Genomic DNA, 112,503 nt, shown 5'->3' on the forward strand with positions numbered 1-112,503 from the left:
AGATCAAACGCTGCCTCAAGCGCTACATCGCCCGAGATCTCTACCGGCTACTCGAACACCGACCGATCATGGCTTGACGATCCATAGGAGCGTCGTCCGCACCACCCGCCGTACCGTCTCCGACCCGTCCGCCTCCCGCGGGCGGGTCGGGGTCGTCCCACCCATCCACCCCCACCCGCCGCTCCGAAGGAGCACCGTGACCGAGCCGCTGCTGACGAGGTACGACGCCCCCGGGCGCCCCGACGCGCTGATCCTGATGCTGCACGGCGGCACGCCACGCTCCACCCTGCCGGTCGACGGCCGCAGTGCCTCCTGGCAGCGGGCCGCCTGGATGCAGCGCTCCATCGCCGCCCGGGCCCACGACGCCGGCGCGGGTGTGTGGCTGGTGCGCTACCGCGAGCGCGGCTGGAACGGTGCCGCCGACCGGCCCGCCGACGCGCGCTGGGCGCTGGACCGCGTGCGCGCCGAGCACGGGGACGTGCCGGTGGTGCTGCTCGGCCACTCCATGGGGGCCCGGGTGGCCGTCCACGTCGCCGACGACCCGTCGGTGGTGGGCGTCGTCGGGCTCGCTCCCTGGTGGTCGGCGCAGGATCCCGTGCGCACCCTCGCCGGCCGGTCCCTGGTCGCCGCCCACGGCCGCCGGGACCGGATCACGTCGTACGCCGAGACCACGAGGTACGTCGCCCGTGCGCGCGAGGTCGCCGCCGACGCCTCGCTGCACGACATGGGAGCGCTGGGCCACTACATGCTCACCGGCGTGGCCCGCTGGAACGACGTGGCCATCGACTCCGCCCTGCGGCTTCTCGACCCCGCCTAGGACCCCCGCCCCGGCTGGGAAGTTGGGGACGATCTCGTCGGTCGAACCACACGTCCACCTACCAGTTCGTCCCCGACTACGGCGCGGCCTGGTGACGGGTCAGAGGTGGCCGGCGACGACGCCGGCGAGGTGCAGCGCCTGCCGCGACCAGTCGTACGACGCACCGGCGAGGCCGCAGGACGGCGTCACGACCAGACGGGGCAGGGCCTCCTCGTGGTCGAGACCCAACATGTCGAGCCAGCGCAGCACCCGCTCGGTGAGGGCCGTGTCGGTGGGGACGCTCGCCGGCTCGGTCGACGGCACGATGCCGATCGCGACGGTCCGGCCGGCCTCGATGGCCTCGGCGAAGTGGTCGAGGTCCTCGGGGCGCAGCACGTCGAGGTCGGCGGACAGCCCGAGCGCCCCGGCGCCGTGCACGAGCGACCAGGGCACCCCGGGCGCGCACGAGTGCACCCACGGCTCGGCCCCGGCCTCGGTGATCGCGGTCAGGACCCACTCGAGGGCGGCGGAGGCCTCGGGCAGGTCGACGCGACGGAGCCGGCCGAAGCCGGAGACCGTGGGCACCTGCCCCCCGAGGACCGCGGGCAGGGCGGGCTCGTCCACCTGCACCACCAGCCGCTCGTTCCCGGGCAGCCGCCGGCGCAGGTCGGCGACGTGGTCGCGGACGCCCTCGGCCAGCGCCTGGGCGAGGTCGCGACGGGCGCCGTGGTCGGACAGGACCTTGTCGCCCCGCGGCTTCTCCACGGTCGCGGCCAGTGTCCACGGACCGCAGACCTGGGCCTTGAACGGACCGGCGTGCCCCTGGGCCTGCTCCTCGACCTGGTCGAGGTCCTGGGCGAGCAGCGACCGCGCCCGGCGGTGGTCGACGCCCGGGGCGTCGGTGAGCCGCCAACCGGCGGGCTGGAGGTCGGCGCCGAGACCGGCGACCACGGCGAGCCCGCGGCCGGTCATCGACGCCCCTGCGCCACGTCCGGGCAGCTCCGGGACGTGCGGGAGGGAGAGCTCGCCGAGCACGACGCGCACCGCCTCGGCGTACTCCCGGTCGTCGGTGCCGGGCATCGACCCCACACCGCTGGCGAGGGCGCTCACCCGAGCGCCTCCGAGCGGGCGGTGGCGCTGATGGTCGCCGACCCGACGACCCGGCTGCCGTCGTAGACCACGGCGGCCTGGCCGGGGGCGATGCCCTCGGCGGGGTCGAGGAGCTCGATGGCGACGCGGTCGCCACCGTCCTCGACGGTCACGACGGCGCGGTGCTCGGCGCCGTGGGCCCGCAGCTGGACGGTCACGCCGGGTCCCGCGAGCAGGGAGGGGACGGTGCCGCACCAGCGCGGCCGGATGCCGGTGATCCGGTCGATCCGCAGGCCCTCGCGGGGACCGACGGTGACCGTGCCGGAGACCGGCTCGATGTCCAGCACGAAGCGCGGCTTGCCGTCGGGTGCCGGGCGGCCGAGTCGCAGCCCGCGCCGCTGGCCGATCGTGTAGGCGACGGTGCCCTCGTGCTGCCCGAGCACCTCCCCCGAGGCGGCGTCGACGATGTCGCCGCCGGTGTTGGGGTTGCGCTCGCCGAGCTTGTCCCGCAGCCAGCCGGCGTTGTCGCCGTCGGCCACGAAGCAGATGTCGTGCGAGTCCGGCTTGTCGGCCACGAGCAGCCCGCGCCGGGCGGCCTCCTCGCGCACCAGCGGCTTGCTGGTGTCGCCGAGCGGGAAGAGCGAGTGCGCCAGCTGCTGCTGGTCGAGGACGCCGAGGACGTAGGACTGGTCCTTGCCGTGGTCCACCGCCCGGTGCAGCTCGATCAGGCCGTCGTCGCCGGTGCGCAGCTGGGCGTAGTGGCCCGTCGCGACGGCGTCGAAGCCGAGGGCCAGCGCCCGGTCGAGCACGGCGGCGAACTTGATCTTCTCGTTGCAGCGCAGGCACGGGTTGGGCGTGCGGCCGGCGGCGTACTCGTCCATGAAGTCCTCGACCACGTCCTCGTGGAAGCGGTCGGACAGGTCCCAGACGTAGAACGGGATGCCGATGACGTCCGCCGCACGGCGGGCGTCGTTGCTGTCCTCGATCGTGCAGCAGCCACGGGCGCCGGTGCGGTACGACGCGGGGTTGCGCGAGAGCGCGAGGTGGATGCCGGTCACGTCGTGGCCGGCCTCGACGGCGCGGGCAGCGGCGACGGCCGAGTCGACCCCGCCGGACATGGCGGCGATGATCCTCATCGCAGCCTCACCGGGGCCGGGCCGCGCGGGCGCGCTCCACGACCGGACCGATCGCCTCGACGAGGGCGTCGACGTCGGCGGCGGTGGAGGTGTGGCCGAGCGAGAAGCGCAGCGAGTGACGGGCCTGGTCGGCGTCGCAGCCCATGGCCAGCAGGACGTGGGACGGCTGCGGGACGCCGGCGCTGCACGCCGAGCCGGTGGAGCACTCGATGCCGCGGGCGTCGAGCAGCATGAGCAGCGAGTCGCCCTCGCAGCCCGGGAAGCCGATGTGCGCGTTGCCCGGCAGCCGGCCACCGGCCTCGCCGTCGAGGGCTGCGTCGAGCACGGCCCCGTGCAGGTGGGCGTCGGGCACCACCTCGACCACCCGGCGGACCAGGTCGTCGCGCAGCGCGGCCACGTGCTCGGCGTGCTCGGGCTGGGCCTTGACCGACGCCTCGATGGCCGCGGCGAGCCCGGCGATGGCCGGCGGGTCGAGGGTGCCGCTGCGGATGTCGCGCTCCTGCCCGCCGCCGTGGACCAGCGCGGAGACGGTGAGGTCGCGGCGTACGACGAGGGCGCCGACACCGTACGGGCCGCCCACCTTGTGGCCGGTGAAGCTGAGGGCGTCCACGCCGGACGCCTCGAAGTCGACCGGGACCTGTCCGACGGCCTGGACCGCGTCGGTGTGGACCGGGATGCCGTGCTCGGCGGCCAGCGCGACCACCTCGTCGAGGGGCTGCAGCGTGCCGACCTCATTGTTGGCCCACATCACCGAGACGAGGGCGACGGAGGCGGGGTCGCGCTCGATGCTGGCGCGCAGCGCACCGACGTCGAGCCGGCCGCGCTCGTCCACCGGCAGCAGCTCGACCTCGGCGCCGTCGTCGGAGGCCAGCCAGTCCAGCGGGTCGAGGACGGCGTGGTGCTCGACGGCGGTGGACAGGATCCGGACGCGGCGTGCATCCTCGCCGCGGCGGGCCCAGAAGATGCCCTTGAGGGCCAGGTTGTCGGCCTCGGTGCCACCGGAGGTGAAGACCACGTCGCCGGGACGGCAGCCGAGCGAGCGGGCGATCGTCTCCCGCGCCTCCTCCACGACCCGTCGCGCCGAGCGACCGGAGGCGTGCAGCGAGTTGGCGTTGCCGACCGCGGCCAGCTGGGCGGTCATCGCGTCCAGCGCGACGGGCAGGATCGGCGTCGTCGCGGCGTGGTCGAGGTAGACGGTGGGCCCTGGCGTGGTCATGACCTGCCAAGCCTACGCGCGGGGTGCCTGAGGTCCATCTCGGCGTTCACGCCCGGGCCGTCCGGGGGCCACCTAGGCTCCCGCCCATGTGGCTGATGTCCCGGGTCATCGTCGTGTGCCTGCTCCTCCTCGGCACCGGAGCCTGCTCGGCGGGCGCCCGTCCCGGCGGCCCGGCACCCGCCGAGCCGCTCGGCGCGGGCGAGCTGCGGCTGGCGGCCGCGGCCCTCGTCGAGCGACGCGAGGACGCCCTGCGCGAGGGGGACCGGGAAGCGTTCCTGTCCACCGTGGACGACGACGAGCTCCAGTTCACGGCCACGCAGTCCCGGCTGTTCGACAACCTCGCCGCCATGCCGATCGGCGGCCTGCGCCTCGACCTCGTCGAGGACGGTGCCACCCACGACGACGGCGAGGACGGCGTGGACGGTGAGCTCCACCTGCCGGTCGACTTCACCATCCGGCTCGAGGGCTTCGAGTCGCGCAGCGTGACGCGGAGACTGCTCTACACGGTCCGGCAGGACGACGGCGAGGTCGTGCTCGTCGACGACCGCGACGGTGCGCGCGATCGGCGGACGGGCTGGCTCCCGGACCCGTGGGACGTCGCCCACCTCGTGGTCCGCGAGAGCGGGCCGATCCTCGGCTTCTTCGACGAGGAGACCGAGCCCTACGCCACCGCCGTGATGAGCGACCTCAGGGCGTCCCAGAAGACCGTCCTCGCGGCCGTCCCCGGCTGGTCCGGGCGCGTGGTGGCCTACGACATCTCCGACCTCACCGCCCTGGAGGGGCGGACCCCGATGGACCTCCAGGAGACGGGTGGGGTCGCGTACGCCGTCCCGGTCCGCCCGGGCTCGAGCCGGATCGCGGCCCATCGGTTCGTCGTCAATCCCGCCGTGGCCCACAACGGCCTGCAGCGGGAGTTCCTGCTGCGTCACGAGCTCGCCCACGTGGCACTGGCGAGCAGGGACGACCAGAGCCCCCGTTGGCTGACGGAGGGCGCGGCCGAGTACGTGTCGCGCAGCCACTACTCCGCCGCGCAGCAACGGCGCATGGCGGCGTACGTCCTGTCCTTCCTCGACACCTCCGCACCCGTCCTGGCCGACGGCGCGGAGTTCTACGTCGACGCCGAGGCGAACTACGCGCTGGCCGCCGCCGCCTGTACCTACCTCGTGGCGACTCGCGGGCCGCAGGTGCTGTGGAGGCTGATGGACGCCTTCACCGCGGAGCGGTCCAGCCGCCCCCGGCGGGCCGGGACCCTGTCGGCGGCGCAGATCGATGCCGTTCTCGTCCGAGAGGTCGGCCTGGACGAGCGGGAGCTGGTCGGGGCCGCACTGACGTGGGCGATCACGGGCGGCTGAGCAGGACTCACTCCGCCATCGGGCCGGCGAGCCACGGGTGGTCGGCGCGCTCGCGGCGTACGGCGTCGCGCAGCCAGGCCTGCGCAGCGGTGTCGAGCAGCGGCCACGCGACCTCCAGGTCGACGGTGTCCTTCGGCCGGTCCAGCCGCGCCTTGTGGTGCAGCACGACCTCGGGCCGCATGTAGCGGATGCCGTCGTCGGCCACCCAGGTGACGTCCGCGAGCGGTACGACGTGCGCCTCGTCGCGCCGGCTCATCCAGAGGCCGTCGCGATCCTCCGACAGGATGCAGTCGAGGAACCACGGCGCGCTCGCGTGGTCGCGCAGCCACACCTGGCCCGCCTGGTCGTGCGGCTCGGGGAAGTCGTCGTCGACCGGGCGGATGGCCCCGCCGCCGGCGCTCCAGATGTGGTGCCGGTCACCGACGTGGGCGCGCAGCAGCGGCAGGTCGCGGGCCCAGATCACGAGGTCGATGTCCTCGTGACGGCGGGTGACTCCGGTGAACGCCTCGATCGCCCAGCCGCCGACGACCCACCACTCCCCCGGGTAGCCGGCCATGAAGGCCGCCGTGCCGGCCGGGTCGAGGGCGTCCCACTCGCCGTACAGGCGGCGGAATGCCTCTTCCTCGGCGACCTCCGCAGGGGTCGGCTGCCACGTCATGGGTGCTCCTCAGAGCAGCACGAGGTCGTCGCGGTGCACGACCTCGCGCTCGTACGCCGCGCCCAGCGCGTCCTTGAGCTCCCGGCTGGAGCGGCCGAGCAGCTCGGGGAGCTCGTCGGCGTCGAAGTTGACCAGTCCCCGGGCGACCGCGACACCGGTCGGGCCGAGCAGGTCCACCGGGTCGCCGGCGACGAACGACCCGTCCACCGCGACGACCCCGGCGGCCAGCAGGGAGGCACCTCGCTCGGTCACCGCACGGACCGCGCCGGCGTCCAGGGTGACCGTGCCCTTGGCGTCGGTGGCGTGGGCGAGCCAGAGCATCCGGGTGGGCCGTCGGCCGCCGGTGGCGTGGAACAGGGTGCCCACGTCGGCGCCGCCCAGAGCGGCCGACGCCTGGTCGGCGGCGGTCAGCACGACCGGGATGCCGGCCCCGGTGGCGATCCTTGCGGCCTCCACCTTGGTGACCATGCCGCCGGTGCCGACACCGGCCGCACCCGGCGACCCGATGGTGACGGCGTCGAGGTCGGCGGCGGAGCGTACGTCGGGCAGCAACCGCGCCCCCGGACGGCTCGGCGGGCCGTCGTACAGGCCGTCGACGTCGGAGAGCAGCACCAGGAGGTCGGCGTGCACGAGGTGCGCGACCAGGGCGGCGAGGCGGTCGTTGTCACCGAAGCGGATCTCCGAGGTGGCGACGGTGTCGTTCTCGTTGACGATCGGCAGGACGCCGAGCTCGAGGAGCTTGGCGAAGGTCTGGTAGGCGTTGCGGTAGTGCGCGCGCCGGGTGACGTCCTCGGCGGTCAGGAGCACCTGGCCGGTGACCAGCCCGTGCCGGGCGAACTCCTCCTGGTAGCGGTGGGCCAGCAGCCCCTGGCCCACGCTGGCGGCCGCCTGCTGGGCCGCGAGCGACCGGGGGCGGCGGGTGAGGCCGAGCGGTGCCAGGCCGGCCGCGATGGCGCCGGAGGAGACCAGCACCACCTCAGCACCGCGACCGCGGGCGGCGGCGAGCACCTCGACGAGCTGGCGGACCCGGGCCGGGTCGATGCCACCGGCCGCGGTCGTCAGCGACGACGAGCCGACCTTGACCACGACCCGGCGCGCCCCGGCGACCAGGGTCGCCCGGTCGACGGTCGGGTCAGTCCTCGTCACTGCCGTCCCAGTCGGGGTCGTCCGCCGAGCCGATCTCGTAGGACATCGGGCCGATGCCCGAGCTGGTGACCGTCTGCGGGGCGGTCTTGGTGCGGTCGATGCGCCGGGCCACGTCGGCGCGGGTCTCGGTCTCGGAGCGCTCGGGCATCTGCTCCTGGATGTCGCGGCGACGGGTGGCGGAGGGGCGCTCCTCGCGAAGGCGCTCGTCCTCACCACGGCGACCCAGCATCTCCGCACCGGCCTCGACGCTGGGCTTGAAGTCGAAGACGACGGCGTTGTCCTCGTGGCCGATGATGACCGCGTCGCCCTCCTGGGCACCGAGCTTGACGAGCTTGTCCTCGATGCCGAGGCGGTTGAGGCGGTCGGCCAGGAAGCCGACGGCCTCCTCGTTGCTGAAGTCGGTCTGGCGCACCCAGCGCTCCGGCTTGACACCGCGCACGCGCCACCCCTCGGGCGACTCGGCGATGGAGAAGTCCCCGCCGCCGTCGACCGACGGAGGGCGGATGACGATGCGGGTCGCCTCGACCACGGGGAGCTCGGCGCGCGAGCGGGCGACGATCTCGGCCATCGCGAAGGTGAGGGCCTGCATGCCCGCGCCGGAGGCGGCACTGACCGGGAAGACGCGCAACCCACGCTCGGCGAGGTCGTCCCGGACCATCTCGGCGATCTCGTGGCCGTCGGGGACGTCGACCTTGTTGAGGGCCACGAGCCGCGGACGGTCCTCGAGGCCGCCGTAGCGGGACAGCTCGTTCTCGATGACGTCGAGGTCGTCGAGCGGGTTGCGGCCCGGCTCGATGGTCGCGGTGTCGATCACGTGCACCAGGGCCGCGCAGCGCTCGATGTGGCGCAGGAAGTCGTGGCCGAGGCCGCGACCGTCGGCGGCACCCTCGATGAGGCCCGGCACGTCGGCGACGGTGAACGTCGTGTCGCCGGCGCGGACGACCCCGAGGTTGGGCACCAGGGTGGTGAACGGGTAGTCGGCGATCTTGGGCCGGGCCCGCGACATCGCGGCGATCAGGCTGGACTTGCCCGCGCTGGGGAAGCCGACCAGCCCGACGTCTGCGACGACCTTGAGCTCGAGGCGTACGTCGATCTCGTCGCCGGGCTCGCCGAGGAGCGCGAAACCGGGCGCCTTGCGCTTACTGCTCGCGAGCGCGGCGTTGCCGAGACCGCCGCGGCCGCCGGCCGCGATGACCATCTCGGTGCCCGCACCGACCATGTCGCCGAGGACCGTGCCGTCGAGGGTCTTGACCAGGGTCCCGTCGGGGACGGGCAGCACCATGTCGGAGCCGTGGGCGCCGTTGCGGTGGGCACCGGCACCGTGGCCGCCGTGCTCGGCCTGGCGCTTGTTGCCGTGGTGGTAGTCGATCAGCGTCGTGACGTCGGGGTCGACGCGGAGGATCACCGAGCCGCCGGGGCCGCCGTTGCCGCCGTCGGGGCCACCGAGCGGCTTGAACTTCTCACGGTGGACCGATGCGACGCCGTTGCCGCCCCGACCCGCACTGATGTGCAACGTGACCTGGTCGATGAAGGTCGGGACAGCCATGGTTTCGCTTCCGGTAGTGGAGAAATGCGTGAAGGGCGTCCCCGGTCCAGGAACGCCCTCCGCGGTGGAGTCAGTGTCGCTGCAGCGTCACTCGCCGGGGACGATGTTGACGACCTTGCGGCCACGCTTGGTGCCGAACTCGACGGCACCCGCCTGCAGCGCGAAGAGGGTGTCGTCGCCGCCACGGCCCACACCCGAACCCGGGTGGAAGTGCGTGCCCCGCTGGCGGACGATGATCTCGCCGGCGTTGACGGTCTGGCCGCCGAAGCGCTTCACACCGAGGCGCTGGCTGTTGGAGTCGCGACCGTTCTTGGTGGACGCGGCGCCCTTCTTGTGAGCCATGAGTTCAGTCCTTCTACGTGGGTGTCGTGCGTGATCGTGGGCGTCGGGCCCCAGGGCGGCAGCCCTGAACCAGGGCGGCAGCGTGGCGGCGAAGCCGACGCGGTCGCCCCATCCAACTACAGGGAGATGTCGGTGACCTTGACCTGGGTGTACTTCTGGCGGTGACCCTGGCGCTTCTTGTAGCCGGTCTTGTTCTTGTACTTCTGGATGACGATCTTCGGACCCTTGGTGGCGCCGAGGATCTCGACGGTCACGGCAGCCTTGTCCAGGCCGGTCGCGGTCACGGTCTCACCGTCGACCACCATCACGACGGGGAGAGTCAGGGTGCTGCCGACCGTGTTGGCCTTCAGGTCCATCTTGTCGATCTCGATGACGTCGCCAACAGCAACCTTCTGCTGCTTGCTGCCACTGCGCACAACTGCGTACACGGCGGACTCACTCTCCTCGGGTCTTCATGGATGCCGGGCGGAATCGCCGCGGGCAAAAGTCAGGTGGCACGCCGAAGCGCACAAGGGGCAACTTTACGGGCCGGACGGTGGCAGGGTCAAAACGAGGCCCTGACACCGCCCGTCCCGGGTGGATCAGCGCTTGCGAGCGCCCTTCTTCTTGATCGGGACGTGCTCGACGTGCGGCTCGGAGCCCGCGTCGGTCGCCGACGGGTCCGGTACGACGCCCGGCTCACCGCCCAGCTCCACGCCGGAGGTGCCCGGCTCGACCCGGCCCGACTCGGGCAGGGTGCCGGCGACGCCGGACGGCGGACCGGCCGGACGGCTCGCCGAGCGGCGACGCGTGCGCGTCACGACCCGGGGGCGCTCCGGCTCGGCAGCGGGCTCGACCTCCGTCGGCGACTCGTCGGACGACGGGCCGTCGACCACGGCCGTGCCGGGCTCGACGGACGCGCGGGCGGGCGCATCCTCGACCGCAGCGGCCGCGACCGGGGAAGCCCCGGAGGTGTCGGCAGCCTCGGCGCCGTCGGCGATGTCCGAGGCGTCGGTGTCGTTCGAGGGCTCGGCGGTCGCCCGGGAGTCCGTGCCCTCGGGGGCGTCGGGAGCCGCGGGGGCCTCGGCGTCCTCGCTGGCCTCGCTGGCCTCGGGAGCCGCCGACCCGGCGCCACCGCGGGACCGACCGCCGGACCGGCCGCCGCGACGGGAGCCGCGTCGGCCGCCGCCCTCGGTGGTCGAGGCGGTGTCGTCGGTGCTGTCGGGGGTGCTGCTGGGAGTCGTCTCGGTGTCGGTGGGGACACCACCGGTGGGCGACGAGGTGTCCGCCGAGCCGTCGGAGTCCGCATCGGACTCGGCGACCCGGGCGGCCTCGTCGGCCTTCTCGGCACGTGCCATCGCGGCGACGTCCTTGGGGGACGGGGCCGACGACTGCGGTGCGCCGCCGCCGTTGCCCGAGGCGCCACCGTTGCCGGAAGCGCCGTCACGTCCCCGGCCGCGGCCACGGCGCCCGGAGCGCTGGGGCTCGTCGTCCCCACCGCCGCCGGACTCGACCGGCTCGTTCTGGACGACGACCCCGCGGCCGTGGCACGCCTCGCAGTCGTGGCTGAAGGACTCGAGCAGGCCGGTGCCGATGCGCTTGCGCGTCATCTGCACCAGACCGAGCGAGGTGACCTCGGCGACCTGGTGACGGGTGCGGTCGCGGCCCAGGCACTCGACGAGGCGGCGTACGACCAGGTCGCGGTTGGACTCCAGGACCATGTCGATGAAGTCGACCACGATGATGCCGCCGATGTCGCGCAGCCGGAGCTGGCGGACGATCTCCTCGGCGGCCTCGAGGTTGTTCTTGGTGACCGTCTCCTCCAGGTTGCCCCCGGACCCGGTGAACTTGCCGGTGTTGACGTCGACGACGGTCATCGCCTCGGTGCGGTCGATGACCAGCGAGCCGCCGGAGGGCAGCCAGACCTTGCGGTCGAGGCCCTTCGCGATCTGCTCGTCGATGCGGTGCACCGCGAAGATGTCCGCCTTCTTGGCCGAGGCGCCCTCGGGGGCCTCGAACTTCTCGACGCGGTCGACGAGGTCGGGGGCGACGTGCTCGACGTAGCCCTGGACCGTCTCCCAGGCGTCGTCGCCCTGGATGACCAGCTTGTTGAAGTCCTCGGTGAAGAGGTCCCGGACGACCTTGAGGGTCAGGTCCGGCTCGCCGTAGAGCAGGGCCGGGGCCTGGCCGCGGGCCTTGCCCTCGATGTCCTCCCAGCGGGCCTTGAGGCGCTCGACGTCGCGGGTGAGCTCGTCCTCGCTCGCCCCCTCGGCCGCGGTGCGCACGATGACGCCGGCGGAGTCCGGGACGATCTCCTTGAGGAGGGTCTTGAGGCGGTTGCGCTCGGTGTCGGGGAGCTTGCGCGAGATGCCGCTGGTCGTGCCGTCCGGCACGTAGACCAGGAACCGGCCGGCCAGGCTGACCTGGCTGGTGAGGCGGGCGCCCTTGTGGCCGATCGGGTCCTTGGTGACCTGCACCAGGATCGACTGGCCGCTGGAGAGCACCGACTCGATCTTGCGGGGCTGGCCCTCCTTGTGGCCGAGCGCGGCCCAGTTGACCTCACCGGCGTACAGGACGGCGTTGCGGCCCTTGCCGATGTCGATGAAGGCGGCCTCCATGGACGGCAGGACGTTCTGCACGCGGCCGAGGTAGACGTTGCCGATGAGCGAGGTCTGCGACTCGCGGGCGACGTAGTGCTCGACGAGCACCTTGTCCTCGAGGACCGCGATCTGGGTGAGCTCCTTGCGCTGGCGGATCACCATCACCCGGTCGACCGCCTCGCGACGGGCGAGGAACTCGGCCTCGCTGACGATGGGAGCGCGGCGGCGACCGGCCTCGCGGCCCTCGCGACGCCGCTGCTTCTTGGCCTCGAGGCGGGTCGAGCCGGCCAGCGAGGTGATCTGGTCCTCGGCCGCACGGCGGCTGCGGACCTTGGTGACGGTGTTGGGCTCGTCGTCGTCCGACGGGCCCTCCTCGCCGGCACGACGGCGACGGCGACGGCGACGCGAGGTGCCCTCGCCCTGCTCGCCCGAGTCGTCCGAGGTGTCGTCGGAGGACCCCGTGGAGTCGTCCTGGGACTCGTCGTCGTCCCCACCGTCGGCGTCGCTGTCCGAGCCGGTGCCGTCGCTGCTCTTGCGGCGGCGGCGACCACCACGGCGACGACGACGGCGGGCCGGGCCGTTGCCACCCTCGCCGGACTCGTCGGACTGCTCGTCGTCGGACTGCTCGTCGGACTGCTCGTCGTCGCCCTGGGCGTCGGCGGTGGTCTCGGCCGCGGCCTCCGCGGTGGCCTCGTCCTCGTCCTCGTCGACCTCGGCGTCCGGGTCCACGATCTCGGGCTCGGGCGCGGCGACCTTGCGGGCGGGGGACTTGCGGGTACGTCGGGTGACCGTCGGCGTGGCCTCGGGGGCCTGGAACAGCGGAACCACTCCCCCGGCGCTGCCTGCGGCATCGGCAGCCGCATCGGCCTCGGCAGGGGTGCCGTCAGCGGGCGCGTCGACCGTGTCGGTCGAGGCGGCGGCCTTCTTGGAGCCGGAGCGGGACCCGGACTTCTTGGCCGTCTTGCGGGGGGGCCGGTCGGCCGCCGCGTCGCCGGTGGACTCGTCGGCGCTGGCGTCGGCGTCAGCCGGGGCTGCGGTGCCGGCGTCGCCCTGGGCCGGGGCGGACTTCTTGGCCGCGGCCTTGCGCGTCGTGGACTTGCGGGCGGCGGCCTTCTTGGCCGGGGCGGGCTCGTCCGTCGTGGCGGGCGCGTCCGCGCCGGCGTCCGTCGAGGCGTCGGCGCTGTCTGCGGCGGCCACCGCCGGGGCGGCCGTCTTCCGGGTGCGGGTGGTCTTGCGGACCGTGGCCTTCTTCGCCGGCGCCGGCTCGTCCGACGAGGACGCCGGAGCAGCCGGGGCGTCGGACGCGGTCTCGGTCGACGACTCCGCCGGGGTCTCGGCGGCGGCCGGGGCCGTCTTGCGCGGGGCCCGGGTGCGGGTGGTCTTCTTGACCACCGGCGCGGCCGGCGCCTCGGGCGTGTCGCCGGTCGGGGCCTCGGTGGCAGCGGCGCTGTCCGCGGCGGGCGCGGCCGCCTTGCGGGTGCGCGGCGTCGTGGTCTTGCGCGCCGCGGTCTTGCGCGTGGTCCGGGTGACCGTGGGCGGTGCGGGGGTGTCGCCGGAGTCGGCGGGTCCCTCGCTGCTGGTGTCGTTCGTGTCGTTCGGGTTGTCGTCGAGCATGTCGCTCTCCTCGCCGGCACCCGGACTCGAGGTCCGGAGCCGTGTCGGCGCCGCGAGGCCACAGGGGACGTCGGGGCGCAAAGCCTTCGTGTGGCGGCGACACCCTCCGCGTGTGCGTCACCGGGTGCGCGCCGTCCCCTGCCGCGGTCGCCGGGCCCAGGACGGGGACTGGTGGTCCCACCCTGTGTGGATCGCTGTCACCGACCCACAAGCCGCGTCGCGGTCTGGAGACGACTCCCATCCGATGTGCCGACCTTGATCGGTACGGCGAGAACGTCGTCGGTCCGGCATCGTGGTGGCGGACCACCTCGAGTCGAACGTGGCGAGTATCGCACACCACCACCCGATCGCGGTCACCACGAGCGGCCCGCGCCGTGGCGTGGCTCAGGCCTCGAAGGGGTCGCCGACCGTGCCGTCGCCCGTCAGCGGGCCCTGGGCCAGGCGGGTCATCAGGGGCGCCGGGCCCGGCTCGACGTCGGAGACGGACACCAGCGCGGTGAGCACGTCGTCCGGCCGCACCGACGGGACACCGTGGCGCAGCACGAGGTCGAGGGCCGACCGGTCGTCGTACCCGGACGTCGTCACCGAGAGGGCGACCACCGCGCCGCGTGCGTCGAACTCGCGCAGGCCCTTCTTGGTCATCCGCTCGACCAGGATCTCGTCGGCGGCCAGGAAGGCGGCGGCCGCGGCCTCGACGACCTCGGGCGCACCGTCGAGGTCGATGCGCCACCGGCTGGCCTCGAGCCGGTCCGCGAGCGAGCCGCCCGGCGACTCCACCACCGCGATCACGTCCAGCCCCTCGGGGAGGGCCTCGTCGAGCAGCGCGTGCACCTCGGCGGGCACGAGGACGTCGGCCAGCGCGATCTCGAGGTACTCGGCCTCGCTCGCCGACCCGGTCGGGGCGGCGCCGGCGTACGAGATCCGGGGGTGCGGGTTGAAGCCCGAGGAGTAGGCCATCGGGATGCGGGCGCGGAAGACGGCCCGCTCGAAGGCACGGCTGAAGTCGCGGTGGCTGGTGAAGCGCAGGCGGCCCCGTTTGGCGTAGCGCACCCGGAGGCGCTGGACGGGGGGCGGCTGCTGCGGGGGGTCCTGGCGTGGCATGGCGGGCACAGGCTATCCGCGGGCGGCCCCGCCGCGGCAAACGCGGTCGAGCGCCCGTCAGGGCAGGAGGGCCTCGCGCATCTGGCGGGAGGCGTAGACGCTGTTGACCGACTCCCCCGCCAGCCACCCGGTGAGCCGCTCGGCCTCCGTGTCGAGCGCGGCCCGTGCCTCCGCACCCGGGTCCTCGCGCAGCACCACGCGCACCACTCCCCCGGCGTCCTGGACGTAGCAGCCCACCACCCGGCCGTCGACCCACGCGGTGGTGCCGCCGTTGCCGTTGGTGTCGAAGAGGTAGGGGACGTGGGCCGCGTCGAGGTACCAGTCCCGCTGCTTCCAGCCCATCAGCGTGGGGTCGAGCACCGGGAGCAGTGCCGCCCACGGCTCCACGGCCGGCTCGGGCTCGAGGTCGTCGGGCAGCAGCCAGCCGGTGTCGCCGGACTCCAGCGAGACGCTGACCGCACCGAGGTCCGCGAACGCGCGGCGTACGGCGCCCTTGGTCGCCCCGAGCCACCAGACGACGTCGGTCTCGGTCCCGGGCCCGAAGGTCCGCAACCAGCGACGGACCAGCTCGGCGTACCCCTCGTCGTGGGACGCGGGGACCGGTCGCTCGCCCAGCCACTGCTCCATCGGGACCCACACCGGACGCGAGATGCGCCAGTGGCCGCCGTTGCGCCCCCGCACCAGGTCGGCGGTGAGGCCGAGGTGGGTGAGCAGCCGCGTGTGGTTCCACGTCGAGCCGGCCGAGACGGCGACCGGCGTGGACAGCTCGGGGAAGAGCACCCTGAGGTCACCGGCCGCGATCCCGTCGGGGTGGTCGTCGAGGTGGGCGAGCACGCGAGCCCGGGCCGTGACCAGCCAGGCCTCCCCGTCGGGGGCGATGCCCGCCTTCTCCACGTCCTTGGCGATCCGGCGGCCCTCGGCGCCGGCCACCCGCTCCGACGCGCTCCCCCAGGCGGCGGGCAGCAGGTCGCGGGGGAAGACGAACAGGGTGCGCCGCATGGCCAGCTGCTTGACCAGGGTGCGGTCGTCGTACAGCGCCCGGTCGACGTCGGCCCGGGTGACGCCGTCGACCCGGGCATGGACGGAGAGGTAGGGCGTCGGCGGCTCCGTGGAGTGCAGGACCGTCATCGCGCGGGTGGCCGCCAAAGGGTCTGCCACCCGGTGCTGCGGGGCGATCCCGTGCCGGCGGGCCATCCGGGCGCGTCGCTCCGCGTCGGTGACGAGACGGGCCGCGGCATTCATGTGGTGCCTGCTCAAGGACGGACGGTGTACGTCCACCGAGGTTGGCCGCCCCACGTGAAGGTGTCGACCTCAGTCAGGCAGTCGAGGTCCAGCTCGCGCGTCGCGACGATCGTCGTCAGCTCGGTCAACCGCTCGGCAACGACGCACGGAGAGCCGGTGATCCGGATGGCGTCAGGACTCGGGTTGTCGAAGACCAGCCGGTCGTCCTCGTTCCAGGTGAACCAGATGAACGATCCTCCCCTGTTCCACACGTCCTCATGAGCGCGACCCGGGTCCAGCTTCTCCCACTCCTCGACGTCCGGCCCAGCCATCTGCCGACCCGTCAGCGCAGGAACCCCGGTCGCAATCATCAGTGTGTCCACGGAGTACGCGTCCGAGGCCCAGACCACGCCATCTGCTCGCGCCCTGCGCCCGGACTCGAGCATGTCCTTCGCAACGCTGCTCTCACGGAGGTCAGCCAGGCCGAAGAGGAGTGGGTTCACGTTCCAGACGAGGGAGAAGGCGAGCACTCCCCCCAGCACGTAGCCCCATGGTGCCCGCGGCCGATACGTGAGGAGGAAGACGACGACTGCCACGGCGAGAGCGGCGATCCATATCGTCCGCACGGACAGCTCCGGAACGTTCTGGACCCTCAGGAGCGACCCTGCGTAGCCCGTCACGATCGCTGTCACACCGGCCGCGAGCACGGAGAAGGCCACACTTCCCCGTTTGGCCGTTCCTGGGAGGACCAGGCAGAGCAGTATGACGGCGAGGTGGCCCACCACCTGGGCTGCGCGCCCCGCGGGGACCATGTTGACCAGTGGTATCCGGTAACCGAGGGCACCGAAGTCGACCGTGGACCAGATCATCCAGAAACCGGTGATCGACAGCACAGTGACAACTGCCCAACGGTGCCCCACCACTCGCGCGAGGAAGCCTCGTGCGAGAAGAAGCACCGCCAGCACGAGACCGATAGTGAATCCCGACGAGATCTCGCTCTGGTTTCCGCCAACAACAGCGTCGACCTCGGTGAGGATGTCGAGGTTGGTGGCTCCGAACAACGTCTGCATCGAGTGGGCTGCGCCGGTGGCCAGGCGGGCACCGGGATACACGGTGCCCCGCGCCGCCTCGAGCGCTTCCCAGTTCTCCCACAGGACGGCTCCCAGCAGCAGGACGGTCAGGACTCCGACGGAGCCGATGGTGACGAGCGCGGACCGCCGCGCGCCGGCCCGTGCCAGCAGGCCTGCCGCCATCCCCAGCACGACTGCGGGGACCAGGACCAGAGCCCACGGGGGGTACAGCAACGGGGTGCGCACGAGCAGCACCGCGCTGGCCATGCCCCAGATCACCGCACGCAGGTAGCGGCCCTCATGCGCCGCGAGAGCGGCTCGTTGGAGCGAGACAGCGCCTGCGAAGGCGAACCCGAGGATGCCCACGGAGGTGTTGGACCACCACGCGTTGTGGGGCGAGAACGCGATCAGCGCGACGGCGAAGTAGCCGATCCACCGACTTCCGGTGAGCACACGGAACCAGGCGGGTGCTGCCAGGACGAGGAGGAGCGTGCCCAACCACCCTCGTGCTGACATCAGCACCTGGTCGGGGAGCAGGGGACCCAGCTTGAGCGCCGTACCGTCCAGGAAGAGAACGGTCGTGATGGGGCCCGAGGGAAGCACCGACAGCATCTCTTGGGGTGCCGTGAGCGGGTTGACGTCCTCCGCGCTGCCGGTCGCCGTCACACCGATCCCGAGCGGTGTCGAAGTGAGGTACTCGTCGGACCTGATTGCCCGTGCCTCACCCAGCATCACCCCGACGGGATTGGCGGCGTCCTCCCGCAGCTCGGGTGTGCCTATGGAGGACTGCGACATCCCTGACAGGGAGACAAGGACGAACGCGACGACGGGAACGATCACGTGCCACGGCAGGGAAGCGAGCTGGGCTCTCCGATCGGGAGACACGGCACGTCGACCGGATGACACCATGGAGCTCCTCAGCAGGCAGGTTGAGCGAGGATCAGCGTATACGTGTTGGTTTCCCTCCCAGGACCGCAGCCCCGCCCCCCGGAGCCGGGCGCGTTGGGGTTCGCCCTCCAGGCGGCGTGCCCGGGTGACCAGCCCGACCTCCAGCGCGGGGGCGACTGCTGCGCCCCATCGGCGCTGTTAGCATTCCCGTCATGCGTGGGGACGGATCAGATCTGCGCGTGCTGATCATCGTGCCCGCATGGAACGAACAGGACTCCATCGCGGCCACCGTCACCGAGATTCGCACGTGTCTGACGACGGCGGACCTCCTGGTCGTCGACGATGGCTCGACTGACAGGACCTTCGAGAGAGCCACCGAGGCCGGGGCGACGGTGTGCTCGCTGCCCTACAACCTCGGTGTGGGCGGGGCAATGCGGACGGGTTACCGCCACGCCCTGCGCGAGGGTTACGACGTCGCGGTGCAGATCGACGCCGACGGCCAGCACGATCCGCGGTTCCTCCCGCTGCTGCTCGAGCAGCTCGGCCACGCGGACGTGGTGATCGGGGCTCGCTTCGCCGACAGGGACGATCCCTACAAGGTGCGCGGCCCGCGCCGCTGGGCGATGATCCTTCTCGCTGCGGTGCTTTCCCGCGTCGCCAAGGCGCGGCTCACCGATGTGACCTCGGGATTCAGGGTGTCCAACCGCCGCGCGATCTCCGTCTTTGCCGCGCACTATCCTGCGGAGTACCTCGGCGACACGGTCGAGTCCCTCGTCATCGCCTGTCGCGCCGGTTGCACCGTCACGCAGGTGCCAGTGACGATGCGCCCCCGGGCCGCCGGCACGGCCTCCCAGTCACCCTGGCGCGCGACCCTCTACCTCTTCCGGGCGGTGGTCGCCCTACTCCTGGCCCTGGTGCGTGACTGGCCGGCCCAGTTCGACGACGGTGTCACGAAGGCGGACGCACACGGTCGCGCCTCCCTGCCGGTGGATCCGGAGACACCCACCGACGCCCCCTCGAAAGAGGTCCGCCGATGAGCGCGAGCGCCGTCCTGGGCATCGTGGGCTCCGCGATCATCCTCCTGTCGTTGTTCGAGATGATGCGCCGCCACCGACTGAGGGAGAAGTACGCGCTGATCTGGGCTGTGGTGGCCATCTTCGTGATGTTCGTGGCGGCTTTCCCACTGGTGCTGCAGGCGGTCGCGCAAGCGCTCGGGATCCAGGTACCGGCGAATCTCCTGTTCTTCGGCGCCTCCATCCTGATCATGGTGCTCACCCTCCAGCACAGCTCCGAGCTGGGCAGGCTCGAGGAGCGCACCCGCACGCTGGCGGAGGAGATCGCACTCCTCCGGCTCGCTATCGAACGTCCCGGAGGCCTGGCCCGCTCCTCCAGCACCACGCAGAAGCCCGAGGAAACACCACCCGGTGAGGACGAATGACCGGCGAGCCGACACTCGAGATCTTTGTCCCCTTCTGGGGAGATCCGGTCCTGTTGTACGCCTGCATCGAGAGCGTCAAGGCCCAGAGCGACCCTGCGTGGGTGCTCACAGTGGTCGACGACTGCTACCCCGATGAGTCCGTCGCCGCGCACTTTGCCGCGGAATCCGATCCGCGGATCACCTATCTGCGCAACGAGCAGAACCTCGGCATCACGGCCAACTACGATAGGTGCCGCGAGCTCGCCTCGGCGGACCTGATGATGTTCCTGGGGTGCGACGACCTGCTGCTGCCGGACTTCGTGTCGCGCGTCAAGGACCTGCACCGGGAGTTCCCCGCTGCAGCGACGCTCCAGCTGGGCGTCGGGGTGATCGACGAGCACGGGTCCTCCATCGACCCGCTCACCGACAAGGTGAAGCGCGCGATCAGGCCCCGGGTGCAGCACCGTGCCGAGCTGGGCGGCGAACAGCTGGCCGGCAGCCTCCTGCGGGGTGACTGGCTCTACTGGCCGTCGCTCGTCTTCCGCACCGAGGCGATCCAGCGCTACCGCTTCCGGGAGGGGCTCCCGATCATCCAGGACCTGGCGCTCGTCATCGACATGACGGCCGCCGGCGAGACCCTGGCGGTCGACCGGGAGGTCTGCTTCGCCTACCGCCGGCACGGTGCCAGTGCATCGTCCTCCAGCCTCCTCCACGGCTCCCGCTTCGCGGACGAGCGGCGCTACTACCGCGATGCCGCCGAGCAGATGTCCTCGCTCGGCTGGCGCCGGGCCGCCCGCACGGCGCGACTGCGCTGGACGTCGCGCCTGCACGCGGTCACCCTCGTCCCGTCCGCGCTGAGGGCGCGGGACGGTGCCGGCCTTCGCACCCTGTGGGCGCACACCGCCGAGCGCTGAGCGCGCCTTCAGCGCCCGGCGAGGGTGAGCTCGAAGATCGCCAACGTTTCCTCGGCGACCCGCTCCCACGAGAACTGCGCCGCCTGCTCCAATCCGGCGGCCGCCATGGCCGGCAGCACGTCAGGACGGGTGGAGACCGTACGGATCGCGCCCGCGATGGATTCCAGGTCGAGCGGATCGAACCAGAGCGCCGCGTCCCCGCCCACCTCACGCAGCACGGGGAGGTCCGAGGCCAGCACGGGTAGTCCCTCGACCATGGCCTCCAGCACCGGCAGGCCGAAACCCTCGGCCAGGGTCGGGAAGACCATCGCGCGCGCACGGCTACGTAATCCTCGCAGCTCGTCGTCCTCCACCCAGCCCCGCAGCTCGACCCACTCACCCATCCCGGTCTCGGTGACCACCGCGGCGAGGGGGTCCTCACCGCGACCGCCCGTGATCACCAAGCGGGGCCGGTCCTCCTCGTCGACCAGGGCCATGGCGCGGATCAGCCGGTCCCAGTTCTTGTGCGGGCGACGCTGTCCGCTGGCCAGGAGCAGGTTCTCGGCCGCCCGGTCCACGAACGGGACCTCCTCGGGACGGTCGGCCGCGAGCAGCACCACGTGCAGGCGCTCGCGGGGGAAGCCGAGGTACTTGACGATCTCGTCCGCGGAGACCTGGCTGTCGGTGATCAGGCGCCTCGCATTGGCCGCGGCTCGTCGCTCCATCCACATCACCGGACGCGTGTAGAGAGGCGTCGTCATCAGGTCGGGATGGCTCCAGTAGAGCATGTCGTGCAGGGTGATGACCGTGGGCATCGAGGTGCGGATCGGCCCGAGTGTCGCCGGGCAGTGCACCAGGTCGGCCTGTCGTCGCCGGGCATGCCAACCGGAGCCGACCAGCTCGCCGAAGGCCCAGACGAACCGGTTCTCACCGCTCATCCGGGACCGGATCACATCGCCGGGAAACCAGGACAGGTCCAACCGAGCGCCCTCCTTGCTGGCGAGCGCGACGAAGTCGAGGCCCGTGTCCATCCGGCCCAGCTGGCGGTAGAGCTCTCGGGTGTACGTCTCCATCCCACCCTTGGTGCCTGTGTACGACAACAGGTCCACCAGCACAAGCGGACGATCCCCCACGTCAGTTCCCCTCATCTCTCACCGTGCCGGACTCCTGCAGGCTGGGACGGGCAAACCTAACCGATCTGCCGTGCAGCGCCGTCAGATGCACCAGGGTCCCGGCGACGGGGCCGAGAAGGAGTGACCCGATGACCCTGGCCTCGAGCGAGCCCGGTATGAGCAGAACGCCGAACGCCACCACTGTCGCGACGATCCAACCGGCGAGGAAGATCACATGACGGTTGAGCCCGATGGCCACCGCGCCCGACACCGTGAGCAGGGCGAGCAAACCGCTGGCGACAAGGAGGGTCGCAAAGATTGCACCGGAGACGAGATAGTCCGGATTGACGATCCGCAGCGTCCAGGGACCGATCAGCCAGGCGAGCACTGTCCCCAGGCACGTCAGCCCCGCCAGGACGAGCAGAGCCGGGAGCACCGCGCGGGGCCCCCGCAGCACGACCCTTGTCACCAGCACGTTCTGGTAGGCGCCGAGGGGCACGAGCAGGGGCGCCCGCGACAGGGAGACGGCCAGCATGAGCGGTGCAGCGGTCTCGAACACCACCTGGTCGGTGGTCAGGCCGAGGAGGACCGGGTAACCCACGAGGAGCAGCGATGACGCCGCCGCAGCAGCGCAGGCCGCCAGCAACCGGCCGTAGAGTCCACGCGGGTCGACGTCGGACCGGACCGCCCACAATGCGCGGTAACGCCGGGAGACGACGCTGAGCACCAGCCACGCGCCGGACGCGGCTGCCGTGGCCCAGGCAAATCCGAGAAGCGGGGCGGACAGCGCCGCGGCCAGGGCGGTGAGCACGAGCCGGAGGCTCGGTTCGACCGCGACCAGCAGGCTGTAGGCCCGCCACTCGCCCGTGCCGGACGCAGCACCGGCCAGGCTCGAGTGGACCGCAAACAGGAGCACACCCGTGGTGGTCACCACCAGCAGGGACACCCAGTCGGATCCGAACAGCCTGGGCGCCCACATCGCCCCACTGGCAGCCAGGCCAGCGGTCATTGCGACGCCGACCGACAGCACGACAGGCACGACACGGGTTCGGCCCGAGCGGCCCCTGCTGGCGACCACGGCACGGGTCGTCTCGGTGGTCAGACCCGTGAGCACGCCGTAGACGGAGAACAGAGCACCCCAGAACACCAGGAAGTATGCGTTCGTCGCCGGTGACAACGTGCGCGCCGCCAGGATCAGCACGAGGTATCCGGTCACCCCACTGACGAGGGCGGCCATGAGGACGAGTCCACCCGGGTTGCGCAGGTCGAACATCCTGGACGGCACGAGCGCCAAGGGTAGTCGAGCGGTCCCGGCCCGATGTCGACTCCAGCGCGGCGGCGGCGTGTGTAGGGTCACGCCTGTCCTCGACGGGTGACGACAGGAGGGTCCCGAGATGTTGCGAGAGCAGTTGGTGGTGCGTGCCCCGCGGCTCGCGCATGCGTTGCAGCAGCTACGGCGGCACACTCCCGGTGCGGTCGTTGCGGAGGTAGAGCACAACCGGGCCCTGATGGGCCGAATGCTGGCCACCCAGCTTCCGCGCGAGGTGACGTCGTTGGCGGAGGCCGAGTTCAAGGTCTTCTCGCAGTTCGGCGAGGACGGCATCATCCAGTTTCTCCTCCGGCACCTCGACGGCGTTCCTGAGTCCTTCGTCGAGTTCGGGGTGGAGACCTACCGCGAGTCGAACACCCGTTTCCTGCTCCGCAAGGACAACTGGCGAGGACTGGTCATCGACGGCAGCGAGACCAACGTCTCCACCATCAAGCGCCTTCCGGAGTACTGGATGCACGACCTCACCGCCGTTGCCAGCTTCATCACCCGGGACAACATCAACGACATCTTCCGCGAGGCGGGCTTCACCGACGAGATCGGGCTGCTGAGCATCGACATCGACGGCAACGACTACTGGATCTGGAAGGCCATCGACGTCATCTCGCCGGTCATCGTCGTGGCGGAGTACAACAGCGTGTTCGGCCGTGACGCAGCGGTGACGGTGCCGTACGACCCCGCCTTCACCCGGCGAGCCGCCCACCACTCCAATCTCTACTTCGGGGCATCGCTGCGAGCGCTGTGCCTGCTCGGCGAGGAGAACGGGTACTCGCTGGTGGGGTGCAACTCCAGCGGCAACAATGCCTTCTTCGTACGCCGGGACCGTCTCGGTGACCTGCCGACCCCGGACGTCGCCAGCGGCTACGTCGAATCAAGGATCCGGGAGTCTCGGGATCCCCACGGCAACCTGACGTACCTCGCCGGCCAGGACCGCCTCGAGGAGATCTGGCACCTGCCCGTGCACGACGTCATCACTGGAGAGCTGCGGGCCCTGCGCGACGTGGTGGGCTGATTCGGCGCGCACTCGTCTGCATTGCTAGCCTCGCGGACCATGGGGGTTGAAGTCATGACCGGCGACACAGCGGCCGCCCCTCGCACCTGGGGGCCCGTGCGACTGGCCGATCGCCTCGGCACCCGCGACAACAACTTCGACGTACTCCGACTGGTCGCGGCCTGGTCCGTGCTGGTATCCCATTCCTTCGCCCTGCTGGGTCTCGCCGAGCCGTTGGCAGTCTTCGGCACGACGCTGGGCAACGTCGCAGTCCTTGTCTTCTTCGCCGTCAGCGGACTGCTGATCCGTCGCAGCTGGGAGCACGACCCCAGATCCCGGGACTTCTGGACCAAGCGGGCCCTGCGACTGCTGCCGGCGCTCTTCACCGTCGCCGTCGTCACCGCATTCGTGCTCGGCCCAGCGGTGACGAAGCTGTCGGGAGCGGACTACTTCTCGTCGTGGGAGACGTGGATCTATCCCGTGCGGGTCACCGCTCTCTACACGTTCGGCGCGCCCCTCCCGGGAGTCTTCGAGGACAACCTCTACCCCGGGGTGAACGGACCACTCTGGAGCCTTCCGGTCGAGGTCTTCGCCTACTTCTGCTTGTTCGTGCTCGGTATCAGCGGCCTCCTCGCTCGCCGGCTCGTGGTCACCATCGTGGCGGGCGCCAGCCTCGTCTGGGCGGGCTGGTGGGTGACCGTGACCTCCGAGGCTGTCGGAGCCACCTACGTCATCGCAGCCTTCGCCGTCGGTGCCGCTGCCTACTCCTGGCGAGAGCAGATCGTGCTGTGGTGGCCAGCCGCAGTCGCCCTGGTCCCGATCTGCGTGCTCGCCGGACTTGGCCCGGACCCACTGCGCGTCGTCATCTGGACCGTTGCTGCGGTCTACCTCTCGTACTGGTTCGCGTACGCCGTACCGGTGATCGGTCGACCGCTCGTGCGCTACGGAGACGCGTCCTACGGCGTCTACATATGGGCCTTCCCCATCCAGCAGACCTTGGTCCAGGCGGGAGTCGACAACCCGTGGGTCGTGATGGCCGTCAGCACGCCGATCGTGTGGGTGCTGGCCATCGCCTCCTGGCGCCTCATCGAACGTCCGGCCCTCCGCCGCAAGCCACGGCCCACCCGTCGCACGGTCTGACGCATTCAGGCTCGTCACCAACCCTTACCGACCGACGCACGTCCTCCTCCCGAAAGGCACAGCCCCGCATGACCTCCGACCCCACCCTCCGTGCGTCACCCCGTCCCGGTTCGGTCCTCGTCACCGGCGGCGCCGGATTCATCGGGTGCGCCCTGGCCGAACGCCTGGCTCCTCTCGCCGACCGCTGGGTCGTGCTGGACAACCTCCACCCCCAGGTGCACGCCGTGAGCGAGCGTCCCGCCGCCTTGCACGACGCGGCGCAACTGGTCGTGGGGGACGTCACCGACCCGGCCGCCTGGGACTCGTTGCTCACCGGGTTCCGTCCCGACGTGGTCGTGCACCTCGCGGCGGAGACGGGCACGGCCCAGTCGCTGAGCGAGAGCTCGCGTCACGGCAGGGTGAACGTCGTGGGCACGACCGAGCTCCTCGACGGCTTGACCCGAGCAGGTGTCGTTCCAGCGCAGCTCGTGCTGACGAGCAGCCGCGCCGTCTACGGCGAGGGCACGTGGCGCCGAGCCGACGGCTCGAGGTTCCAGCCGGGCGCCCGGACGCACGCGCAGCTCGCCGCGGGGCTGTGGGACTTCCCTGACGCTGAGCACCTCCCCAACTCGGCTGCAGAGACGGTTCCTGCGCCGTCGAGCGTCTACGGCAGCACCAAGCTTGCGCAGGAGCACATCCTGTCGTCGTGGGCCGGGTCGCACGACACGTCCTTGTCGGTGCTGCGCCTGCAGAACGTCTACGGCGTCGGCCAATCACTCACCAACCCCTACACCGGCATCGTGTCGCTGTTCTCCCAGATGGCCCGCGGGGGAAGGTCGATCCCGCTCTACGAGGACGGCGAGATCACCCGGGACTTCGTCTTCATCGACGACGTGGCAGACGCCCTGGTCGCAGCAATTGCCAGTCCACCCGAGCGATTCCGCCTCGTCGATGTCGGTACGGGCACGCGAACCACCATTCGCGACCTCGCGCGGACCGTGGCCGACTTCCATGGCGCTCCCGCCCCACACGTCACAGGTCAGTTCCGCGACGGCGATGTGCGTCACGCGGCCTGCGACATCACCGAGACCTTGGGGGCCCTCGATTGGTCGCCGCGCTGGGGTCTCGCGGATGGCATCGCGGCCCTGCAGGGGTGGATCGCCCAGCAGGCGGCCGCCGAAGCTCCGACTAGCGGTTGAGGATCTCGAGGTCGAACACCGCGGGGTGGCGGAGCATGGGCCACGCCGATGGCGCGGGCGTGAAGGAGTCGCGGCCGGGGATGCCCCATCTCTCCACGACCCGCTGACGCTCCCACACGTGTGCCGATCGCTCGCGGGTCTGGGACTCGAAGTGGAAGAGCTCGCAGTTGGCCACCCACACGATGCGGAGACCGGCGGAGGTGACCTTGTAGCTCAGGTCGACGTCGTTGAAGTTGACCGGGAGCGACTCTGCGAACCCGCCGATCTGGTCGAAGGTGTCGCGTCGCATGGCAGCGCAGGCGGCGGTGACACCGGAGACCTCCCGGTTGACGACCAGCTCGCCGAACGGACCGGACTCACTCCCGGGCCGGAAGCAGAAGGGGTGGTGGTAGTGCCCACCCCAGTAACCGTGCCCGGCGTGCTGAATGGTGCTGTCGGCGAAGTAGAGCTTGGCGCCGGTCATCCCGACGTCGGTCTCGTCGAGGGGCGCGACCAGCTGCTCGAGCCACCCGTGGCTGATGACCTCGACGTCGTCGTTGAGGAAGACCACCCGGTCCCCCGTGGAGTGCAGCACCCCCACGTTCATCTTGCGGCTGTAGTTGAACGGCTCATCGAACTCGACCAACCTCAATGAGTCCCCGGCCACGTCTCGCAGGTGGTCGAGCACCCCGTCGGGCGTGGGTGAGTCGTAGACGACCACCACCTCGACGTCGCCGTGGCTGGTCTTCTGCAGCGCGGTGCGCACGGCCTCGACGATGAGTTCGCGGCGCGTGCCGAAGACCGACGAGCTCTGCCCGATCGTGGGGATGACCAGCGAGACGCGGTGCTCGGCCGCCAGGTCCCGGACGATGCGGTAACGGCCGGCCTCGACGCCGTCCTGGACCGAGGCCCGGATGCCAACCCGGTCCAGGTGCTCCTGCACCGCCCTCTTCCCCGCCTCGTGCGCGTAGGGCTTGGCATCGATGTCGGCCGCAGCGGAGCCTACGATCACCCGCCAGTGGTAGAGGACCTCCGGGATGTGGACGACCTCGCGGGCCACCTCACCGACCCTCAGCGCCAGGTCGTGGTCCTGGGAGCCGTCGAAGCCCGTCCGGAACCCGCCGACCCGCTCGAGCACCTCACGACGGATCACGGACAGGTGCGAGGTGTACATCTGACCCCGCAGACGCTCCGGCGACCAGTCGGGCTTGTGGAAGCGACCCCAGAACGTGCCGTCCTCGTCGACCTTGTCCTCGTCGGAGTAGAGGTAGTCCACCTCCGCACGATCGGCGATCTCCTCGGCGTTGCGTCGCAGCGCCTGGGGTGCCAGCAGGTCATCGTGGTCGAGGAGCACGACGAAGGTCCCCCGCGCGAGCGCGATGCCGTCGTTGCTCGCAGCGACGATGTGGCCGTTGTCGGCGCGCTCCACGAGCGTGATGCGCGGGTCGCGCTCGGCGTGGCCGCGTAGCAGCTCCCGGACCGCCTCGGACGGTGAGCGGTCGTCGACCAGGATGAGCTCCCAGTCGTCGAAGTCCTGGGCGAGCACCGACTCGATGGCCGCGTCCAGGACGTCCAGCGGAGGCTCGTAGACGGGCGTGACGATGGAGAAGAGCGGACCCGGCGAGCTCACCGGGCCATCCTCTTCACGCGGCTGGCCACCCGACGCGCCAAGGAGCGGTGCGAGGCGAGCTCCCCCTCGAGCTCCTCGACGCGGCGTCGAGCGGCCTCGAGCTCCTTGGTCAGCACGCCTTGGCGGCGGTTGAGGCGCCGTGCCCTCGTCCGTACCTCCTCGCGCCGCGCCTTGACGATCTTGACGCGGTTCTCGAATTTCTTCGCCCGGTAGAGGGCCAGGGCCAGGTCGCGGTTGAGCCGACCCACCTGCGCCTCGGTGCCGACCACGTGGTCGCGCATCGTGAGCAGGTGGTGGTTGGCCTCGGACAGTTGCTCCTGCGTCTCGGACAGCTCCTGACGCAGCTGCGGGTCAGGTGAACCGGCGCGCACGCGCTCGGTGAGGTCGCTGATCTCGCGGTGTGCCTCCAGCAGGGCGGTGCGGATCTCGACGGAGGCCCCGATGAGCGGCGCGATGTGCGCCTCGTAGCGGTGCACCAGGTCGCGCGTGGTGACCGACGCGCGCTCGAAGAGCACGGCCCAGGGAGTGAGGAAGGACAGGTCGGCATCCGTGCGGCGGTAGAAGCCCCGCTCCGCCATCCACGCCGCCCAGGTGGCGGGTTGTTGGACGTTGACGTGGGTCGGCTCGCCGAAGTCGCTCGGGCTGGACGACAGGAGGATCGCGTCGGTGACGCTGCACATGTGGTCGATCGCCCGCTGCGCCTCGTCCGAGGACATGTGCTCCAGCACCTCGATGCACGTCACGAGGTCGAAACGTCCCGCGATCGGGTCCGTCGCCGTCCCCACGAAGACCCGGTCGCGCACGTCCGGGTGCGCCCCGGCGATGGCGAACTCCGAGATGTCGAAGCCACGGGCATCGACACCACGCTCGACCAGTGCCTGCACGAGCAGCCCCTTGGCGCATCCGACGTCCAGCACCGTGCTCGGTGCCCGGAGGGCAACGATCCTCGTGGCCGCGCGCAGGAAGAACTCACGCCATGAAGCGGTGTCCCAGGAGTAGTCCTCCTCGCTGCCGAGGTGCGCGGCGTAGTAGTGGGCGGAGTAGTCGTCCGAGGACGTCGAGGTAGGGCTGGCGTGACTCGGTGAGTCCGGCACAGGAGTCGCTCCTGGTGGTTGGCGGCTTGCGTCGCGGAAGTCTAACGCGGCAACCGGATCGGCAAGACGGGTGCCGACGAGCCTCGAATGTGGACCGAGCGACCCACAGGGGACCACCTGCCCGACGACTCCTGCCGCCCTTCCAGCCGCTGCGACCTCGCGCTGAGCGGCCGCCATGACCTTCTCCCCCCAGACCCTCTTGTCCCGACCCTGCGCTCCGCCTCCCCCGTACTGTGGAGGTCCCGACCCGAGGAGCCCTCGCCGTGACCAAGGTCGTACGCCGCCCCGCCGCCGGGGCCACCGGCGCGCTCGCCGTCGCCCTCTGCGCGGTGCTCGTGCTGGCCGGGTGCTCGGGCGACCCGGACTCCGCCGGGTCGCCGCCGGAGTCGCCCGCCGCCACCTCCGCCGCCTCCCCCGAGGCGTCGGACACCACGTCCCCGTCCGCGTCGCCCTCCGCCTCCTCGTCCTCACCCACCGAGGAGCCCACGGAGCAGCCCACCCGGCCCCCGCACCCGGTGTCGATGGCCGCCCTGTCCGCCGGCGAGCACCGCGGGGACCGGCTCCGGCTGGGGGCCGTGCGGGAGCGGACGGCCGCCTACACGTCGTACGACGTCACCTATCGCACCACGACCACCGACGACCGCGGGACGCGGCGATTCACGATCAGCGGGGTCCTCAACGTGCCGACGGGGCGCGGCCCGTTCCCCGCCGTCGTCCTGGCCCACGGCTACATCGACCCCGCCTACTACGTCCGCGGCCAGGGGATGACCCGCGAGCGGGGGGTCCTCGCGAGTCGCGGGTACGTCGCGCTGCACGTCGACTACCGCGGGCACGCCGAGTCGACGGACGACCCGCGCTCGGACCGGGACCTGCGCTTGGGCTACTCCGCCGACGTGATCGCGGCCGTCAAGGCCCTGCGCGCCGCCCGCGACGTGCCCGTCGACGACGACCGGGTAGCACTGATGGGCCGCTCGATGGGCGGCGGCGTGGTGATGAAGGCCCTCATCGCGGAGCCCGGGCTGGTGCAGGCGGGGTCGCTGTGGGCCTCGGTCTCCTCCCTGGAGGGTGAGAACTTCAACCAGTTCATCCGGCCCGACGGCGACGCGCGCGAGGAGGCCATCGTGCAGGCCCACGGGCTGCCCGAGCAGCGACCGGACTTCTGGCGGGCCGCCTCGGCGCGGCCCTACCTCGACGAGATCACCGAGCCGGTGCTCCTCGTGCACGGTCGCTTCGACGACACCTGTCCCCCGGCGTGGGCGCGCGCCACGCAGTCGGCCATGCAGCGGGCCGGGGTCGACAGCACCCTCGCGTGGTACGACGACGGGCACGCCTTCGGGCCCGCCTTCTTCGCCGGCATGGACCGCACCATCCGCTACTTCGACCAGCAGCTGGACGTCCGCCGCGGGTGATGGCGCGGGTCGTCCTCAGGGCCGCGGCACGAGGCCGGTCCGCCCCTCCCAGGCACCGTGCTCGGAGATCGGCCGGAAGCGGTAGGTCGCGAACTCGTGGTGGAAGCCCCGGCGCTCCTGCTCGGCCATCGCGGCGGAGTGCCGCTGCGTCCCCGGGCCCTCCGAGCGACCGTGCACCATCTCCTCCATCTCGCGCACGGTGCGCCAGATCGAGAACGTCGCGATCGTGCGGGGCGGCCGGAAGGCCGCGAGCGCGAGGGTGGCCGCCGGGTGGTCGCGTACGAGCCGCTCGGCCGGCTTAGCGGGGGACCTCGGCGAGGCGCATCCGGGCGAGGGTCACGGCGGCGACGGGCTCGTCCTGCTCCCACGACCCGGCGCGCACCGGCAGGCCGGGCAGCGCCGCCAGCGTCGACCAGCGCCGCAGGAACTCCAGGCGCACGTGCCACCCCGGCGCGAGCGACCGGCCGAGCGGGTCCTCCTCCAGGAAGCGGTCGACCGCGGCCTCGTCCCGCCACTGCGCGAAGACGGCCAGACGACCCAGCTGCAGGCGGTCGGGCGAGAAGGTGGGCGCCCCGAGCCGCATGAGCGACAACGACTCGGCGTGGTCGAGCCCGGAGGAGCGGCCGGGCACGGGCGGGCGCACCAGCGCCCGGGCACCCACGGAGGCCGGGACCTCGGCGAGGTGGAAGGTGTGGATCGTCACCGGGCGCGCCCCAGCTTGTAGTGGAGCCGGACCGCCGAGGCGTTCCAGAGGCGCAGCTCGTGGTCGGTGCGCGGGACGCCGTCGGGGTCGACGTACACGTGGAACCTCTCGTGGAGGGGCACCCGGGCCGCATGGTCGCCGGCGTCCCGTACGACGACGTACGCGCCGTCCTGGCCGAACGCGCCGCTCGGCGACTCCATGAGGAGCCCGCCGTCGTCGACGACCGACGGGCGCAGGAACACCTGGACGTTGCCAGACTCGAGCGGGAACGCGACGTGGACGCTCGCCCGGTCGGCCCCCGGGAGGGTGCGCGTCGAGTAGGCACCGCTGAACGCGGTGCGACCGCTCCGGCGCAGCGTGCGCGTCCAGGCGGCCGCGACCTGGACGCCCCGGTGGTCGCGGATGGGCGTGACCTGGCTGGTCATCCCGTGCGCCACGTCGAGCGGGCGCATCGGCAGGGCGAGCTGCTCGACCCGCCGGCCCCACAACCGGGCGACCAGCTCGCCCGCCGGCCAGAAGAGCGGAGACCAGCCGGTCCACACCTCCATCTGCCACGCCGCGGTGTTCTCGTAGAAGTCGCGGATCTCCGGGCGCAGTCGTCGCGCGTCGAAGCCGGGTCCGTCGAGGGCGGCCATGGACGGCAGCAGGCCGGCCGTCGGGTCGTCCTCGACCACGGTCCCACCGTGCCGTGCAGCCTCGGCCTCCAGCCACGCCGACGTCACCTTCGACGAGTGACTGACGGGCGCGTCCAGCCACCGCTCCCGTCCGTCGAGGTCGACCGCCCGGCCCGTGAGCCGCCAGAACTTCCGGGACCCGAGGTCCAGCACCTGATGCACGGGGCGGAGTCTGGCACGCAGCCGGGGCCTACACGACGGAGAGCGGCAGCAACGTCTGGCCGGTGGGGCCGATCTGGATCTCGGTCCCCATCTCCGGGCACACGCCGCAGTCGTAGCAGGGCGTCCAGCGGCAGTCCTCGACCTCGATGTCGGCACCCTCGGCGGCGGCGAGCGCGTCCTCCCAGTCGGCCCACATCCAGTCCTTGTCGAGGCCCGAGTCGAGGTGGTCCCAGGGCAGGACCTCGTCGTACTCGCGCTCGCGGACGGTGTACCAGTCGACGTCGACGCCGGTGCCGGCGAGCCCGCGCTCGGTGGCGGCCATCCAGCGGTCGTAGGAGAAGTGCTCGCTCCAGCCGTCGAAGCGACCGCCGTCGCGCCAGACCTCCTCGATGACGCGGCCGACCCGGCGGTCGCCGCGGGACAGCAGTCCCTCGACGATGCCCGGCTTGCCGTCGTGGTAGCGGAAGCCGATGGCCCGGCCGAAGCGCTTGTCCTCGCGGACGGTGTCGCGCAGCTTCTTGAGGCGGCTGTCGGTGGTCTCGTGGTCGAGCTGGGCCGCCCACTGGAAGGGCGTGTGCGGCTTGGGGACGAAACCGCCGATCGACACCGTGCAACGGATGTCGTTGTGGCCGGTGACCTCGCGGCCCTTGGCGATGACCTTCTTGGCGAGGTCGGCGACCTGGAGGACGTCCTCGTCGGTCTCGGTCGGCAGGCCGACCATGAAGTAGAGCTTGACCTGCCGCCAGCCGTGGGAGTAGGCCGCGGCGACGGTGTTGATCAGGTCCTCCTCGGTGACCATCTTGTTGATCACCTTGCGCATCCGCTCCGAGCCGCCCTCGGGGGCGAAGGTGAGGCCCGAGCGGCGCCCGTTGCGGGAGAACTCGTTGGCCAGCGAGATGTTGAAGGCGTCGACGCGGGTCGACGGCAGCGAGAGCGAGACGTTGGAGCCCTCGTAGCGGTCGGCCAGGCCCTTGGCGACCTCGCCGATCTCGGTGTGGTCGGCACTGGAGAGCGAGAGCAGGCCGACCTCCTCGAAGCCGGACTTGCGGATGCCGTTCTCGACCATGTCGCCGATGGTCTTGATCGAGCGCTCGCGCACCGGCCGCGTGATCATGCCGGCCTGGCAGAAGCGGCAGCCGCGGGTGCAGCCGCGGAAGATCTCGACGCTGAAGCGCTCGTGCACCGTCTCGGCCAGCGGCACCAGCGGCTTGCGCGGGTAGGGCCAGGCGTCGAGGTCCATCAGCGTGTGCTTGCTGACCCGGAACGGGATGCCGGGCTTGTTGGGGACGACGGCCTCGATGGTGCCGTCGGCGGTGTAGACGACGTCGTAGAACTTCGGGACGTAGACGCCGCCGCTCACCGCGAGGCGGCGCAGCAGCTCGTCGCGACCGCCGGGGCGGCCCTCGGCCTTCCACTCGCGGACGACCTCGGAGATCGCGAGCACGACCTCCTCTCCGTCACCGAGGACGGCGGCGTCGATGAAGTCGGCGATCGGCTCGGGGTTGAAGGCCGCGTGGCCGCCGGCGAGCACGATCGGCTCGTCGTCGCCGCGGTCGACCGCGTGCAGGGCGATGCCCGCGAGGTCGAGCGCGTTGAGCATGTTGGTGTAGCCGAGCTCGGTGGAGAACGACAGCCCGAGGACGTCGAAGGCGCGCACCGGACGGTGGCTGTCGACGGTGAACTGCGGGATGTCGTGCTCCCGCATGACGGCCTCCATGTCGGGCCACACGGCGTACGTGCGCTCGGCGACGATCCAGTCGCGCTCGTTGAGCACCTCGTAGAGGATCTGGACGCCCTGGTTGGGCAGGCCGACCTCGTAGGCGTCGGGGTACATCAGGGCCCAGCGGACGCTCTCGCCGCCTGCCTCGGACTCCGCCGCGCAGTTCCAGGACTTCACCGTCGAGTTGAGCTCGCCGCCGACGTACTGGATCGGCTTCTGCACCGAGGGGAGGCGGGACTCCAGCAGCGGGAAGACCGACGCCGGAGCGGGCACGGAGGTGGAGACGGACACGCGAGAAGCACCTCGGAGAGTCGGGGGAAGGACCAGCCCTCAAGGGTACGCCGCGCACGGCGGTGCGCGAAAAGCCACCGGCCGGTCGAAAGTGCTGGCCCCACCGGGCAGACTTCACTGCGTGACACGACGGGAGCAGCTGGGGCGCGCGGTGCTGCTGGTGCTCGTGCTCGGCGTGATCGCCGCACTCGTCGTGGTCGACCGCCGACGCGGCGCCGACCTGCCCGAGGGCATCGACGCCGGCGCGACGCCCACGCCGTCGGTCACCATCGAGACCCCCCTGCCGTCCGCGGACGGGACGGCGAAGCCCGGCAGGCCGGAGAAGCCCCGCGCGGGCGCCACGGAGGAGATCCCCACTCCCCCGCCCGGCATCGAGGCGATCGCGTGCCGCAAGCTCCAGGAGTCCGTCGACGTCCGGGTCGTCTCCTTCAACACCCACCGGTCCTTCGGCGGCATCGCGACGGTCGCGCAGGAGATCCGTGCGCTCGACCCCGACATCGTGCTGCTGCAGGAGATCGACCGCTTCCACGGTCGTACGGGCGGCATCGACCAGGTCGCCTACTTCGCCGAGGCGCTGGGCATGGAGGGCGCCTTCAGCCCCAACGTCGTGCAGGGCAACGGGCAGTACGGCACGGCCATCCTGTCCCGCTTCGAGATCATCGACTCCGGACGCTTCCCGCTGCCCAACTCCGCCGGCGGCGAGCCGCGCGGGCTCCAGTGGGCCGGCCTCGAGGTCGGCGGCCAGGAGGTGCGGGTCTACAACACCCACCTCCAGAACAAGCTGGTCGGGCTCCGTGAGGCCCAGGCCCGCCACGTGGCCGGCATCCTCGCCGGCGAGGAGCAGCCGACCATCCTCGGCGGCGACATGAACGCGACCGCCAACACGCCGACCCTCGGCCCGCTGCTGGCGCAGCTGGTCGACGCCTGGCCCGTCGCCGGCTCGGGTCCCGAGGGCACCGGCCCCAACGGCTCGCGCATCGACTTCGTGATGGCCAGCCCGACCCTCGAGCCGCGCGGCGCCCAGGCGATGCGCTCGTCCGTCTCGGACCACGCGCGGGTCGTCGTCGACTACGTGGTGCCGGCCTCGACCGACTGCCCGACGCGCAAGCGCCGGGCCTGAGGCCTACCGGCCGGCCAGCACCCGGGGGCTCGCGAGGAACCGGGTGGGCAGCGGGGCCGAGGCCCGCAGGTGGACGTTCTGGAGCAGCCCGAGCGCGAGCATGCCCGCGAACATCGACGAGCCGCCGTACGACACGAACGGCAGGGGCACCCCGGTGACCGGCATGATCCCCAGGCACATGCCGACGTTCTGGAAGGCCTGGAAGCCGAACCAGCAGGCGATGCCCGCCGCCGCGACCCGGCCGAAGACGTCGTCGGTGTCCATCGCGATGGCCAGCGCCCGCCAGATGACGATGCCCAACAGCGCGATGACCAGGCCCGCCCCGACGAGGCCGAGCTCCTCGCCGGCGACGGTGAAGATGAAGTCGGTGTGCTGCTCGGGGACGAAGCCCGAGCGGGTCTGCGAGCCCTCGAAGAGGCCCTGTCCGAAGAGGCCACCGTTGCCCACCGCGATCCGCGCCTGCTCGGTGTTGTAGCCGGCGCCGCGCGGGTCGAGCCCGGGGTTGGTGAAGGCCATGAAGCGGTCGACCTGGTAGTCCTTGAGGACCCCGGCCGCCACCGCCACGCCCGCGCCCACGACGCCGGCGAGGGTGAGGCCGACCAGCCAGCGACGGGCCGCCCCGGCCACCGCCAGCACGCCGAAGACCGTCGCCGTCAGCACCAGCATCGTGCCCAGGTCGGGCTGGAGCAGGATGAGCGCGGCGGGGACGCCGGCGATGAGCAGCATCCCCAGCACCTCGGGCGTCTTGACGCCGCGGCGCCACCGGCCCTCGCTGCGCTCGGCGACCAGCAGGGCCATGCCGATGATCACGGCCAGCTTGGCGAACTCGGCCGGCTGGATCGACATGCCGCCGACCTGGAGCCACGAGCGGGAGCCGTTGATGGTGCTGCCGGCGACGAGCACGCCGATGAGCCCGACGATGGAGCCGACGTAGACCAGCGGCGCCAGGATCCGCACCCAGCGGTGGTCGGTGGCCAGCACCATCACCATCAGCACCACGCCGATGGCCACGTTGACCAGCTGCTTGCGCAGGTACGCCGTGGCGTCACCGCCGGTGAGGTCCGCGCGCGTCGACGTGGCCGACCAGACCAGCAGCGTCCCGATGACGACCAGGCCCATGGCGGCGCCCATCAGCAGCCAGTCGAGCCCGGGGGCCCGCAGCGCCTGTCTCCCGGAGGCCTGCCTGCCGGGGGCCGGTCGTCCGGGCGGGGCGCTCGTCATGGTCCTCACGACAGCCCTCCCGCACCCTTGACGGCCGGCGGCATGATCGAGCCGTCCTCCATGAAGTTGGGCAGCGTCTTCGGGGAGACCGTGCCGGGGATGGCGGCCTCGCGGGGGCGGACCTGCTCGCCCTCGACGCCGTAGAGGGTCTCCCAGATCTTGCGGATGCCGTCGCCGGTGGAGCCGGAGCCGGTGCCGCCCTGGCTGATCATCATCACGACGACGTAGTCCTCGGTGTAGGAGGCCACCCAGCCGGTCGACTGCTTGCCGTAGACCTCCGCCGAGCCGGTCTTGGCCCGGATCGTGACGTCGTCGAGCGGGAAGCCGACCAGCTTCCAGGCCATGGTGCCGACGCGGCTGACGTTCTCGAGGGCCCCGTCGATGTAGTCGAGGTAGCGCCGCGGCACGTCGACCGTGCCGGACTTCTTCGGCGCGATACGTCGCAGCACCTCGCCCGAGGGGCTCACGACGGCCTTCGCGACGGTGGGCTGCCACAGGGTACCGCCGTTGGAGAGGGCGGCGTAGGCCCGGGCCAGCTGGAGCGGGGTGACGATCGTGTCGCCCTGCCCGATGGCGAAGTTGACCGCGTCACCGGCCCGGTAGGCGTAGCCCTCGATGCAGAACTCGGCGGCGAACTTGTAGACGAAGTCGCTCGTCTTGGCGTCCTGCGGCTTGCCCGCGATGCCGCAGTAGTAGTCCTTCATCGACTCGTAGTAGTCACGCTTCCACTGCCGGTCGGCGATGCGTCCGGGCGCCTCGCCGGGGATGTCGATCCCGGTGCGGGAGCCGAAACCGAAGGTCTTGGCCTCCTCGACGAGCGGGTCCTTGGCGTCGACGTCGTCGACGTCGGAGCCGAAGCGCTGCCAGTAGTCGTAGCCGATCCGGTAGAAGAAGGTGTTGCAGGAGACCTCGAGCGCCTTGGCGAAGCCGATGTTGCCGTAGGCGCCGGACTCGTAGTTCTTGAAGACCCGGTTGCCGACCTGGAACCCGCTCGAGCACGGGAGCGTGGTGTCGGTGCCGTAGCCGTTCTGGAGGGCACCGGCGGTCATGAAGGGCTTCCAGGTGGAGCCGGGGGCGAACTGGCCCTGGGTCGCGCGGGAGAGCAGCGGCGTGCCGGCCTTCTCGGAGTAGAGGCGCTCGAGCTCGCTGTTGCTGATGCCCCCGACCCACACGCCGGGGTCGTACGTCGGCTGGCTGGCCATCGCGACGACCCGCCCCGTCTTCGCCTCGAGCACCACCGCGGCACCGGAGTCGGCCACGTAGTTGCGACCGGTCACCGTGTCGAGGGTCCCTCGCTGCACCTTGATCCGCTCGGCGAGCTGCTTCTCCACGACGCTCTGCACCTTGGCGTCGATGGAGGTGACCAGGGTGTCGCCCGGCGTGCTCTCCACCAGCGAGTCGTCGCCGAGGACGCGGCCCATCGAGTCGACCGCGACGCGGCGGTAGCCGGGCAGGCCGCGCAGCCACTCGTCGTACTGCTTCTCGACACCGGCCCGGCCGACCGAGGAGCCGCCGTTGAGCGACCTGTCGTCGGCCTCGGCGGCGGCGTCGTACTCGTCCTCGGTGATCGGGCTGAGGTAGCCGAGCACGTGGGCGAGGTTGACGCCGTAGGGCTCGGGGTAGGCGCGCACGCTCTGCTGCTCGGCGACCACGCCCGGGTAGTCCTCGGGCTGCTCGAGCACGCGCAGCGCGACGTCCTTGGTGACGTCGGTGGCCACCGGGACGGGCTGGTACGGCGAGCCGTTCCAGCAGGTGCCGCGGACGCTGCCCTCGTGGCCGCAGGTCACGAGCCGCCGCTCGATCGCCTCGGGGGTCTCCCCCACGACCACCGACACCCGGCGCACCAGCTCGGTGCGCTGCCGGTCGGTCATCTTGTCCATCAGGTTGCGATCGAGCGAGATGACCCACGAGGTGCGGTTGGCGACGAGCGGACGACCTTGGTTGTCGACGATCAGGCCGCGCTGCGGCTGCACGACGATGTCGCGCACCGACTGGTCGGCGGCCATCGCCTGGTAGTCGTCACCGCCGACCACCTGGAGGTAGTAGAGGCGTACGAAGAGCGTCGCGAACAGCGAGAAGACGAGGGCCTGGACCACCACCAGGCGCAGGCGGCTGCGCTGCGAGCCGTTGACCGCACCCATCAGGCCGTCATCCGCTGCGGGTCGAGCCGGCCGAACAGCTTCATCAGGGGCGGCAGCACGAACGGGGTGAGCAGGACGTCCCACACGACGGCCACCACGATGACCTGGAGCAGCTCCGCGACCGACCAGGCGTCGCCGAGCAGCAGCCCGGTGAGGGCGAAGATCGAGGTGCCGATGAACGACGCCGCGGCCACCGTGGCGACGACGGCCACCGCGGTCGGGCGGACGTCCTGGCGGACGCGGGCGGCCAGGAAGGCGACGACGGTCAGCGCCAGCGCCCAGCGGCCGGCCACGTGGTCGGCGGGCGGCGCGAGGTCGAGCGCGACCCCGGCGGCGAAGCCCAGCAGCAGGGCCGACGGGGCGGGGATGGTCAGCGCGGCGGCGACCACCACGAGCAGGCACAGGTTGGGGACGATCCCCTGCCAGGCCAGGTGCGGGAACAGCGAGACCTGGAGGACGAGCGCCACCACGACGGCGGCGAGCGCGACGAGGACGCGGGCGCGGCTCATCCCTGCACCGCCTTCATCGCAGCGCCCCGTCGGCCTCGACGACGGCGCGGTCACTGGTGGTGCCGGTGGGCACCATCACCCCCACGACGTCGAGCGCGGAGAAGTTGACGAACGGCTTGATCACCGCGCGCTGCGAGGTCTCGAGCAGGCTGCTGTAGACCTCGGTGACCTCGCCGATCGGGACACCGGGCTGGTAGGGACCGCCGGTGCTGCCCCAGGTGACGACGGTGTCGTGCTCGGCGGGCACGACGGCGTCGTCGACGAGTCGGAGGTCGAGCCCGCCGTTGTCGGCGAGCGTGCCGCGGCCGTGGACGAAGCCGATCTCCATGCTGGAGCCGACCCGGCCGCCGACGATCGACTCGGTGTCGGTGACGAGCAGGACCGTCGCGGTGGAGCGGGTCACCCGCAGCACCCGGCCGACGAGGCCGTCGTTGTTGACCACCGTCATGTCGGGGCCGATCCCCGCCTCGGAGCCGGCGTCGATGGTGACGGTGTTGCTGAAGGACTGCGACGGGCCGAAGGCCACCACGCGGGCCGGGACCAGGGCCTGCCCGAGGTCCTGGGCGGCCTGGGTCAGGCCGTCGTACGACTCGAGCCGGTTGCGGTCGAAGCCGGCCGTCTCCACCTCGTTGCGCAGGGCGGAGTTCTCGGCCTGGAGGTCGCGGATCTCGTCGCTCAGCGCGCCCTGGCTGCGCAGCCACGACGGCACGGAGGTGAAGGGGCGCACGACCGCGGCGGTGACCGACTCGACGGGGCCGAAAGCCTCGCCCACCGCCCGCCGGGCCGGCTCCATCGCCGAGTCGGGGCCGCCCTGGTAGTCCAGGGTGATCAGGGTGGCGCTGGCCAGCAGCAGCGCGATGAACAGCGACCGGGGCGCCTTGTTGCGGGCGTCGAGCCGGTCGAGGCCGCGCCAGCGCCGCTCACGGGTGTCGGGCATCAGTAGCGCCTCGGGTCCGAGACGAGCACCTGCTGGAGGGCCTCGAACTCCTCGACGCACTTGCCCGCGCCGTAGGCCACCGACGAGAGCGGGTCCTCGGCGACGTGGACGGGCATGCCGGTCTCGTGGCGCAGCCGCTCGTCGAGGCCGCGCAGCAGGGCGCCACCGCCGGTGAGCACGATGCCGCGGTCCATGATGTCGCCGGCCAGCTCGGGCGGGGTCTGGTCGAGGGTGCTGCGGACGGCGTCGATGATGTTGTGCAGCGGCTCCTCGAGGGCCTGGCGGACCTCGGCGCTGGAGACCACGACGGTGCGGGGCAGCCCCGAGACCATGTCGCGGCCACGGATCTCGGCCTCCGGCTCGGTCGGCAGCGGGAAGGCCGACCCGAGGGTCATCTTCATCTCCTCGGCGGTGCGCTCCCCGAGCATGAGGGAGTACTCCTTCTTCATCCACGCGATGATCGCCTGGTCGAGGTCGTCGCCGGCCGTGCGGACGCTCATGCTGGTGACGATGCCGCCGAGGCTGATCACCGCTACCTCGGTCGTGCCGCCGCCGACGTCGACGACCATGTTGCCGGTGGCCTCGTGGACGGGCAGCCCGGCGCCGATTGCCGCGGCCATCGGCTCCTCGACGATGTAGACCTTGCGGGCGCCGGCCTGGTAGCCGGCCTCCTTGACCGCGCGCTGCTCGACCGCGGTGATGCCGCTGGGCACGCAGATGACCATCCGGGGCTTGGCGAAGTAGCGGCGGCGGTGCACCTGCTGGATGAAGTAGCGCAGCATCTGCTCGGTCGCCTCGAAGTCGGCGATGACGCCGTCCTTGAGCGGCCGGATGGCGGTGATGTTGTCGGGGGTGCGCCCGATCATCCGCTTGGCCTCGTGGCCGACGGCGAGCACCTCGCCGGTGCTCGCGTTCATCGCGACGACGGACGGCTCGTCGAGGACGACGCCCTTGCCGCGGACATAGACCAGCGTGTTGGCGGTGCCGAGGTCCACGGCCATGTCGCGGCCGATGAGACTGTGTGCCATTGCGCTGCCTCTGTGCCTGCGTGTCGAAACACTGCGTGTCGGGGAAGAGGCCGACTCCCGGGTCGCCGGCCCACGCTCAGGGTAGGTAGCGCACTCCCCCCTTCTGGGGAGGACACGCGGGCGCGCCGGCACGGTCCGCGACGACCTCCCCGGCTACGGCTCGCAGGTCGCGGGGCCGCCGCCCTCGACGGCCGCCCGGTCGAGCAGCAGGAGCCGTGGGACCAGCGCACCGCCGGGGTCGCGGTACGGCGTGGAGCTGGCCTCGCTGACCGTCCAGATGCTGCGCCGGTCGACGACCAGGTCCTCCGCCCCGGGCACGAAGTCGCGCGGGCGGCCACCGGGGCGCACGACCCCGCAGGCGATGCCCGACGAGACGAACCACGGCACGCCGGCGCGGGTGAAGGCCAGGCCCTGGAGCCGCGGTGGGACCCGGGTGGAGCGCTCCATCGCGACCTCGCCCGGCCCGGCGGCGTCCTCGACGAGGGTGGTGACGCCGGGTCGCAGCAGTGCCGACTCGTCGTACCAGCGGGCGCGACCGGGGCCGTCCGGCCGGTAGCCGGCGACGACCAGCCGGCCTCCGGTGGCCGCCAGGGTCGAGCCGCGCACGCCGTCTCCGAGGCGCCAGACGCGCAGGACCGGGTCGTCGAGGCGCGTCGGGTCCAGGAGCCAGAGCCGCGAGGTCTCGACGACCCACAGCCCGGCATCGGTCAGCGCGGCACCGCCGCCGTGCCGGCAGTACGCCGAGTCGCTGCGGCCGCCGGGCGGGTCGAGGCGGGCCGCGAAGGCGCGGGTCCGGCCGGACGGGAGGGCGACGGCCGCCAGCTGGCAGGGCTTGCTGCCGACGGCGCCGGCCCGGTGCCCCACGACGTACGCCGTCGAGGTGGTGACCTCGACCCCCTGCGGGACGAAGTCGTCGGGCAGGTCGAGCCACCACGCGTCGCAGACCGCGTCGGCGGCGCGGAAGTCGCGCAGGCTGCCGTGCGGCTCCCCCGGCTCGGGGCCGCGGACCTCGTCGTAGGCGATGCCGCACTCGAACGGCCCGTCCTCGGAGACCTCGCGGTCACCGACCGGCGCGGACGTGCACGCGCCGAGGCCCAGCACCGATCCGGCCAGCAGCCCGACCAGCGCGCGCCTCACGGGATCAGAGTCCCGGGAACCAGATGCCGATCTCGCGCGCGGCGGACTCGGGCGAGTCGGAGCCGTGGACGATGTTCTGCTGGACCTTCTCGCCCCAGTCGCGACCGAGGTCGCCACGGATCGTGCCCGGGGCGGAGACGGTCGGGTCGGTGGCGCCGGCCAGGGACCGGAAGCCCTCGATGCAGCGCTCGCCCTCGAGGACCATCGCCGTCACGGGGCCGGAGAGCATGAACTCCACGAGCGGCTCGTAGAACGGCTTGCCCTCGTGCTCGGCGTAGTGCTCGGCGAGCAGCTCCGGGGTGGCGGGTCGCAGCTCGAGGGCCACGAGGCGGTAGCCCTTCGCCTCGATGCGCCGGATCACCTCACCGGTGAGGCCTCGGCGGACACCGTCCGGCTTGACGAGGACGAGAGAACGCTCAGTCATGGGCGGGAGCCTATCCGGCCCCGAGAGCGACGGCTCGCGCGGTCACGTCCGCCGGCACCGCGCCCCGGGCGTCGACATCGGGGACGGGGTGGCCGGCGACCCGGTGGATCGGCACGTGGCCGCCCCAGGTGCCGGCCTCCACGTCCTCGGGCTCGTCCCCCGGACCGCCCGCGCGCTCCTTCATCGACGCCTCGTGGAGGGGTACGGCGAGCACGGCGGTCGCCGCGAGCTCCTTGCGGGTGCTGGGCCGCAACGTCGCCGCCCGGCCGGGGACCATGTGGTCGACGATGAGGTCGAGGGCGTGCTGCCGCTCGCCGAGGTCCTCGACCAGCCGGGCCTGCCCGATCACGACCGCGGAGCGGTAGTTCATCGAGTGGTGGAAGGCCGAGCGCCCGGCGACCAGTCCGTCGAGCTCGGTCACGGTCACGCAGACGGCCGTCCCCGGCGCCGCCCGCAGCCAGCCGGCGGCGACCGAGCCGTGGAGGTAGAGCGTGCCGTCCTCGTCCGGGCCGTCGGGGTCCACGGCGAAGGCCGACGGCAGCACGAGCGGGTGCTCGCCGAGCTGGAGGCCGACGTGCACGACGAGCGCGTCGTCGAGGAGGGCCATCAGGCGCTCCCGCTCGGTGACCGAGCGGTTGCGGCCGCGGTTGGTGCGGGTGCGGGCGGTGGGCTCGAGGGGCGTGCTCATGCGACCATGCTGGTCGACAGGTGGCCTGTGCGCACGGGCCACTTCACCCGCTCTTGGACAGGCCACTCGACCATGCTGCCCGTCGCCCTCGACCGGTCCGACCCTCGACCGCTCGGCCTCCAGCTCGCCGACCAGGTGCGCCGCCTGGTGCTGGCCGGCACGCTCGCGCCGGGTGACCGGCTCCCCAGCACCCGACGGCTGGCCGCCGACCTCGGCGTGGCGCGCGCGGTGGCCGAGCAGGCGTGGGACCAGCTGCGGGCCGAGGGCTGGATCGAGGGGCGCCAGGGTGCCGGGACGTGGGTGACGGTCGGCGCCGGGCCGGTGCCGACCCCGACGTCCCGCCGCCCGGCCCCGCCGTCCGAGGCTCCCCTGGTCCACCTCGACGCCGGCACCCCCTGGGTCGACGCGCGACACGGCGCAGCGTGGCGGCGGGCCTGGCGCGAGGTCTCGTCCGCGACCCCGCCGCGCGGCTACGACGACCCCCGCGGGCTCCCGGTCCTGCGCGAGCTGCTCGCCGAGAGGCTGGGCCGCACCCGGGGACTCGTCGTCGATCCCGACGACGTGGTGGTCACCGCCGGGACGACCGCGGGCCTGCGCCACGTCCTGGCGGTGCTCCCCCGCGAGCCGGTGGCCGTGGAGGACCCCGGCTACCGCGCCGCGGTGCTCACCGTGGAGGAGTCGGGCCGCCCGGTGGTCGACCTGCCGGCGCTGGCGCCGGTGACCGATCTCGCCGGCGCCTGCGCGGCGTACGTGACCCCCGCCCACCAGCACCCCCTCGGCCGGGTGATGCCCGCCGAGGACCGCCTCACGCTGCTGGCCACCGCGCGCCGCGACGACGCCGTGGTGCTGGAGGACGACTACGACTCGGAGTTCCGCTACGACGTGGCGCCGGTGCCCGCCCTGGCGTCGCTCGAGCCCGACCTCGTGGCCTACCTCGGCACCGCCTCCAAGTCGGTCGCGCCGTCGCTGCGCCTGGGCTGGCTGGTGGTCCCGTCGCACCTGCGGCCCGCCCTCGACCGGCACCGACGGATCACCCACGACGCCCCGGCGTGGCCGGTGCAACGCGCCTTCTGGGCACTGCTGCGCGACGGCTACGTCGATGCCGTCGTCCGCTCGGCCCGCCGGACGTACGCCGAGCGCGCACCGCGCGTCGTCGCGGCGCTGTCGCCGTACGCCGAGCTCGCCGGGCCGGTCGCGGGGATGTACTCCACGTGGCTGCTCCCCCACGACCGCGCGGTCCGGGCGCAGCAGGCGGCCGAGGGCGCCGGCTTCCGGGTCAACCTGCTCGCCGACTACGGACGCACGTCCGACCTCACCGGGCTGGTCGTCGGCTTCGGCGGTCCGACGGACGCGCAGCTCGACGCGGCACTGGCCGTCCTGGCCCGCTCGCTGGCCGAGTGACGATCCCGCCGGGGAACGTCAGTCCGGGTTCTCGGCGCGGTACGCCGCCCAGGCCTCGGCCCGCTCACGCTCGATCTTGCGCCCGAGGAAGTCGGCCATGCCCCAGAGCAGGGCGAAGATGCCGCCGAGGAAGAACATCATCGGGACGAGGAAGCCGATCGCGACCGCGCCGACCTGGAGCACCCAGCCGACGGCGTAGGCCCAGGGGGCGCGGAGCATGCCGGCGAGCAGCAGGCAGGCGACCGCCAGGCCGACGCCGATGAGCACGGCCTGCCCGACCGGCACGTCGGCGATGGTGATGAGCACCGGCGTCGTCAGGGCGACGGTGATGGCCTCGAGGCAGAGCACGGCCGCGCACATGCCGCGCCGCGGCGAGCGCTCGGTGTTGTGCGGCGCCGGGCCCTGCGGGGCGGCGGTGGTGTCGCTCACGACTGCCCCCGACGCAGCAGCATGGCGCGCGCCTCCCCCACCGTGACGACCGAGCCCGTGACGAGCACCGCCCCGGAGCCCAACGGGTCGCCGAAGGCCTCACCGGCCTCGGCCAGCGTGGCGGCCCGGTCGATGGCGTCGGCCAGGTCGCGGACCACGGTCACCCGGTCCTCGCCGTAGATCTCGATCGCGACGGCGGCGAGCGCGTCGGCGCTCATCGAGCGCTGGGTGGAGTTCTGCGTGCAGATGAGGTGCTCGAGGTGGGGCTCGAAGGCCTCCAGCACCCCGTTGGCGTCCTTGTCCCCCATCACGCCCATCACGCCGATGAGCGGCGAGAAGGTGAAGGAGTCCTCGATCGCCGCCGCGGTGGCCGCCGCCCCGTGGGGGTTGTGGGCGGCGTCGAGCACGATGGTGGGGCTGCGGCGGATGATCTCCAGCCGACCGGGCGAGGTCACCTGCGCGAAGGCCGCGCGCACGAGGTCGGCGTCCAGCGGCTCGTCACCGGCGAAGGCCTCGACCGCCGCCAGCGCGACGGCGGCGTTCTGCGCCTGGTGCGCGCCGTACAACGGCAGGAAGACGTCGTCGTACTGGCCGCGCAGGCCCTGCAGGGAGAGCATCTGCCCGCCGACGGCGGGGACCCGCGACACGACCCCGAACTCCATGCCCTCACGGGCCACGGTGGCACCGACCTCGGCCGCGCGCTCGATCAGCAGCGCGGCCACGTCGGCCTCCTGCTGGGCGAGGACGGCGATCGAGCCGGGCTTGATGATCCCGGCCTTCTCGTGCGCGATGGCGGTCGGCGAGTCGCCGAGGTACTGCGCGTGGTCCACCGAGATCGGCAGCACGACCGCGACGTCGGCGTCCACGACGTTGGTGGCGTCCCATGCCCCGCCCATCCCGACCTCGACGACGGCGACGTCGACCGGGGCGTCGGCGAACGCGGCGTACGCCATCCCCACGATCGTCTCGAAGAAGCTCAACGGGTGGGCCTGGTCGGCGTCGACGAGGTGGGTGTACGGCGCGACGTCGTTGAAGGCGCGCACGAAGGCCTCGTCGGTGAGCGGCTCCCCGTCGATGCTGATCCGCTCGCTCATCTTCTCCAGGTGGGGACTGGTGAAGCGGCCGGTGCGCAGGTCGAGCGCACGCACCAGCGTCTCGATCATCCGGCTGGTCGACGTCTTGCCGTTGGTGCCGGTCAGGTGGATGGTCCGGAAGGAGCGCTGCGGGTCGCCGAGGAGCTCGGTGAACGCCTCGATGCGGTCCAGGCTGGGCTCGAGCTTGGTCTCGGGCCAGCGGGACAGCAGGGCGTCCTCGACCTCGGCGTAGGTCTCGGCCGGGCGGGCGTCAGGCGATTGCTCGGACTTCGTGTGCTCACTCATCTCGCCACGAGTCTAGGGGTGGGGTCGGCCCGCGGCCTCAGCGCAGGACCACGTGCACCATGTCCACCACCGGCCGGTAGCCGAGGGCCGCGTAGATCTTGTTGGACGTGGGGTTGGCCTGGTCGGTGAAGAGGCAGGCCCGCGCGCCCCTCGCCAGCACGATCCGCGACACCCCCGCCACCCCTGCGCTGGCGTAGCCCCGGCCCCGTCGCTCGCGCGGCGTGTAGACCGGGCCCACCCGGGCGACCCCGAAGGCCGGCGCGTTGGCGCCGGTGAGGTGCACGACCTCTCCCCCGTCCTCCCAGAGCCAGATCCGCCCGGTGTCGATGCGACGCAGCAGGTCGTCGTCGCCGAAGGTCTCGATCGGTGCTCGGCCGGGCGCCCGGCCGGCCTGCTCGTCGGCGTCGACGTGGAAGGCGGTGAACCACGCGCGGCACACGGCCAGGTCGTCGCGGGTGGCCGCGCGCAGCGTGCCCGGCACCGGGGGCGGGTCGACCACGTCCCCCAGCTCGTGGAGGCGGGTGTGCTCCCAGACCTCGGGCGTCCGCCCGGACAGGCGACCGAGCTCGTCGGCGAAGACCTGCGTGGCCGGCAGCGCACCGTTGACCGCCGCCAGGTCCTCGCCCCGGTCGTGCACGGCACGGGCCAGCAGCCGGGCCGCCTCGTCCGGCATCGGGAGGAGGTACGCCGGCCGGTCGCCGTGCGGAGCGGTCCGCATGCCCACCCCCGCGACGCGGCCGCCGTCACGGGCCACGACGTACCAGTGGCGCGGGTCCTGGGCCACCCCGTCCGCGATCTCGGCGACGGCGCGGGAGGCCACGGTGGCGACGACGGTGGCCAGCACGGGGTTCGCGGCGAGGTGGTCCCCGGCCGCGTCGAGGAAGGTCGCGGGGTCGGCGAAGAACTCCAGGTCCATGGGGAGGACGCTAGTGAGCCGACCGCGCGGCCCGGAACTGGTTTTCGCAGGCAGGAGGCCCTTCCGTAGCATGCGCACCATGACTGAGAACCCCGAGACCCAGGCCCCGGAACCGACGACCGCCGAGCGGCGTGCCGTCGTCGTACCGGACCGGGCCGTCCTCGAGGGGATCGAGGCGAAGTGGGCCGAGCGGTGGAAGGCCGACGACACCTACCGCTTCGACCGCACCCGCACCCGTGCGGACGTCTTCTCCATCGACACCCCGCCGCCGACCGTCAGCGGCAGCCTGCACGTGGGCCACGTCTTCTCCTACACGCACACCGACCTCATCGCGCGCTACCAGCGCATGCAGGGCAAGAGCGTCTTCTACCCGATGGGCTGGGACGACAACGGCCTGCCCACCGAGCGCCGGGTGCAGAACTACTTCGGCGTCCGGTGCGACCCGTCACTGCCGTACGACGCCGACTTCACGCCCCCGGAGAAGCCGGACGCCAAGAAGCAGGTCCCGATCAGCCGACCCAACTTCGTCGAGCTGTGCGAGCAGCTCGTCGAGGAGGACGAGCAGGTCTTCGAGTCGCTGTGGCGCACCCTGGGCCTGTCGGTCGACTGGTCGGAGAACTACACGACCATCGGCGCCAAGTCCCAGACCGTCAGCCAGACCGCGTTCCTGCGCAACTATGCCCGCGGAGAGGCCTACCTCCAGGAGGCGCCGACCCTCTGGGACGTCACCTTCCAGACGGCGGTCGCGCAGGCCGAGCTGGAGGCGCGCGACTACCCGGGCGCCTACCACCGGGTGGCCTTCCACCGCCCCGGCGGTGAGCCGGTCCACATCGAGACCACCCGTCCCGAGCTCATCCCCAGCGTCGTCGCGCTCATCGCGCACCCCGACGACGAGCGGTACGCCGAGCTGTTCGGGACCACGGTCACCTCGCCGGTCTTCGGCGTGGAGGTCCCGGTGCTGGCCCACCCCGCTGCCGAGCCCGACAAGGGCGCCGGCATCGCGATGTGCTGCACCTTCGGTGACCTCACCGACGTCATGTGGTGGCGCGAGCTCGACCTGCCGGTCCGCACCCTGATCGGCCGGGACGGACGGATGCTGCGCGAGACGCCCGAGTGGCTCTCCGGCGACCGCGCCGCCGCGGCGTACGAGGAGCTCAAGGGCAAGACGACCTTCAGCGCCCGCGAGGCCGTGGTGGCCGCGCTGCGCGAGTCGGGCGACCTCGACGGGGAGCCGAAGGCGACCCAGCGGATGGCCAACTTCTACGAGAAGGGCGACAAGCCGCTCGAGATCGTCGCCACCCGCCAGTGGTACATCCGCAACGGTGGCCGCGACGCCGACACCCGCTCGGAGATGCTCGCGCGCGCCGACGAGGTCCGATGGATCCCCGCCCACATGAAGCACCGCTACGACAACTGGGTCGGCGGGCTCAACGGCGACTGGCTCATCAGCCGCCAGCGCTTCTTCGGCATCCCCTTCCCGGTCTGGTACCCCCTCGACGACGCCGGTGACCCCGACTACGACCACCCGCTCATGCCGTCCGAGGCCGAGCTGCCGGTCGACCCGTCGACGCAGGCCCCGCGCGGCTACGACGAGGCTCAGCGGGGGAAGCCCGGCGGCTTCGTCGGCGACCCCGACGTCATGGACACCTGGGCGACCTCGTCGCTCACCCCGCAGATCGCCGGCGGCTGGCTCACCGACGAGGACCTCTTCGAGCGCGTCTACCCCTACGACCTGGCCACCCAGGCCCACGACATCATCCGGACCTGGCTCTTCAGCCGGGTGGTGCGCGCCCACTTCGAGCAGCACTCGGCGCCCTGGCGCACGGCGATGATCTCGGGCTTCATCGTCGACCCCGACCGCAAGAAGATGTCCAAGTCCAAGGGCAACGTCGTGGTCCCGACCGAGATCCTCGAGAAGTACGGCGCGGACGCCGTGCGCTGGCGCGCGGCTCTCGGCCGTCCCGGCCTGGACTCGCCGTTCGACGAGTCCCAGATGAAGGTCGGTCGTCGGCTGGCCATGAAGGTCCTCAACGCCTCCAAGTTCGTGCTGGGCAACGTCGGCGCCACGTCGCTGGACCACTTCGCGGTCAGCGAGCCGATCGACTGCGCGCTGCTCGGGCGCCTGGAGGTCGTGGTCCGCAAGGCGACCGAGGCCTTCGAGGCCTACGACTACACCACCGCGCTCGAGGTCACCGAGAAGTTCTTCTGGGAGTTCTGCGACGACTACCTCGAGCTGGTCAAGGAGCGGGCGTACGACGAGGACGGCGGCGCGGCGACCGCCTCGGCGAAGGCCGCCCTCGCCGTCGCGCTGCACGTGCAGCTGCGCCTGCTGGCGCCCTTCCTGCCCTACGCGACCGAGGAGGTCTGGTCGTGGTGGCAGGAGGGCTCGATCCACCACACGTCGTGGCCGGTCGGCACCGACCTGGGTGCGGCCGCTGCGGCCGACCCCACGATGGTCGACGCCGTGGCCGCCGCCCTCATCGGGATCCGCGGCGCGAAGTCGCAGGCCAAGGTCTCGATGAAGGCCGAGCTCTCGCGCGTCGAGATCACCGGCCCGCCGGCGCTGGTGGCCGCCGCCGAGGGTGCCGCCGCCGACCTGCGCCGCACCGGGAAGATCACCGGTGACCTGGTCTTCACGCCCGACGAGTCGGCGCAGCAGATCTCCGTGGCCGCGGACGTGGCTGCCCCGCCCGAGTAACGAGGACGGCCTCTGCGGCCGGCCCGGTCAGTCCTCCTCGGAGGATCCCGGGTCGGTCATCGGCACGGCCGGCGTGGTCGTCGTCCCGGTGGTGGTCGACGGGTCGTGCCTGGTCGCCTTGGCCGCGGCCTTCGCCGCGTCCTTGGCCGCCTTCTCGGCGGCCCGGGCCTCCGCCGCGGCGGCGTGGTCTGTCGCCTTGGTGGCCTGACGAGCGGCGGTCTCGGCGTCGGCGGCGGCCTTCTCGGCGGCCCTGGCCGCGTCCCTGGCTGCCTTGTCGGCTGCCCGTTCGGCGGCCTTCTCGGCCTTGGTCGCGGCCCGATCGGCGGCGTCCTGGGCCTTGTCCGCGGCCTTCTCGGCGGCCGTGTCGGCCGCCTCCGTCGCAGAGGTCGTCACGGTGGTGGTCGCGGGGGTGGTCGTGGTGCTGGTCGGCTCCACGACGGTGGAGCCCTCCGTGTCGACCACGGTCTCGACCACGGTGGTGGCCGGGGTCGAGGTGTCGGTGGTCGTCGGGGCCGCGACCAGCTCGCGGTCGGCGCCACCGGCGGCTGCGGGCGCCCGGACGGCGCGGTCCGTCGAGCTCGCTGGCTCCCGGGAGGTGACGGTCGGTGACACGGGCTCCCGCCCGGTGGCGCCGGACGCCGGCGTGGACTCGACGCGTCGCTCCGGAGCGACGGGCGCGGGGGCCTGGGCGGACACCCGATCGGGCGTGCGCGCGAAGAGTCCCACGAGCGCGTCACTGCGGATCGCATGACCCAGCATGACGGCGCACAGGACCGACACCATCACGAACGCGAACAGCGGACGCTTGTGCTCTGCACTCACCCGAGGAACCCCCTTGGACCTTCGGGTTCCATTCTCGCCCGACTCTCGGGTGGATCCGAACATCCGTGGTCCAAATGGCCCGAAAGGACTAGTCCGCCCCTCACCCGAAAGGAGGACGCGAACGATCGGGTTGGATCAGTTCACCCGACCGGTACCGGATCGCTGGTCTGAGCGTCGTCGGTGGGTGCGAGTGCCTCCGGCCCGGCCGGTGGCTGGGCCGCGTCCGTCGCGGACCGGGTGCCGTCGTCTCCCGACACGGGGTCCCCGACGGACGGGGTGGTCGGGTCGGTGGCGGGATCGGTCGACGGCTCGGTGCTCGGTCCGGGCGCCGGGTCCGGCGCGGGCGCCGGTGCGGGCTCGGGCGTGGGGGCGGGCGGCGGCGTGGACGGCGCGACGTACTGCCGGTCCGCCGGGTCCTCCGGGGCAGGCGTCTCCTCGGCCGGGGGCGTCGCGTCGGTGCCCCGAGCGACCTCCGCGGCGTGCTCGACTGCCGCGGCCGCCTCCTGCTGGGCGACGGTCGCCTCGGCGAGGGCCTTGTCGGCGAGCTTCCGGGCCCGTACGGCGTCGACCAGGGCGGCTGCTGCGACCAGCTCACCGGCCGGATCGGTCGCGACGGCCGCGGCCTGAGCCGCGACCAGCTGTGCCTGGTCCGCGAGCTCCTGCGCGACCTGGGCCTCGCCGGTCTCCCTGGCAGCGCGGGCCACGGCGCGCTCCGCCAGGAAGGCGGCCCCCTCCACAGTCTCGGTCTCGGGATCGCTCGAGGCGGTCCCGCCGGCCTCGGGCATGGTGGGGGCGGTCCCCGTGGCGACCTCGCCGGTCGCTCGACCGGTGGCGTCCTCGGGTGCGTCGGTGGGCGGAGCCGCGGGGGTGGCGGCGCCCGGCCCGTCGCCCGTCTCAGGGTCCGTGACCTGGGCGTCATCCGCGGTCGCCAGCGCGTCCGGTACGGCGGGCGGCTGCGTGCCGTCCGCGGCGGACCGGGTGCCGTCGTCACCGGACACGGGCTCCCCGACGGGCGGAGCAGTCGGGTCAGTGGCGGGTTCGGACGACGGCTCGGTGGTCGGCCCGGGAGCGGGGTCGGGTGTCGGCTCGGGCGTGGGCGTCGGCGCGGCCGGCGGGGTCGACGGCTCGGTGGTCGGTCCGGGCGCCGGCTCGGGCGTGGGCGCCGGTGCGGGCTCGGGCGTGGGGGTGGCCGGCGGGGTGGACGGCGCGACGTACTGCCGGTCCGCCGGGTCCTCCGCCGCGGGCGTCTCCTCGGCCGGGGGCGTCGCGTCGGTGCCCCGAGCGACCTCCGCGGCGTGCTCGACTGCCGCGGCCGCCTCCTGCTGGGCGACGGTCGCCTCGGCGAGGGCCTTGTCGGCGAGCTTCCGGGCCCGTACGGCGTCGACCAGGGCGGCTGCTGCGACCAGCTCACCGGCCGGATCGGTCGCGACGGCCGCGGCCTGAGCCGCGACCAGCTGTGCCTGGTCCGCGAGCTCCTGCGCGACCTGGGCCTCGCCGGTCTCCTTGGCAGCGCGGGCCACGGCGCGCTCCGCCAGGAAGGCGGCCTCCTCCACAGTCTCGGTCTCGGTCTCGGTCTCGGGATCGCTCGAGGCGGTCCCGCCGGCCTCGGGCATGGTGGGGGCGGTCCCCGTGGCGACCTCGCCGGTCGGTCGACCGGTGGCGTCCTCGGGTGCGTCGGTGGGCGGAGCCGTGGGGGTGACGGTGCCCGGCCCGTCGCCCGGCGTCGTCTCCGGGACGACGCCCTCGAGGGTCGGCTCGTCGGAACCCGTCGACCCATCCACGTCGGGCGGCGTCCAGATGGTCGGGTCGTCACTCTCGGGCGGCGCGGTCACGCCCTCCGCATCGATGATGCTGGGGGCGGTGCGTCCGCCCACGGCGCTGCCCGTGCCCTCCGGCGACGCGACAGTCTCACCGCCCGTGCCACCACGGACGGCCTGACCGAGAAGCACGCCACACAGGATCGCCACGACGACGAACGCGAACAGCGGCCCCTTGTGCTCAGCATGCACGGGAGACCCCTTCAGGTCGAACGTCTCCAGTGTGCGCGCTCCGCGCCGACAATCCACACGTCTTGGGGGGATCTGACCCGAAAGGACTAGACCTGCCCCACCCGATCGGGGGGTGGGGGTCAGGCGGACTTCTTCTTCTTGGCCTCGGTCTCGCGCGGGACCAGGGTCGGCGGCACGTCGTCGAGCACGGTGTCCCGGTCGACGATGACCCGGGCGACGTCCTCGCGGGACGGCACGTCGTACATGACGTGGAGGAGGACCTCCTCGATGATCGCGCGCAGACCACGGGCGCCCGTGCCGCGCTCCAGGGCCTTGTCGGCGATGGAGGCGATGGCGTCCTCGGTGAACTCGAGCTCGACGCCGTCGAGCTCGAAGAGCTTCTGGTACTGCTTGACGAGCGCGTTGCGCGGCTCGGTGAGGATCTGGACCAGGGCCTCGTTGTCGAGCTTGCTGACGCTGGCGATCAGCGGGAGCCGCCCGATGAACTCGGGGATCAGGCCGAACTTGGTGAGGTCCTCCGGACGCACCAGCGCCATCAGGTCCTCTGCGTCGCGCTCGGCCTGTCCACGCACGTCGGCGGTGAAGCCGAGGGACTTCTTGCCGACCCGCTGCTCCACGATCTGCTCGAGGCCGGCGAAGGCACCGCCGACGATGAACAGGATGTTGGTGGTGTCGATCTGGATGAACTCCTGGTGGGGGTGCTTGCGCCCGCCCTGCGGAGGCACCGAGGCGGTGGTGCCCTCCAGCATCTTGAGCAGCGCCTGCTGCACGCCCTCACCGGAGACGTCACGCGTGATCGAGGGGTTCTCCGCCTTGCGGGCCACCTTGTCGATCTCGTCGATGTAGATGATGCCGGTTTCGGCCTTCTTGACGTCGTAGTCGGCGGCCTGGATGAGCTTGAGGAGGATGTTCTCGACGTCCTCACCGACGTAGCCGGCCTCCGTCAACGCGGTCGCGTCGGCGATCGCGAAGGGGACGTTGAGCATCCGGGCCAGCGTCTGGGCCAGGTAGGTCTTGCCGCAGCCGGTCGGACCGATGACCAGGATGTTGGACTTGGAGACCTCGACGGCCTCGTCCTTGGTGTGCTTGCCACCGACGGGCTGGAGCCCGGCCTGCACCCGCTTGTAGTGGTTGTAGACCGCCACGGCCAGGGACTTCTTGGCGTGCTCCTGGCCGATCACGTAGGAGTTGAGGAACTCGAAGATCTCCCGCGGCTTGGGCAGCTCGTCGAGACTGACCTCGCTGCCCTCGGCGAGCTCCTCCTCGATGATCTCGTTGCAGAGCTCGATGCACTCATCGCAGATGTAGACGTTGGGTCCAGCGATGAGCTTCTTGACCTGCTTCTGGCTCTTGCCGCAGAAGTTGCACTTCAGCAGGTCGCCGCCGTCACCGATACGAGCCACGGGTTGTGTCCTCCGGTCCTGCCGGGTCGGGTCCCGGCGATTTCAAACTCCTCGACGGTACCCCGTGCCGGCCCCGCTCGGGGGCCGGACACGAAGCAACGTCCATGACTGCTGTGCTCAGCTGGTGAGCGCGGGGGTGCCCTTGCGGGACTCGATCACCTGGTCGATGAGGCCGTACTCCACGGCGCCCTCGGCGGTGAGGATCTTGTCACGCTCGATGTCGGAGCTCACCTGCTCGAGGCTCTTGCCGGTGTGCTCGGAGATCATCTTCTCGAGGAGCTCGCGCATCCGGAGGATCTCGTTGGCCTGGATCTCGATGTCGGAGGTCTGGCCGAACGTGCCCTCGGTGTAGGGCTGGTGGATCAGGATGCGGCTGTTGGGCAGGGCGAGGCGCTTGCCCTTGGTGCCGGCGGCCAGCAGGATCGCGGCGGCCGACGCGGCCTGGCCGAGGCAGACGGTCTGCACGTCGGGCTTGATGAACTTCATCGTGTCGTAGATGGCCGTCAGCGCGGTGAAGGAGCCGCCGGGGCTGTTGATGTAGATGCTGATGTCCTGGTCGGGGTTCATCGTCTCCAGGCACATCAGCTGGGCGATGACCGCGTTGGCCACGTCGTCGCTGATCGGCGTGCCGAGGTAGATGATGCGCTCCTCGAACAGCTTGGCGTAGGGGTCGATGCGCCGGAACCCGTAGGACGTGCGCTCTTCCCACTGCGGGATGTAGTAGTTCATGGGGGTCAGTCCTTCTGCCGCGCGGGGCGGCCCTCGTCTGCGGCCTCGCGGGCGTTGGTCACGACCTTGTCGACCAGGCCGTACTCGACCGCCTGGTCGGCGGTGAACCAACGGTCGCGGTCGGCGTCGGCGATGACCTGCTCGACCGGTTGGCCGGTGTGCTCGGAGATGAGGTCGAGCAGCACCTTCTTGATGTGCAGCGACTGCTGGGCCTGGATCTTGATGTCCGAGGCCGAGCCGCCCATCCCGGAGGACGGCTGGTGCATCATGATGCGCGCGTGCGGCAGGGCGTAGCGCTTGCCCTTGGTGCCGGCGCACAGGAGGAACTGCCCCATCGAGGCGGCCAGGCCCATGCCGACCGTGGCCACGTCGTTGGGGATGTAGTTCATCGTGTCGTAGATCGCCATGCCGGCGTCCACGGAGCCGCCGGGGCTGTTGATGTGCAGGAAGATGTCGGCGTCGGGGTCCTCGGCCGAGAGCAGCAGCAGCTGGGCGCAGATCGCGTTGGCGTTCTGGTCGCGCACCTCGGAACCGAGGAAGACGATCCGCTCGCGGAGCAGCCGCTGGTAGATGTGGTCGTCGAGTCCGTACATCGACCCGGCGCCGTTCATCTCGGGCGAGAGAGCTGGGCTGGAGTTCTGGTTCACGTCAGCGACACTAGCCCGAAGCACGGACACTTCCACGCGATAACCACCCCTGTTCGCCCACAGCGGATTCGGCCGCGGCGACGAGGAGGTCCGCTCAGGCGAGCCAGTCGCGCAGTGCCTCGTGCACACGAGGATGGTTGAGCAGGTCGAAGTGGCCGGCACCGCCGACGTGCAGCACGTCGGCCCCCGGGAACAGCTCGACCGAGCCTCCCCTCCCGAACGCCGACGGCACGCGGACCAGGCAGTCCCCCAGCACGGCGCCCACGGGGTGGCGCGGTGAACGCGTGAGGGTGGCCGCGACGAGGCGGTAGCGCGCGTGCGGGAGCGGCGGCACGTCCTGGGTGAGGCCGTGCACCAGGTCGTGGACGCCGACCGAGCGCCAGTCGAGGATCCGGCCGAACGCCGCGGACTCGGGCACCAGCCCCAACGCCCGGCTTCCGGCGCCCACACCGCTGGCGACCGGCGACCCGAGGTGGGGGGTGCCGAGGGTGACGACGTCGGTGACCCGGTCGACCCAGCGGTCGTCGCACTCGTCCACCACGGCGGCGGCGGCACGCAGGACCAGTCCACCCATCGAGTGGCCCACCAGCGCGATCCTCTCCACGGGCACCGGCCACGCGCGGGTCAGCTGCTGGAGCACCGCGGTGAGCGCGGCGCCGTTGGCGCGCAGGGTCAGCCCGGTGTTGGCGCGCAGCAGGACCGGCGTCCAGCCGCGGGCGGCCAGCGCCTCGGCGTACGTCGTCCCATGGACCTCGCGTCCCCGCTGCCAGTTGGACTCGTCCTCGCAGAGCCCGTGCAGGAGGACGACGAGCCGTCCGGTGGCGTCGGGGTACGCCGCGCGCACGCCGTCGTCGGTCAGCTCGACGTCGCGCCCGTCGACGCGCACCGCCATCGGGATCGCCCACCGGGGGCGCTCCTCGGCCAACCGGTCCCCGATCAGGCCGTTGACGGCGGCCCGGAGGAAACGACCGCGACGGTGGTCGTCGAGCCGGCCCCCGGGCCGCTCGTCGAGGCCCGCCGAGGCCGCCGCGTCCAGGCCCCGACCGACGGCGCGCAGGCCGGCGCCGAGTCCGGCGTACACGCCCGACGCCACGGCACGGTGGGCCCGTCCGGGCACCGCCGTCGACGCCCCGAGGGGCCGGTCGAGCAGCCCGTGGACGCGGTCGACGACGGCCAGGTGGGTGTCCCGGACGGTCTTGACCGCCAGGTCGTCGACCACCTCGGCGGCCAGTGACAGTGCATCGAGCAGGCCGGGTCCGGTGGCGGTGCTGGGGGCGGTCACGCGCCCACCCTAGCGATTCAGTGGACGCCTGTGCACTCACAGCGCCGGGGCGGGTCGCCGCGGGAAGCACGACGGGGCGCCCGGATCTCTCCGGACGCCCCGTCGGGGTGCTGCTGCGTTGCTGCGGGCCGGTCAGGCCGGGGTCGACTCCTCGGAGTCCTCGGAGGTCTCAGCGGCCTCGGGGACGTCCGTGGCCTCGTCGACCTCGGGCGCGGGCTCACCGATCGTGCCGTCGGGCTGCAGGTTCTTGAGCTCGACCACCTTGCCCGACGCGTCCTTGACGGTCGCCGTCTCGACGATCGCGGCCAGCGCCTTGCCGCGCAGGATCTCCTGCACGAGCTCGGGGATGTGGTTGTGCTCGAACATGTGGTTGGCGAACTCCTGCGGGTCCTGCCCGGACTGCTGGGCCCGGCGCACGAGGTGCGAGGAGAGGTCCTGCTGGTCGACCCCGAGCTCCTCCTTCTTCGCGACCGCGTCCAGGATGAACTGGGCGGCGATGGCGTCGCGCACGCGGCGGTCGAGGTCGGCCTCGAACTCCTCGGCGGTCTGGCCCTCGTCCTCGAGGTACTTCTCCATGGTGAGACCGGCGTAGACGAGCTGCTGCTCGACGTTCTCGCGGCGCGCGTTGAGCTCGTCGGTGACCATGGTCTCGGGAAGCGGGATCGAGACCTTCTCGAGCAGGGCCTCGAGGACGGCGTCGCGCGCGGCGGCGGCCTGCTCGAGGCGCTTGCCGCGGCCGAGGCGCTCGCGCACGTCGGCGGTGAGCTCGTCGGCGGTGTCGAACTCGGAGGCCATCTGGGCGAACTCGTCGTCGACCTCGGGAAGCTGCTGCTCCTGCACGCCGGTGACCTTGACGGTGACGTCGACGTCCTCGCCGACCAGGTCACCGCCCACCAGCTGGGAGGAAAAGGTCTTCTCCTCGTCGGCCTTCATGCCGAGCAGGGCCTCGTCGAGGCCGTCGAGCATGCCGCCGCGGCCGACCTTGTAGGACATGCCGGAGACCTCGCCGCCCTCGACCGCCTCGCCCTCCTTGGCGGCGGTCAGGTCGATGGTCACGAAGTCGCCGTCGGCGGCCTCGCGCTCGACCTCGGTGAGGGTGCCGAAGCGCTCACGCAGCGCCTGGACCTGCTCCTCGACGTCGGCGTCGCTGACCTCGACGTCCTCGACCTCGGCCTCGAGACCCTCGTAGGAGGGGAGCTCGAACTGCGGCTTGACGTCGACCTCGGCGGTGAACTCCAGGCCGTCGTTGTCCTCGAACTTGGTGACCTCGATCTCGGGCTGCGCCAGCGGCTCGAGCTCGTTCTCCTGGAGCGCCTCCATGTACTTCGCGGGGACGACCTCGTTGATGGCCTCGTCGAGGACGACGCCACGGCCGACCTGGCGGTCGATGACCGCCGGCGGCACCTTGCCGCGGCGGAAGCCGGGCACGTTGATCTGCTGAGCGATCTTCTTGTACGCCGCGTCGAGGCTCGGCTTGAGCTCCTCGAAGGGCACCTCGACAGTCAGCTTGGCCCGGGTCGGGGTCAAGTTCTCGACGGCGCTCTTCACAGGTTGTCTCCTCAATGTCTTCGTTGTCCCGAGCGGTGCGCGGGAACCGGTGTGGTCGTCGGGGCGACGGGCGCCGTGCGCCTGTCGTGCTCCCGGCATCAGGGAAGCCTACTGGCCACGCGACACGCCGCCGAAATCCGCCGAGGGCCCCGTGACACGGACGTGACGGGAGGGGCCGGTGTGCCGGTGGAACCGTCGGGGCGACAGGACTCGAACCTGCGGTCTCCTGCTCCCAAAGCAGGCGCGCTAGCCACTACGCTACGCCCCGCCAAGTGGGCCTGCTCCGGGCGGAGAAAGCCTGCTTGGAGCGGATGACGGGAATCGAACCCGCGTGATCAGTTTGGAAGACTGAGGCTCTACCATTGAGCTACATCCGCGTGCCCCCGACGGAGGTGGCGAGACCGCCGCCGAGTGCGGTGTCATGGTGCCACACGCGATGACTCCCGCCACAACCGAGCCACGGATCAACGGCTCGCCGGAGGTGCCGCTCAGCGGCGGTGGACCAGCAGGAGCGCCCGGTCGTCGTTGCGCGAGCCGAGGGCCTCGATGAGACGCGTCGCCCCGCCCTCGAAGTCGCCGCGCAGCAGCCGCTCGGCCTGGCCGAGCATCTTGTCGACGCCGAGCATGATGTCGCGGTCGGACGTCTCCACCATGCCGTCGGTGTAGAGGAGGAGGACGTCGCCGTGCTTCAGGACGCCCTCGACCCCGTCGTACGTCGTCCCCTCGATGAGGCCGAGGAGCGGCCCCTCGGCCTCGAGCACCGACCAGCGTCCGGACCCGGCGTTGCGCAGGGCGGCGGGCGGGTGACCGGCCGACCGGACGGCGTAGTGCCCGGTGTCGAGGTCGAGCGAGAGGTGGACGGCCGAGGCGAAGCCCTCGTCCCACTCCTGGTCGAGGAGGAAGTCGTTGGCCGCGACGAGGAAGTCCTCCGGCGGGAGCGCCCGCAACAGGCCACCGAGGGCACCGGAGAGCAGGAGGGCACGGGTGCCGGCCCCCTCCCCCTTGCCGGAGACGTCGACCACGACGACGTCGAGGCGGTCGTCGTGGCGGGCCGCGACCACGAAGTCGCCGGCGAAGGCCGTGCCGCCGGCCGAGCGCAGCTCGCTGCCCACGTGCCAGCCGTCCGGCAGCGCCGGGATGCGGCCCTGCTTGAGGATGCGGTCGCGCAGGTCGACCAGCATCGACTCGCCGCGCAGTCCGGCCACGCCCAGGCGGGACCGGCGGAAGCTGGACAACAGGATGATGAAGCCGATCGTGAAGACCACCAGCACCGTCACGGCGATGCGAGGCTCGATGCCGGGCTGCTGGGGCACGAGGACGGCCAGCAGGAGCAGCACGAACACCACGAACCACGGCAGCTGGCGCGGGCCGAGCACGAGGCTGCCGACCACCATCGGCAGGATCAGGCTGGCGATGGGCGACCAGTCGGGCACCTTCCAGATGGCCAGCCCGAGCGCGAGGGTGAGGACCACCAGCACCACCAGCGTGCGCGTCTCCGAGGGCAGCACGCGATGCAGCCAGTCCTCGAAGCGGCGACCGAGGCTCGGTCCACCGGAACGGGGTGTGCTCATGTGCTCGGTCCTCGCGCGGGGGGTGAGGAGGACTGTACGGCCCGGGAGCGGAACCGGGGCTGACATCGCGCACACCAGAACACATTGCGTCCGGCCAGCACCTCGGTGCGCACGGTGGAGCCACACACCAGGCAGGGCTGGGAGGTGCGCCGGTAGACGTAGACCTCGCCGCCGTGGTCGTCGACGCGGGGCTCGCGGCCCATGGCCTCCGGCGTGTGCTCGGGACGCACGGTGTCGATCCGGTTGGCGACGACGCCCTCCCCCATCAGGACGACCAGGTCGTCCCAGATCGCCCGCCACTGGCCGACCCGCAGGGTCGCGCCGGGCCGCAGCGGGTGGAGCCCGTGCCGGAACAGCACCTCGGCCCGGTATACGTTGCCCACCCCCGCCAGGACGGCCTGGTCCATCAGCAGGTCGCCGATCGGCCGCTGGCTGGCCTTGATGCGGCGCCAGGCACGCTGGGGGTCGGCGTCGACGCGCAGCGGGTCGGGTCCGAGCCGGGCGAGGATCTCGTCGCGCCTGGCCGGCCCGACGAGCTCGCACTGCGTGGCGCCGCGGAGGTCAGCGTACGCCGCCGTGCCCGAGCCGGGGACGCCGTCGCCGGGAGCGACGATGCGGAGCCGGACCTGGCCGACCGGTGGCGGCACCTCGTCGACGCCGGCGTGCACGTCGAAGGTGCCGATCAGCCCGAGGTGCACGTGGACGAGGTGGTCGTGCTCGAGCTCGACGAAGAGGTGCTTGCCCGCTGAGTCGGCGCCCACGAGCACGCTGCCGTCGACGACGGCGGCGTCCGCGGCGAAGCGGCCCTGAGGGCTGCCGACGCGCACGCGACGGCCCGCGAAGGCGGTGTCGAGGTCGGTGGCGAGCCGCCGGAGGGTGTGCCCCTCAGGCACCCGCGGAGCCCTGGAGAGCCGAGGCGGGCAGCGGCGGCAGCTCACCGCTGGCGTCGTACGTCGAGAGCTGGCCGATCCGGCGGACGTGGCGCTCGTCCTCGGTGAACGGCGTGGAGAGGAAGACCTCCACGAAGCGCACCATGTCCTCCACGGAGTGCATGCGACCGCCGACCGAGACGACGTTGGCATCGTTGTGCTCGCGGGCCAGGACCGCGGTCTCCTCGGACCACACCAGGGCGCACCGGATGCCCTCGACCTTGTTGGCGGCCATCTGCTCGCCGTTGCCCGACCCGCCGATCACCACGCCGAAGCTGTCGAGCCCCTCGGCCCGGTCGCCCGCGACACCCTCGGCCGCCCGCAGGCAGAAGCACGGGTAGTCGTCGAGGGCGTCGTAGACGAAGGGGCCGTGGTCGACGGGCTCGTAGCCGTGGTCGACGAGCCAGGTCATCAGGTGGTCCTTGAGCTCGAGGCCGGCGTGGTCGGAGCCGAGGTGTACGCGCATGGCCAGATCATCTCAAGCCCCCTCGCCACAAGCGGCTGCGGGGCTTCGCACGCCGGTTCCGCCTCGACTACGTCGAGTCGAAACCGGCGTGCTCGAGGTGCTGGTCGAGGAACCCTGAGACCTGCCTCACGAGCGGTTCGGACGCGGTGAAGGTGTCGTGCCGGTAGAAGCCGTGAGTCTGCCCGAGGCACCGGATACCGACGGTCTCGACACCCTCCTCGGCGAGCCTGCGGGCCAGCTCCTCGCCCTCGTCCCGGAGCGGGTCGTGCTCGGCGGTGGCGACGAGGGTCGGCGGCAGCGTCGCGAGGCGCTCGGAGCGCAGCGGGGCGACGTCGGGGTCGTCCCAGGCCGACTCGTCGGCGTACTGCTCCCAGTACCACCGCGCCTCGGCGGGGTCGAAGCCGCTGGCCTCGCCCTCGTCGTACGACGGGTGGCCGGCGCGCGGTTCGAGGAACGGGTAGACCAGGGCCGTGGCCGCGAAGAGGCCGGGGTGCCGGAGCGCGGCGACCAGCGCGAGGTTGGCGCCGGCGGAGTCGCCGTGGACGGCCCAGCGACCCGGCAGGTCCTGCCGGCCCAGCCACCCCAGGACCGCGTCGACGTCGTCGGGCGCGGCGGGAAAGCGGTGCTCAGGGGGTCGCCGGTAGTCGACGCTCAGCACCCGGCGGCCGCACCGGTTGGCGAGCCGGCGACTGAAGCCGTCGTGGACGTCCACGTCGTTGAACACGAACCCGCCACCGTGCAGGTGCACCACCACGCCGTCCCGCGCCCCGGTCGGTACGTAGAGCCGGCACGGCACGCCGTCGGCGTCCACGTCCTCGACCGCGCCGACCTCCTCGCGGGGCAGCTCGAGGCTGGCCAGCCGCACCGCCTCGCGGTGGGCGGCCAGGTCGAAGCCGGGAGCTCGGAAGTCGGGACCGGTGTCGGCCGCCACGGCCGCGCGCACGTCGGGATACATGCCGACCAGTCTGCCGCGGCCCCGACCGGGGTCAGCGCACGATCTTGAAGTTGAACGTCGCGGTACCCAGCGAGCCCATGAGCCGCAGCCACACCGGCAGGAGCATCTCGGTGCCGCGCGCCGTGGTGATGTCGCCGAGGTCGATCACGTCGGTGTGCCCGAACTCGGTGAGCATCGCGGTCGCCGCCGCCTTGGCCCCGGCATCGTTGCCGGACACGAAGACCGTGCTGGCCTCGGGCAGGCCGTCGGGGCGCACCATCAGCTCGGCGGTGAGGGTGTTGAGCGTCTTGACGACACGCGCACCGGGGAACGCCCGCTGGATCTGCTCCCCCAGCGAGTCGGTGTCCTTGACGAAGAGGGTGGGCGGGAACCCGGCCGAGAAGTCCAGCGGGTTGCTGATGTCCACCAGCACCTTGCCGTCCAGGTTGTCGGCACCGGCGGCGGCCAGCAGGTCGAGCGCGGCGAGACCGCTGCCCGCGTGGACGACGACCTCGGCCCCGGCGGCGGCCTCGGTGAAGGTGGCCAGGGCGACGTCACCGTGCCCGGCGGCCCACGCGGCGTACGGTGCGTCGCCGTCGGTGCGGGCGAGGGTCGCGGCGGGGTCCCGGGTGCCGACGACGACGTCGTGGCCGAGCTCGGCGAGGCGACCGGCGATGGCGCGACCGACCATGCCGGTGCCGAGGACTGCGTACTTCATGGGTTCCTCCAGGGGAGAGCGGGCGGTCAAGCAGACAGATCTGTCTGCACGATCGAGACGCTAGCAGACAGATCTGTCTACTCACAAGGTAGGGTGGAGACCATGTCCTCCCCCACCGTCGCTCCTCCCGCGCGCGAGCGGATCCTCACGACCGCGTTCGCGCTCTTCTACGCGCACGGCATCCGCGGCGTGGGGATCGACCGGATCATCGCGGAGTCCGGCGTCGCCAAGGCGACCTTCTACAAGCACTTCCCCGCCAAGGACGACCTGGTGCTCGCCTACCTCGACCGGGTCGACGAGGCCTGGTCCGGGCAGCTCCACGAGGCGGCCGCGGCGGCAGGCCCCGACCCGGCAGCGCAGTTGGTGGGCGCCTTCGACGCGCTGGGCAACGCGTGCCGCCGGGACGGCTACCGCGGGTGCGCGTTCATCAACGCGGCCGCGGAGAACCCCGCCGGCAGCCGCATCCACGACCGCACCCTCGCCCACAAGGAGGCCGTGCGCTCCTGGCTGACCGGGCTGGCCGACGAGGCGGGAGCCGCCGACCCGAGCGTCCTGGCCCGCACCCTCACCCTGCTGCTGGACGGCGGACTCGCCAGCGGCGCCCTCGACGCCCAGCCCGACGCCCCGGTCGCGGCCCGCGCCGCGGCGGCCGCGCTCGTCGCCGGGGCGACCGCCCGCTGACCGGTCAGGACGGCAGGCGCAGGTCCTTCTCGAACCACCAGCCGGCGTCGGGGTTGCCGTTGTAGTCCTCGACCTCGCGGTAGCCCGACGAGCGGTAGAGAGCGACGGCCGGTGCCATGTCGCGGCCCGTGTCCAACCGGGCCACGGACGCGCCGAGGGCCACCGCCTCGGCCTCGAGGCGGGCGACGAGGCGCCGGGCCAGGCCTCCCCCGCGCGCCGACGGGTCGACGTACATCCGCTTGACCTCGGCCACGGCGGGCGAGAGCAGGCGCACGCCACCGCAGGCGACAGCTTCGTCGCCGCGCCAGCCGACCAGCCAGGCGCCGGACGGCGCACGGAGCTGGTCGGGGGTCACCCCGCCGGTCCAGCCGTGGTTGAGGACCACACCGAGCGAGACGAGCTCGGCCTCGTAGGCCGCGAGCAGCCGCACCGACTCCGCCGAGTCGGCGGCGTCGGTGCGCAGCTCGACGTCAGCCGCCAACGCGGGCCAGCTCCTCCTCGACCACCGAGGGGTCCAGCTTGGTGAAGACGGGGGTCGGCTTGTCGACCTTCGCGCCGACCGTGACGGGTCGCGACGCCCACGCCGGGGTCGCGGCGTAGTCACCGGTGATGACGGGGTACGACATGAGGCCGGCACCGTTGTCGGGCTCGAGCTCGTCGACCTGCTCGATCCGCGGCATCGGCATGAACTCGCCCTCCCCGCCCAGGACCAGGTGCACCTTGTTGGCCGCGTGCGGGAGGAACGGGGACAGCATGGTGTTGCAGTCGGAGACGCACTGGGCGGCGACGTGCAGGACGGTCGCGAGGCGCTCGCGCTGCGACTCGTCCTTCATCTTGTAAGGCTCGGTGACGGTGACGTACTTGTTCACCTCGCCGACGACCCGCATGGCCTCCGCGACCGCGGCGCGGAGGCGGTGCCGGCCGAGGAGGTCGCCGACCGTCTCGAAGCCGCCACGGACCGCGGCCAGCACGGCCTCGTCGACCGGCTCGAGCGACGCTGCCGCCGGGATCTCGCCGAAGCTCTTCGCGATCATCGTGGCCGTCCGGTTGACCAGGTTGCCCCAGCCCGCGACCAGCTCGGAGTTGTTGCGGGTCACGAACTCGGCCCACGTGAAGGCCGCGTCCGACGTCTCGGGGCCGGCCGCGCAGATGAAGTAGCGCAGCGGGTCGGGCCCGTAGCGGGCCAGGAAGTCGCCGACGTAGAGCACGTGACCGCGCGAGGTGGAGAACTGCTGGTCGCCCATCGTGAGGTATTCCGAGGAGACGACCTCGGTGGGCAGGTTGAGGACGCCGTACTCCCCCGGCTCACCGCCGCGCGCGCCCTGGCCGTTGTAGGCGAGGAGCTCGGCGGGCCAGATCTGGGAGTGGAAGACGATGTTGTCCTTGCCCATGAAGTAGTAGGACAGGGCCTCCGGGTCGTTCCACCAGGCCCGCCACGCGTCGGGATCTCCCGAGCGTCGCGCCCACTCGATGGAGGCGGAGAGGTAGCCGATGACCGCGTCGAACCACACGTAGAGCCGCTTGGTCGGCTGGTCCTCCCAGCCCGGGACCGGGATGCCCCAGTCGATGTCGCGCGTCATCGCGCGCGGCCGGATCTCCTTGAGGATGTTCTGGCTGAACTTGATGACGTTGGGGCGCCAGTGCCCCTCGGCCTCGCGGGCGTCCAGCCACACCTTCAACGCGTCGGCGAGCGACGGCAGGTCGAGGAGGAAGTGCTGGGTGTCGACGAAGTCGGGCGTCTCCCCGTTGATCTTGGAGCGGGGGTTGATCAGGTCGGTCGCGTCGAGCTGGTTGCCGCAGTTGTCGCACTGGTCGCCGCGCGCGTCGCCGTACCCGCAGATCGGGCAGGTGCCCTCGATGTAGCGGTCGGGCAGGGTGCGACCGGTCGACGGGCTGATGGCGGCCTGCGTCGTCTGCTCGACCATGTAGCCGTTGGCCAGGACGGTGCGGAACATCTCCTGCACGACGCCGTAGTGGTTGCCGGTCGTGGTGCGGGTGAAGAGGTCGTACGACAGGCCGAGGTCGGCGAGGTCGTTGACGATGACCGCGTTGTTCTTGTCGGCGAGGTCCTTGGCGCTGACGCCCTCCTTGTCGGCCGTGACCAGGATCGGGGTGCCGTGCTCGTCGGTGCCACTGACCATCAGGACCTCGTGGCCCGCCATCCGCATGTACCGGGAGAAGACGTCGGAGGGTACGCCGAAGCCGGCGACGTGGCCGATGTGGCGCGGGCCATTGGCGTACGGCCAGGCGACTGCGGAGAGGACGTGGGTCATGGGGGAATCCTAGTGAGGGGTCGCCACCGCGTTTCACCGCGTGGCTAGCGTGGTCGGCATGCAGACGCTGATCGCCGAGGACCTCCTGCTCCTCCTGCTCGACGATGCCAAGGGGACGCTCGCCGCCTCGGACAAGGTCCAGCCGCTGCTGGGTGGCGCGCTCCTCCTCGAGCTGGCCCTCGCCGGGCGCGTCGGGGTGGCCGAGAGGACGAGTCGCTGGACCTCGGCCAAGGTCGCCGTGACGGGTACGCCGCCGGGCGAGCCGTTGCTCGACGAGGCGATGGCCCGGGTGGCCGAGAAGCCCCGCTCCGCCCAGGACCTCGTCAACCGGCTGGGCAAGGGCACCCGGGACGTGCTGCTCGACCGTCTCGCGGCGCGCGGGCTGGTCGAGCGCCGCGACGGCAAGGTGCTGGGGCTGTTCCCGCACACCACGTGGCCGGCGCGCGACGCCCGCCACGAGGAGTCGGTGCGGGCGTTGCTCCAGGGCGCGCTGGTGCAGGGCCTCACGCCCGACGCCCGGACCTCGGCACTGATCGCGCTGCTCGCGGCGATCGACCACGCCCACAAGGTCGTCGACCCGGGCGACCTGCCGACCCGGACGGTGAAGGCGCGCGCCCAGGAGGTCGCCGACGGGGCGTGGGCCGCGACGGCGGTGCGGGACGCCGTGGTGGCGGCGCAGGTCGCGATCACGGCGGCGGTCACGGCAAGCGTCGCCGCGACCACCGCCGGCAGCAGCTGATCAGCTGAAGTCGAGGTCCCCGGTGCGGGTCCGCTTGAGCTCGTAGAAGTACGGGAACTTCGCGACCGCCACGGTGCCGTCCCACAGGTCGAGGGCGTCCTGCCCCCGAGGGATCTGGCTCAGCACCGGACCGAAGAACGCGGCACCCTCGATGTGGATCGTCGGCGTGCCGACCTCGTCGCCGACGGCGTCCATGCCCTCGTGGTGCGACTCGGCCACGGCACCGTCCAGCGACGTGTCGTCCATGGCGTCGGCCAGGTCGGCGTCCATGCCGGCCTCCGCGAGCGCGGCCACGACCATGTCGCGGTCCAGGTCCGCCTTCTGGAGGTGGATCCGGTTGCCCATCGCGGTGTAGAGGTCGAGCAGGCGCTCGTTGCCGTGGCGCTCCTCGGCGGCGATGCAGACCCGCACGGGGCCCCACGCCGGCTCGAGCATCCGCCGGTAGTCGTCGGGGATGTCCTTGTCCTTGTTGAGGTAGGCGAGGGACATCACGTGCCACGTGACGTCGATGTCGCGCTGCTGCTCCACCTCCAGGATCCACCGCGAGGTGATCCATGCGAAGGGGCAGAGCGGGTCGAACCAGAAGTCAGCCTTGGTCATGTCGTGCCTCAACCACACGACGGGTCACTCGATTCCCGTTGGCGTCGAGTGGTTGGATGACCGGCATGCCTGGAACCAACCTCACCCGGGACGAGGCCGCCACCCGCGCCGCCCTCCTGGACGTCACGTCGTACGCCGTGGACCTCGACCTCACGACCGGTGACGCGACCTTCGCCTCCACGACCACCCTCGAGTTCACCTGCCGGGAGCCCGGCAGCGCGACCTTCGCCGACCTCGTCGACGCGACGGTCCACGAGATCACCCTCAACGGGCGGTCCCTCGACCCCGCGACGGCGTACTCCGACAGCCGCATCCAGCTCGACGACCTCCAGGCGGTCAACACGCTCGTCGTGCGCGCCGACTGCACCTACAGCAACACCGGCGAGGGCCTGCACCGCTTCGTCGACCCCGCCGACGACCGGGTCTACCTCTACAGCCAGTTCGAGGTGCCGGACGCCCGCCGCGTGTTCACCACCTTCGAGCAGCCCGACCTCAAGTCCGTCTTCACCTTCACCGTCACCGCACCGGAGTCCTGGAAGGTCGTCTCCAACGCGCCGACCCCCGACCCGGTCGCGCAGGGCGACGGCACGGCGGTCTGGAGCTTCCCCGCGACGGAGCGGATGTCGACGTACATCACCGCGATCGTCGCCGGCGAGTACCACGAGGTCCTCGACATGTACGAGGGCAAGTTCGGCAAGATCCCGCTCGGCCACTACTGCCGCCAGTCGCTGGTGGAGTACATGGACACCGACGTGCTCGTCGAGCTCACCAAGCAGAGCTTCGAGTTCTTCGAGGAGAAGTTCGACTTCCCCTACCCGTTCCACAAGTACGACCAGCTCTACGTGCCGGAGTACAACATGGGCGCGATGGAGAACGCGGGCTGCGTGACCCTGCGCGACGAGTACCTCCCCCGCTCACGGCAGTCCCGTTCGTTCTTCGAGTTCCGCGCGTCGGTCATCACCCACGAGATGGCGCACATGTGGTTCGGCGACCTGGTGACCATGAAGTGGTGGGACGACCTCTGGCTCAACGAGTCGTTCGCCGAGTGGGCCTGCTACTGGTGCGAGGCCGAGGCCACGGAGTACACCGACGCGTGGACCGGCTTCGCCAACGCCCGCAAGCAGACCGGCTACCGCGCCGACCAGCTGCCCTCGACGCACCCGATCGCGGCCGACAACGTCGACCTGCACGCCGTCGAGGTCAACTTCGACATGATCACCTACGCCAAGGGCGCGTCGGTCCTCAAGCAGCTCGTCGCCTGGGTCGGCCTGGACGCCTTCGTCGCCGGCATCCGCCAGTACTTCAAGGACCACGCCTTCGGCAACACCGAGTTCTCCGACCTGCTCGCCGCGCTGGAGAAGTCCTCGGGTCGTGAGCTCACCTCGTGGGCGCAGGAGTGGCTCCAGACGGCGGGCGTCAACACCCTCGCCCCGTCCTTCGAGCTCGACGCCGACGGCAACTACGCGTCGTTCTCCGTCACCCAGACCGCGCACCCGGACTGGCCGACCCTGCGCCGCCACCGCCTCGGCATCGGCCTGTACGACGACGTCGACGGCGCGCTGGTGCGCCGCGAGTACGTCGAGGTCGACGTCGAGGGCGCGAGCACCGACGTGCCCGCGCTGGTCGGCACGGCCCAGCCGGCCCTGCTGCTGCTCAACGACCAGGACCACGCCTACGCGAAGATCCGCCTCGACGAGCGCTCGCTGGCCACCGTCATCGACGGCCTCTCCCGCGTCGAGGACTCGCTGGCGCGGGCCCTCGTCTGGGGTGCCGCCTGGGACATGACCCGGGACGCCGAGATGGCGACCTCCGACTGGGTCCGCCTGGTGCTGGCCAACATCGGCTCGGAGACCGACGCCTGGGGCGTCACCAAGATCCCGTCGTCCACCGCCCTGGCGGTCAACCGCTACTCCGCGCCCGGCAACCGCACAGCCCTCAAGGCCGAGTGGGAGCAGGGCCTGCGCGGCCTGCTGCTCGAGGCCGAGGCCGGCAGCGACCACCAGCTGACGTTCGCCCGCTCCTACGCCGCCGCCGCCCGCAGCGACGCGGCGTACGACGACCTGCAGGGGCTGCTCGACGACACCTTCACCGTCGAGGGCCTGGCGGTCGACCAGGACTTCCGCTGGGAGCTGATCACCGCGCTGGCCCGCGGCGGACGCGTCGACGACGCCGGCATCGACGCCGAGCTCGAGCGCGACAACACCATCTCCGGCAAGGAGAAGGCCGCCGCCGCGCGGGTCGCGCAGCCCACCGCCGAGGCCAAGGCCGCCGGCTGGTCGGCGATCATCGACCCGGCCACCCCCAACGAGACGTCGCGGGAGATGGTCTTCTCCATCTTCCGGTCCGACCAGGACGAGGTGGTGGAGCCCTACGTCGAGAAGTTCCTCGACTCCGCGCACACCATCATCGACACGCTGGGCTTCCACAAGGCGTCGGTCGTGCTCGAGTACGGCTTCCCGCTGGCCGTCGGCTCGCCCGCGGTGGTCGCCCGCCTCGACGAGTGGCTCGCTGCGTCCCCCGACGCCCCCACGGGCGCGCGACGCTACGTCGGCGAGGCACGGGCGGACATCACCCGGGCCCTGGCCGCGCAGGAGCGCGACGCCCGCTGATCCGGACGCACGAAGGCCCCGCTCCCCTCGTGAGGGGGCGGGGCCTTCGTCGTACGACGCGTCAGCTGCCGGCGTGCAGGGTGTGCTGCGGCTTGGCGTGCTCGGCCAGCATGGCGATGCCACGCGTGAGGCCGCCCACGAAGTCGCCGGCGACGAAGTCCGACTGGAGCTGGAGGACGGCCAGCTCGACCTCCCGGTCGGTGAGGTGGCGGCGCACCTCGGTGCCGGTGACCACCTCGATGGCCCGCACGGTCGGGTCGACGAGCAGCAGCAGGCTGCGGGCGGGCGCCACCAGGCTGGCGTGCAGGCGCTGCGCGTAGGCGCGCGTGTCGCCCTCGGCGGTGCCGATGAAGACGGAGAACTCGAAGCGGCACAACGCCTCGGCAGCCCGGATGGACCGGTCGATCTCGGCGCTCTCCCGTGAGCTCAGCTCGCGGGTGCGGTTGTCACCAGGTACCACGAGCTCCACCGGTCTCCTCGGCCTGGACACCGGACTCGAGCTCCTTGGCACCCTGGCGGGGGCCGCCGAACCACTGGTCGTCGGCCGCACCGGGCGCGAGCTTCTCGCCACGGATCAGCGCGGGGAGGTAGGTGAGCACCGCGATGATCACGAAGAGCAGCAGCGGGACGCCGGCGAGCAGCAGCAGGGCGTAGAGCATGTCGACGTCGTCGGGGTTGCTCCAGCCCTCGGGCACGTCCGCGGAGGCCGGGGCCGCGAGGCCCGTGAGGGCCACGACGACGGATGCCGCCGCAGCGCTGGTCAGGCGGCGCGAACGCCGACGGACGGACATGCTGGACGAGGGCTCGGACGTGATCACGGGAGACACGATATCGGCTCCCGCGCGCGCGTCCGCCGCGGTCCTCCAGTCGGATCCGTCACACACCGTCGCGAGGACTTGGGTTGGCCGCTCAGATCGCCATACTGGCCCGATGCTCTCGCTCAACGATCCCTGCGCCGACGACGCGACCATCTGCAACTTCGTCTACAGCGAGACCGACAGCACGGCGGCCGCCAACGTCGCCGACTGGCTGGTGGGCAAGCCCATGGCGCTGATCGGTCTCGCCCTGCTGGGACTGGTCATCCGGTGGGTCCTCCACCGGGTCATCGACCGGGTGGTCAAGCGGGCCGAGACCGGCATGATGCCCAACCGCTTCAGCCGCGCGATGACCGGCGGCAAGGTCGGCACAGCCCTCAACATCCACGAGGCGGCCGGCGCGACCCGCCGCGTCCAGCGGGCCCAGACGATGGGCACGCTGCTCAAGAGCATCGTCACAGGCATCATCCTGGCCGTCATCGGGACGATGATGCTCAGCGAGATCGGCGTCAACGTGGCCCCGATCATCGCCAGCGCCGGCATCCTCGGGCTCGCCATCGGCTTCGGCGCCCAGAGCCTCGTCTCGGACTTCCTGTCCGGCATCTTCATGATCTTCGAGGACCAGTACGGCGTCGGCGACGAGGTCGACCTCGGGGAGGCCGTCGGGACCGTCGAGGCGGTCAGCCTGCGCGTCACCCGGCTGCGCGACGTCAACGGCACGGTCTGGTACGTCCGCAACGGCGAGATCCTGCGCGTCGGCAACATGAGCCAGAACTGGGCCCGCACGGTCCTGGACATCAGCGTCGCGTACGGCGAGGACGTCGCCCAGGTCCAGCGGGTGCTGGCCGACGTGGCCCACGACCTGTGGGTGGACGAGGACTTCAAGGGCCGGGTCATCGAGGAGCCGTCCGTGTGGGGCGTGCAGGACATCACCCCCGACGCCGTCGTGGTCCGGGTCGCCCTCAAGACGGCCCCCCTCGAGCAGTGGTCCGTGGCGCGCGAGATGCGGCAGCGGATCAAGGCACGCTTCGACCTCGAGGGGATCGAGATGCCGTTCGCGCAGCGCGTCGTGTGGATGCGCTCGGCCGACAGCGAGCCGGCGCAGCCCGAGGTCGACATCGACTCCGCTCCCCCGGCCCAGGGCCCCGCCCAGGCCGAGGGTCCTGCCTGAGCCCGTCCCCGACACCCCGACGACACGACGGCCCGCCCGGGTGATCCGGGCGGGCCGTCGTACGTCGTGGGGCGGGCGTCAGGCGAGCGCGGCGTCCAGCGTGATCGGGACCGCGGAGAGCGCCTGCGAGACCGGGCAGCCGGCCTTGGCCTCCTCGGCGAGGCGGACGAAGGTGTCGTTGTCGACGCCCTCGACCACGCCGCGCACCGTGATCTTGATGCCCGTGATGCCGGTGCCCGGGGTGAAGTCCACGGCCGCCTGGGTGTCCAGCGAGGTCGCAGGGGTGTCGTTCTTGGCCAGGCCGTTGGAGAAGGCCATCGAGAAGCACGACGAGTGGGCCGCAGCGATGAGCTCCTCGGGGCTGGTCTTGCCGTTGGCCTCCTCGGCGCGGGACGGCCAGGACACGTCGTACGTGCCGATCCCGGAGGACTCGAGGGTGACCTTGCCGGCGCCCTCGAAGAGGGTGCCCTCCCAGTGGGTGGTCGCGGTGCGGGTCGTGGGCATGCTGTGCTCCTGTTGCGTCGGGGACGTGGTCGGATCGAGTCTTCCACGCGCACCCTCCCCTCCCGATGCGGCCGTCTCACCCCTTGCTCGGCACAATGGCGACCGTGACGACCGAGAGCACCTTCTACGACGAGATCGGCGGCGAGGCGACGATCCGCTCGATCGTGCACACCTTCTACGAGGGCGTGGCGACCGACGAGGTGCTGCGGCCGCTCTACCCCGAGGAGGACCTCGGTCCGGCGGAGGACCGCTTCGCGATGTTCCTGGTCCAGTACTGGGGCGGACCGACCACCTACTCCGACCGTCGCGGGCACCCGCGGCTGCGGATGCGCCACGCGCCCTTCGCGGTCACCCCCCTCGCGGCGGAGCGCTGGCTCGTGCACTTCCGCGCCGGGCTCGACGCGGCCGACCTGACGCCCGAGCAGGACCAGAAGTTCTGGGACTACGTCACCCACGCAGCGCAGTTCATGGTCAACACCCTGGAGTGAGACCCGGAGGCTCAGTCCTCGAGGGCGGCCACCATCGCGGCGCGCTGCTCCGGCCCGAGGTCCACCGAGCGACCGGCGACCGGGTCGAAGCAGACCAGCACGACCCGCGCACGGGAGAGCACCCGCTCGTCGTCGCGGATCTCCGACTCGACGGTGAAGGACCGCGTCCCGACGTGGGTGATGCGCGACCACACGTCGTACGGCTCGGGACGGAAGAGGATCGGCACCTTGTAGTCGACGTCGGTCTGGGCCACCACCACGCGGGTGTCGCCGGCGCCCGGCAGGTGCTCGACGAGGTCGCGCATGAGCGGGATGCGCGCCTCCTGGAGGTACTCGAAGTACTTCACGTTGTTGACGTGGCCGTAGACGTCGACGTCGGAGAAGCGCACGTGGAGCGGGAAGTGCCCGGGGTCCCACGCCGTGATCGGGGCGATCCGGGGACTGCCGGACCAGCCCTCCTCGACGAACGGCGCGAGGACGTCCTTCTCCTCGGTCGTCAGGCGCCGCGGGCGCTCGGTCGCGAAGACGTACGGCGTCAGCACGGTGCAGGCCCGGACGTACGTCGTCCGCACGCCGGCCTCGTCCTCGTCGAAGATCTCGTAGGCCATGGTGAAGCTGGCTGCACGGACCTCGGTGACCCAGCACTCGATGCTGACGGGACGGAACCGGAAGGTCAGCGGGGCGAGGTAGGACACCTCGTGCCGCACCACCACGACGCCCTCGGCGAGCTCGTCGGCCCGCGGGTCGGGCGCATGGGTGCGCAGCATGTCGACCCGCGCCTCCTGGAGGTAGTCGACGTACACGACGTTGTTGACGTGGCCGAGCAGGTCGAGGTCGGCCCAGCGGAGGGGGCACTCATAGCGGTGGCGCACCACTCGATGGTCGCAGAGTCGGTCACCGGCCCGCGCAGGACGCCCGCCCGTGGACCAGCCGACCGGGTCAGTGCGCGAAGTGGAGCTGGCCGTAGTAGGTGGTGATCGACTCGTGGCGGGCCAGGCGCTCGCGGTGGTTGACCACGAGGAAGTCGGTGGCGACGGCCACGGTGGCGACGACGGCGACGGCCGCCAGGGCGAAGAACGCGGTGACGAACGGGGCGACGTCGGGGAGCAGCTGGAAGGTCATCGGGGAGCCTTTCTACATTTGTAGACTATCTACGTTTGTAGAGGCTACGCCGCGCCTCCCGCAGCGACAAGCGCGGCGGTAGTGTCGTCGCTCACCCGAGGAGGCCCGTTGCCCGCACCGCAGTCCCCCCGCCGGCGCGAGATCCTCGACGCCGCGGTCGTCGTGCTCGCCGGGCACGGGCTCAAGGGGCTCACCCACCGGGGCATCGACCGGGAGGCCGGGCTCCCCGAGGGCAGCTCGTCGGCCTACTTCCGCAGCCGGGCGGCCCTCCAGCAGGCGGTGGCCGAGCACCTGTCCGACCAGCTCGTGCGGGACGTCGCGGCGCTGTCCGACACCCTGGCCGCCGGCGACCACAGCGTCGCCCGGGCGGTGCGCGAGACCGGGGCGCTCTTCCGGCGCTGGCTCGCGCACCCCGAGGTGGTGCTGGCCCGCCTCGAGCTCACGCTCGCCGCGACCCGCGACCCGGAGCTCGCGGCCACGATGGCGGGGTGGCGCGCCGAGCTCGTCGAGCTCGTACGCCGCACGCTCGAGGCCGGCGGCCGTCCCGACGACGCCACCCGGGCAGCCACCGTCGTGGCCGCCCTGGACGGGGTGCTCCTGGCCGCCCTCCAGCGCCCCGCACGCCAGCGCGCGGCGTTCCTCCGCTCCAGCCTCGAGCTGCTCCTCGGGTCGCTGGCCGAGCCACCCGACCCGGCATGACCCAGCCCACACGAGAACGTGTTCCACCCGCGCGCAGGCCCGTCTAGGGTGAGCGACGCAACACCCTGACCACCCACCAGAACCGGAGTTCCCATGCCCGAGGCAGTGATCGTTTCCGCAGCGCGCTCCCCCATCGGCCGCGCCAACAAGGGGTCCCTCAAGGACTTCCGGCCCGACGACCTCAGCGCGCTGATCGTCAAGGCCGCGCTGGACAAGATCCCCGGCCTCGACCCGAACACCGTCGACGACCTCTACCTCGGGTGCGGCCTGCCCGGCGGCGAGAGCGGCAACAACATGGGCCGGATCGTCAACGTGCTCAACGGCATGGACAACGTGCCCGGCGCCACCATCACCCGCTACTGCGCCTCGTCCGTGCAGACCACCCGGATGGCGTTCCACGCGATCAAGGCCGGCGAGGGCGACATCTTCGTCTCCGCCGGCGTCGAGACGGTGTCCCGCTTCGCCAAGGGCACCTCCGATCACATCCCGCACACGGTCAACCCGCGCTTCGACGACGCGCAGACCCGGACCGCGAAGACCGCCGAGGGCGGCGTGGACTGGCACGACCCGCGCGAGGACGGCCAGCTCCCCGACGCCTACATCGCCATGGGCCAGACCGCCGAGAACGTCGCCCGCCTGCGCGGCCTCTCGCGCCAGGAGCTCGACGAGTTCGGTGTTCGCTCGCAGAACCTCGCCGAGAAGGCCATCAACGACGGCTTCTGGGCCCGCGAGATCACCCCGGTCACCACCCCGGACGGCACCGTCGTGTCCACCGACGACGGCCCGCGCGCCGGGGTCACCTACGACGCGATCAAGGACCTCAAGCCCGTCTTCCGCCCCGACGGCGTCGTCACGGCCGGCAACTGCTGCGCCCTCAACGACGGCGCCGCCGCGGTCGTGATCATGTCCGACACCAAGGCCAAGGAGCTCGGCCTGACCCCGCTGGCGCGCATCGTCTCCACCGGCGTCTCGGGCCTCTCCCCCGAGATCATGGGCCTCGGCCCGGTCGAGGCGACCAAGCGGGCCCTGGCCCACGCCGACATGAGCATCGGCGACATCGACCTCGTCGAGATCAACGAGGCCTTCGCCGCCCAGGTGGTGCCGTCCTACCAGGACCTCGGCATCGACATCGACCGCCTCAACGTCAACGGCGGCGCGATCGCGGTCGGCCACCCCTTCGGCATGACCGGTGCCCGCCTGCAGAACACGATGCTCAACTCGCTGGACTGGCACGACAAGACCACCGGCCTCATCACCATGTGCGTCGGTGGCGGCCAGGGCATGGCGCTCATCCTGGAGCGCCTCGGCTGACGTCCGCAGGCTGATCCACCGGCCCGGGCCGGGACCCCACCGCGCGGGTCCCGGCCCGGTCGCGTGGTGGTGTGTTCGACTGCAGGCAAGGACCGCGATGGTTAGGGTCGTCCCGAGCGGGGACGATCGAGTCGCCGTGACGTCGTACAAGGAGTGACCGCATGCCCCCCGCAGCCCCGGAGCCCCAGTGGCTCGACGAGGACCAGCAGCGCTCCTGGCGCGCCCTCGTGGTCGGCTCGACCCTGCTCATGGACCGCCTCGACGACGACCTGCGTCGGGAGTTCAACATCTCGCTCACCGAGTACGAGATCCTCGTCCGGCTCTCCGAGCGTCCCGGACGCGCCCTGCGGATGGCGCAGCTCGCCGACGCGCTCGCCCACTCGCGCAGCCGGGTGACCCACACCATCGACCGGATGGAGCGGGCCGGGTACGTCGTGCGCGGCACCACGCCCGAGGACGGTCGCGGCATCGTCGCGACGATGACCGACAAGGGCTACGCCCTGCTCCAGGAGGCCGCACCCCGCCACGTCGAGGGCGTGCGCGCCTACCTCGTGGACCGCGTCCGGGACGACGACTTCAGTGCGATCGGCCGGGCGATGGACGCGGTCACCGACCACCTCATCAGCGACCACCCGGAGATGGACCTGCGCGACGGCGCCACCGGCTGAGGCGACGCCTCCCGGCAGCTCGACGCCGACGGCCCGGCACGCGATGCGTGCCGGGCCGTCGTGCAGTCGGAGTGACGTCGCGGGTCAGTCGCGGGTCAGGCGACGGTGCGTGACCCGGTGCGGGCGCGCGGCCTCGACGCCGAGGCGCTCGATCTTGTTCTCCTCGTACGCCGCGAAGTTGCCCTCGAACCAGAACCAGCGGGCCGGGTCCTCGTCGTCGCCCTCCCACGCGAGGATGTGGGTCGCGACGCGGTCGAGGAACCACCGGTCGTGGGAGGTGACCACGGCACAGCCGGGGAACTCCAGGAGCGCGTCCTCGAGGGAGGACAGGGTCTCGACGTCCAGGTCGTTGGTGGGCTCGTCGAGGAGCAGCATGTTGCCGCCCATCTTGAGCGTGAGCGCGAGGTTGAGGCGGTTGCGCTCACCACCTGACAGCACGCCGGCCTTCTTCTGCTGGTCGGGGCCCTTGAAGCCGAACGACGCGACGTAGGCGCGGGAGTTCATCTCGAAGTTGGCGACCTTGATGAAGTCGAGCCCGTCGGACACGACCTCCCACACGTTCTTGTTGGGGTCGATGCCGCCGCGGCTCTGGTCGACGTAGGAGATCTTGACCGTCTGGCCGACCTTGAGCTCGCCGTCGTCGGGCTTCTCCTCGCCGGTGATCATCCGGAAGAGCGTGGTCTTGCCGACGCCGTTGGGGCCGATGACGCCGACGATGCCGGCCTTGGGCAGCGAGAAGGACACGTCGTGCATGAGCGTGCGCCCCTCGAAGCCCTTGCCGAGGTCGTGCGCCTCGAGCACCACGTCACCGAGCCGCGGACCGGCCGGGATGTTGATCTCGGAGGTGTCGATCTTGCGCATCCGGTCGGCCTCGGCCGCCATCTCCTCGTAGCGCGCGAGACGCGACTTGCTCTTGGTCTGGCGTGCCTTGGCGTTGGAGCGCACCCACTCGAGCTCGCGCTCGAGCATCTTGGCGCGCTTGACGTCCTTCTGGCCCTCGATCTTGAGGCGGCTCTGCTTGGTCTCGAGGTAGGTCGTGTAGTTGCCCTCGTAGGGGTGCGCCTGGCCACGGTCGAGCTCGAGGATCCAGGAGGCGACGTTGTCGAGGAAGTACCGGTCGTGGGTCACGGCCAGCACGGCGCCGGGGTAGGACGCGAGGTGGCCCTCGAGCCACTGGACCGACTCGGCGTCGAGGTGGTTGGTGGGCTCGTCGAGGAGCAGCAGGCTGGGCTGCTGGAGCAGCAGCTTGCACAGCGCCACCCGGCGGCGCTCACCACCGGAGAGGTTGTCGACCAGGACGTCCGGCGGCGGGCAGCGCAGCGCGTCCATCGCCTGGTCGAGCCGGCTGTCGAGGTCCCACGCGCTGGCGTGGTCGAGGTCGGTCTGCAGGTCGCCCATCTCGGCGAGGAGGGTGTCGAAGTCGGCGTCGGGGTCGGCCATCAGCTCGGAGATCTCGTTGTAGCGGTCGAGCTTGCCCTTGATCTCGCCGACCGCCTCCTCGACGTTCTCCAGGACGGTCTTGCCCTCGCTGAGGGGCGGCTCCTGCTGGAGCATCCCGACCGTCGCGTCGGGGTCGAGGATCGCGTCGCCGTTGTTGGCGTGGTCGAGCCCCGCCATGATCTTGAGCAGGGAGGACTTGCCGGTGCCATTGGGTCCGACGACGCCGATCTTGGCGCCGTGGAGGAACGAGAGGGTGACGTTGTCGAGAACGACCTTGTCACCGTGGGCCTTGCGCACGTTGCGCAGTGTGAAGACGTACTCAGCCATGCGCCTGAGCCTACGGGTCGCGGCACCCCGCTGGACAACCGGCGGGCGCCCCGCGGACGGCCCGCACGGGCCGGGACCGCTCCTCGCGGCCCCGCCCGCGGCTCAGGCGGCCTCCGCGTCGGCCCCGTCCTGCTCGGCCGAAGCCTGCGCCGGCTCGAGGATCTCACCGGTCTCCATGTCCACCCCGGCCACGGGCGCGGGCGCGGCGGGGTCCCACGGGTCACTGCCCGACGGCTGGTCCTCGCGACGGCCCGGCTTCGTGTAGAGCGAGGTGCCCCGTGCGAGGTCGTGGCCCGCCGACGTCGCGGTGACGACCAGCTGGGTGCTCGACGTGCCGTCCTCGCGGACCCACACGTCGGCCTCGAGCCGGCCGGTGATGATCACCGGGTCGCCCACCCGCAGCGACTCCTTGACGTGGCCGGCCAGCCGCCGCCAGGCCTTGACCTTGAACCACGTCGTCGTGCCGTCGACCCACTCGTCGCCCTTGCGACGCCGTGACGTGCTGGCCACGCGGAAGGTGGCCAGCGCCTGGCCGCCCGCGTCGTGGACCTCCACCTCGCTGCCGACCCAGCCGTTCAGGGTCACGATGGTCTCGTTCATCTCATGCCTCCTCGGTGGGGCGGCACGTCCGCCCTCGTGGACCAAGGCTGCGGACCCGCACCGACACCGCGTCGTACGACGCCCGCTCCCTGTGGAGGGGACGACGCACGGACGGGCCTGTGGAGACCCACGGGCCCTGCTACGGGGCTACTTGAGCGCGGCCGCCAGCCCGTCGCTGACCACGGCGTAGGACGCCAGCTCGGCGCGGACGGGCTCCACGACGATCTCCTCGGAGACCTCGTTGATCGCGTCACGCAGCCGCTTGTCGGCCGTGCGCGCGCGCTTCCTCGCGGTGAGCGAGACGAGCAGCCGGCAGACCAGGGCCAGGAGGACCCCGACCGCGATGCCGCCGAGGAACATGATCGTGGGGATCGGGATCCCGCCCCACTCGGGCGTGGAGCCCCCGTCGAAGCCGAGGTAGGCCGCGCCGAACAGTGCGCCCAGCCAGACGAAGCCGGCGATCGCGGTGAGGATCAGGGCCCACTGGAGGACGCGCACGAGGCCGGCCCACGCGGGGATCTTGTCCGCGCCGAGGTCGGTGGACGCCACGGCCCGGTCGAGCCGGTCGCCGAGGTCGGGCAGGCGGGACACCGACGCCTTGCGGATCGCGCCGGTCCACGCGGGCGCCATGCCGTCGGACACCTGGTCGGCCAGGGCCCGGACCTCGGTGTCCACGCGGGCCCGCTGGACGCCGGTCGCCTGGGGCACGGACGTGCGGGCGGAGCCGGTGAGCTCCTTGCCGACGGCTCCCAGGTCGAGGTGGAGCCGCTTGAGCGGGTCGGGCTTGAGCTTGGAGAACCACGCCACGACCGGCCATCCGGTCGCCCGGTTGGCCCGCATGCGGGTGGACGTCTCGACGGCGCGGACCACGGTCGGCACGCCGGCCGCGTCGGCGAAGGCGTCGTCGAGGGCCGCGACGCGCTCGGTCGACAGGGTGCGGGTGCGCGCCGTGCCGGACGCCGCCTGCACGCGCTCGGCGGCGCTGCGGAGGTCGGCGGACAGACGTGCCCGGGTGGCCTTCTTCTCCGCGACACGCGCGGCGATGGCGGACTTGAGCTCGGGGATGCCGATGCCGTGGCGGGCGCTGACTCCGACCACCGGCACGCCGGCGAGGCCGTCGGCCTCGAGCAGGCGGCGTACGTCCGCGAGCATGCCCTCGCGACGGTCCTCGGGCACGGTGTCGATGTGGTTGAGCACGACCATCATCACGTCGCGGTGCTGGTTGAGCGGCGCCAGGTAGCGGTCGTGGATGGCGGCGTCGGCGTACTTCTGCGGGTCGAGGACCCACACGAGCATGTCGGCGAGCTTGACCAGCCGGTCGACCTCGAGGTGGTGCGACACCTCGGTCGAGTCGTGGTCGGGCAGGTCGAGGAGCACGACGCCCTGCATCTGCTCGTCCTCGCGACCGCTGGAGAGCATCGAGTCGCGGGTCACCTGGTGGCGGGCGGGGATGCCGAGCCACTCGAGCAGCTCCTCGGCGCCCTCGCGACCCCAGACACAGGCAGTGGCCCAAGAGGTGGTCGGACGGCGCACGCCGACGGCCGAGAGCTCGAGCTCGGTCAGCGCGTTGAACGTCGACGACTTGCCGGAGCCGGTCGCACCGGCCAGCGCGACGACGGTGTGCTCCGCCGACAGCTTGAGGCGACTGGATGCCCGGTCGACGACAGCCTGTGCGTCGTCGAGGATCGCGTCGTCGACACGACCTCGCGCGGCGTCCACGGCCTGCTCGAGGCCTTGCACGCGTGCACCGATGTCAGAACTCCGGGAGACCAGCTTCTTGGCCCCCTCGAGCAAGGACGACATGTTCTCCCTCGACGGCTGCAGGATGGATCGGGGTCCCACCCTATGCGTCCGGAGCCGCGTCGGCCGCCTCCGCACCCTCCGGGGTGGCATCGGGCACCCCGGCCTTGCTCGCGGCGAAGCGCAGGTCGTCGACACGGCGTGACGAGGATCGCAGCTTCTCGGGGACCTCGGGCGAGATCTCGAGCGCGTCGAGCACGTCGACGTAGCGGCGGCGCTCGCTGTCGAGGAGGTCGGTCACCTTGACCTCGAGGTCGCGACGGGCCCGCTCCGCGAGCGACCGCACGGCCTGGTCACCGAAGACCGCCTCGAGGAGCTTCTGGCCCAGCACGGCGGAGCCACCGGCGATGCCGGCCTCGGCGCCGGTCACCCCCGCGGTGTGCGCGAATACGACGACCATCAGGGCGACCGAGAGTCCGTTGACGCCGAAGGCGAGGAAGCGGGCGGTGGAGCGCTTGTCGGCGCCCTCGGTGCGGACCATCTCCAGCACGTCGGACTGCCAGTCGCGCACGGCGCGCTCGGCACGGCGGCGGAAGTCGCGCGACGCACGGCCGAGGTCCTCCCCGCCCTGCTGGAGGAGCAGCTGGCCGGCGGCCGTGGACTGCCACGACGCCTCGGTGCGCTCGGCGGCGGCCTCGGCATGCTCGAGTATCAGCGTCTCGAGGCCGGACTCGACGGCCACGGTGACCCGCTCGGCCTGCTGGGGCTTGCCCTTGACCGCGTTGACGACCCGGTCGCGCAGCCAGCCGACCCGGGTCTCCAGCGACTTGAGCAGCTCGCCGGTGCCGACGAACTCCTGCCAGCGGGCGAGCACCTCGCCGCGCAGCAGGGTGCCGTCGGCGGACGCCTCGGAGACCGCGGCCACCGCCTGGTCGTAGGACCGGTTGACGTCCTCACGCAGGCGGCGTACGGCGTCGACCTGCTCGGTCGCGGCGTCCGCGACCGAGTGCGTACGCCGCGCCAGCGTGCGGATGGCCCCCTCGAGGGTCTGCCGGACCACGGCGGAGCGCGCGTCGGCGTCGGCGGCCAGCGACTCGAGCCAGGCGCGGATGTCGGCGACCGACTCGGGGGGCAGCAGGCCCTCCTCGGTGACGCCGCCCTCGATGACGGTGAAGAGCGGCGAGTCCTTGAGGCCCCGGGACGCGAGCATCCGGGCCAGGTGGGTCGACACGGTCTCGACGGCCTCGGGCGGGGTGCGGTCGAGCACGATGGCGACGGCGGCCGACCGCTCGGCGGCCTTGCGCAGGAACTCCCACGGCACCTGGTCGGCGTACCGGGCGGCGGAGGTGACGAAGAGCCACAGGTCGGCGGCCGCGAGCAGCTGGGCGGCGAGGGTGCGGTTGCGCTCCTCCACCGAGTCGATGTCAGGGGCGTCGAGGATGGCGAGGCCGGCCGGCACGGACTCCGACGGCACGAGCTGGAGCGCGTCCGGGTCGTTGGTGCTGCGGGTGACCCGCTCGAGCTCCGGGAGGAGGCGGTCCTGGCCGAACCACTGCGCGTCGTCGGGGTTGTGCACCAGCACCGGCGAGCGGGTGGTCGGACGGAGCACGCCCGGCTGGGTGACCCGCGTGCCGACCAGCGAGTTGACGAGGGTCGACTTGCCGGCACCGGTCGAGCCGCCGACCACGGTGAGCAGCGGGGCGTCGATGGTCATCAGGCGCGGGATGACGTAGTCCTCGAGCTGGTCGACCATCTCCCCGCGGGCCTGCCGCTGTGCCTCGGCGGTCGGCAGCTCCAGCGGCAGCCGGACCTCCTGAAGGGCGCCGCGCAGCCGCACGAGAGCGGTCAGCATCTTGGTGCTGTCGGCGCTCTCCTGTCGGGACTGGAGCTCGGTCATCTGGTGGGTACCACCTGTCCGGGGAAGGCAATGTAGGGGCGTACGGCGTTGAGCTGCTCCACGTGCTCGTGCCCGCGCTCGGCGAAATCGCGTGGTGCTGTCCCGCGAAGATAACGGTGATGCAGGTAGGCGAGCTCAATCGCGGCCGCCTGGTAGTCCCGCATCGCGCGCTCGCCGTGCACGCCCCCACCCCTGCGGGCGAAGACGCGGGCGTGCCGGCGGGCGCGGAGGTCGACGAGCCACGGGATGTCGGTGGCCGGGATCAGCCCGCGCCGGGCGGCGTCCTCGAGGGCGGCCTCCATCATCCCGCGCTCGGAGCGGCGGCGGTACAGCGCGAAGGCGACGAAGCCGAGGAAGGCCGGGAGCATCAGCGTGCCGTAGACGACGAGGAAGTTCTCCGTGCCGTAGAGCGTCGCGGAGTTCCACAGGCTGTGCGCCAGGACCGCGCCGACGTAGCCGAGCAGGGGCAGCAGGACCCGCGGCAGCGGGCGCCGCGACGTCACCGCCAGGCCGACCCCGACTCCGATGAACGCGGTGAAGAGCGGGTGTGCGAACGGGCTGACCACCCCGCGCAGGATGAAGGTGCCGGTGAGGGCCTCCGTGCCGCCGGGGCCGAGGCCGTCCGTCCCGTCGTACGCCGCGGCGAGGTAGAGGATGTTCTCGGTGAAGGCGAAGCCGATGCCCACCATGCCGGCGTAGACGATGCCGTCGAGGACGCCGTCGAGCTCGTGGCGTCGCCACCACAGGAGGAGCACCAGGAAGGCGCCCTTGGTCAGCTCCTCGGTCACCGGCGCCACGACGGCCAGGCTGTCGGCGTCGCTGGCACCGCCCGCGACACCGATGCCCTGGAAGACGAGGGCGGCGGCGGTCGCGACGAAGGCGCCCCACAGCAGTCCGGCCACCAGCAGCGACCGCGGCTCGGGCTCGTAGCGGTCCAGCCACATGAAGCAGCCGACCAGCGGACCCACCGGCAGGGCGGCGAGGAGAGCGGCCAGGGCCAGCGTGCCGGGGGCGCCGGAGAGGGCGACGACGAGCGCCATCACCAGGGCTCCCAGCATGACCGACACGGTCACGACGACGGTGAAGGCAACGCTGTCACGACGTCGTCTCGGCATGCCCGGAAGCCTAACGGAGCACCCCTGTCGCCCCGGCGTACAGTGACCGCGTGAACGAGGAGCACCCCACCGAGACCGACGTCGCCACCTCCGAGACCGGTGAGCCGCTGGCCACCGAGTCGCACGACCCGGCCGTGCCCGCGGCGTACGCCGCCTTCATGCGTACCGGGTGGGGTGAGCGAGAGCTCGACGTCCCCCGGCACCCGATCACCGAGCACGCCGCCAGGCGTCGCGCGGCGCTGGCCGCAGCCTTCCCGGGCGAGCGGCTCGTGCTGCCGGCGGGCACCTTCAAGGTGCGCGCCAACGACACGGACTACCGCTTCCGCCCGGACACGGCGCACACCTACTTCTCCGGCAACCAGACCTCGGACGCCGTGCTGGTCATCGACGACGGCGAGGCCGTCCTCTACGCCCGGCCGCGATCGGAGCGCGACACCGACGAGTTCTTCCGCGACCGGCAGTACGGCGAGCTGTGGGCCGGTCGCCGGCCGTCGGGCCGCGAGATCTCCGACTCCCTCGGCATCGAGGTCCGCCACGTGCAGGACCTGCCGTCCTTCGACGACGACCGCAAGACCCGCGACATCACCACCGACGAGGACCTCGCCCGGGTGGCCGACGAGCTCCGCCTGGTCAAGGACGAGTGGGAGGTCGCCGAGCTCCAGGAGGCCTGCGACATCACCACGCTCGGCTTCGAGGACTCGGTGCGCGAGTGGGACCGCGTCCTCGAGCACGGCGAGCGTTGGATCGAGGGCACCTTCTTCCGCCGGGCCCGGGCGATGGGCAATGACATCGGCTACGACTCCATCGTCGGCGGCGGTGCGCACGCGACGACGCTGCACTGGATCGACAACACGGGCCCGATCACGCCCGGTGAGCTCGTGCTGCTCGACATGGGCGTCGAGGGGCGCAACCTCTACACCGCCGACGTGACCCGCACGCTGCCGGTCGACGGCCGCTTCACACCCGTGCAGCGCGACCTCTACGACCTCGTCCACGCCGCGCAGCAGGCCGGCATCGACGCGGTCCGTCCGGGCGTGCCGTTCCTCGCCGCCCACAACGCCGCGATGGAGATCCTCGCCCACGGCCTGGCCGACCTGGGGCTGCTGCCGGTGTCGGCGCAGGAGGCGCTGGACCCCGAGTCCAAGGTCTACGCGCGCTGGACGCTGCACGGCACGTCGCACATGCTCGGCATGGACGTGCACGACTGCGGCCGCTCCTCGGTGGACATCTACCCCAAGGGCGACCTCGCCGAGGGGATGGTGCTCACCGTCGAGCCCGGCCTGTACTTCCAGGAGGACGACCTGCTCGTCCCCGAGGAGCTGCGCGGCATCGGCATCCGCATCGAGGACGACATCCTCGTCACCGCCGACGGCTCGCAGAACCTCTCCGCCGCGCTCCCCCGCACCTCGGCGGAGGTCGAGGAGTGGATGGGCCGGCTGCGCGGCTGACGACCGCCACCCGCGTGGACTGCCACCACTACGACGCGTACCGCTGCCGCTCGTGCACCCTGCTGGAGGTGCCGCGCGCGCAGCAGCTCTCCGACAAGGAGGCGCACGCGCGCTCGCTGGTGGCGTCGCCGGTCTGGCTGCCGACGGTGGCCGGTCCCGACGCGGGATTCCGCAACAAGGCCAAGATGGCGGTCGGGGGCACCGCGGCCGCCCCCACGCTGGGGATCCTCGACCGCAGCCGCGCCGGCGTCGACCTACGTGACTGCGCCCTGCACTCCCCCGGCCTGACGACCGCGCTCGAGGTGGTCGCCACCTTCGTCACTCGCGCCGACCTCACGCCGTACGACGTCTCGACGCGCCGCGGCGAGCTCAAGCACGTGCTGCTCACCCAGTCGCCCGACGGCGAGCTGATGCTGCGCCTGGTGGTGCGCTCGACCGCCGACGAGACCCGGATCCGCAAGCACCTGCCGTGGCTGCTGGAGGCCCTGCCCCCGCTGCGCGTCGTCTCGCTCAACGTGCAGCCCACGCACGCGGCCGTGCTCGAGGGCGAGCGGGAGATCGTGCTGACACCGCAGGCGTCGCTGCCCATGCGGCTGGAGGGGCTCGAGCTGGCCCTGCGGCCCCAGGGCTTCTTCCAGACCAACACCCTCGTCGCCGCGGCGCTCTACGCCCAGGCCCGCGACTGGGCCGCTGGGCTGCCTGACGTCCGTACGGCGTGGGACCTCTACTGCGGCGTGGGCGGCTTCGCGCTGGCCGTCGCCGGACCGGGTCGCACGGTCACCGGCGTCGAGGTGTCGGCCGAGGCGGTGGCCGCCGCGCAGGCGACGGCGCCCGACGGGGTGACCTTCGTCGCCGGGGACGCCACCGCATGGGCGCTGGCCCAGCCGGGCGCCCCCGACCTCGTCGTGGTCAACCCGCCCCGACGCGGGATCGGCGAGGACCTCGCGCGCTGGCTCGAGGCCGGGGAGGCGTCGTACGTCGTCTACTCGTCCTGCAACGCCCAGTCACTGGCCCGCGACCTGGAGCTGATGCCCTCGCTGCGCCCGGTCGAGGCGCGGGTGCTCGACATGTTTCCCCAGACCACGCACTACGAGGTGCTCGTGCTGCTCACCCGGTGAGGGTCAGCCGCGGCGGACCTTGGGGCCCTTGGCCACGATCTCGTCCCTGACCGTCCCGGCGCGGTGGGCGTCGTCGGCGAACACCACGATCTGCTCCGTCCCGTCGGCAGCGGCCACCGTCTCGAGGGAGGCGACGCCGGCGCCGACCTGGACCCACCGGGGAGCCCCGAGGCAGGACGTCGGGATCGTGATGACCGCTCGGGCGGCCGCCCGGTCGGCGACGGCGCGCAGTCGTGGGCACTCGACGGAGCGGCTCCGGCGCGTCATCTCGACCTCCGGTCGGCGTCCCAGGTCGTCCGTCTCCACCTCGAAGGTGCCCGCGGGGGTGCGCACCTTCAGGACCGCGAAGTAGGTCCTCGACCGGCCGAGCTCGCGGAGGTCGATGCGCACCCGGAGGCGCGCACCAGCGTGGTCGACGACGGTGCGGACGATGTCGGCGGTCTGGTTCTCCGGGGCAGGCACGAGGTTGTCCAGGTCGTCGTCGCCCTGCTCCGTCGGCCCGAGGCTCACGACGTCCCCGGCGGGATCCGTCGTCGCGACCTTCTCCGCGTGCGCAGCCGCGGGCGCGAGGAGGACGACAGGGACGAGGAGGGCGACGAGGCGCAGACCGAGACGAGAAGACATGTCGCGCACCCTAGGCAGGGCTCGACCCTCCTGTGACGGGAACCACGGAATCCGCCCGGTGCCGCGCCGGTTGTGGCTGAGGTGCGAGCCCCCACGACCTTCCCCGCCACGGTGGGTGACCTGCTGACGCAACGTCGTGCCGTCGACCTCGTGCGCACCGGGAGCGCGCTCTGTCGCCCCTCCCGCGCCGTCGACTGACCCTCCTGCGTCCCTCGGCACCCGCGATCGTGGTGTGTCGTTCCGAAAGGTTATCTTTTCAGTATGAATACTTCAGTTACGGAGACGGAGCGACCCACCCGTCGCCTCCGCCTCCCGTCCTTCGGTGTCCAGGTCCTGATCGGGCTCGCGCTGGGTGTCGTCCTCGGGCTCGTCGCCCGCTCCATGGGTCCCGACTCGGTGGACGCCGCGGGTGTGGCCGACCCCAACTGGCTGACCGAGACCCTCACCACCGTGGGCAGCGTCTTCGTCACCCTGCTGCGGACGATCGTCCCGCCGCTGGTCTTCCTGGCGATCGTCGCGTCGATCGCCAACCTGCGTGACGTCACCGGCGCCGCCCGCCTGGCGTGGAAGACCCTGGCGTGGTTCGCGATCACCGCCCTGATCGCCGTGGCGATCGGCATCACGCTCGGCCTGGTGCTCCAGCCGGGTGACCACGCCAGTGTCTCCGCGGACGCCGCGTCGGCCCCCTCGACCACGGGGTCCTGGCTCGACTTCCTGACCGGCCTGGTCCCGGCCAACGTCCTCGGCCTCGAGGGCAGTGCCGGCGACGACGGCTCGGTGGGCCTGTCGTTCAACGTCCTCCAGATCCTGGTCGTCGCCATCGCCGTGGGCATCGCCACCCTCAAGGTCGGCGCGGACGCCGACCCGTTCCTGGGCGTCGTACGCTCCGCCCTCAGCGTGGTCCAGAAGATCCTGTGGTGGGTCATCCTGCTCGCCCCGGTCGCGACCGTCGGCCTGCTCGGCAACGCGGTGGCCAGCTACGGCTGGGACGCGCTCGGCTCGCTGGGCACCTTCACCGTCGCGGTCTACGCGGGGCTGGCGCTCGTGCTCCTCGGCGTCTACCCGACGTTGCTGCGCCTCAACGGGCTCTCGGTGAAGCAGTTCTTCACCGGCGCGTGGCCGGCGATCTCGCTGGCGTTCGTGTCGCGCTCGTCGATCGGCACCATGCCGGTCACCCAGGCCGTGACCGAGCGCAACCTGGGCGTCCCCCGGGCCTACTCCTCCTTCGCCGTGCCGCTCGGCGCGACCACCAAGATGGACGGGTGCGCGTCGATCTACCCCGCGATCGCGGCGATCTTCGTGGCGCAGTTCTTCGGCCTGGACCTGTCGGTCACCGACTACGTCCTGATCGCCTTCGTCTCGGTGATCGGCTCGGCCGCCACCGCGGGCGTCACCGGCGCCACCGTGATGCTCACGCTCACCCTGTCCACCCTGGGCCTGCCCCTCGAGGGTGTCGGCCTGCTGCTGGCCATCGACCCGATCCTGGACATGGGCCGCACCGCCACCAACGTGGCCGGCCAGGCGCTGGTGCCGACCATCGTCGCCAAGCGCGAGGGGATCCTCGACCTCGACACCTACAACGCCCGCCGCACCGGCACGGCGTGGCGCGAGGACGCTCCCGCGGAGCAGCTGGCCACCGTCTGACCCTGCACGTCGTCCACGGCCCGTCGCGCTCTGCGTGGCGGGCCGTGTGCCGTCTCGGTCCGTTCAGGCGGTACGCCGCACGCTGCGGGCCGCCCACCAGAGTGCGGGCGGCACCAGGGACGCGAGCAGGAGCGACCACACCAGCCCGCTCCCGGCGAGGTCGCCCGCCGCGGCGACCACGTGGGCGAGCGCCCCGGCGACCCCGTCGCCGCGCCCGAGCAGCCACTCCCCGGGCGCGAGGACCAGGGCGGTCACGACGAGGGATGCCGAGGTGACGAGCGCCGCGGTGAGACCACGGTGGACCGCGATCGCAGTGGCGACGAGCAGGGCGATCAGGCCCAGGACGCCGACCACCGCCGCGGCGACCAGCCCGTAGCGGCGCACCTCGCCGAGCCCGCCCGCGAAGTCGAGGGTGTCGGCCTCCGCGCTCGACCCGCCGACCGAGTCGGCGGCGAACCGCGGCAGCTCGTCGGCGTACGTCGTCAGCACCCGCCGCGCCTCCGGGTCGTCGGTGGCGTCGGCCTGCCGGTCGAGCTCCACGGCGATGGCCCCGACGTACGGCAGGGGGTCGAGGCGACCGTCGACGCCCCGGATCGCAGCGAGGGCCTCCAGGACCTCGGGGGCACCCAGGGCGTCGTCGGTCGCCGCGACCAGCACCTCACGGGTGGCGGGGGCGAAGGTGGTGCCGCGCTCCTCCTCGACGTCGCCGACCAGGGAGTCGGCGGCGTCCTGGCGCAGCTCGGGCACGGACAGCAGCGCGGTGAGGGCCCGACCGGGGTGCTCGGGCGACACCACCACCAGCGCGAAGACCGTGAGGACGCCTGCCAGCGACAGCAGCCCGGCCGCCACGACGCCGATCCCGGTGGCGAGGACCGTCCGGACCCAGAACCCGATGCTGCGGCCCGGCGGCTCCCCCGGCATCGTCGCGACCGGCAACGCACCGGTCCCCCCGGCGTACGACGTCGTCATGGGCGTCATTGTGACCGCCTCGTCGCCCGGGGTCCGGCGAACGCGCCATCAGCCGGTCGTCACCGGCGGGCCGGCCGGCGCCAGCATCCCGGGGTCGACCCACATCTCCACGAGCGCCCAGCCCGCGGGATCCGGGGCGGCGACGGCGATCCGACCCGACCAGCCACCTCCGACGCGGCGCCACTCGAGCAGCAGGGCGGCCTGCCTGCCGTGGGGCCCGTCGTACCAGCAGTGCCGGGTCGCCGGCGGCGCGTCCGCGTCCCGCTGCTGCGGGGCGACTCCGCCGGGTCGCTGACGCTCCCGGGTGGTCGCGACGCGGGACGCCAGCGACTCCCCGCGTCCCGCGCTCATCCCCCCGGCCATGGGCACGGACCGTACGGCGCGGCACCGACGGCGGTCAGAGGATCCCGAGGTGGGTGAGCAGGATCCGGAGACCGATGAGGATGAGGATGAGACCGCCCGCGATCTCGGCCGGCCTGCGGAACCGGACACCCGCCCGGTGGCCGATCACGACGCCGGCGAGCGACACCGCGAAGGTGATCACCCCGATGGCCACCACCGCGCCGAGGATGCTCACCTCGAGGAACGCGAGGCTGATCCCGACCGCGAGGGCGTCGATGCTGGTGGCTACCCCCAGGAGCAGCAGCTCGGGGAGCGGCAGGCCCAGGTCGCTGGCCTCGCCCTCCTCGTCGGCCTGGAAGGCCTCCCACAGCATCTTGCCGCCGATCGCCGCGAGCAGGCCGAAGGCGATCCAGTGGTCGATCTCGGTGATGTAGTCGCGCAGGCTGGTACCGAGCAGCCAGCCGAGCAGCGGCATCAGCGCCTGGAAGACGCCGAAGGTCACCGCGATGGCCAGGGCGTCGCCGATGCGCAGGCGCCGCATCTGCAGCCCCTTGCCGAGGGCGACGGCGAAGGCGTCGGCCGAGACGCCGAGGGAGACGAGGAAGAGGGTCAGGAGAGACATGGGGTCCTTCGGGTGGTCGTGCTGCCGAAGACCCGGTCGTGGCATGGGGAGGCTTCGGCACTGAGTGCCGAAGGTCTCGCTCACCCGGGCTGTCTGACCGGGCGGTACGCCGGGCGGCTCTCGCCGCCGGTGTGTCGACGTACCTCCGCACCTCCGTGGGAGGCGGGTGTCGGGAACTACTCCCCTTCGTGGGCTCCATGGTGCCAGAGCGGTGTGCGGCGACCCGCACCAGTCCGCGGACGTGGGACGACCGGCTCACTCGCGTCGGCGACATCGCCCGGCCGGCGTGACGTCGGTGGTGCCGATGCGGTCGCGGAGGAACTGCTGGCCGTGCGGGTCCGACCACAACCAGAGCCCGACGTCGAGGACCGAGTAGCTCCAGCCCGCATGGGTCTTGAGCTGGTGGTGATGTCGGCACAGCGGGGCGATGTTGCAGTCGCACGACGGGCCACCGGCGGCGGGGTCGTCGTGGTCGTAGGGGACGACGTGGTCGTGGTCGCACGTCGTCGCGGGCCGGGTGCAGTGCGGGAAGACACAGTCCTGCGCCACCAGGTCCGACCGCACGATCGTGGCGTCCTTGGGACGATAGGCGTCGGTGGCGTCGTGCCCGGACAGGTCGAGCACCGGGAGGACCTGGAGGTGGGTGTCCGTGCGGCCGCACCACTCGCGCACGGCCTGCTCGAGCACGGCGCGACCCGTGGTCGTGTTGTGCGCGACCGGGTCGCCGGTCAGGCCGTTCCTGCTGATGCTGAGCACCAGCTGCGCGCGCTTGGAGGGCGGCGGGGCGTGCTCGCCGGACAGCAGGGCCAGCGCGGCGGCGGGATCGGCCAGCACGCCGACGGCGCGCGAGCGGCGTACGACGAGGGTGTCGGGCACGAGCCCGGCCGCAGTGTCCTGGGCCGCGAGGGCGACGGCCACGCGGGACAGCGCACGGTCGAAGTCGTGGAGGTCCTTCCAGTCTCCGCGCAGCGACATGTCGGCGATCCCGATGTGGTTGATCGAGTCGACGTGGAGGGTGGCGAAGCGACGGTCGAGGGCCTCGAGCTGGTCGGCCTCGCGCTGCTCCGGGTAGAGCCGGAGCATGGCCTCGTCGACCGCGCGCTCGAGCGCGACGCGACCGATCTTGTGGGCCACCGGCGCGAGATGGAGGTCGAGGTGGTCGGAGACGTCGCGCGGTCGACCGATCACGGCCTGCGCGAGCATGCGCGCCTTGTGCGGCTCGACCTCCCCCGCCTCCACCCGGCTCCACACCAGCGGGAGGCGGTGCCGGGTCAGGAGGGCGTCGCGGATCATCAGGGAGCCGACCTGGCTGGTGCGCCCGATCGCAGCGGCAAAGGGAGCGGCCGCGTCCCAGCGGACCACCGGGATGAAGGGGTCGTGGAAGCCGTCCGGGTCGCCCACGCACCCCTCGGCACAACCGCCGGCGAAGTCGCCGACCTCCACGTCGTGCCGGTCGGCGGTGCGACAGCCGTGGAGGCAGTCACCGGACGGGGGCGGGACGTCGGGGTCGAGGTGGGCGTCCGCCCACTCGGCGGCGAGGAGGAACACCGCCGTCTGCGCCGCCCGCGCCTGCGCGTCGGCCTCCCGCACGCGTGAGATCACCGCGACGTCGGCGGCGGAGGCGGTGGGCATGGACCATTTTCTCTCGAACACCTGTTCGAAGTCAAGGTGCTTTCCACATCCTCGAACGGCCCTCAGGCCCACATCAGCGGGAGCTGACGGCGCACCGACGGGGCGGCGGACCATGGCGTGATCGCCGGCGGTCGCGGCCCCTGGGCGCAGTCACGTCGTACGCCGCAGCGCCCAGGGCCGTCGAGGGCAGCTCGGAGGCGAAAGGCCGTCAGCGCTCGCAGCGTCGCTCCCGCTCTGCGACGCACCGGTCGTTGCCGTGGTGCCCATCCGCCGTGTCGCGGCCACGGTTGCCCAGCAGCGTGTCGCGGCCCGGGTTGCCGTTGAGGTGGTCGTTGCCTGCGTTGCCGCGCAACACGTCCCGGCGGGCCCCGCCGGTGAGGTCATCGCGGCCGCTGCCACCCAGCAAGATGTCGGGATCGGGTCGGCCCTGGAGCTCGTCGTTGCCGGCGTTGCCGATCAGCCGGTTGCGCCCGAGCGTCCCCTTGATGCGGTCGTCGCCTTGCCCGCCGCGCATGGTGGCGACGCGGTCGCACCCGAACTTGGGCGCATCCTCGCCGCCGGACCCGCCGAGATAGTCGTCGCCACCGTTCCCGATGACGTGCACGTCGCACCCGGATGCTTGCAGGGCGTTGTCCTCGTCGTTGCCGCGTACGACGGCACGAGGTGCCGCCACGGTCGCCGAACGGAAGCCAGCGATCTCGGCTGCGTGCCTCCCGGCGACGACCAGGTCGCCGACCAGATCGAGTTCCACGTCCTGATCGGCGCTCCACACGTTGATGAACGAGCCCGCGTAGCGTCCGACAGGGCCGGTCACTGGTTCGGTGACCTGGAGCGTCACCCAGTTGGCCTCTTCCACGTTGTCGTCGGCGCCGTTGGCACGCACCTCGCCGTACGCGGTACCGCCGAGGTATCGATCCAGGCCGGTGCCCAGATGGGAGACGGTCGGGGTCGTCGAGACGGTGGCATCGACGATGTCGTCGCCGGGGCCTGCGTCCACGAAGAGGCCGTTGTGGGGCGAAGTCGTCACGCAGACGAGGTCGTCGCCGGCGTTGGCGTAGATGATGCGGGAAGCCCCGGTCACGATGACGTCGTCACCGGGGGTGCCTTGGATGTCCGCTTCCGTGCCCACGATCGTGGCTGGGCGGCCCTGGCACGTCTCGCCGGAGGCTGTGGCCGGAACGCTTTCCAGCAGCGCTCCGCCCGCAATCGCGACGGTGAGTGCGGTGAGTGCGGTGAGGCGGTGAAGCACGAGTCCCCCTTGATGGGCTGTCACGGAGTCGCCGCGAGCAGCATGCGGTGATGGCGCCGACGGAATGACCAACCGTCGTGCCTTGTGACGCACGGGAGCAGCGGCTGGTTGTCCGCTTGCTCCCCGTCACCCCGGAACGCAGACCGAGGGCTGCACACGGGGGCCCGACGCCGGGCCCGGCGGGCGGAGCCGCCGCGACGCGCCCAGACGTGGCACTACGCATGGCGCCGGTCCACAGGGCAGCCTCCATACGGCACAATGACCGCGGATCGGAAGCCGGCGCGAACTACCAACGGGTCACCCGATGACTCTCCCGACTGCAGTTCCGATCCCCCGCCCCCGTGGGGGTAGTAATTACAGTTGCGGCCTGCCCGTTTGCACTCTGCTCAGCGGCGGCAATGGACTTCCCCGGAATGGAGTTGTCGTCCCAAGGGAACGTCAGCCTTCTCCACAAGCCAAGCGGCCGGATCGTGGCTACTTCCCGCGAGGAGCAACGGATCGAGATCGTGCAATGGGTCCGTACGGACCTACCAACGGAGCGCACTTGGTCCCATGAACGCTCCTGCCGAGACCAGCGCTCGCGAGCTGTAGTTCTCCAGTTGCCATGTGAAACCGGCGCACCGTGCGCATCGAGCAGTCTGGCTGAATCGATGACTCAGCCGCGAGTTGGTGACATGCTCTCCTGCTTCTTCAGTCCATCAGCTTTGTGGAGGAATCCAGATGCTCGTGCCTATCCGTCGTTTGAATCTCATCGCTCCCAGCGCGGCCCTTCTGGTCGCCCTACTGGCGGGCTGCGGCGACGACCGACCGGCGGCAGATGCGGTGGAGTCGTCGACTTCGAGCAAACCACCGTCTCCGGACACGACTGTGACGGAGACCGTGACCGCGACACCGGAGGAGCCCGAGTCGCCGACCGTTGCTGAAGCGCAGGACAAGGAGTTCTGGGAGGGGATGGAGCAGGGTGGCGAGTCAGTCCCAGAGGACGCTCGGGCCACTATCGCTGACCTCGGTCGCACTGCCTGTGTGGGATTCGACATGGGCAAGGACATCACCGACATCGGCATCATCATGAACGATGCGGGATTCACCATCGAGCAAGCCGGGCACATCGTAGGTTCCGCCATTCGCGCCTACTGCCCTGAGCACGACGACCAGCTGTCGCGGCCGTGATCTCGCGTTGAATGCACCGGTATCGGGGCATGCGGTTTTGCCTGTTCGCGGACGAGGGGCCGACTCCTCCCGGCAAGTCCGGCTGCAACCGGCTACACAGCCGCCCGGCCCCGGCCCACGTAGCCCTGCTTGAGGAACGCGCCGCCTACCCCTCGCGGTGTAGTCGTGCCAACGACCCTTCTGTCACCGTCGTGTCTCACGATGCACCCAAGAACCGAGACGGCACCGATTCCTCGCTGCTGGCCTCCACGCATCAGCCCAAGGAGGGCCCACCAATGCTGACCCGGTTCGCTCCCGCTCTGGCCCTCGCGGCCAGCACCCTGCTCGTCCCCGCCCAGGCCCCCGCGACCGCCACCGCGGTCCCCGCCTCCCGAGCGGTCGTCGCCGCCGCCGACGTGCCCAGCGTGGCCGCGGTGGCTCGGGTGATCCCCTACTACCGCGGCGGCGGGCGGGAGGTCTGGCGGGCCAGTTTCCCGCAGGTCGTGGACACTGACGACTGCGTGACCTACACCAACGCGCAGGTGCGCTCTCGTGGCGGGAAGCTGGCCAGCTACACCCTGCAGGGCGGACAGATCGCCTACTTCTCACGCAAGACGTCCGTCACCAGCGCGGTGGTCGAGTACGCGAAGCCAACCCGCGCGCAAGCCGCGCTCGAGGAGCAGAAGGCTCACATCAAGACGTGCCTCGGTAATCACTCCGACGACCTGAGCGGCAAGGAGTGGAGCCTCGCGCGCACCCCCGCAAAGTTCGGGCAGGACGCGTTCACGTACCGACTGATCACCTCCGACCCCGCGTCCGGGCGTGACTGGTTTGTCCACACGGTCGCCCGCCAGGGCCGGCGCCTCGTGTCGGTGGGACTGCAGCGCGACCACAACGTCCCGGCCACCCAGCCCGCGTTCCAGCTCCTCGCAGCAGCGTTGCGCACCGCTCGCTAACCGGTCACGTCGGCACATCAAGCGACGATCGTCAAGTCGACTCGGGGGCCCGTCGAGCCGCCGGTGGCGCGGTGACCCGACCTCGGCGTCGCAGTATGCGTGAAGCCGTTGCCCACGCGGAGCCAAGCGCGAACCTTGACCTGCGCCTTCCCGACGACCGTGAACGCGACCGTGGGTGAATTCATGGGCACGAGGATCATCTTCAAGGACGGGCGTGGAAGTCGTCCAGGGCCGTGCGGGAAGTGGCTGAGGCGGCGACCGTCATCGACACGTCCAGACACGACCGAGGCACGGCAAACTGCACGAAGCCCTCCACCCCTCGACCCAGCGACACCTTAGACCCGGGCATCGCACGCTCGATTACCCATCAGCGCCCTCGGAAACGACCTTCATTTTCGTCCGTTTACGCTGCCTCGATACGCCGAGATATGGAAGTGACGCCAGTCGGCCACGTCATAGGACTCGATCGTTAGGGTGCCGTAGAGATCTAGCCGCCCAAATTGGGGGTGTCGCAGACCCCTCGCCGGTAGTCTCACGAAGTCGATTCGACCCTCGATCTTCTCGGACGTGTTCGTCACGGCCAGGCGGGTCCAGTCGACAGCGGTGGCGACATCTCCACGCCCAACTTTCAGCGTTTCAGTTCCAGCTGAAGCCGGACACCCCAACGCGATGATCAGTTCCCACCGCAAGCGGGAGGCTGACCCATGTCCTGGCAAGCAAAACTCGACGGTGCACTTCGCCTTGTGGCGTGTGCGAGTTGAGATTTTGTTGGCGGGCGTGCCCGTCAACACCACTCATAGTGGCCGTTCGAGAGCCGAGACCACGGGCCAGCCAGTCGGGAGCAGCGGTCGTCACCGGATCTTCGCCGCTCCTAGACGCGGCCAGGTGTCGTACCCGTAGGCGTCGTCGAAGAGGAACTTCGACTGCACAGAGATCTCCTGATACGCCACCCGCCGACGCTGCTTCAGGCAGTTTGTCGGCACGGAGAAGATCCATCGCCTCTGTTCGATCCGGGTCTGGAACCCGGAACACCTCGCCAGCTCGGGACCAACATCGCCGGCGTAGAACGAAGAGAACGACCGTTCCGGCCGGCCTGTCGCGAAACTTCCGGCCAACTGCGCGATGTGCCCGCGACCCCCGCTGACGTTCCTGGCCGCGAAGTTCACACGCAGCTCGAGTCGCGTCCCCGGGTACTCAGCGTCGAAGGTCACCGCGACTCGCACAAGTTTCCGGCCCACTCGCGCCGTCACCCTGCGGATGTCGCCGCTGGCCTCACCAACCCGAGTCGCATCGTCCTCGTCGAACGGGACTACGCGCACGTCGTCGTCCGCGTCCTCATGGACCGAACGACCAGACCCCGCTTCCAGCGCCACCGCCGGCGTCGCGAGTGTCACGGCCAGCAAAAGCGCGATGATGATGCTGCGCATAGAGCCTCCCCGAGTAGGCGCACAGGCCGCGCGCACGCTCAACCTAAGGTCATAGAACGGGCTCCGTGCTGGGTTGCAAGACGGGCGTACCCCGAAACCCGTTAGGTCTGATAGACGAGGCGCAGTTCAACCTGACATCCGAGTTGTGCGCCCATACCTAATTGGGGTCGATGGTGTGCGGGAAGCGCCATAGGAGTGCAACTCGCGTCTCTAGGATGGTGATCATGAGACGTTGCCGAGCGTTCGCCGCCATAATCATTCCCCTCGTTGCGGCGATCCTCTTCCTGCCTTTCACCAGCACCGCGAACACCGCTACTGCGAACGCAATCGGCTACAGGTCGAACGTCGTCCCGCCTGCAATACAGGGCGTGGCCCAGGTTGGCAAGGTCCTTGCTGCCAATTTCGGCACCTGGGATCCAGCGCCCAAGCTCGTCAAGGTCCAATGGTTTGCCGATGGAGCGTTGCTCGCCGACCACGGAGTGAGAACGGTCTATCCGAGCGACCATTTCAACGCGAAGTTCCTCAACTCCGCCCAGCTAGTCGTCCCTGAGGCCGCAGTCGGCAAGGCGATCACGTTCGTCGTTTCAGATGCCTACGACTTTTCGACCCCTGCGACATCCTCACAGCCAACTTCGCCAGTGGTGCCTAGTTGGTGGCGTCCGGTCAATCTCCCAGCAGGGATGACGGCAGAGACACTCGCGTGCGCTTCACAAACTGCCTGCTTCGCATTGGCACATCCCGCAGCCGGAAGCCAGCAAGGTGCACGATCCATCTCCCTGTTGCAGCTCAAAGGCGCGACCTGGCAAACTGTTCGCTCGCTGGGTAAGCGTGAGGTCGCCGACCTCGACTGTTCACCCGATGGTTTCTGCATGGCGTACGCCGGAAGCTATGGCGGGCGACACAACAACAAGAGTCGGTACAAGTACACGACGTACTCCAACGGCATTTGGACGCTCGTCCAACCCATGCCCAAGATCCCCACGGAGAGAACACGCGGGGTGCGTTGGAAGGGCTACTACCTGGATCTCAACTGCGCCTCTCGACGGTTTTGTGCCGTGACGATGGGCGGTAGTAACGATCAATCCAAGCCGGGGGTCGGAGGTGGAAGCGGCGGTTGGATGGTCACCTGGACACCTCAGAACCGGCGCGTGCGGCCCCCCGCCCAGCCATGGATGGCGCCTTTGAGTAAGAAGAGGTTGCCTAAGAGGTCTCCGTGGAGTTCACCTATCCGGGCGACGGGTTCGAGCCACCTTTACGGGTTCGACTGCACAGGACCCACCTTCTGCATGGTCCACGACAGTCAGAATGCCCGACTATCGACGTTCGACCCCAGCAACCCAAAAGGCAAGGTGGTTGTCGGACCCAAGATGAATGTCTACGGGGAGAGCTTGTCGCTCAGTTGTGACAGTTCCATTCATTGCGTGGCATCGAACAGCTCATACGCGCTCGTGTGGGATGGTGCCGTGTGGGGCAAGAAGCACCAGGTGCCGACGTTCGGGAACGGTGAGGATTCGTTCATCTCCACGAACTGTCGCGCAGGCGCTACCTGTGTCGGTTTGGCGAAGTCGATCGTCCCAGGCCCCGGTGGAGGGACCTCGTATGGCGTCGTCTACCGGTTGGATGACTCTGTCGGATGGGTCGACGCGACGATTCCCAATCTCGACCCGCGGGGCGTTGCACAGGTAGGGATTGACGAATTGGCTTTCGATGCAGAATTCATCGAGTGCCCAACTACGACCTTCTGCGTTGCCACAACCGGCGACACCACCTTCACCTACCAGCCAGCAAACTAGACCCGCGGGCTGGGAACGGCTAGACGATTGACCGGCCGAGAGGGACTGCTGCACGAACGGGTGACAGTTTCGGTTGGGCCGCTTGGGCGCGGCCGGGCTTTCCAGGACGCACGCTCCCCTGCCGAACGAACAGAGATGGCGGTTGCGCCGCAACTCGTGGTGACGGTCGGCTGGAATGACATTCGATGCTGTTTCAAGAAGAGCGTGACTCAAAAATGGACGCCTTCGTCTCACTAGATTAGGTGACATAGGTGGTTGCCGGTTGTGCCCCGCAGCACCGATACCTCTACTTGTCCTCGGTACTCACCCGGGAGAAGGAAACGCGATGCTCATGTGGTCCAGGCGTGCTGCTTCAGCTGTGATTGTCAGCGTGTTGGCCGGGGCGGTAGCCATGGTCGGTCCTGTTGTGGTTGCCGACGCGGCACCCTCGGATGGCGGGGTGGTGCACGCTGCGGCAAAGCCAACAAAGCGGCCCGGCCTGCTGGTCAAGGTCCGCCAACCGAAGAAGGTCGGGCTGGCGCGTGTCATCGTCACGGGGCCGGGCCGGTACCGGACGACTTTGGCCTCCTCGCGCCGTCTAAGGAATCTCCGACCCGGTGTGTATCGCATCTCCGCGAAGCCAGTGACATCGAAGAAGTGGCGTTCGACGGCCACCGTCTCGCAACGACGAATCCGGGTCACCAAGAGGACCGCGAAGGTCGTCGTCGACTACGACACCATCATCTCGCGGAGCATGTCGATCTTGCCCTCGAAGGCTGTTTCCAAGTTCACGGCGCCCGACGATGGCGTTGGGACGCTGACGACCTCTGCGAAGCTCAGCCGTGGCGACATCGTGGCGAGCGGCGTCAGTGCAGCGGCACCAGCAGGCATCCTCGCTCGAGTGGTGGGCCAGTCTGGGTCAAAGGGCGAGACCGTCTACAAGATTGAACAGACGACCCTGAGCGAGGCGATCCCCCGCGGCGACTTCAAGGTCTCGTTCTCCACAGACCTCACTGCGCCCGCTCGTAAAGGCGCGAACGGTCGCGGCGCGCGCCCATTGGCCCGACGCGTCCCAGCGTCGTGCACCGCCTCGGGATCTGCGGGCATCGAGGTGACCGCATCCGGTGGCATCAGCACCGATTTGTGGGCCGACTGGGACTGGGCTGACAGCTCGATCAACATGAGAGCAACCGCCTCCGCCTCCGCCTCTGCCCGAGCATGGCTTGCAGGCGCGGGGGGCTGCACCCTCGCTGAGACCTTGCTCTACCAACGCGGCTTCGCCCCCATCACCGTCAGCGTTGGACCCATCCCCATCGTGATTCTGCCGAAGTTGGAGATGTTCACCGGCGGCGCGTTCGGTGCCGAGGGCTCCGTCGAGATGCGCGGCGACGTTGGAGTCCAGACCGTCCTGAATGCCAGCGGTAGCAAGAACGGGCTCAAGACCTCCGTCACCGGCCCCACAGCGACAAAGTCCGCCTCCTTCACCACCACCGCCAAGGCCAGCGCGAACATCTACGCCAGGGCGGTCGTCACTGGTGAGCTCTACGGCATCGCGGGGCCCCATGCCTCACTGAAGCTCGCGATCCTGGCCAACGCCGACAAAGCCGCAAACCCATGGTGGTCGGTGGACGCGGTCGCCAGCGGCGGCGTCGGCGTCAAGGTCGACAAGTGCGTGACCGTCTTCTCGAAGGACGCGTGCAACAAGTTCGACCGGTCCAAGGACGACTTGTTCTCCAAGACATTCCGGATCGTCGATGCTGGCGGCCCCCTGAGTCCCCCACCCACCGCACCGCCCGGTCCTCCCACGGACCTCAACGGCGGTGGCGTCGTCATCACCCCCCCGGACACCGGGGGCCAAGCCGGAGCCGGCCACATCCCGAGCCCCACAGGGAGCGGCGATGCCTGGGTTCTGTCCACCGGCCTCATCAGCGAGGTAAACGGCACCGACGTCGGGATCGAGGCCAGCACCAGTCGCGAGGATCCCGGTGACGCGACCCTGAGCGCCCTGGCTGGTCATCCCACCGAAGATGCGAGCTTCATGAGGATGAACGTGACCCCAGCCGGGAACCGGCTTCGCATCGACTACCTCTTCGCAACCGAAGAGTTCCCCGAGTACATCGGATCCAAGTTCAACGACGTGATGGGCGTTTTCGTCAACGGGCAGAACTGCGCTCATGTGCCAGGCACTTCGACTGCGGTGTCTGTCAACACGATCAATGACGTCACCAACAGCCAATACTTCATCGACAACCGCGACAGCCACCTGCCCACCGTCATGAACGGGCTCACGACGCCGCTGAGTTGCATCGTCGCGGTCACACCGGGAGTGCCGGTCGAGGTACTCGTCGGGGTTGCCGACGCCAGCGACTCCGTGTTCGACAGTGCCGTGGCTCTGGTCGACGGTGGCATCAGCTCCTACAACGGATAGCTCCGCCCACGCATCACTAGGAGAAGCCATGCAAGGCAGATTGCTGGGCGCCACGCTCGGTTTCGCAGTCGTATGCAGTTCGTTCGTCCTCGCTGCGCCGGCAAGCGCGGCCGAGACGGTTCGGCCGAGTGCTCCGGCAGCATCTGCGGCGGATGGCGTCGTGGTTACTGACGCAGGGCGTGAGAACGGCGTCACACACGTAATGGATCGTCGCGTCCGCGAGGTCGTCTACCGCGGCGACGGCCGAGAGGTCCACCTGTCGACCGTCGACAAGAAGCTGGGCGCGACCAGTGCCGCCTTTCGGCGCTTCGTGAATGACGAGCTGACACGAGCGTGGCGGCAGCTCGGCGGGTCCGTGGAGTGCAAGCAGGCGCCGACATTGACAGTGAAGAAGTGGCGTGCCGACGGATTCGCGACCATCCCGAACATCGGCATACGCATCTCGGACTGCGGCGGCGGCGGGTACCACGCGCTGTACGTGAAGACAGCCAAGGGATGGTCGGCGCCGCGTGTGCTAGGAGCCCAAGAGCCGTACTTCTGCACCGATCTGCTCGGGTATCGGATCCCCGGCGGGTACTCGCTCGGCGAGTGCTACCCCGACGTTGGCAACGATCCCGTCCGGTATCGGGCGCGCACAGCTCTGCCGCCGGCGACGCCCACGTATGCCGCCGAGACCTTGGTGCGGAACGTGATGGCCTCGTCCCCCGTAGGGGCAGATCGCTGGGCGAAGCCCGACGTCGTCACCGAGCTGTTCGAGGCACGCAACGACGGGATGCAACTGTCTGTGCGCCTGTGCGTGACGAGCAGCGACCCCACGTACGGCCAGTACCTCGACGGGGCTCGTCGAGGTTGTATCGTGCGGGCCGCCTACTACGAGGACCCGCCGCCGGCCCTGCCGGTGTACGCCTACGAGTGGATGATGCCGCTGAAACGCGCAGCGCTTGGACGCTGGCGCGGCTCGTCCTTGACGGGCCTCGGAGGCACCTGAAAGCGGAGGACCACTCTCACCGCCCGCAAAGGCTCTAACACTGCCCGCGCACGTTCCGCGCCTCAGACACGACCTACCACCTCAAAGCGTGCCAACGACCGATCTGGCTGGCCTGGTCGGCTTACTGGTCTCGAACGCCGCTCTGGCGGCACCGGTTGCCGCGGCCCCGTCGGAGAGTGGTGCGAGCTCGGTGTCCCAGCCGCGGCATGAGACTCCCTACCTGTTCTCGGACGCCGGTCGCACCGTGCAGTGCCTCATTGTCACCGCAGACGACTACGACGCAGGTCAGCTTCGTTGCGACACCGTGGGCATCCCTACGTGGCAGACCACCCCGAGTCCGCCGACTGCCAGCTCGAGTGGGGCACCTCGATCGGACTCAACCCGTACGAGCTTCCGTACTTCGGTTGCGTCGGCGACTCGCTCTACAACGAGAACCAGCTGCCCGCTGGTTCTGTCGTCGACCTGGGTGGCTTCACGTGCACGATCCTGGAGCCCGGTGTGCGGTGTCGGCAGACGACCTTGGTCACGGGTTCGAGCTTGCCCTCGACCACTACCCGCCTGTGCGACCGGCGGCCAAGAACCTGCTCACCCCCAACAGCCTGGGTAAGTTGAAGCTCGGCATGACCGACAAGAAGGCCCGCTCCACCGGCTACATTAAGCCCGGCATGGGGGCCTGCGGTCCGCCGGTGCTGAAGCGGAAGCGGCGCGGCTACGTCGGATGGCGTCGGGGCCGCGTGTCCGAGGTGTCGGCGTTCCTCGGGACCAACCTCAACACCCGCCGCGGCGTCGGCCCGGGTTCCATGGTGACGGAGATGCAGCAGCGCCACCCGAGGATGAAGGGGCCGTTCGTTACGCCGGTCCTCAGCGACACTGGCACGTTGTGGGTGTACCTGCAGCGCTCGAAGCGCGGGGTGCTCGTCCTCGTGCTGGATGGCTCCGCCTCAGCGGATCGCGCACCGGTGGGCGCGGACCTGATCAGGAGCATCTTTTGCGGCGAAGAAGTGGTCCCGAAGGTCGGTCTCGCATCGGGCTGCTGACAGGCCCTCGACGAGGCAGGTGACGCCGGGACGCAACTCCAGGCCGGTGAAGAGAAGCGCACCCGAGTGCCGCCTTTGGGGCAGGATGGCCCACAGGTCGGTCGACCGGATCTCGGCTGGATCCGGACGTGAGGGCGTTCGGGGCTGGCCTTGAGAGGGGTCGGTCGCTGTGGCAACTCCACCTGCGAGAGGCCGGTGCGGCATACTGACCGTCGGGTCGGAAGCGGGCAGAACCTACAACGGGGTTATCCCGATGCTTCGCCCGACTGTAATTCCGATCCCCCGCCCCCGTAGCTCAGCTGGATAGAGCAGCGGCCTTCTAATCCGCCGGTCACAGGTTCGAATCCTGTCGGGGGCGCCACGCGTTTGTGCAGGTCAGAACAGGTTGAGCTGCTCGGACGGCGCCTTCTCCAGCTCCGAGACGAGCGGTAGTGGCACGTATGTGGCACAAGGGGATCCAGCACGACCGCAACCGGGTCGAGGTCGCCGCCGAACAGCGCGGCGTACACGTCCAGGCCGTTGTCGCCGGGGTGACGCGTGGTCGGTCGACCCACGCACGGCTCGGCGCAGCCGTAAAGTTCCTGCATGCCCGACGCGCCCGACCACCCCATCGCCTACACCGCACTCCAGCCGGGCACGCCCGTGCAGACGAGCGACGGACACCACTTCGCCACCGTGCAAGCCGTCCTGGTCGACGAGAAGGTCTCCGTGTTCGACGGCATCGTGGTCCAGACCGAGGAAGGTGCGCGCTTCGTGGACGCGGATCACGTCGCCTCGATCTACACCACCTACGTCCGCACGACCCTGTCCAGGGAGCAGGCGGCGAACCTCGCGCCGCCTGACGGATCGAACCTGATCGACATCAAGCCACCCAGGTCGATGGCCGCCAGGTTGGGCCGCAGGTTCGGTCGCAGGAAGCGATAGCGCTCGCTGCGCGTCAGTGCCCTCTGGCGAGGAAGTCCTCGAGCGTCTCGACGACGAGCCGGTGGTCCTCGAGCTCGGGGAGGCCTGAGACCGCGACGGTACCGACACAGCCGGTGCCCCGGACCAGGATGGGGAAGGCGCCGCCGTGTGCTGCGTAGTCCGACAGGGGCAGTCGGGCGTCGACGTCGAAGGACCCGCCGTCGACCCGGAACTGTTCACCCACCCGGAGCGAGGAGCGGCCGTAACGGTCGACCACGGCGCTCTTGCGTGCGAGCCACCCGTCGTTGTCTGCTGACGCTCCTGGAAGGGCAGCGTGGAACAGCCGCTGGCCGTTGCGACGGATCGAGATGGCCACCGGGAGCGCGGCGTCCACTGCGGCCTCACGCAGGGCGACCCCCAGGGCCCAGGCGGTGTCCTCGTCGAAATGGTCGAAGACGAGGCGCGACTCCTGCGCCGTCAGCTCGTCGAGCAGCTCGCGACCGGTCACCCTTCGGCTCCGGCCTCGTCGGCGTCGATCACGTCCCGGCGTTCACCGAGATCGGCCAGCAGGGAGTCGACCACGACGAGTCCGCCCCCGAGCACGAGCGCCGCGATGGGGACGGGCAGGCTCGTACGACGCAGGGCCGTCGTGGCCACCAGCATCGCGGTCGACCACGAGGCCACCGACGTCGCGAACGGCACCGTCGCGCGCTTCCACGGCTCCTCGGAGTCGGGCACGACCGTGGCGAGCTGGAGTCCGGGCCTGTCCAGGAACCAGCCGCAGGCGAAACCAGCGAGCAGGATGGGCGTGCGCCTGGACTCGTCCTTCGCGAGGCAGGCGAGAGCCACCCCGGTCCCCCGGACCACCGCACCCGGTCGCACCTTCATCGTCCGTACCTCCGGTCAGATCGTCGCGCGCTGCTCCACCCAGGGGCAACGGCCTGCGACCACACGACCACGAGGGGCTCCCGGGACACAGGGTCGAAGGTCCCGGAGCCACCGCATCACGGAGCCTGGTCGTCCTGAGGCCGCGGGACCGCGGCATCGTGCCGGGGATCCCCCGCGGTCGCACGCGGGGACAGGGCGCGCGCGAGACCGGTGAACGCCAAGGCCCGACCCACCATGCCGTGTGCGCCCACGACGTGCAGCGCGCTGCCGGCGTCGCGACAGCTCCGGGCGCCGGCGACCAGGGCGCCCAGGCCGGCGGCGTCGATGCGTGCTGTCCGGTGCAGGTCGACGACCACCACGCGGGCGCGGGTCGCAGCGTCGGCGATGTCAGCGACGAGGTTGGCCGCGTGGAGCTGCGTGACCTCGGACCTGCACCGGATCGTCACCACCTCGGAGTCAGCCACGCGGGGACCCTCCAGAGGGATGCCGGGCGCGGCCACCCCGGGCGGGGGTGTCGCGGCCCGTCCGACGTCGTCCGCGCCGCCGAGTCGGGTGTGGAGATGGCTCACGGGACCATGATGCGCGACGCGGGCCCGGGGAGTCAGTCGCCGAGGCGGCTGGCGATCGCTGGGGTCACCGCGGCGCCGAGCCACGGCGTACGCACGGAAGCCGGCGTGTCGACCGCACGACCGCGTCTACGGGCAGGATGGGCGTGTGATGGCGCAGTGACCGTACGAAGAACCTCGGCCATGGCGTGGCCGGCGGCCATGGCGGGCGCCTACGCGGCGGCGTTCGTGCTGGTGTACGTCGTCACGGTGCGCACGGAGCACGGTCGACTGGTGAGCGACGCCGCCCTCCGCGGTGCGATCTCCAGCGGGGCGCCGATCGAGGACACCGTCGAGGCTGTGCTGGACATCGTCTCCGTCGGATCGCTCCTGGGCGCGGTCGCCGCCGTGGCGGTCATCGCCCTCGTCCAGCTGGAACGAGTGCGCGGCCTGGCGGCGATCGGGGTGCTCGTGAGCGCGAATGTCCTGACCTGGTTGCTCAAGGAGCACCTGATCACCCGCCCGGACCTGGGACTGGACGAGGTCGCACCCGCGACCTTGAACAGTCTGCCGAGTGGTCACACGACGGCTGCCTTCTCGGCAGTGGCAGCCCTCCTCATCGTCCTGCCGGCCGCTGCGCGCGTGCCGACGGCCCTGGCGGGCGGCAGCGTCGCCACGGTGATCGCCCTGGCCACGATGTTCGCCGGGTGGCACCGCACGGCCGATGCCATGGCGTCCTTCCTCGTCGTGGGGGTCTGCACGATGGGTGCCATCGCGGCCGTGGTGGCTCTCGAAGATCCTCGAGCGCGCACGCATCCCTCGGCGCGGTTGCGGTGGTGGGGCGCGCTGTCCGTCGGGGCGTTGACCATCGGCAGCACCCTGGGCCTGATGCTCTCCGCGCTCGCTCCGGTACGAGACACCGTGGTGGGCTCGCTCCTGGCATTCCTGTCGGCGGGGTTGCTGATCGTCGGCACCCTGCTCGCCGTACTGGCTGGAATGGTGTTCGTGCTCGAGGTCACCGACGACGAGGTCGTGCCGGACCGCGATCCGACCTAGCCGTGAGCAGCGCCCTGCGACGACCGACCGACCCCAGACCACGACGTCGTCGCCCCCAGCTCGGCGCGCGACGCAGGGACGAGTCCGAACAGGCGCAAGGCCGCAGCGAGTACTCCGCCAGGCCTGTCCGTCCCGGCGGCCGAGCCCTCGATATCCGGGACCGGCCTCTGCGCAGCCTCCGCATCGGTGGTTGCAGGGCCGTTCTGCTCGATGTCCTCGACCAACCAGTCCATCTTCTCGATCTCCCTGCGCTGCGCCTCGATGATGCCGTCGGCGAGCTCGCGCACGCGCACGTCCTCGATCTGGGCGCGTTCGCTGGTCAGGATCGCGATGGAGTGGTGCGGGATCATGCCCTTCATGTAGGCCTGGTCGTCGACGAGGACCTGGGACCGGGACAGGTAGAGCGCGGTCCCGCCGAGCACCAGGGCGAGCGCCACGACCGCGAGGTTGAGGGCACCGTTCCTGTACATCATGCTGCGCATGAAGGCGAGCATGACCAGAGCCATCGCCGCGCCCATCAGGAGCGCCATGTAGAAGCGCTCCACGCTCCACCGCACGTGATCGACGGCGAAGGAGTTGGTGTAGGTCAGGACGAACATGACTGCCGTGGACGTGGCGATCATGAGCGCGAATCGCACGTAGGTGCGACGCTCCTGCCTACGGTCAGGGGACGAACCGGGTGTGGTCATGGACTTCCTGCCCTTCAGTGCTGGCGTCGCCGTGACAGCCGGGCCTGCGGTCACCGCAGCGCGGAGCCCGCGACGTACTCACGCATGCCGACGTTCCAGTCGCCGTAGCCGTTAGCCAGAACCATCGGACAGGCGACGGCGACGACAGAGATCCCGGATTGCTGTGTGCAGCGCTACGGCTGGACACCGGCAGCACTCGCGGCCGGGTCCCTTCGTCAGGCGGCCTTCAGCACGAACTCGACGCGCCCCGCTGCATCGCTGCGAGCGTCGAGCACCTTGCCACGCACCCGGCGCTGCGCCTCCGGACCAAGGAAGATCCGACCACCGGACTGCTCGACCACCAGGTCACCGGGCTGCGGCTCCGTGACGGCGCGGACCTGGAGCCGCGACGTTCCGGCCTGCTCCGCGATGCGCACGCCTGAGGACACGTCGAGCGTCGGGTTGGCGGTGAACTTGCGGACGACGCCAAGAGCGTCGTAGGTCATGGTGATCATGAGTCGTTCTCCTCCTCCATGGCTGGACTTCAGGTGGAATCTGGTGGGGGCGGGCGCGTCCGGTCGGAAGAAAGCCCGGTTCCCACTACGGCCACCACTGTGCCGCGACCGTGTGTCAGGGCCGCGGGCGAGTGCATTGCAGTTCCATGACATCGCCGACGACATGGTCATCGGGAGTGGCTCGGGGCACGGGCATCGGGGACGATGACGCGGTGACCAGCCCTACGCGGATCCTGATCCTCGAGGACGACGACGGCCTGAGGACCTCCCTCCGGCTCGTGCTGGAGGACGAGGGGTACGCCGTCTTCGAGGCCTCGGACGCGGAGAAGGCCTTGCTCACGGTCGAAGACCCGGGGGTCGACCTGATGCTGGTGGACCTGATGCTGGGTGGGATGGACGGCTTCTCGTTCATCGCCCGGGCGCGACCCAGGACGGAGGCACCGATCGTCGTCGTGAGTGCCCGGGACCGCACGGAGGACATCGTCGCCGCGCTGGAGGCGGGGGCGGACGACTACGTGACGAAGCCGTTCTCCGTGGAGGAGGTCCAGGCCCGGCTTCGAGCCCTCCTGCGCAGGCCCACGATCGGGGACGCGGAGACCGAGGACGCCGATGACGACGTGCTCACGCTCGACTCCCGCACTCCTCTTCTCTTCGACGCCGGCGCGGCGGTGCTGCGACGCGGAGAGGAGGAGGTGCACCTCACGCAGACCGAGTTCCGCCTGCTGTCCGTTCTCGCCGAGCACGCCGGCAAGGTGCTCACCCGTACGGCGCTGCTCCAGCACGTCTGGGACCAGGACTACTTCGGCGACGAACGGATCGTCGACGTGCACGTCCGCAGGCTGCGCAAGAAGCTGGAGGTGGACTCGGCCAACCCACAGATCCTGGTGACGGTGCGTGGTCTCGGCTATCGGCTCGACACCGCGTGAGCGCCCGGTGAGGCGACTGGGCCTGCGGTCGTCCGTCACGGCCGGCTTCGCCCTGGGCGCCCTGGTCCTGTCGGCCGCCCTCGCCGTGGGTACGTACCTGTCAGCCCGGCAGCTGCTCATCGACCAGCGGGAGCGGACGGCCACGCGACAGGCCTTCATCGACGCGGCGCTCGTGCGCGACGCGCTCCTGACGTCCGACGCCGTGGTGAGCGACGTGCTCGGGTCCATCTCACCGCCGCCCGGGACCGTGCTCTACGTACGACGGGGTGACGAGTGGTACTCGTCGTCCCTCGATCCCGCGGCCGACGACGTGACGTCGGTCGTCGGTCCCGCGGTCGAGGACGGGTCCGTGGGCCTCGGCTGGACCGGGGGGACAGATCCGTCGTCGGTCGTCGTCGGGGTGCCGTTGCCGGCTGTCGACGCCGAGTACTACGAGGCGTCGGTCGCTGCCGAGCTGGACGAGACCCTCGAGACGCTCCGTATCGCCCTGGCGGCGAGTGCCGTCCTCACCATCGCTGCCGGCGCACTCCTCGGCAGGTTCGCGAGCCGTCGCGTCCTCACGCCGATGACAGACGTCGCCAGCGCGGCGGCCAAGATCTCCGGGGGCGACATGAGCACGAGGCTGCAGGACACCGACGACCCCGAGCTGGTCCCCCTCGTCGCAGCCTTCAACAACATGGTGGACGCTCTCGACGAGAAGATCGAGCAGGATGCCCGCTTCGCGGCCGATGTCGCCCACGAGCTGCGCACCCCCGTGACCACCCTCACCACCAGCCTCAGCCTCCTCCAGCGGGCCACCGACCTGTCACCGCGGTCGGAGCAGGCGGTCGCACTCATGTCGGCCGAGCTCCGTCGCTTCACCCGCGCCTTGGAGGACCTGTTGACCCTCGGCCGGCTGGACTCCGCCGCACACGAACGTCACGTCTCGACCATCAGGGCCGAGGACCTCGTACGGCAGGCGTTGGGGAGCAGCGGACGTGACCCTTCCCTGCTGCGGGACTCCGACGAGGAGTCCCGAACCGCCCGGGTGTCGGTGGACCTGCCGCAGCTCCGGCGCGCGCTCATCAACCTCTTCGACAACGCCGACATCCACGGCGGAGGGCTCGCGCGGTGCCGCATCGTCGCTCGCTCCGACACGGTCGACCTCCACGTGGAGGACCACGGGCCGGGCATCGCCGCGGAGGACCGGGAGAGGGTGTTCGAGCGCTTCGCACGCGCAGGCTCCCGCAAGGAGGGCACCGGCAGCGGACTGGGGCTGAGCATCGTGGCCCAGACGGTCCGCAACCACGGCGGCAGCGTCTGGTGCGGCGAGGCCGCCGGGGGCGGGGCCACTCTCGTCCTCCGACTGCCGCGGTCGCCGGAGGAGCCGTCGTGAGTGGGTCCGTGCGGTGCCTGGCGTGGGTGGTGGCGGCAGCGGTGACGGCCGGCTGCGGCCTTCCGTCCGAGGGCGGGCACACCGTCGAGGACTCCACCGTTCCCTACCACCTCCTCGATGACCGTCCGGCTGCCGACGTGAGCACGCAGGGCGCCGCGCCGGCGCCCTCCGAGCCCCTCCTCTTCTGGGTCGACGACGACGGCCGACTCATCCCACGGACGGCGTCGCAGACCTGCCCCGTCGACGTGGCGGCCCTGCTCGACGAGCTGTCCGCCGGACCGACTGACCGGGCCAGGACCGAGGGCCTGGCCACCGCACTCCCCCCCGACTCGGCGATCGAGCTGGTCTCGCTGACGGACGACCTCGTCGAGGTCGATCTCGATACGGAGACGCAGGTCAGCGCCGATCGCCTGCCCCTGGCCATCGGCCAGCTCGTACTGACCCTCGTGTCGGTACCCGGCATCGAGCGGGTGTCCCTGGTGAGCGAGGGGGAGCCCGTCCAGGTGCCTGGCGCCGACGGTGCGCTCTCCGCCGCGCCCGTCACGGCCGGGACCTACCGGCCGCTCGTGCCCCCCACGTACCAGCAGTCCTCACCGTTCCGGGAAGGGTCCGGCCCCGACCGGTGCCCGGCCGGCGGTTGAGCCTGGACCGGGGCGCGACGGCCGACCCCGGCGCTGACGGTCCTACCGGTGGGCGGGTGTCCGGGTGTCGACGTCGAACCACTGGAAGCTCTCGTGGCTGCCGGCCACCTCCACACCCCAGCTGTCCGCCAACCGGTCGAAGGTGCCGGTGCGCGACCGTACAGCGTCACTCCTGGTCAGCACTGCCGCGTCGCAACCGTGCCAGGACAGCTCGATCCGCATGCGGTCGAGGTCCAGCCACCGCAGTCTGAGGCTCAGCCCACGCGCCCCGACGCGATGCCCGCAGGAGACCGCCTCCCCGGCCAGCGCAGTCACCGTCGTCACCGTCGACGGCCGGAGCGCCCGGTCGATGCACCACTTCCGCGCCACCGCCTGGACCGCTCCCCGGGACGACGGGTCCGTCGCGTCATCCGGGGAGGCGGCCAGGTCGAAGTGGCCGGCCACGGGCACCGGCGGCCAGACGTCGTACAGCGTCATGACCGACCTCGCCCGTGGGGCGCCCCCGACGCGCCGACGCCGACCCCCCTGGTCAGCGTCCCGGGATCCGTGGTGGGTGCGGTCAGCAACCCGGTGCGGTGCAGCACTCCGACGCTGCCGCGCGACGGACGGCGTACGACGACGTCGACGGCCCGGGCCGCGCACGTCCGCTTCACCCACAGGAGCGTCGCGATCGTGGCGGACGAGAGCCGCGAGACCCGGGAGAGGTCCACCACCAGGCGGGACGGACCGGGCTCCAGCAGACCACCGAGCCGCACGCGCAGCTCCTCGAGCGCATCGAGCAGGGTGTCGTCGGACAGGACCAGCACGACAACGTCGTGGACCCGGTCCTCGCGGCACAGCACGGTCGCGCCTGTCCGAGGGACAGGGGCAGCACCCGTCCTGCCGTGATCGAAGATGCTCACGCGCACGACCCTGCCGTCCTCACATGACCGGCAGCACGTCACCCGTCCGGCATTCTCGTGACAATCCTGGTCACGAGCTCCAGCGAGGGAGCCTCATCCGGGCGGGGCGGGATCGCCGTCGGGTTGCACGACGTACCAGTTGCCGCCGTTGAGGAAGACGTCGTGGCACTTCACCTCTCCGCTGCCCTCGTGCGCGTAGAAGTAGAGCGGGTGGTCGTCGTAGGTGACCTGGAGCGTGCCGTCCGACCTCTTCGTCGTGCCGAGCAGGGAGGCCACGACGCCCTGTCCGGCCACGGGTTCGCCTCGAGCGAGCACCGGGGGCCAGGCCTCGGCGCAGGCGTCGTAGCACCGGGGCTTCGAAGACGTCTCGACGTCGAAGAGGTAGATCGCCTGACCGGTCGAGTCGAACAGCATCTGCCCGAACTCGCTGCTCGACGCGACGATGCGGGTGCCTCGATCGGTGCCGCCGGACGTGGGGGATCTGGCCGGATCCTCGCTCGGAGACGGCGCCGTCTCGGTCGCGTCGACCGTGGCGCTGGGCGTCGAAACCGGGTCGTCCGCGTCCTGACCGGTCTCCTCACCGCACGCTGTCAGGACGGACAGCAGCAGCAGGACGGCGCAGCACCGGGACAGCATGCTGCAGAGTCTGCCAACGGCTCCCACATCACGCTCCTCCCTCGCCGCCACACCCGCAGCGACGACCCGCGTCGATCAGTCGCTGAGCCGCTCGCCCGTCGTGGTGTCGAAGACGTGGACGTGGCGAGGGTCCGTGGTCACGTGGATGACGTCACCCTTCGACACGGAGTCGCGCTCGGTCACGCGCACGATCACCGAGCTGGGCGCTCCCTCGACGTCGCTCGTGCCGTAGACGAACGCGTCGGCACCCAGCTCCTCGACCACGGTCACCTTGACGGGGAGACCGCCCGCCTCGGCCGACACCTGGCGCCAGGACTCCGGTCGCACTCCCACCGTGATCGAGCCCGACATGCGCGAGGCTGCGGCGGGGTCCACGGGCACGAGGTAGTCGCCGATGCGGGCCTGCCCGGACTCGTCGGCGCGGGCACTCAGCAGGTTCATCTGGGGCGAGCCGATGAAGCCGGCCACGAAGAGGTTGACGGGGCGGTCGTAGAGCCCCAGGGGTGTGTCGACCTGCTGGAGGACGCCGAGGTTCATCACCGCCACCCGGTCGCCCATGGTCATCGCCTCGACCTGGTCGTGGGTGACGTAGACCGTGGTGACGCCCAGGTCGGCCTGGAGCCTGGCGATGTCGGTGCGCGTCTGGACCCGCATCTTGGCGTCCAGGTTGGACAGCGGCTCGTC

General features: G+C 71.2%; 106 protein-coding genes, 3 tRNA genes and 1 pseudogene (1 of these 110 only partly in view). 36 read left to right on the top strand and 74 right to left on the bottom strand.

Annotated elements, in window-relative coordinates; genetic code table 11:
* Positions 1-196 precede the first annotated feature (196 nt).
* Positions 197-817 (top strand): alpha/beta fold hydrolase, encoded by a 621-nt coding sequence (locus DAE25_RS19725; RefSeq protein ID WP_199907694.1) that lies wholly within the window; start codon positions 197-199, stop codon positions 815-817.
* Between the two features lie 99 nt (positions 818-916).
* On the opposite strand, the gene DAE25_RS19730 is transcribed toward DAE25_RS19725, so the two are convergent.
* The 3 genes from DAE25_RS19730 to DAE25_RS19740 are packed head-to-tail and all read right to left on the bottom strand — an operon-like array spanning position 917 to position 4,237.
* Positions 917-1,906, bottom strand: coding sequence for a uroporphyrinogen decarboxylase/cobalamine-independent methonine synthase family protein (locus DAE25_RS19730; protein WP_234411161.1), 990 nt, complete (start codon positions 1,904-1,906; stop codon positions 917-919).
* Positions 1,903-3,021, bottom strand: a complete 1,119-nt coding sequence (gene mnmA, locus DAE25_RS19735; protein ID WP_107767844.1) for a tRNA 2-thiouridine(34) synthase MnmA — start codon at positions 3,019-3,021, stop codon at positions 1,903-1,905. Before mnmA ends, DAE25_RS19730 begins: the two co-directional genes overlap by 4 nt.
* Positions 3,022-3,028: 7 nt before the next feature.
* Positions 3,029-4,237: a cysteine desulfurase family protein gene (locus DAE25_RS19740; protein WP_107767845.1), complete on the bottom strand. Its 1,209-nt coding sequence runs from the start codon at positions 4,235-4,237 to the stop codon at positions 3,029-3,031.
* Positions 4,238-4,323: 86 nt separating this feature from the next.
* Here DAE25_RS19740 and DAE25_RS23290 point away from each other — a divergent pair, with 86 nt between their 5' ends.
* Entirely contained in the window at positions 4,324-5,589 is a 1,266-nt protein-coding gene (locus tag DAE25_RS23290; protein WP_159083854.1) for a hypothetical protein, read from the top strand.
* Positions 5,590-5,596: 7 nt separating this feature from the next.
* Here the strand turns inward: DAE25_RS23290 and DAE25_RS19750 are convergent, their stop codons facing one another.
* The 9 genes and pseudogenes from DAE25_RS19750 to DAE25_RS19790 form a co-directional block, all read right to left on the bottom strand.
* On the bottom strand, positions 5,597-6,247 hold the full coding sequence (locus tag DAE25_RS19750; RefSeq protein WP_107767846.1) for a nucleotidyltransferase domain-containing protein: 651 nt from the start codon (positions 6,245-6,247) through the stop codon (positions 5,597-5,599).
* A gap of 9 nt (positions 6,248-6,256) precedes the next feature.
* Positions 6,257-7,393 (bottom strand): glutamate 5-kinase, encoded by a 1,137-nt coding sequence (gene proB, locus DAE25_RS19755; RefSeq protein WP_234411162.1) that lies wholly within the window; start codon positions 7,391-7,393, stop codon positions 6,257-6,259.
* Positions 7,380-8,939, bottom strand: coding sequence for a GTPase ObgE (obgE, locus tag DAE25_RS19760; protein ID WP_107767847.1), 1,560 nt, complete (start codon positions 8,937-8,939; stop codon positions 7,380-7,382). Before obgE ends, proB begins: the two co-directional genes overlap by 14 nt.
* 87 nt (positions 8,940-9,026) lie before the next feature.
* On the bottom strand, positions 9,027-9,281 hold the full coding sequence (gene rpmA, locus DAE25_RS19765; RefSeq protein WP_056885725.1) for a 50S ribosomal protein L27: 255 nt from the start codon (positions 9,279-9,281) through the stop codon (positions 9,027-9,029).
* 116 nt (positions 9,282-9,397) lie between these two features.
* Positions 9,398-9,709, bottom strand: coding sequence for a 50S ribosomal protein L21 (gene rplU, locus DAE25_RS19770; protein ID WP_107767848.1), 312 nt, complete (start codon positions 9,707-9,709; stop codon positions 9,398-9,400).
* 981 nt (positions 9,710-10,690) lie between these two features.
* Positions 10,691-13,474: pseudogene (locus DAE25_RS19775) on the bottom strand (Rne/Rng family ribonuclease); the annotation flags it as partial.
* A 384-nt stretch (positions 13,475-13,858) separates the two neighbouring features.
* Positions 13,859-14,575, bottom strand: a complete 717-nt coding sequence (locus DAE25_RS19780; protein ID WP_107767935.1) for a TIGR03936 family radical SAM-associated protein — start codon at positions 14,573-14,575, stop codon at positions 13,859-13,861.
* A gap of 57 nt (positions 14,576-14,632) precedes the next feature.
* The gene (locus tag DAE25_RS19785; protein ID WP_234411163.1) at positions 14,633-15,832 is read right to left on the bottom strand and encodes a winged helix DNA-binding domain-containing protein; all 1,200 of its coding nucleotides are present in this window, start codon (positions 15,830-15,832) and stop codon (positions 14,633-14,635) included.
* Positions 15,829-17,775, bottom strand: coding sequence for a DUF7657 domain-containing protein (locus tag DAE25_RS19790; RefSeq protein ID WP_456093769.1), 1,947 nt, complete (start codon positions 17,773-17,775; stop codon positions 15,829-15,831). The genes DAE25_RS19785 and DAE25_RS19790 overlap by 4 nt, the downstream gene beginning before the upstream one ends.
* A gap of 191 nt (positions 17,776-17,966) precedes the next feature.
* Here DAE25_RS19790 and DAE25_RS19795 point away from each other — a divergent pair, with 191 nt between their 5' ends.
* The 3 genes from DAE25_RS19795 to DAE25_RS19805 are packed head-to-tail and all read left to right on the top strand — an operon-like array spanning position 17,967 to position 20,085.
* The gene (locus DAE25_RS19795; RefSeq protein WP_199907695.1) at positions 17,967-18,791 is read left to right on the top strand and encodes a glycosyltransferase family 2 protein; all 825 of its coding nucleotides are present in this window, start codon (positions 17,967-17,969) and stop codon (positions 18,789-18,791) included.
* On the top strand, positions 18,788-19,192 hold the full coding sequence (locus tag DAE25_RS19800) for a DUF2304 domain-containing protein (RefSeq protein WP_107767853.1): 405 nt from the start codon (positions 18,788-18,790) through the stop codon (positions 19,190-19,192). The genes DAE25_RS19795 and DAE25_RS19800 overlap by 4 nt, the downstream gene beginning before the upstream one ends.
* Positions 19,189-20,085, top strand: a complete 897-nt coding sequence (locus DAE25_RS19805; RefSeq protein WP_107767854.1) for a glycosyltransferase family 2 protein — start codon at positions 19,189-19,191, stop codon at positions 20,083-20,085. Before DAE25_RS19800 ends, DAE25_RS19805 begins: the two co-directional genes overlap by 4 nt.
* A gap of 8 nt (positions 20,086-20,093) precedes the next feature.
* Here DAE25_RS19805 and DAE25_RS19810 read toward each other — a convergent pair whose 3' ends face one another.
* Both DAE25_RS19810 and DAE25_RS19815 read right to left on the bottom strand, forming a co-directional pair.
* Positions 20,094-21,137: a glycosyltransferase family 4 protein gene (locus tag DAE25_RS19810; RefSeq protein ID WP_159083856.1), complete on the bottom strand. Its 1,044-nt coding sequence runs from the start codon at positions 21,135-21,137 to the stop codon at positions 20,094-20,096.
* Positions 21,138-21,198: 61 nt separating this feature from the next.
* A complete protein-coding gene (locus tag DAE25_RS19815; RefSeq protein WP_107767856.1) occupies positions 21,199-22,449 on the bottom strand; it encodes a polysaccharide biosynthesis protein in 1,251 nt (416 codons plus the stop codon).
* Between the two features lie 235 nt (positions 22,450-22,684).
* Here DAE25_RS19815 and DAE25_RS19820 point away from each other — a divergent pair, with 235 nt between their 5' ends.
* From DAE25_RS19820 to DAE25_RS19830, 3 genes are all read left to right on the top strand, one after another.
* Positions 22,685-23,515, top strand: a complete 831-nt coding sequence (locus DAE25_RS19820) for a hypothetical protein (protein ID WP_159083857.1) — start codon at positions 22,685-22,687, stop codon at positions 23,513-23,515.
* Positions 23,516-23,569: 54 nt separating this feature from the next.
* A complete protein-coding gene (locus DAE25_RS19825; protein ID WP_159083858.1) occupies positions 23,570-24,634 on the top strand; it encodes an acyltransferase family protein in 1,065 nt (354 codons plus the stop codon).
* A gap of 68 nt (positions 24,635-24,702) precedes the next feature.
* Positions 24,703-25,812: an NAD-dependent epimerase/dehydratase family protein gene (locus DAE25_RS19830; protein ID WP_107767859.1), complete on the top strand. Its 1,110-nt coding sequence runs from the start codon at positions 24,703-24,705 to the stop codon at positions 25,810-25,812.
* Here DAE25_RS19830 and DAE25_RS19835 read toward each other — a convergent pair.
* Both DAE25_RS19835 and DAE25_RS19840 read right to left on the bottom strand, forming a co-directional pair.
* Positions 25,802-27,421 (bottom strand): glycosyltransferase family 2 protein, encoded by a 1,620-nt coding sequence (locus tag DAE25_RS19835; protein ID WP_107767860.1) that lies wholly within the window; start codon positions 27,419-27,421, stop codon positions 25,802-25,804. The two genes, DAE25_RS19830 and DAE25_RS19835, sit on opposite strands and share 11 nt — an antisense overlap.
* The gene (locus tag DAE25_RS19840) at positions 27,418-28,515 is read right to left on the bottom strand and encodes a class I SAM-dependent methyltransferase (protein ID WP_107767861.1); all 1,098 of its coding nucleotides are present in this window, start codon (positions 28,513-28,515) and stop codon (positions 27,418-27,420) included. Before DAE25_RS19840 ends, DAE25_RS19835 begins: the two co-directional genes overlap by 4 nt.
* Before the next feature lie 263 nt (positions 28,516-28,778).
* Between DAE25_RS19840 and DAE25_RS19845 the strand changes: the two genes are divergently transcribed.
* A complete protein-coding gene (locus DAE25_RS19845) occupies positions 28,779-29,924 on the top strand; it encodes an alpha/beta hydrolase family protein (protein WP_267895274.1) in 1,146 nt (381 codons plus the stop codon).
* A 15-nt stretch (positions 29,925-29,939) separates the two neighbouring features.
* On the opposite strand, the gene DAE25_RS24035 is transcribed toward DAE25_RS19845, so the two are convergent.
* The 4 genes from DAE25_RS24035 to DAE25_RS19860 form a co-directional block, all read right to left on the bottom strand.
* Entirely contained in the window at positions 29,940-30,113 is a 174-nt protein-coding gene (locus tag DAE25_RS24035) for a hypothetical protein (RefSeq protein WP_234411164.1), read from the bottom strand.
* Between the two features lie 109 nt (positions 30,114-30,222).
* Positions 30,223-30,627, bottom strand: coding sequence for a hypothetical protein (locus DAE25_RS24040; RefSeq protein ID WP_234411165.1), 405 nt, complete (start codon positions 30,625-30,627; stop codon positions 30,223-30,225).
* Positions 30,624-31,463: a hypothetical protein gene (locus DAE25_RS19855; RefSeq protein ID WP_107767862.1), complete on the bottom strand. Its 840-nt coding sequence runs from the start codon at positions 31,461-31,463 to the stop codon at positions 30,624-30,626. Before DAE25_RS19855 ends, DAE25_RS24040 begins: the two co-directional genes overlap by 4 nt.
* 28 nt (positions 31,464-31,491) lie before the next feature.
* Entirely contained in the window at positions 31,492-33,474 is a 1,983-nt protein-coding gene (locus DAE25_RS19860) for a TIGR03960 family B12-binding radical SAM protein (RefSeq protein ID WP_199907696.1), read from the bottom strand.
* A gap of 121 nt (positions 33,475-33,595) precedes the next feature.
* Here DAE25_RS19860 and DAE25_RS19865 point away from each other — a divergent pair, with 121 nt between their 5' ends.
* Positions 33,596-34,594, top strand: a complete 999-nt coding sequence (locus DAE25_RS19865; protein WP_159083859.1) for an endonuclease/exonuclease/phosphatase family protein — start codon at positions 33,596-33,598, stop codon at positions 34,592-34,594.
* Between the two features lie 3 nt (positions 34,595-34,597).
* Here DAE25_RS19865 and rodA read toward each other — a convergent pair whose 3' ends face one another.
* From rodA to DAE25_RS19905, 8 genes are all read right to left on the bottom strand, one after another.
* Positions 34,598-35,815 carry a rod shape-determining protein RodA gene (rodA, locus tag DAE25_RS19870; RefSeq protein WP_107767865.1) on the bottom strand — a complete coding sequence of 406 codons (1,218 nt, stop codon included), beginning with the start codon at positions 35,813-35,815 and terminating at the stop codon, positions 34,598-34,600.
* Positions 35,816-35,820: 5 nt separating this feature from the next.
* Positions 35,821-37,956 carry a penicillin-binding protein 2 gene (gene mrdA, locus DAE25_RS19875; protein WP_107767866.1) on the bottom strand — a complete coding sequence of 712 codons (2,136 nt, stop codon included), beginning with the start codon at positions 37,954-37,956 and terminating at the stop codon, positions 35,821-35,823.
* The gene (gene mreD, locus DAE25_RS19880) at positions 37,956-38,465 is read right to left on the bottom strand and encodes a rod shape-determining protein MreD (RefSeq protein ID WP_056885743.1); all 510 of its coding nucleotides are present in this window, start codon (positions 38,463-38,465) and stop codon (positions 37,956-37,958) included. Before mreD ends, mrdA begins: the two co-directional genes overlap by 1 nt.
* Before the next feature lie 13 nt (positions 38,466-38,478).
* Positions 38,479-39,402 carry a rod shape-determining protein MreC gene (mreC, locus tag DAE25_RS19885; protein WP_107767867.1) on the bottom strand — a complete coding sequence of 308 codons (924 nt, stop codon included), beginning with the start codon at positions 39,400-39,402 and terminating at the stop codon, positions 38,479-38,481.
* Complete coding sequence (locus DAE25_RS19890) at positions 39,402-40,430, bottom strand: rod shape-determining protein (protein WP_056885745.1); 1,029 nt, start codon at positions 40,428-40,430, stop codon at positions 39,402-39,404. The genes mreC and DAE25_RS19890 overlap by 1 nt, the downstream gene beginning before the upstream one ends.
* A gap of 153 nt (positions 40,431-40,583) precedes the next feature.
* Entirely contained in the window at positions 40,584-41,567 is a 984-nt protein-coding gene (locus DAE25_RS19895) for a hypothetical protein (protein ID WP_107767868.1), read from the bottom strand.
* A gap of 4 nt (positions 41,568-41,571) precedes the next feature.
* Entirely contained in the window at positions 41,572-41,991 is a 420-nt protein-coding gene (gene ndk, locus DAE25_RS19900) for a nucleoside-diphosphate kinase (RefSeq protein ID WP_107767869.1), read from the bottom strand.
* Between the two features lie 10 nt (positions 41,992-42,001).
* On the bottom strand, positions 42,002-42,679 hold the full coding sequence (locus tag DAE25_RS19905; protein ID WP_107767870.1) for a pyridoxamine 5'-phosphate oxidase family protein: 678 nt from the start codon (positions 42,677-42,679) through the stop codon (positions 42,002-42,004).
* A gap of 72 nt (positions 42,680-42,751) precedes the next feature.
* Between DAE25_RS19905 and DAE25_RS19910 the strand changes: the two genes are divergently transcribed.
* On the top strand, positions 42,752-44,080 hold the full coding sequence (locus tag DAE25_RS19910) for an aminotransferase-like domain-containing protein (protein ID WP_107767871.1): 1,329 nt from the start codon (positions 42,752-42,754) through the stop codon (positions 44,078-44,080).
* A gap of 18 nt (positions 44,081-44,098) precedes the next feature.
* Here the strand turns inward: DAE25_RS19910 and DAE25_RS19915 are convergent, their stop codons facing one another.
* Genes DAE25_RS19915 through DAE25_RS19925 form a run of 3 tightly spaced genes read right to left on the bottom strand, consistent with a single transcriptional unit; the run spans position 44,099 to position 46,804 of the window.
* Positions 44,099-44,509, bottom strand: a complete 411-nt coding sequence (locus DAE25_RS19915; RefSeq protein ID WP_234411167.1) for a DUF4233 domain-containing protein — start codon at positions 44,507-44,509, stop codon at positions 44,099-44,101.
* The gene (gene folC / locus DAE25_RS19920; RefSeq protein WP_107767872.1) at positions 44,506-45,888 is read right to left on the bottom strand and encodes a bifunctional tetrahydrofolate synthase/dihydrofolate synthase; all 1,383 of its coding nucleotides are present in this window, start codon (positions 45,886-45,888) and stop codon (positions 44,506-44,508) included. The genes DAE25_RS19915 and folC overlap by 4 nt, the downstream gene beginning before the upstream one ends.
* A 37-nt stretch (positions 45,889-45,925) precedes the next feature.
* Positions 45,926-46,804, bottom strand: coding sequence for a GNAT family N-acetyltransferase (locus DAE25_RS19925; protein ID WP_107767873.1), 879 nt, complete (start codon positions 46,802-46,804; stop codon positions 45,926-45,928).
* Positions 46,805-46,883: 79 nt separating this feature from the next.
* Here DAE25_RS19925 and valS point away from each other — a divergent pair, with 79 nt between their 5' ends.
* Positions 46,884-49,502, top strand: a complete 2,619-nt coding sequence (gene valS, locus DAE25_RS19930) for a valine--tRNA ligase (RefSeq protein ID WP_107767939.1) — start codon at positions 46,884-46,886, stop codon at positions 49,500-49,502.
* Between the two features lie 27 nt (positions 49,503-49,529).
* Here the strand turns inward: valS and DAE25_RS19935 are convergent, their stop codons facing one another.
* The 14 genes from DAE25_RS19935 to DAE25_RS20000 all read right to left on the bottom strand — a co-directional run bounded on the left by DAE25_RS19935 (position 49,530) and on the right by DAE25_RS20000 (position 62,560).
* Positions 49,530-50,324 (bottom strand): hypothetical protein, encoded by a 795-nt coding sequence (locus DAE25_RS19935; RefSeq protein ID WP_107767874.1) that lies wholly within the window; start codon positions 50,322-50,324, stop codon positions 49,530-49,532.
* Positions 50,325-50,464: 140 nt separating this feature from the next.
* A complete protein-coding gene (locus DAE25_RS19940) occupies positions 50,465-52,333 on the bottom strand; it encodes a hypothetical protein (RefSeq protein ID WP_107767875.1) in 1,869 nt (622 codons plus the stop codon).
* Positions 52,334-52,452: 119 nt separating this feature from the next.
* Positions 52,453-53,736: an ATP-dependent Clp protease ATP-binding subunit ClpX gene (gene clpX, locus DAE25_RS19945; RefSeq protein ID WP_056885754.1), complete on the bottom strand. Its 1,284-nt coding sequence runs from the start codon at positions 53,734-53,736 to the stop codon at positions 52,453-52,455.
* A 117-nt stretch (positions 53,737-53,853) separates the two neighbouring features.
* On the bottom strand, positions 53,854-54,465 hold the full coding sequence (locus DAE25_RS19950) for an ATP-dependent Clp protease proteolytic subunit (RefSeq protein ID WP_056885755.1): 612 nt from the start codon (positions 54,463-54,465) through the stop codon (positions 53,854-53,856).
* A 5-nt stretch (positions 54,466-54,470) separates the two neighbouring features.
* Positions 54,471-55,058, bottom strand: a complete 588-nt coding sequence (locus tag DAE25_RS19955) for an ATP-dependent Clp protease proteolytic subunit (protein ID WP_321163821.1) — start codon at positions 55,056-55,058, stop codon at positions 54,471-54,473.
* A 148-nt stretch (positions 55,059-55,206) separates the two neighbouring features.
* On the bottom strand, positions 55,207-56,394 hold the full coding sequence (locus DAE25_RS19960; protein ID WP_107767876.1) for a PGAP1-like alpha/beta domain-containing protein: 1,188 nt from the start codon (positions 56,392-56,394) through the stop codon (positions 55,207-55,209).
* A gap of 132 nt (positions 56,395-56,526) precedes the next feature.
* A complete protein-coding gene (gene tig, locus DAE25_RS19965) occupies positions 56,527-57,942 on the bottom strand; it encodes a trigger factor (protein ID WP_107767877.1) in 1,416 nt (471 codons plus the stop codon).
* 195 nt (positions 57,943-58,137) lie between these two features.
* Positions 58,138-58,210 (bottom strand) — tRNA-Pro (locus DAE25_RS19970).
* Positions 58,211-58,245: 35 nt separating this feature from the next.
* Positions 58,246-58,319 (bottom strand) — tRNA-Gly (locus DAE25_RS19975).
* Between the two features lie 111 nt (positions 58,320-58,430).
* Positions 58,431-59,513, bottom strand: a complete 1,083-nt coding sequence (locus tag DAE25_RS19980) for a PP2C family protein-serine/threonine phosphatase (protein WP_107767878.1) — start codon at positions 59,511-59,513, stop codon at positions 58,431-58,433.
* Positions 59,510-60,406: an Fpg/Nei family DNA glycosylase gene (locus DAE25_RS19985; protein WP_107767879.1), complete on the bottom strand. Its 897-nt coding sequence runs from the start codon at positions 60,404-60,406 to the stop codon at positions 59,510-59,512. Before DAE25_RS19985 ends, DAE25_RS19980 begins: the two co-directional genes overlap by 4 nt.
* On the bottom strand, positions 60,399-60,908 hold the full coding sequence (locus DAE25_RS19990; protein WP_107767880.1) for a ribose-5-phosphate isomerase: 510 nt from the start codon (positions 60,906-60,908) through the stop codon (positions 60,399-60,401). Before DAE25_RS19990 ends, DAE25_RS19985 begins: the two co-directional genes overlap by 8 nt.
* Before the next feature lie 67 nt (positions 60,909-60,975).
* Complete coding sequence (locus DAE25_RS19995; RefSeq protein WP_107767881.1) at positions 60,976-61,863, bottom strand: alpha/beta hydrolase; 888 nt, start codon at positions 61,861-61,863, stop codon at positions 60,976-60,978.
* A gap of 31 nt (positions 61,864-61,894) precedes the next feature.
* The gene (locus DAE25_RS20000) at positions 61,895-62,560 is read right to left on the bottom strand and encodes an NADPH-dependent F420 reductase (RefSeq protein WP_107767882.1); all 666 of its coding nucleotides are present in this window, start codon (positions 62,558-62,560) and stop codon (positions 61,895-61,897) included.
* A gap of 102 nt (positions 62,561-62,662) precedes the next feature.
* On the opposite strand from DAE25_RS20000, the gene DAE25_RS20005 reads away from it, so the two are divergent.
* The gene (locus tag DAE25_RS20005; protein WP_107767883.1) at positions 62,663-63,241 is read left to right on the top strand and encodes a TetR/AcrR family transcriptional regulator; all 579 of its coding nucleotides are present in this window, start codon (positions 62,663-62,665) and stop codon (positions 63,239-63,241) included.
* A gap of 4 nt (positions 63,242-63,245) precedes the next feature.
* Here DAE25_RS20005 and DAE25_RS20010 read toward each other — a convergent pair whose 3' ends face one another.
* Both DAE25_RS20010 and metG read right to left on the bottom strand, forming a co-directional pair.
* Positions 63,246-63,722 carry a GNAT family N-acetyltransferase gene (locus tag DAE25_RS20010; RefSeq protein WP_107767884.1) on the bottom strand — a complete coding sequence of 159 codons (477 nt, stop codon included), beginning with the start codon at positions 63,720-63,722 and terminating at the stop codon, positions 63,246-63,248.
* Positions 63,712-65,514, bottom strand: coding sequence for a methionine--tRNA ligase (metG, locus tag DAE25_RS20015; RefSeq protein ID WP_107767885.1), 1,803 nt, complete (start codon positions 65,512-65,514; stop codon positions 63,712-63,714). The genes DAE25_RS20010 and metG overlap by 11 nt, the downstream gene beginning before the upstream one ends.
* 58 nt (positions 65,515-65,572) lie before the next feature.
* On the opposite strand from metG, the gene DAE25_RS20020 reads away from it, so the two are divergent.
* The gene (locus DAE25_RS20020; protein ID WP_107767940.1) at positions 65,573-66,253 is read left to right on the top strand and encodes a GOLPH3/VPS74 family protein; all 681 of its coding nucleotides are present in this window, start codon (positions 65,573-65,575) and stop codon (positions 66,251-66,253) included.
* On the opposite strand, the gene DAE25_RS20025 is transcribed toward DAE25_RS20020, so the two are convergent.
* A complete protein-coding gene (locus DAE25_RS20025) occupies positions 66,254-66,853 on the bottom strand; it encodes a mycothiol-dependent nitroreductase Rv2466c family protein (protein WP_107767886.1) in 600 nt (199 codons plus the stop codon). It abuts the gene before it with no gap.
* A gap of 65 nt (positions 66,854-66,918) precedes the next feature.
* On the opposite strand from DAE25_RS20025, the gene pepN reads away from it, so the two are divergent.
* Positions 66,919-69,462, top strand: coding sequence for an aminopeptidase N (gene pepN, locus DAE25_RS20030; RefSeq protein WP_107767941.1), 2,544 nt, complete (start codon positions 66,919-66,921; stop codon positions 69,460-69,462).
* Between the two features lie 61 nt (positions 69,463-69,523).
* On the opposite strand, the gene DAE25_RS20035 is transcribed toward pepN, so the two are convergent.
* On the bottom strand, positions 69,524-69,931 hold the full coding sequence (locus tag DAE25_RS20035) for a DUF5130 family protein (protein WP_159083860.1): 408 nt from the start codon (positions 69,929-69,931) through the stop codon (positions 69,524-69,526).
* Positions 69,909-70,280 (bottom strand): hypothetical protein, encoded by a 372-nt coding sequence (locus DAE25_RS23295; RefSeq protein WP_159083861.1) that lies wholly within the window; start codon positions 70,278-70,280, stop codon positions 69,909-69,911. Before DAE25_RS23295 ends, DAE25_RS20035 begins: the two co-directional genes overlap by 23 nt.
* Positions 70,281-70,392: 112 nt before the next feature.
* On the opposite strand from DAE25_RS23295, the gene DAE25_RS20040 reads away from it, so the two are divergent.
* Entirely contained in the window at positions 70,393-71,448 is a 1,056-nt protein-coding gene (locus tag DAE25_RS20040) for a mechanosensitive ion channel family protein (protein WP_107767888.1), read from the top strand.
* 78 nt (positions 71,449-71,526) lie between these two features.
* On the opposite strand, the gene DAE25_RS20045 is transcribed toward DAE25_RS20040, so the two are convergent.
* Positions 71,527-71,952: an OsmC family protein gene (locus tag DAE25_RS20045; RefSeq protein WP_056925050.1), complete on the bottom strand. Its 426-nt coding sequence runs from the start codon at positions 71,950-71,952 to the stop codon at positions 71,527-71,529.
* A gap of 95 nt (positions 71,953-72,047) precedes the next feature.
* Here DAE25_RS20045 and DAE25_RS20050 point away from each other — a divergent pair, with 95 nt between their 5' ends.
* Entirely contained in the window at positions 72,048-72,440 is a 393-nt protein-coding gene (locus DAE25_RS20050) for a globin (RefSeq protein WP_107767889.1), read from the top strand.
* An 11-nt stretch (positions 72,441-72,451) separates the two neighbouring features.
* Here DAE25_RS20050 and DAE25_RS20055 read toward each other — a convergent pair whose 3' ends face one another.
* Both DAE25_RS20055 and DAE25_RS20060 read right to left on the bottom strand, forming a co-directional pair.
* Positions 72,452-73,312, bottom strand: a complete 861-nt coding sequence (locus tag DAE25_RS20055) for an acyl-CoA thioesterase (RefSeq protein ID WP_107767942.1) — start codon at positions 73,310-73,312, stop codon at positions 72,452-72,454.
* A gap of 67 nt (positions 73,313-73,379) precedes the next feature.
* Positions 73,380-73,562, bottom strand: coding sequence for a hypothetical protein (locus DAE25_RS20060; RefSeq protein ID WP_107767890.1), 183 nt, complete (start codon positions 73,560-73,562; stop codon positions 73,380-73,382).
* Positions 73,563-73,670: 108 nt separating this feature from the next.
* Here DAE25_RS20060 and DAE25_RS24180 point away from each other — a divergent pair, with 108 nt between their 5' ends.
* The 3 genes from DAE25_RS24180 to DAE25_RS20075 all read left to right on the top strand — a co-directional run bounded on the left by DAE25_RS24180 (position 73,671) and on the right by DAE25_RS20075 (position 76,240).
* Positions 73,671-74,261: a TetR/AcrR family transcriptional regulator gene (locus DAE25_RS24180; protein WP_159083862.1), complete on the top strand. Its 591-nt coding sequence runs from the start codon at positions 73,671-73,673 to the stop codon at positions 74,259-74,261.
* 93 nt (positions 74,262-74,354) lie between these two features.
* Entirely contained in the window at positions 74,355-75,572 is a 1,218-nt protein-coding gene (locus DAE25_RS20070; protein ID WP_056885774.1) for an acetyl-CoA C-acetyltransferase, read from the top strand.
* A gap of 161 nt (positions 75,573-75,733) precedes the next feature.
* Positions 75,734-76,240: a MarR family winged helix-turn-helix transcriptional regulator gene (locus DAE25_RS20075; RefSeq protein ID WP_107767892.1), complete on the top strand. Its 507-nt coding sequence runs from the start codon at positions 75,734-75,736 to the stop codon at positions 76,238-76,240.
* Between the two features lie 84 nt (positions 76,241-76,324).
* On the opposite strand, the gene ettA is transcribed toward DAE25_RS20075, so the two are convergent.
* The 5 genes from ettA to DAE25_RS20100 form a co-directional block, all read right to left on the bottom strand.
* A complete protein-coding gene (gene ettA, locus DAE25_RS20080; protein WP_107767893.1) occupies positions 76,325-78,007 on the bottom strand; it encodes an energy-dependent translational throttle protein EttA in 1,683 nt (560 codons plus the stop codon).
* A gap of 102 nt (positions 78,008-78,109) precedes the next feature.
* Complete coding sequence (locus tag DAE25_RS20085) at positions 78,110-78,607, bottom strand: single-stranded DNA-binding protein (protein ID WP_107767894.1); 498 nt, start codon at positions 78,605-78,607, stop codon at positions 78,110-78,112.
* A 147-nt stretch (positions 78,608-78,754) separates the two neighbouring features.
* Positions 78,755-80,410, bottom strand: coding sequence for a GTPase (locus DAE25_RS20090; RefSeq protein ID WP_107767895.1), 1,656 nt, complete (start codon positions 80,408-80,410; stop codon positions 78,755-78,757).
* Positions 80,411-80,450: 40 nt separating this feature from the next.
* Entirely contained in the window at positions 80,451-82,244 is a 1,794-nt protein-coding gene (locus DAE25_RS20095) for a dynamin family protein (protein WP_234411168.1), read from the bottom strand.
* The gene (locus DAE25_RS20100) at positions 82,241-83,359 is read right to left on the bottom strand and encodes a PrsW family intramembrane metalloprotease (RefSeq protein ID WP_107767896.1); all 1,119 of its coding nucleotides are present in this window, start codon (positions 83,357-83,359) and stop codon (positions 82,241-82,243) included. Before DAE25_RS20100 ends, DAE25_RS20095 begins: the two co-directional genes overlap by 4 nt.
* A gap of 50 nt (positions 83,360-83,409) precedes the next feature.
* Between DAE25_RS20100 and DAE25_RS20105 the strand changes: the two genes are divergently transcribed.
* Both DAE25_RS20105 and rlmC read left to right on the top strand, forming a co-directional pair.
* Positions 83,410-84,807: an aminopeptidase P family protein gene (locus DAE25_RS20105; protein ID WP_199907697.1), complete on the top strand. Its 1,398-nt coding sequence runs from the start codon at positions 83,410-83,412 to the stop codon at positions 84,805-84,807.
* 14 nt (positions 84,808-84,821) lie between these two features.
* Positions 84,822-85,925: a 23S rRNA (uracil(747)-C(5))-methyltransferase RlmC gene (gene rlmC, locus DAE25_RS20110; RefSeq protein ID WP_107767944.1), complete on the top strand. Its 1,104-nt coding sequence runs from the start codon at positions 84,822-84,824 to the stop codon at positions 85,923-85,925.
* Between the two features lie 3 nt (positions 85,926-85,928).
* On the opposite strand, the gene DAE25_RS20115 is transcribed toward rlmC, so the two are convergent.
* Positions 85,929-86,549: a hypothetical protein gene (locus tag DAE25_RS20115; RefSeq protein WP_159083863.1), complete on the bottom strand. Its 621-nt coding sequence runs from the start codon at positions 86,547-86,549 to the stop codon at positions 85,929-85,931.
* Positions 86,550-86,660: 111 nt separating this feature from the next.
* Here DAE25_RS20115 and DAE25_RS24305 point away from each other — a divergent pair, with 111 nt between their 5' ends.
* Together DAE25_RS24305 and DAE25_RS20120 are read left to right on the top strand one after the other, a co-directional pair.
* On the top strand, positions 86,661-86,747 hold the full coding sequence (locus tag DAE25_RS24305; RefSeq protein WP_407669413.1) for a putative leader peptide: 87 nt from the start codon (positions 86,661-86,663) through the stop codon (positions 86,745-86,747).
* A gap of 63 nt (positions 86,748-86,810) precedes the next feature.
* A complete protein-coding gene (locus DAE25_RS20120) occupies positions 86,811-88,193 on the top strand; it encodes a dicarboxylate/amino acid:cation symporter (protein ID WP_107767898.1) in 1,383 nt (460 codons plus the stop codon).
* Positions 88,194-88,256: 63 nt separating this feature from the next.
* Here DAE25_RS20120 and DAE25_RS20125 read toward each other — a convergent pair whose 3' ends face one another.
* From DAE25_RS20125 to DAE25_RS20145, 5 genes are all read right to left on the bottom strand, one after another.
* A complete protein-coding gene (locus DAE25_RS20125; RefSeq protein WP_107767899.1) occupies positions 88,257-89,162 on the bottom strand; it encodes a hypothetical protein in 906 nt (301 codons plus the stop codon).
* 48 nt (positions 89,163-89,210) lie between these two features.
* A complete protein-coding gene (locus tag DAE25_RS20130) occupies positions 89,211-89,525 on the bottom strand; it encodes a hypothetical protein (protein ID WP_107767900.1) in 315 nt (104 codons plus the stop codon).
* Between the two features lie 34 nt (positions 89,526-89,559).
* Complete coding sequence (locus tag DAE25_RS20135) at positions 89,560-90,126, bottom strand: manganese efflux pump MntP (RefSeq protein WP_107767901.1); 567 nt, start codon at positions 90,124-90,126, stop codon at positions 89,560-89,562.
* 255 nt (positions 90,127-90,381) lie between these two features.
* Positions 90,382-91,758: an HNH endonuclease signature motif containing protein gene (locus tag DAE25_RS20140; protein WP_107767902.1), complete on the bottom strand. Its 1,377-nt coding sequence runs from the start codon at positions 91,756-91,758 to the stop codon at positions 90,382-90,384.
* Positions 91,759-91,966: 208 nt separating this feature from the next.
* The gene (locus DAE25_RS20145) at positions 91,967-93,007 is read right to left on the bottom strand and encodes a calcium-binding protein (RefSeq protein WP_159083864.1); all 1,041 of its coding nucleotides are present in this window, start codon (positions 93,005-93,007) and stop codon (positions 91,967-91,969) included.
* Between the two features lie 720 nt (positions 93,008-93,727).
* Here DAE25_RS20145 and DAE25_RS20150 point away from each other — a divergent pair.
* Together DAE25_RS20150 and DAE25_RS20155 are read left to right on the top strand one after the other, a co-directional pair.
* Positions 93,728-94,177, top strand: a complete 450-nt coding sequence (locus tag DAE25_RS20150) for a DUF732 domain-containing protein (RefSeq protein ID WP_107767904.1) — start codon at positions 93,728-93,730, stop codon at positions 94,175-94,177.
* Positions 94,178-94,452: 275 nt separating this feature from the next.
* Positions 94,453-95,112, top strand: a complete 660-nt coding sequence (locus DAE25_RS20155; protein ID WP_107767905.1) for a hypothetical protein — start codon at positions 94,453-94,455, stop codon at positions 95,110-95,112.
* 851 nt (positions 95,113-95,963) lie between these two features.
* Here DAE25_RS20155 and DAE25_RS20165 read toward each other — a convergent pair.
* On the bottom strand, positions 95,964-96,539 hold the full coding sequence (locus DAE25_RS20165; protein ID WP_107767907.1) for a hypothetical protein: 576 nt from the start codon (positions 96,537-96,539) through the stop codon (positions 95,964-95,966).
* Between the two features lie 215 nt (positions 96,540-96,754).
* Here DAE25_RS20165 and DAE25_RS23300 point away from each other — a divergent pair, with 215 nt between their 5' ends.
* The 6 genes from DAE25_RS23300 to DAE25_RS20190 all read left to right on the top strand — a co-directional run bounded on the left by DAE25_RS23300 (position 96,755) and on the right by DAE25_RS20190 (position 103,688).
* Positions 96,755-98,332, top strand: coding sequence for a hypothetical protein (locus tag DAE25_RS23300; protein WP_159083865.1), 1,578 nt, complete (start codon positions 96,755-96,757; stop codon positions 98,330-98,332).
* Positions 98,333-98,657: 325 nt separating this feature from the next.
* Complete coding sequence (locus tag DAE25_RS20170) at positions 98,658-100,739, top strand: choice-of-anchor L domain-containing protein (protein WP_159083866.1); 2,082 nt, start codon at positions 98,658-98,660, stop codon at positions 100,737-100,739.
* 160 nt (positions 100,740-100,899) lie between these two features.
* A complete protein-coding gene (locus tag DAE25_RS20175; RefSeq protein WP_159083867.1) occupies positions 100,900-101,727 on the top strand; it encodes a hypothetical protein in 828 nt (275 codons plus the stop codon).
* Between the two features lie 503 nt (positions 101,728-102,230).
* A complete protein-coding gene (locus DAE25_RS20180; RefSeq protein WP_107767910.1) occupies positions 102,231-102,764 on the top strand; it encodes a hypothetical protein in 534 nt (177 codons plus the stop codon).
* Positions 102,765-103,048: 284 nt separating this feature from the next.
* Positions 103,049-103,125, top strand: a tRNA-Arg gene (locus tag DAE25_RS20185).
* A 224-nt stretch (positions 103,126-103,349) separates the two neighbouring features.
* Positions 103,350-103,688, top strand: a complete 339-nt coding sequence (locus DAE25_RS20190; RefSeq protein WP_107767911.1) for a hypothetical protein — start codon at positions 103,350-103,352, stop codon at positions 103,686-103,688.
* A gap of 13 nt (positions 103,689-103,701) precedes the next feature.
* Here DAE25_RS20190 and DAE25_RS20195 read toward each other — a convergent pair whose 3' ends face one another.
* The 3 genes from DAE25_RS20195 to DAE25_RS20205 form a co-directional block, all read right to left on the bottom strand.
* Positions 103,702-104,175, bottom strand: a complete 474-nt coding sequence (locus DAE25_RS20195; protein WP_107767912.1) for a heme-degrading domain-containing protein — start codon at positions 104,173-104,175, stop codon at positions 103,702-103,704.
* Positions 104,172-104,555 (bottom strand): hypothetical protein, encoded by a 384-nt coding sequence (locus DAE25_RS20200; protein ID WP_107767913.1) that lies wholly within the window; start codon positions 104,553-104,555, stop codon positions 104,172-104,174. Before DAE25_RS20200 ends, DAE25_RS20195 begins: the two co-directional genes overlap by 4 nt.
* 116 nt (positions 104,556-104,671) lie before the next feature.
* Complete coding sequence (locus DAE25_RS20205) at positions 104,672-105,019, bottom strand: STAS domain-containing protein (RefSeq protein ID WP_199907698.1); 348 nt, start codon at positions 105,017-105,019, stop codon at positions 104,672-104,674.
* 285 nt (positions 105,020-105,304) lie between these two features.
* Here DAE25_RS20205 and DAE25_RS20210 point away from each other — a divergent pair, with 285 nt between their 5' ends.
* A complete protein-coding gene (locus tag DAE25_RS20210) occupies positions 105,305-106,156 on the top strand; it encodes a phosphatase PAP2 family protein (protein ID WP_159083868.1) in 852 nt (283 codons plus the stop codon).
* Here DAE25_RS20210 and DAE25_RS20215 read toward each other — a convergent pair.
* Positions 106,153-106,779 (bottom strand): DUF305 domain-containing protein, encoded by a 627-nt coding sequence (locus tag DAE25_RS20215; RefSeq protein ID WP_234411169.1) that lies wholly within the window; start codon positions 106,777-106,779, stop codon positions 106,153-106,155. The two genes, DAE25_RS20210 and DAE25_RS20215, sit on opposite strands and share 4 nt — an antisense overlap.
* A gap of 281 nt (positions 106,780-107,060) precedes the next feature.
* Complete coding sequence (locus DAE25_RS20220; protein WP_107767916.1) at positions 107,061-107,339, bottom strand: Fe-S cluster assembly protein HesB; 279 nt, start codon at positions 107,337-107,339, stop codon at positions 107,061-107,063.
* Between the two features lie 212 nt (positions 107,340-107,551).
* Between DAE25_RS20220 and DAE25_RS20225 the strand changes: the two genes are divergently transcribed.
* From DAE25_RS20225 to DAE25_RS20235, 3 genes are read left to right on the top strand one after another with little or no spacing between them, the layout of a single operon-like run.
* Entirely contained in the window at positions 107,552-108,265 is a 714-nt protein-coding gene (locus DAE25_RS20225; protein ID WP_234411170.1) for a response regulator transcription factor, read from the top strand.
* A 7-nt stretch (positions 108,266-108,272) separates the two neighbouring features.
* Positions 108,273-109,640 carry a sensor histidine kinase gene (locus DAE25_RS20230; protein WP_159083869.1) on the top strand — a complete coding sequence of 456 codons (1,368 nt, stop codon included), beginning with the start codon at positions 108,273-108,275 and terminating at the stop codon, positions 109,638-109,640.
* Positions 109,637-110,281, top strand: coding sequence for a GerMN domain-containing protein (locus DAE25_RS20235; protein ID WP_159083870.1), 645 nt, complete (start codon positions 109,637-109,639; stop codon positions 110,279-110,281). The genes DAE25_RS20230 and DAE25_RS20235 overlap by 4 nt, the downstream gene beginning before the upstream one ends.
* Before the next feature lie 42 nt (positions 110,282-110,323).
* Here the strand turns inward: DAE25_RS20235 and DAE25_RS20240 are convergent, their stop codons facing one another.
* The 4 genes from DAE25_RS20240 to DAE25_RS20255 all read right to left on the bottom strand — a co-directional run.
* The gene (locus DAE25_RS20240; protein WP_107767919.1) at positions 110,324-110,758 is read right to left on the bottom strand and encodes a hypothetical protein; all 435 of its coding nucleotides are present in this window, start codon (positions 110,756-110,758) and stop codon (positions 110,324-110,326) included.
* Entirely contained in the window at positions 110,755-111,183 is a 429-nt protein-coding gene (locus DAE25_RS20245; protein ID WP_199907699.1) for an STAS domain-containing protein, read from the bottom strand. The genes DAE25_RS20240 and DAE25_RS20245 overlap by 4 nt, the downstream gene beginning before the upstream one ends.
* Before the next feature lie 93 nt (positions 111,184-111,276).
* On the bottom strand, positions 111,277-111,819 hold the full coding sequence (locus DAE25_RS20250; RefSeq protein ID WP_107767921.1) for a COG4315 family predicted lipoprotein: 543 nt from the start codon (positions 111,817-111,819) through the stop codon (positions 111,277-111,279).
* A gap of 75 nt (positions 111,820-111,894) precedes the next feature.
* Positions 111,895-112,503, bottom strand: partial view of an ABC transporter ATP-binding protein gene (locus DAE25_RS20255; RefSeq protein ID WP_107767922.1) — the 3' portion only. 477 nt of this gene lie beyond the right edge of the window; 609 of the gene's 1,086 nt are visible here — the last part of the coding sequence; its start codon lies beyond the right edge, outside the window — the gene reads right to left on this strand; its stop codon occupies positions 111,895-111,897.

It is taken from the genome of Nocardioides terrigena (genome assembly GCF_003047265.1).
In the GTDB taxonomy this organism is placed as follows: domain Bacteria; phylum Actinomycetota; class Actinomycetes; order Propionibacteriales; family Nocardioidaceae; genus Nocardioides; species Nocardioides terrigena.

Coding starts and splice junctions, on each gene's coding strand:
- mnmA (WP_107767844.1), bottom strand. CDS start 3,021: ATGAGGATCATCGCCGCCATGTCCGGCGGGGTCGACTCGGCCGTCGCC.
- DAE25_RS19740 (WP_107767845.1), bottom strand. CDS start 4,237: ATGACCACGCCAGGGCCCACCGTCTACCTCGACCACGCCGCGACGACG.
- DAE25_RS23290 (WP_159083854.1), top strand. CDS start 4,324: ATGTGGCTGATGTCCCGGGTCATCGTCGTGTGCCTGCTCCTCCTCGGC.
- DAE25_RS19750 (WP_107767846.1), bottom strand. CDS start 6,247: ATGACGTGGCAGCCGACCCCTGCGGAGGTCGCCGAGGAAGAGGCATTC.
- obgE (WP_107767847.1), bottom strand. CDS start 8,939: ATGGCTGTCCCGACCTTCATCGACCAGGTCACGTTGCACATCAGTGCG.
- rpmA (WP_056885725.1), bottom strand. CDS start 9,281: ATGGCTCACAAGAAGGGCGCCGCGTCCACCAAGAACGGTCGCGACTCC.
- DAE25_RS19780 (WP_107767935.1), bottom strand. CDS start 14,575: ATGCCACGCCAGGACCCCCCGCAGCAGCCGCCCCCCGTCCAGCGCCTC.
- DAE25_RS19790 (WP_456093769.1), bottom strand. CDS start 17,775: ATGGTGTCATCCGGTCGACGTGCCGTGTCTCCCGATCGGAGAGCCCAG.
- DAE25_RS19795 (WP_199907695.1), top strand. CDS start 17,967: ATGCGTGGGGACGGATCAGATCTGCGCGTGCTGATCATCGTGCCCGCA.
- DAE25_RS19800 (WP_107767853.1), top strand. CDS start 18,788: ATGAGCGCGAGCGCCGTCCTGGGCATCGTGGGCTCCGCGATCATCCTC.
- DAE25_RS19805 (WP_107767854.1), top strand. CDS start 19,189: ATGACCGGCGAGCCGACACTCGAGATCTTTGTCCCCTTCTGGGGAGAT.
- DAE25_RS19810 (WP_159083856.1), bottom strand. CDS start 21,137: ATGGAGACGTACACCCGAGAGCTCTACCGCCAGCTGGGCCGGATGGAC.
- DAE25_RS19815 (WP_107767856.1), bottom strand. CDS start 22,449: ATGTTCGACCTGCGCAACCCGGGTGGACTCGTCCTCATGGCCGCCCTC.
- DAE25_RS19820 (WP_159083857.1), top strand. CDS start 22,685: ATGGGCCGAATGCTGGCCACCCAGCTTCCGCGCGAGGTGACGTCGTTG.
- DAE25_RS19825 (WP_159083858.1), top strand. CDS start 23,570: ATGACCGGCGACACAGCGGCCGCCCCTCGCACCTGGGGGCCCGTGCGA.
- DAE25_RS19830 (WP_107767859.1), top strand. CDS start 24,703: ATGACCTCCGACCCCACCCTCCGTGCGTCACCCCGTCCCGGTTCGGTC.
- DAE25_RS24035 (WP_234411164.1), bottom strand. CDS start 30,113: ATGGAGGAGATGGTGCACGGTCGCTCGGAGGGCCCGGGGACGCAGCGG.
- rodA (WP_107767865.1), bottom strand. CDS start 35,815: ATGACGAGCGCCCCGCCCGGACGACCGGCCCCCGGCAGGCAGGCCTCC.
- mrdA (WP_107767866.1), bottom strand. CDS start 37,956: ATGGGTGCGGTCAACGGCTCGCAGCGCAGCCGCCTGCGCCTGGTGGTG.
- mreD (WP_056885743.1), bottom strand. CDS start 38,465: ATGAGCCGCGCCCGCGTCCTCGTCGCGCTCGCCGCCGTCGTGGTGGCG.
- mreC (WP_107767867.1), bottom strand. CDS start 39,402: ATGCCCGACACCCGTGAGCGGCGCTGGCGCGGCCTCGACCGGCTCGAC.
- DAE25_RS19890 (WP_056885745.1), bottom strand. CDS start 40,430: ATGGCACACAGTCTCATCGGCCGCGACATGGCCGTGGACCTCGGCACC.
- ndk (WP_107767869.1), bottom strand. CDS start 41,991: ATGACTGAGCGTTCTCTCGTCCTCGTCAAGCCGGACGGTGTCCGCCGA.
- DAE25_RS19905 (WP_107767870.1), bottom strand. CDS start 42,679: ATGAGCACGCCCCTCGAGCCCACCGCCCGCACCCGCACCAACCGCGGC.
- DAE25_RS19910 (WP_107767871.1), top strand. CDS start 42,752: ATGCTGCCCGTCGCCCTCGACCGGTCCGACCCTCGACCGCTCGGCCTC.
- folC (WP_107767872.1), bottom strand. CDS start 45,888: ATGAGTGAGCACACGAAGTCCGAGCAATCGCCTGACGCCCGCCCGGCC.
- DAE25_RS19925 (WP_107767873.1), bottom strand. CDS start 46,804: ATGGACCTGGAGTTCTTCGCCGACCCCGCGACCTTCCTCGACGCGGCC.
- valS (WP_107767939.1), top strand. CDS start 46,884: ATGACTGAGAACCCCGAGACCCAGGCCCCGGAACCGACGACCGCCGAG.
- DAE25_RS19950 (WP_056885755.1), bottom strand. CDS start 54,465: ATGAACTACTACATCCCGCAGTGGGAAGAGCGCACGTCCTACGGGTTC.
- DAE25_RS19955 (WP_321163821.1), bottom strand. CDS start 55,058: ATGTACGGACTCGACGACCACATCTACCAGCGGCTGCTCCGCGAGCGG.
- DAE25_RS19980 (WP_107767878.1), bottom strand. CDS start 59,513: ATGAGCACACCCCGTTCCGGTGGACCGAGCCTCGGTCGCCGCTTCGAG.
- DAE25_RS19990 (WP_107767880.1), bottom strand. CDS start 60,908: ATGCGCGTACACCTCGGCTCCGACCACGCCGGCCTCGAGCTCAAGGAC.
- DAE25_RS19995 (WP_107767881.1), bottom strand. CDS start 61,863: ATGTATCCCGACGTGCGCGCGGCCGTGGCGGCCGACACCGGTCCCGAC.
- DAE25_RS20000 (WP_107767882.1), bottom strand. CDS start 62,560: ATGAAGTACGCAGTCCTCGGCACCGGCATGGTCGGTCGCGCCATCGCC.
- DAE25_RS20005 (WP_107767883.1), top strand. CDS start 62,663: ATGTCCTCCCCCACCGTCGCTCCTCCCGCGCGCGAGCGGATCCTCACG.
- metG (WP_107767885.1), bottom strand. CDS start 65,514: ATGACCCACGTCCTCTCCGCAGTCGCCTGGCCGTACGCCAATGGCCCG.
- DAE25_RS20020 (WP_107767940.1), top strand. CDS start 65,573: ATGCAGACGCTGATCGCCGAGGACCTCCTGCTCCTCCTGCTCGACGAT.
- DAE25_RS20025 (WP_107767886.1), bottom strand. CDS start 66,853: ATGACCAAGGCTGACTTCTGGTTCGACCCGCTCTGCCCCTTCGCATGG.
- pepN (WP_107767941.1), top strand. CDS start 66,919: ATGCCTGGAACCAACCTCACCCGGGACGAGGCCGCCACCCGCGCCGCC.
- DAE25_RS20040 (WP_107767888.1), top strand. CDS start 70,393: ATGCTCTCGCTCAACGATCCCTGCGCCGACGACGCGACCATCTGCAAC.
- DAE25_RS20045 (WP_056925050.1), bottom strand. CDS start 71,952: ATGCCCACGACCCGCACCGCGACCACCCACTGGGAGGGCACCCTCTTC.
- DAE25_RS20050 (WP_107767889.1), top strand. CDS start 72,048: ATGGCGACCGTGACGACCGAGAGCACCTTCTACGACGAGATCGGCGGC.
- DAE25_RS20060 (WP_107767890.1), bottom strand. CDS start 73,562: ATGACCTTCCAGCTGCTCCCCGACGTCGCCCCGTTCGTCACCGCGTTC.
- DAE25_RS20070 (WP_056885774.1), top strand. CDS start 74,355: ATGCCCGAGGCAGTGATCGTTTCCGCAGCGCGCTCCCCCATCGGCCGC.
- DAE25_RS20075 (WP_107767892.1), top strand. CDS start 75,734: ATGCCCCCCGCAGCCCCGGAGCCCCAGTGGCTCGACGAGGACCAGCAG.
- ettA (WP_107767893.1), bottom strand. CDS start 78,007: ATGGCTGAGTACGTCTTCACACTGCGCAACGTGCGCAAGGCCCACGGT.
- DAE25_RS20085 (WP_107767894.1), bottom strand. CDS start 78,607: ATGAACGAGACCATCGTGACCCTGAACGGCTGGGTCGGCAGCGAGGTG.
- DAE25_RS20090 (WP_107767895.1), bottom strand. CDS start 80,410: ATGTCGTCCTTGCTCGAGGGGGCCAAGAAGCTGGTCTCCCGGAGTTCT.
- DAE25_RS20095 (WP_234411168.1), bottom strand. CDS start 82,244: ATGACCGAGCTCCAGTCCCGACAGGAGAGCGCCGACAGCACCAAGATG.
- DAE25_RS20100 (WP_107767896.1), bottom strand. CDS start 83,359: ATGCCGAGACGACGTCGTGACAGCGTTGCCTTCACCGTCGTCGTGACC.
- DAE25_RS20115 (WP_159083863.1), bottom strand. CDS start 86,549: ATGTCTTCTCGTCTCGGTCTGCGCCTCGTCGCCCTCCTCGTCCCTGTC.
- DAE25_RS20120 (WP_107767898.1), top strand. CDS start 86,811: ATGAATACTTCAGTTACGGAGACGGAGCGACCCACCCGTCGCCTCCGC.
- DAE25_RS20125 (WP_107767899.1), bottom strand. CDS start 89,162: ATGACGACGTCGTACGCCGGGGGGACCGGTGCGTTGCCGGTCGCGACG.
- DAE25_RS20130 (WP_107767900.1), bottom strand. CDS start 89,525: ATGGCCGGGGGGATGAGCGCGGGACGCGGGGAGTCGCTGGCGTCCCGC.
- DAE25_RS20135 (WP_107767901.1), bottom strand. CDS start 90,126: ATGTCTCTCCTGACCCTCTTCCTCGTCTCCCTCGGCGTCTCGGCCGAC.
- DAE25_RS20140 (WP_107767902.1), bottom strand. CDS start 91,758: ATGCCCACCGCCTCCGCCGCCGACGTCGCGGTGATCTCACGCGTGCGG.
- DAE25_RS20150 (WP_107767904.1), top strand. CDS start 93,728: ATGCTCGTGCCTATCCGTCGTTTGAATCTCATCGCTCCCAGCGCGGCC.
- DAE25_RS20155 (WP_107767905.1), top strand. CDS start 94,453: ATGCTGACCCGGTTCGCTCCCGCTCTGGCCCTCGCGGCCAGCACCCTG.
- DAE25_RS20165 (WP_107767907.1), bottom strand. CDS start 96,539: ATGCGCAGCATCATCATCGCGCTTTTGCTGGCCGTGACACTCGCGACG.
- DAE25_RS23300 (WP_159083865.1), top strand. CDS start 96,755: ATGGTGATCATGAGACGTTGCCGAGCGTTCGCCGCCATAATCATTCCC.
- DAE25_RS20170 (WP_159083866.1), top strand. CDS start 98,658: ATGCTCATGTGGTCCAGGCGTGCTGCTTCAGCTGTGATTGTCAGCGTG.
- DAE25_RS20190 (WP_107767911.1), top strand. CDS start 103,350: ATGCCCGACGCGCCCGACCACCCCATCGCCTACACCGCACTCCAGCCG.
- DAE25_RS20200 (WP_107767913.1), bottom strand. CDS start 104,555: ATGAAGGTGCGACCGGGTGCGGTGGTCCGGGGGACCGGGGTGGCTCTC.
- DAE25_RS20210 (WP_159083868.1), top strand. CDS start 105,305: ATGGCGTGGCCGGCGGCCATGGCGGGCGCCTACGCGGCGGCGTTCGTG.
- DAE25_RS20215 (WP_234411169.1), bottom strand. CDS start 106,779: ATGATCGCCACGTCCACGGCAGTCATGTTCGTCCTGACCTACACCAAC.
- DAE25_RS20220 (WP_107767916.1), bottom strand. CDS start 107,339: ATGATCACCATGACCTACGACGCTCTTGGCGTCGTCCGCAAGTTCACC.
- DAE25_RS20240 (WP_107767919.1), bottom strand. CDS start 110,758: ATGACGCTGTACGACGTCTGGCCGCCGGTGCCCGTGGCCGGCCACTTC.
- DAE25_RS20250 (WP_107767921.1), bottom strand. CDS start 111,819: ATGCTGTCCCGGTGCTGCGCCGTCCTGCTGCTGCTGTCCGTCCTGACA.